Source organism: Polaromonas sp. P3_B1, from assembly GCF_056402935.1.
Genome location: NZ_JBFUGK010000008.1, coordinates 1 through 110,769, shown reverse-complemented (window position 1 = coordinate 110,769; position 110,769 = coordinate 1). Strand labels below are relative to the sequence as shown.

The 110,769-nt window shown below is 63.8% G+C and carries 113 protein-coding genes, 1 tRNA gene and 1 riboswitch (1 of these 115 only partly in view); of the genes, 53 read left to right on the top strand and 61 right to left on the bottom strand.

Going from position 1 to position 110,769, the window contains the following annotated elements:
* Both AC1DXS_RS06965 and AC1DXS_RS06960 read left to right on the top strand, forming a co-directional pair.
* A protein-coding gene (locus AC1DXS_RS06965) for a demethoxyubiquinone hydroxylase family protein (RefSeq protein WP_477736789.1) crosses the window boundary here: on the top strand, window positions 1–390 show its 3' portion. The gene continues 147 nt to the left of window position 1, outside the view; the window shows 390 of its 537 coding nt (coding positions 148–537); its start codon lies off the left edge, out of view; it ends in the stop codon at window positions 388–390.
* Window positions 391–520: 130 nt separating this feature from the next.
* A riboswitch (FMN riboswitch) is annotated at window positions 521–682 on the top strand.
* 125 nt (window positions 683–807) lie between these two features.
* Complete coding sequence (locus AC1DXS_RS06960; protein WP_477736788.1) at window positions 808–1,320, top strand: 6,7-dimethyl-8-ribityllumazine synthase; 513 nt, start codon at window positions 808–810, stop codon at window positions 1,318–1,320.
* Between the two features lie 52 nt (window positions 1,321–1,372).
* Here the strand turns inward: AC1DXS_RS06960 and parC are convergent, their stop codons facing one another.
* The 4 genes from parC to AC1DXS_RS06940 all read right to left on the bottom strand — a co-directional run bounded on the left by parC (window position 1,373) and on the right by AC1DXS_RS06940 (window position 7,822).
* Window positions 1,373–3,730, bottom strand: coding sequence for a DNA topoisomerase IV subunit A (gene parC, locus AC1DXS_RS06955; protein ID WP_477736787.1), 2,358 nt, complete (start codon window positions 3,728–3,730; stop codon window positions 1,373–1,375).
* Window positions 3,731–3,871: 141 nt separating this feature from the next.
* Window positions 3,872–4,723 (bottom strand): lytic transglycosylase domain-containing protein, encoded by an 852-nt coding sequence (locus AC1DXS_RS06950; protein WP_477736786.1) that lies wholly within the window; start codon window positions 4,721–4,723, stop codon window positions 3,872–3,874.
* A 22-nt stretch (window positions 4,724–4,745) separates the two neighbouring features.
* Window positions 4,746–5,855: a hypothetical protein gene (locus AC1DXS_RS06945; protein ID WP_477736785.1), complete on the bottom strand. Its 1,110-nt coding sequence runs from the start codon at window positions 5,853–5,855 to the stop codon at window positions 4,746–4,748.
* Window positions 5,852–7,822, bottom strand: a complete 1,971-nt coding sequence (locus AC1DXS_RS06940) for a DNA topoisomerase IV subunit B (protein WP_477736784.1) — start codon at window positions 7,820–7,822, stop codon at window positions 5,852–5,854. Before AC1DXS_RS06940 ends, AC1DXS_RS06945 begins: the two co-directional genes overlap by 4 nt.
* 188 nt (window positions 7,823–8,010) lie before the next feature.
* Between AC1DXS_RS06940 and AC1DXS_RS06935 the strand changes: the two genes are divergently transcribed.
* The 6 genes from AC1DXS_RS06935 (at window position 8,011) to AC1DXS_RS06910 (ending at window position 13,774) form a co-directional block, all read left to right on the top strand.
* The gene (locus AC1DXS_RS06935) at window positions 8,011–9,231 is read left to right on the top strand and encodes an MFS transporter (protein WP_477736783.1); all 1,221 of its coding nucleotides are present in this window, start codon (window positions 8,011–8,013) and stop codon (window positions 9,229–9,231) included.
* A gap of 178 nt (window positions 9,232–9,409) precedes the next feature.
* Window positions 9,410–10,222: an SDR family oxidoreductase gene (locus tag AC1DXS_RS06930; protein WP_477736782.1), complete on the top strand. Its 813-nt coding sequence runs from the start codon at window positions 9,410–9,412 to the stop codon at window positions 10,220–10,222.
* Window positions 10,223–10,801 carry a class I SAM-dependent methyltransferase gene (locus AC1DXS_RS06925; RefSeq protein ID WP_477736781.1) on the top strand — a complete coding sequence of 193 codons (579 nt, stop codon included), beginning with the start codon at window positions 10,223–10,225 and terminating at the stop codon, window positions 10,799–10,801.
* A gap of 92 nt (window positions 10,802–10,893) precedes the next feature.
* Window positions 10,894–11,778: a 4-hydroxy-tetrahydrodipicolinate synthase gene (gene dapA / locus AC1DXS_RS06920; protein ID WP_477736780.1), complete on the top strand. Its 885-nt coding sequence runs from the start codon at window positions 10,894–10,896 to the stop codon at window positions 11,776–11,778.
* 85 nt (window positions 11,779–11,863) lie between these two features.
* Entirely contained in the window at window positions 11,864–12,955 is a 1,092-nt protein-coding gene (gene bamC / locus AC1DXS_RS06915; RefSeq protein ID WP_477736779.1) for an outer membrane protein assembly factor BamC, read from the top strand.
* 45 nt (window positions 12,956–13,000) lie between these two features.
* Entirely contained in the window at window positions 13,001–13,774 is a 774-nt protein-coding gene (locus tag AC1DXS_RS06910) for an MBL fold metallo-hydrolase (protein ID WP_477736778.1), read from the top strand.
* A 98-nt stretch (window positions 13,775–13,872) separates the two neighbouring features.
* Here AC1DXS_RS06910 and AC1DXS_RS06905 read toward each other — a convergent pair whose 3' ends face one another.
* From AC1DXS_RS06905 to AC1DXS_RS06895, 3 genes are all read right to left on the bottom strand, one after another.
* Window positions 13,873–14,130, bottom strand: coding sequence for a hypothetical protein (locus tag AC1DXS_RS06905; protein ID WP_477736777.1), 258 nt, complete (start codon window positions 14,128–14,130; stop codon window positions 13,873–13,875).
* 213 nt (window positions 14,131–14,343) lie between these two features.
* Window positions 14,344–14,856, bottom strand: a complete 513-nt coding sequence (locus tag AC1DXS_RS06900) for a hypothetical protein (RefSeq protein WP_477736776.1) — start codon at window positions 14,854–14,856, stop codon at window positions 14,344–14,346.
* 61 nt (window positions 14,857–14,917) lie between these two features.
* Window positions 14,918–16,114 (bottom strand): JmjC domain-containing protein, encoded by a 1,197-nt coding sequence (locus tag AC1DXS_RS06895; protein WP_477736775.1) that lies wholly within the window; start codon window positions 16,112–16,114, stop codon window positions 14,918–14,920.
* Between the two features lie 14 nt (window positions 16,115–16,128).
* Here AC1DXS_RS06895 and AC1DXS_RS06890 point away from each other — a divergent pair, with 14 nt between their 5' ends.
* Window positions 16,129–16,653 carry an FKBP-type peptidyl-prolyl cis-trans isomerase gene (locus AC1DXS_RS06890; protein ID WP_477736774.1) on the top strand — a complete coding sequence of 175 codons (525 nt, stop codon included), beginning with the start codon at window positions 16,129–16,131 and terminating at the stop codon, window positions 16,651–16,653.
* A gap of 57 nt (window positions 16,654–16,710) precedes the next feature.
* Here the strand turns inward: AC1DXS_RS06890 and AC1DXS_RS06885 are convergent, their stop codons facing one another.
* The 4 genes from AC1DXS_RS06885 to coaBC all read right to left on the bottom strand — a co-directional run bounded on the left by AC1DXS_RS06885 (window position 16,711) and on the right by coaBC (window position 19,625).
* On the bottom strand, window positions 16,711–17,262 hold the full coding sequence (locus AC1DXS_RS06885; protein ID WP_477736773.1) for an outer membrane lipoprotein: 552 nt from the start codon (window positions 17,260–17,262) through the stop codon (window positions 16,711–16,713).
* A 183-nt stretch (window positions 17,263–17,445) separates the two neighbouring features.
* Window positions 17,446–17,892, bottom strand: a complete 447-nt coding sequence (dut, locus tag AC1DXS_RS06880) for a dUTP diphosphatase (RefSeq protein WP_074576942.1) — start codon at window positions 17,890–17,892, stop codon at window positions 17,446–17,448.
* A gap of 3 nt (window positions 17,893–17,895) precedes the next feature.
* Window positions 17,896–18,339, bottom strand: a complete 444-nt coding sequence (locus AC1DXS_RS06875; RefSeq protein ID WP_477736772.1) for a hypothetical protein — start codon at window positions 18,337–18,339, stop codon at window positions 17,896–17,898.
* On the bottom strand, window positions 18,336–19,625 hold the full coding sequence (gene coaBC / locus AC1DXS_RS06870; protein ID WP_477736771.1) for a bifunctional phosphopantothenoylcysteine decarboxylase/phosphopantothenate--cysteine ligase CoaBC: 1,290 nt from the start codon (window positions 19,623–19,625) through the stop codon (window positions 18,336–18,338). Before coaBC ends, AC1DXS_RS06875 begins: the two co-directional genes overlap by 4 nt.
* A gap of 102 nt (window positions 19,626–19,727) precedes the next feature.
* Here coaBC and AC1DXS_RS06865 point away from each other — a divergent pair, with 102 nt between their 5' ends.
* The 6 genes from AC1DXS_RS06865 (at window position 19,728) to AC1DXS_RS06840 (ending at window position 24,788) form a co-directional block, all read left to right on the top strand.
* Entirely contained in the window at window positions 19,728–21,419 is a 1,692-nt protein-coding gene (locus tag AC1DXS_RS06865; protein ID WP_477736770.1) for a CTP synthase, read from the top strand.
* 1 nt (window position 21,420) lies between these two features.
* Window positions 21,421–22,278, top strand: coding sequence for a 3-deoxy-8-phosphooctulonate synthase (gene kdsA, locus AC1DXS_RS06860; protein WP_477736769.1), 858 nt, complete (start codon window positions 21,421–21,423; stop codon window positions 22,276–22,278).
* Between the two features lie 99 nt (window positions 22,279–22,377).
* The gene (locus tag AC1DXS_RS06855) at window positions 22,378–22,668 is read left to right on the top strand and encodes a DUF1330 domain-containing protein (protein WP_477736768.1); all 291 of its coding nucleotides are present in this window, start codon (window positions 22,378–22,380) and stop codon (window positions 22,666–22,668) included.
* Between the two features lie 50 nt (window positions 22,669–22,718).
* Window positions 22,719–24,002, top strand: coding sequence for a phosphopyruvate hydratase (gene eno / locus AC1DXS_RS06850; RefSeq protein ID WP_007873230.1), 1,284 nt, complete (start codon window positions 22,719–22,721; stop codon window positions 24,000–24,002).
* Window positions 24,003–24,016: 14 nt separating this feature from the next.
* Window positions 24,017–24,292 (top strand): septum formation initiator family protein, encoded by a 276-nt coding sequence (locus AC1DXS_RS06845; RefSeq protein WP_477736767.1) that lies wholly within the window; start codon window positions 24,017–24,019, stop codon window positions 24,290–24,292.
* 43 nt (window positions 24,293–24,335) lie between these two features.
* Complete coding sequence (locus AC1DXS_RS06840) at window positions 24,336–24,788, top strand: hypothetical protein (RefSeq protein ID WP_477736766.1); 453 nt, start codon at window positions 24,336–24,338, stop codon at window positions 24,786–24,788.
* Window positions 24,789–24,791: 3 nt separating this feature from the next.
* On the opposite strand, the gene hslO is transcribed toward AC1DXS_RS06840, so the two are convergent.
* On the bottom strand, window positions 24,792–25,760 hold the full coding sequence (hslO, locus tag AC1DXS_RS06835; protein ID WP_477736765.1) for an Hsp33 family molecular chaperone HslO: 969 nt from the start codon (window positions 25,758–25,760) through the stop codon (window positions 24,792–24,794).
* Between the two features lie 160 nt (window positions 25,761–25,920).
* Window positions 25,921–26,445: a gamma carbonic anhydrase family protein gene (locus AC1DXS_RS06830; RefSeq protein ID WP_477736764.1), complete on the bottom strand. Its 525-nt coding sequence runs from the start codon at window positions 26,443–26,445 to the stop codon at window positions 25,921–25,923.
* A gap of 108 nt (window positions 26,446–26,553) precedes the next feature.
* Between AC1DXS_RS06830 and AC1DXS_RS06825 the strand changes: the two genes are divergently transcribed.
* Window positions 26,554–27,366: a ferritin-like domain-containing protein gene (locus tag AC1DXS_RS06825; protein ID WP_477736763.1), complete on the top strand. Its 813-nt coding sequence runs from the start codon at window positions 26,554–26,556 to the stop codon at window positions 27,364–27,366.
* A 98-nt stretch (window positions 27,367–27,464) separates the two neighbouring features.
* The gene (locus AC1DXS_RS06820; protein WP_477736762.1) at window positions 27,465–28,745 is read left to right on the top strand and encodes a class I SAM-dependent methyltransferase; all 1,281 of its coding nucleotides are present in this window, start codon (window positions 27,465–27,467) and stop codon (window positions 28,743–28,745) included.
* A gap of 230 nt (window positions 28,746–28,975) precedes the next feature.
* On the opposite strand, the gene xerD is transcribed toward AC1DXS_RS06820, so the two are convergent.
* Window positions 28,976–29,878, bottom strand: a complete 903-nt coding sequence (gene xerD / locus AC1DXS_RS06815; protein ID WP_477736761.1) for a site-specific tyrosine recombinase XerD — start codon at window positions 29,876–29,878, stop codon at window positions 28,976–28,978.
* Between the two features lie 72 nt (window positions 29,879–29,950).
* Window positions 29,951–30,931, bottom strand: coding sequence for a tripartite tricarboxylate transporter substrate binding protein BugE (locus AC1DXS_RS06810; RefSeq protein WP_477736760.1), 981 nt, complete (start codon window positions 30,929–30,931; stop codon window positions 29,951–29,953).
* Window positions 30,932–31,042: 111 nt separating this feature from the next.
* Between AC1DXS_RS06810 and AC1DXS_RS06805 the strand changes: the two genes are divergently transcribed.
* Both AC1DXS_RS06805 and AC1DXS_RS06800 read left to right on the top strand, forming a co-directional pair.
* Window positions 31,043–31,948: an AEC family transporter gene (locus AC1DXS_RS06805; RefSeq protein ID WP_477736759.1), complete on the top strand. Its 906-nt coding sequence runs from the start codon at window positions 31,043–31,045 to the stop codon at window positions 31,946–31,948.
* Between the two features lie 242 nt (window positions 31,949–32,190).
* Window positions 32,191–32,916 carry a DnaJ domain-containing protein gene (locus tag AC1DXS_RS06800; protein ID WP_477736758.1) on the top strand — a complete coding sequence of 242 codons (726 nt, stop codon included), beginning with the start codon at window positions 32,191–32,193 and terminating at the stop codon, window positions 32,914–32,916.
* Between the two features lie 58 nt (window positions 32,917–32,974).
* On the opposite strand, the gene AC1DXS_RS06795 is transcribed toward AC1DXS_RS06800, so the two are convergent.
* Both AC1DXS_RS06795 and queG read right to left on the bottom strand, forming a co-directional pair.
* Window positions 32,975–33,328, bottom strand: coding sequence for a hypothetical protein (locus AC1DXS_RS06795; protein ID WP_477736757.1), 354 nt, complete (start codon window positions 33,326–33,328; stop codon window positions 32,975–32,977).
* A gap of 28 nt (window positions 33,329–33,356) precedes the next feature.
* Window positions 33,357–34,514 carry a tRNA epoxyqueuosine(34) reductase QueG gene (gene queG / locus AC1DXS_RS06790; protein WP_477736756.1) on the bottom strand — a complete coding sequence of 386 codons (1,158 nt, stop codon included), beginning with the start codon at window positions 34,512–34,514 and terminating at the stop codon, window positions 33,357–33,359.
* Between queG and tsaE the strand changes: the two genes are divergently transcribed.
* The 4 genes from tsaE to AC1DXS_RS06770 all read left to right on the top strand — a co-directional run bounded on the left by tsaE (window position 34,455) and on the right by AC1DXS_RS06770 (window position 37,217).
* The gene (gene tsaE / locus AC1DXS_RS06785; protein ID WP_477736755.1) at window positions 34,455–34,973 is read left to right on the top strand and encodes a tRNA (adenosine(37)-N6)-threonylcarbamoyltransferase complex ATPase subunit type 1 TsaE; all 519 of its coding nucleotides are present in this window, start codon (window positions 34,455–34,457) and stop codon (window positions 34,971–34,973) included. The two genes, queG and tsaE, sit on opposite strands and share 60 nt — an antisense overlap.
* Window positions 34,970–36,370 (top strand): N-acetylmuramoyl-L-alanine amidase, encoded by a 1,401-nt coding sequence (locus AC1DXS_RS06780; protein WP_477736754.1) that lies wholly within the window; start codon window positions 34,970–34,972, stop codon window positions 36,368–36,370. The genes tsaE and AC1DXS_RS06780 overlap by 4 nt, the downstream gene beginning before the upstream one ends.
* Before the next feature lie 198 nt (window positions 36,371–36,568).
* Window positions 36,569–36,784, top strand: coding sequence for a glycine zipper 2TM domain-containing protein (locus AC1DXS_RS06775; protein WP_477736753.1), 216 nt, complete (start codon window positions 36,569–36,571; stop codon window positions 36,782–36,784).
* Between the two features lie 214 nt (window positions 36,785–36,998).
* Complete coding sequence (locus tag AC1DXS_RS06770; protein ID WP_477736752.1) at window positions 36,999–37,217, top strand: glycine zipper 2TM domain-containing protein; 219 nt, start codon at window positions 36,999–37,001, stop codon at window positions 37,215–37,217.
* A 113-nt stretch (window positions 37,218–37,330) separates the two neighbouring features.
* Here AC1DXS_RS06770 and AC1DXS_RS06765 read toward each other — a convergent pair whose 3' ends face one another.
* The 4 genes from AC1DXS_RS06765 to AC1DXS_RS06750 all read right to left on the bottom strand — a co-directional run bounded on the left by AC1DXS_RS06765 (window position 37,331) and on the right by AC1DXS_RS06750 (window position 40,596).
* Window positions 37,331–37,804: an aromatic-ring-hydroxylating dioxygenase subunit beta gene (locus AC1DXS_RS06765; protein ID WP_477736812.1), complete on the bottom strand. Its 474-nt coding sequence runs from the start codon at window positions 37,802–37,804 to the stop codon at window positions 37,331–37,333.
* A 17-nt stretch (window positions 37,805–37,821) separates the two neighbouring features.
* Window positions 37,822–39,153, bottom strand: coding sequence for an SRPBCC family protein (locus AC1DXS_RS06760; RefSeq protein WP_477736751.1), 1,332 nt, complete (start codon window positions 39,151–39,153; stop codon window positions 37,822–37,824).
* Window positions 39,154–39,258: 105 nt separating this feature from the next.
* Window positions 39,259–39,918, bottom strand: a complete 660-nt coding sequence (locus AC1DXS_RS06755; protein ID WP_477736750.1) for a VTT domain-containing protein — start codon at window positions 39,916–39,918, stop codon at window positions 39,259–39,261.
* 42 nt (window positions 39,919–39,960) lie between these two features.
* Window positions 39,961–40,596 carry a hypothetical protein gene (locus AC1DXS_RS06750; protein WP_477736749.1) on the bottom strand — a complete coding sequence of 212 codons (636 nt, stop codon included), beginning with the start codon at window positions 40,594–40,596 and terminating at the stop codon, window positions 39,961–39,963.
* Between the two features lie 107 nt (window positions 40,597–40,703).
* Here AC1DXS_RS06750 and mutL point away from each other — a divergent pair, with 107 nt between their 5' ends.
* From mutL to AC1DXS_RS06715, 7 genes are all read left to right on the top strand, one after another.
* Window positions 40,704–42,656, top strand: coding sequence for a DNA mismatch repair endonuclease MutL (gene mutL / locus AC1DXS_RS06745; protein ID WP_477736748.1), 1,953 nt, complete (start codon window positions 40,704–40,706; stop codon window positions 42,654–42,656).
* Between the two features lie 89 nt (window positions 42,657–42,745).
* Window positions 42,746–43,696, top strand: coding sequence for an alpha/beta hydrolase (locus AC1DXS_RS06740; protein ID WP_477736811.1), 951 nt, complete (start codon window positions 42,746–42,748; stop codon window positions 43,694–43,696).
* An 88-nt stretch (window positions 43,697–43,784) separates the two neighbouring features.
* The gene (locus tag AC1DXS_RS06735) at window positions 43,785–45,116 is read left to right on the top strand and encodes an ammonium transporter (RefSeq protein WP_477736747.1); all 1,332 of its coding nucleotides are present in this window, start codon (window positions 43,785–43,787) and stop codon (window positions 45,114–45,116) included.
* Between the two features lie 26 nt (window positions 45,117–45,142).
* The gene (locus AC1DXS_RS06730; RefSeq protein WP_477736746.1) at window positions 45,143–45,505 is read left to right on the top strand and encodes a hypothetical protein; all 363 of its coding nucleotides are present in this window, start codon (window positions 45,143–45,145) and stop codon (window positions 45,503–45,505) included.
* A gap of 59 nt (window positions 45,506–45,564) precedes the next feature.
* A complete protein-coding gene (locus tag AC1DXS_RS06725) occupies window positions 45,565–46,809 on the top strand; it encodes a multidrug effflux MFS transporter (protein WP_477736745.1) in 1,245 nt (414 codons plus the stop codon).
* A gap of 56 nt (window positions 46,810–46,865) precedes the next feature.
* Complete coding sequence (miaA, locus tag AC1DXS_RS06720) at window positions 46,866–47,759, top strand: tRNA (adenosine(37)-N6)-dimethylallyltransferase MiaA (protein WP_477736810.1); 894 nt, start codon at window positions 46,866–46,868, stop codon at window positions 47,757–47,759.
* Window positions 47,756–48,409 (top strand): ABC transporter ATP-binding protein, encoded by a 654-nt coding sequence (locus AC1DXS_RS06715; protein WP_477736744.1) that lies wholly within the window; start codon window positions 47,756–47,758, stop codon window positions 48,407–48,409. Before miaA ends, AC1DXS_RS06715 begins: the two co-directional genes overlap by 4 nt.
* A gap of 50 nt (window positions 48,410–48,459) precedes the next feature.
* On the opposite strand, the gene AC1DXS_RS06710 is transcribed toward AC1DXS_RS06715, so the two are convergent.
* On the bottom strand, window positions 48,460–48,996 hold the full coding sequence (locus tag AC1DXS_RS06710; protein WP_477736743.1) for a hypothetical protein: 537 nt from the start codon (window positions 48,994–48,996) through the stop codon (window positions 48,460–48,462).
* Window positions 48,997–49,345: 349 nt separating this feature from the next.
* Window positions 49,346–50,317 carry a threo-3-hydroxy-L-aspartate ammonia-lyase gene (locus tag AC1DXS_RS06705; protein ID WP_477736742.1) on the bottom strand — a complete coding sequence of 324 codons (972 nt, stop codon included), beginning with the start codon at window positions 50,315–50,317 and terminating at the stop codon, window positions 49,346–49,348.
* Between the two features lie 246 nt (window positions 50,318–50,563).
* Between AC1DXS_RS06705 and AC1DXS_RS06700 the strand changes: the two genes are divergently transcribed.
* The 3 genes from AC1DXS_RS06700 to AC1DXS_RS06690 all read left to right on the top strand — a co-directional run bounded on the left by AC1DXS_RS06700 (window position 50,564) and on the right by AC1DXS_RS06690 (window position 54,281).
* Complete coding sequence (locus tag AC1DXS_RS06700) at window positions 50,564–53,101, top strand: FtsX-like permease family protein (RefSeq protein ID WP_477736741.1); 2,538 nt, start codon at window positions 50,564–50,566, stop codon at window positions 53,099–53,101.
* Between the two features lie 200 nt (window positions 53,102–53,301).
* On the top strand, window positions 53,302–53,760 hold the full coding sequence (locus tag AC1DXS_RS06695; RefSeq protein WP_477736740.1) for a hypothetical protein: 459 nt from the start codon (window positions 53,302–53,304) through the stop codon (window positions 53,758–53,760).
* A gap of 272 nt (window positions 53,761–54,032) precedes the next feature.
* Window positions 54,033–54,281 (top strand): hypothetical protein, encoded by a 249-nt coding sequence (locus tag AC1DXS_RS06690; protein ID WP_477736739.1) that lies wholly within the window; start codon window positions 54,033–54,035, stop codon window positions 54,279–54,281.
* A gap of 11 nt (window positions 54,282–54,292) precedes the next feature.
* Here AC1DXS_RS06690 and AC1DXS_RS06685 read toward each other — a convergent pair whose 3' ends face one another.
* Window positions 54,293–55,204: a LysR family transcriptional regulator gene (locus AC1DXS_RS06685; protein ID WP_477736738.1), complete on the bottom strand. Its 912-nt coding sequence runs from the start codon at window positions 55,202–55,204 to the stop codon at window positions 54,293–54,295.
* Between the two features lie 78 nt (window positions 55,205–55,282).
* Here AC1DXS_RS06685 and AC1DXS_RS06680 point away from each other — a divergent pair, with 78 nt between their 5' ends.
* Together AC1DXS_RS06680 and AC1DXS_RS06675 are read left to right on the top strand one after the other, a co-directional pair.
* A complete protein-coding gene (locus AC1DXS_RS06680; protein WP_477736737.1) occupies window positions 55,283–55,708 on the top strand; it encodes a DoxX family protein in 426 nt (141 codons plus the stop codon).
* A 21-nt stretch (window positions 55,709–55,729) separates the two neighbouring features.
* Complete coding sequence (locus AC1DXS_RS06675; protein WP_477736736.1) at window positions 55,730–56,404, top strand: glutathione S-transferase family protein; 675 nt, start codon at window positions 55,730–55,732, stop codon at window positions 56,402–56,404.
* On the opposite strand, the gene AC1DXS_RS06670 is transcribed toward AC1DXS_RS06675, so the two are convergent.
* Window positions 56,401–57,294: a LysR family transcriptional regulator gene (locus tag AC1DXS_RS06670; RefSeq protein ID WP_477736735.1), complete on the bottom strand. Its 894-nt coding sequence runs from the start codon at window positions 57,292–57,294 to the stop codon at window positions 56,401–56,403. The two genes, AC1DXS_RS06675 and AC1DXS_RS06670, sit on opposite strands and share 4 nt — an antisense overlap.
* Window positions 57,295–57,434: 140 nt before the next feature.
* Between AC1DXS_RS06670 and AC1DXS_RS06665 the strand changes: the two genes are divergently transcribed.
* From AC1DXS_RS06665 to AC1DXS_RS06640, 6 genes are all read left to right on the top strand, one after another.
* Window positions 57,435–57,692 carry a DUF1127 domain-containing protein gene (locus AC1DXS_RS06665; protein WP_477736734.1) on the top strand — a complete coding sequence of 86 codons (258 nt, stop codon included), beginning with the start codon at window positions 57,435–57,437 and terminating at the stop codon, window positions 57,690–57,692.
* Window positions 57,693–57,747: 55 nt separating this feature from the next.
* Window positions 57,748–58,830: a PLP-dependent cysteine synthase family protein gene (locus AC1DXS_RS06660; protein WP_477736733.1), complete on the top strand. Its 1,083-nt coding sequence runs from the start codon at window positions 57,748–57,750 to the stop codon at window positions 58,828–58,830.
* A gap of 8 nt (window positions 58,831–58,838) precedes the next feature.
* Window positions 58,839–59,945 (top strand): lipocalin-like domain-containing protein, encoded by a 1,107-nt coding sequence (locus AC1DXS_RS06655; protein ID WP_477736732.1) that lies wholly within the window; start codon window positions 58,839–58,841, stop codon window positions 59,943–59,945.
* Between the two features lie 847 nt (window positions 59,946–60,792).
* Window positions 60,793–61,398, top strand: coding sequence for a hypothetical protein (locus AC1DXS_RS06650; protein WP_477736731.1), 606 nt, complete (start codon window positions 60,793–60,795; stop codon window positions 61,396–61,398).
* A gap of 344 nt (window positions 61,399–61,742) precedes the next feature.
* Window positions 61,743–62,186, top strand: a complete 444-nt coding sequence (locus AC1DXS_RS06645; RefSeq protein WP_477736730.1) for a tetratricopeptide repeat protein — start codon at window positions 61,743–61,745, stop codon at window positions 62,184–62,186.
* 146 nt (window positions 62,187–62,332) lie between these two features.
* Complete coding sequence (locus AC1DXS_RS06640; protein ID WP_477736729.1) at window positions 62,333–62,767, top strand: PaaI family thioesterase; 435 nt, start codon at window positions 62,333–62,335, stop codon at window positions 62,765–62,767.
* Window positions 62,768–62,815: 48 nt separating this feature from the next.
* On the opposite strand, the gene AC1DXS_RS06635 is transcribed toward AC1DXS_RS06640, so the two are convergent.
* The 10 genes from AC1DXS_RS06635 to AC1DXS_RS06590 all read right to left on the bottom strand — a co-directional run bounded on the left by AC1DXS_RS06635 (window position 62,816) and on the right by AC1DXS_RS06590 (window position 72,324).
* Window positions 62,816–63,322, bottom strand: coding sequence for a hypothetical protein (locus AC1DXS_RS06635; RefSeq protein ID WP_477736728.1), 507 nt, complete (start codon window positions 63,320–63,322; stop codon window positions 62,816–62,818).
* Window positions 63,323–63,468: 146 nt separating this feature from the next.
* Window positions 63,469–64,128, bottom strand: coding sequence for a DUF1281 family ferredoxin-like fold protein (locus AC1DXS_RS06630; RefSeq protein ID WP_477736727.1), 660 nt, complete (start codon window positions 64,126–64,128; stop codon window positions 63,469–63,471).
* A 133-nt stretch (window positions 64,129–64,261) separates the two neighbouring features.
* Window positions 64,262–64,693 carry a hypothetical protein gene (locus AC1DXS_RS06625; protein WP_477736726.1) on the bottom strand — a complete coding sequence of 144 codons (432 nt, stop codon included), beginning with the start codon at window positions 64,691–64,693 and terminating at the stop codon, window positions 64,262–64,264.
* A gap of 105 nt (window positions 64,694–64,798) precedes the next feature.
* Window positions 64,799–65,260, bottom strand: a complete 462-nt coding sequence (locus AC1DXS_RS06620) for a hypothetical protein (protein WP_477736725.1) — start codon at window positions 65,258–65,260, stop codon at window positions 64,799–64,801.
* 16 nt (window positions 65,261–65,276) lie between these two features.
* A complete protein-coding gene (locus AC1DXS_RS06615; protein WP_477736724.1) occupies window positions 65,277–65,822 on the bottom strand; it encodes a DUF2867 domain-containing protein in 546 nt (181 codons plus the stop codon).
* Window positions 65,823–65,950: 128 nt separating this feature from the next.
* Window positions 65,951–66,544 (bottom strand): hypothetical protein, encoded by a 594-nt coding sequence (locus tag AC1DXS_RS06610; protein WP_477736723.1) that lies wholly within the window; start codon window positions 66,542–66,544, stop codon window positions 65,951–65,953.
* Window positions 66,545–67,099: 555 nt separating this feature from the next.
* Complete coding sequence (locus tag AC1DXS_RS06605) at window positions 67,100–68,668, bottom strand: DHA2 family efflux MFS transporter permease subunit (protein WP_477736722.1); 1,569 nt, start codon at window positions 68,666–68,668, stop codon at window positions 67,100–67,102.
* An 81-nt stretch (window positions 68,669–68,749) separates the two neighbouring features.
* Window positions 68,750–70,159 carry an EmrA/EmrK family multidrug efflux transporter periplasmic adaptor subunit gene (locus tag AC1DXS_RS06600; protein WP_477736721.1) on the bottom strand — a complete coding sequence of 470 codons (1,410 nt, stop codon included), beginning with the start codon at window positions 70,157–70,159 and terminating at the stop codon, window positions 68,750–68,752.
* 58 nt (window positions 70,160–70,217) lie between these two features.
* The gene (locus AC1DXS_RS06595; protein WP_477736809.1) at window positions 70,218–71,690 is read right to left on the bottom strand and encodes an efflux transporter outer membrane subunit; all 1,473 of its coding nucleotides are present in this window, start codon (window positions 71,688–71,690) and stop codon (window positions 70,218–70,220) included.
* Between the two features lie 100 nt (window positions 71,691–71,790).
* A complete protein-coding gene (locus tag AC1DXS_RS06590; RefSeq protein ID WP_477736720.1) occupies window positions 71,791–72,324 on the bottom strand; it encodes a MarR family winged helix-turn-helix transcriptional regulator in 534 nt (177 codons plus the stop codon).
* Window positions 72,325–72,413: 89 nt separating this feature from the next.
* Here AC1DXS_RS06590 and AC1DXS_RS06585 point away from each other — a divergent pair, with 89 nt between their 5' ends.
* The 3 genes from AC1DXS_RS06585 to AC1DXS_RS06575 all read left to right on the top strand — a co-directional run bounded on the left by AC1DXS_RS06585 (window position 72,414) and on the right by AC1DXS_RS06575 (window position 76,156).
* On the top strand, window positions 72,414–74,198 hold the full coding sequence (locus AC1DXS_RS06585) for an ABC transporter transmembrane domain-containing protein (protein ID WP_477736719.1): 1,785 nt from the start codon (window positions 72,414–72,416) through the stop codon (window positions 74,196–74,198).
* A gap of 159 nt (window positions 74,199–74,357) precedes the next feature.
* Window positions 74,358–75,668 carry a Glu/Leu/Phe/Val family dehydrogenase gene (locus AC1DXS_RS06580; RefSeq protein WP_477736718.1) on the top strand — a complete coding sequence of 437 codons (1,311 nt, stop codon included), beginning with the start codon at window positions 74,358–74,360 and terminating at the stop codon, window positions 75,666–75,668.
* Window positions 75,669–75,709: 41 nt separating this feature from the next.
* A complete protein-coding gene (locus AC1DXS_RS06575) occupies window positions 75,710–76,156 on the top strand; it encodes a hypothetical protein (RefSeq protein ID WP_477736717.1) in 447 nt (148 codons plus the stop codon).
* Between the two features lie 4 nt (window positions 76,157–76,160).
* Here the strand turns inward: AC1DXS_RS06575 and AC1DXS_RS06570 are convergent, their stop codons facing one another.
* The 25 genes from AC1DXS_RS06570 to AC1DXS_RS06450 form a co-directional block, all read right to left on the bottom strand.
* A complete protein-coding gene (locus tag AC1DXS_RS06570) occupies window positions 76,161–76,676 on the bottom strand; it encodes a DUF1178 family protein (protein ID WP_477736716.1) in 516 nt (171 codons plus the stop codon).
* Between the two features lie 21 nt (window positions 76,677–76,697).
* Window positions 76,698–77,315: an NUDIX domain-containing protein gene (locus AC1DXS_RS06565; RefSeq protein ID WP_477736715.1), complete on the bottom strand. Its 618-nt coding sequence runs from the start codon at window positions 77,313–77,315 to the stop codon at window positions 76,698–76,700.
* Window positions 77,312–77,614, bottom strand: a complete 303-nt coding sequence (locus tag AC1DXS_RS06560) for a DUF2818 family protein (protein ID WP_477736714.1) — start codon at window positions 77,612–77,614, stop codon at window positions 77,312–77,314. The genes AC1DXS_RS06565 and AC1DXS_RS06560 overlap by 4 nt, the downstream gene beginning before the upstream one ends.
* On the bottom strand, window positions 77,611–79,113 hold the full coding sequence (nuoN, locus tag AC1DXS_RS06555; protein WP_477736713.1) for an NADH-quinone oxidoreductase subunit NuoN: 1,503 nt from the start codon (window positions 79,111–79,113) through the stop codon (window positions 77,611–77,613). The genes AC1DXS_RS06560 and nuoN overlap by 4 nt, the downstream gene beginning before the upstream one ends.
* Window positions 79,114–79,137: 24 nt before the next feature.
* Window positions 79,138–80,613: an NADH-quinone oxidoreductase subunit M gene (locus tag AC1DXS_RS06550; RefSeq protein WP_477736712.1), complete on the bottom strand. Its 1,476-nt coding sequence runs from the start codon at window positions 80,611–80,613 to the stop codon at window positions 79,138–79,140.
* 30 nt (window positions 80,614–80,643) lie between these two features.
* Window positions 80,644–82,668, bottom strand: coding sequence for an NADH-quinone oxidoreductase subunit L (gene nuoL, locus AC1DXS_RS06545; protein WP_477736711.1), 2,025 nt, complete (start codon window positions 82,666–82,668; stop codon window positions 80,644–80,646).
* 5 nt (window positions 82,669–82,673) lie between these two features.
* Window positions 82,674–82,982, bottom strand: a complete 309-nt coding sequence (gene nuoK / locus AC1DXS_RS06540; RefSeq protein WP_007864437.1) for an NADH-quinone oxidoreductase subunit NuoK — start codon at window positions 82,980–82,982, stop codon at window positions 82,674–82,676.
* Window positions 82,979–83,629 (bottom strand): NADH-quinone oxidoreductase subunit J, encoded by a 651-nt coding sequence (locus tag AC1DXS_RS06535; protein WP_477736710.1) that lies wholly within the window; start codon window positions 83,627–83,629, stop codon window positions 82,979–82,981. The genes nuoK and AC1DXS_RS06535 overlap by 4 nt, the downstream gene beginning before the upstream one ends.
* 38 nt (window positions 83,630–83,667) lie before the next feature.
* Window positions 83,668–84,168: an NADH-quinone oxidoreductase subunit NuoI gene (gene nuoI, locus AC1DXS_RS06530; RefSeq protein WP_007864440.1), complete on the bottom strand. Its 501-nt coding sequence runs from the start codon at window positions 84,166–84,168 to the stop codon at window positions 83,668–83,670.
* A gap of 3 nt (window positions 84,169–84,171) precedes the next feature.
* Window positions 84,172–85,245, bottom strand: coding sequence for an NADH-quinone oxidoreductase subunit NuoH (gene nuoH, locus AC1DXS_RS06525; protein WP_477713562.1), 1,074 nt, complete (start codon window positions 85,243–85,245; stop codon window positions 84,172–84,174).
* Entirely contained in the window at window positions 85,242–87,398 is a 2,157-nt protein-coding gene (nuoG, locus tag AC1DXS_RS06520) for an NADH-quinone oxidoreductase subunit NuoG (RefSeq protein WP_477736709.1), read from the bottom strand. Before nuoG ends, nuoH begins: the two co-directional genes overlap by 4 nt.
* An 18-nt stretch (window positions 87,399–87,416) precedes the next feature.
* Window positions 87,417–88,811 (bottom strand): NADH-quinone oxidoreductase subunit NuoF, encoded by a 1,395-nt coding sequence (nuoF, locus tag AC1DXS_RS06515; RefSeq protein WP_007864447.1) that lies wholly within the window; start codon window positions 88,809–88,811, stop codon window positions 87,417–87,419.
* Complete coding sequence (nuoE, locus tag AC1DXS_RS06510) at window positions 88,808–89,302, bottom strand: NADH-quinone oxidoreductase subunit NuoE (RefSeq protein WP_477736708.1); 495 nt, start codon at window positions 89,300–89,302, stop codon at window positions 88,808–88,810. The genes nuoF and nuoE overlap by 4 nt, the downstream gene beginning before the upstream one ends.
* Before the next feature lie 17 nt (window positions 89,303–89,319).
* A complete protein-coding gene (locus tag AC1DXS_RS06505; RefSeq protein WP_074577082.1) occupies window positions 89,320–90,573 on the bottom strand; it encodes an NADH-quinone oxidoreductase subunit D in 1,254 nt (417 codons plus the stop codon).
* Between the two features lie 23 nt (window positions 90,574–90,596).
* Entirely contained in the window at window positions 90,597–91,205 is a 609-nt protein-coding gene (locus tag AC1DXS_RS06500) for an NADH-quinone oxidoreductase subunit C (RefSeq protein WP_477736707.1), read from the bottom strand.
* A gap of 3 nt (window positions 91,206–91,208) precedes the next feature.
* Window positions 91,209–91,688 carry a NuoB/complex I 20 kDa subunit family protein gene (locus AC1DXS_RS06495; RefSeq protein WP_007864469.1) on the bottom strand — a complete coding sequence of 160 codons (480 nt, stop codon included), beginning with the start codon at window positions 91,686–91,688 and terminating at the stop codon, window positions 91,209–91,211.
* Window positions 91,689–91,749: 61 nt separating this feature from the next.
* The gene (locus AC1DXS_RS06490) at window positions 91,750–92,109 is read right to left on the bottom strand and encodes an NADH-quinone oxidoreductase subunit A (RefSeq protein ID WP_007864471.1); all 360 of its coding nucleotides are present in this window, start codon (window positions 92,107–92,109) and stop codon (window positions 91,750–91,752) included.
* Between the two features lie 99 nt (window positions 92,110–92,208).
* Window positions 92,209–92,293, bottom strand: a tRNA-Leu gene (locus AC1DXS_RS06485).
* A 115-nt stretch (window positions 92,294–92,408) separates the two neighbouring features.
* Window positions 92,409–92,828: a preprotein translocase subunit SecG gene (secG, locus tag AC1DXS_RS06480; protein WP_007864475.1), complete on the bottom strand. Its 420-nt coding sequence runs from the start codon at window positions 92,826–92,828 to the stop codon at window positions 92,409–92,411.
* A gap of 33 nt (window positions 92,829–92,861) precedes the next feature.
* The gene (tpiA, locus tag AC1DXS_RS06475) at window positions 92,862–93,632 is read right to left on the bottom strand and encodes a triose-phosphate isomerase (RefSeq protein ID WP_477736706.1); all 771 of its coding nucleotides are present in this window, start codon (window positions 93,630–93,632) and stop codon (window positions 92,862–92,864) included.
* A 7-nt stretch (window positions 93,633–93,639) separates the two neighbouring features.
* Window positions 93,640–94,626, bottom strand: coding sequence for an NAD(P)H-quinone oxidoreductase (locus AC1DXS_RS06470; protein ID WP_477736705.1), 987 nt, complete (start codon window positions 94,624–94,626; stop codon window positions 93,640–93,642).
* A gap of 76 nt (window positions 94,627–94,702) precedes the next feature.
* Entirely contained in the window at window positions 94,703–96,820 is a 2,118-nt protein-coding gene (gene pnp / locus AC1DXS_RS06465) for a polyribonucleotide nucleotidyltransferase (RefSeq protein WP_477736704.1), read from the bottom strand.
* Between the two features lie 220 nt (window positions 96,821–97,040).
* Window positions 97,041–97,307 carry a 30S ribosomal protein S15 gene (gene rpsO, locus AC1DXS_RS06460; protein WP_007864491.1) on the bottom strand — a complete coding sequence of 89 codons (267 nt, stop codon included), beginning with the start codon at window positions 97,305–97,307 and terminating at the stop codon, window positions 97,041–97,043.
* A gap of 143 nt (window positions 97,308–97,450) precedes the next feature.
* Window positions 97,451–98,653 (bottom strand): pyridoxal phosphate-dependent aminotransferase, encoded by a 1,203-nt coding sequence (locus AC1DXS_RS06455; RefSeq protein WP_477736703.1) that lies wholly within the window; start codon window positions 98,651–98,653, stop codon window positions 97,451–97,453.
* 54 nt (window positions 98,654–98,707) lie between these two features.
* Window positions 98,708–99,985 carry a branched-chain amino acid ABC transporter substrate-binding protein gene (locus tag AC1DXS_RS06450; protein WP_477736702.1) on the bottom strand — a complete coding sequence of 426 codons (1,278 nt, stop codon included), beginning with the start codon at window positions 99,983–99,985 and terminating at the stop codon, window positions 98,708–98,710.
* 141 nt (window positions 99,986–100,126) lie between these two features.
* Between AC1DXS_RS06450 and AC1DXS_RS06445 the strand changes: the two genes are divergently transcribed.
* Window positions 100,127–100,528 carry an Hsp20/alpha crystallin family protein gene (locus tag AC1DXS_RS06445; protein ID WP_477736701.1) on the top strand — a complete coding sequence of 134 codons (402 nt, stop codon included), beginning with the start codon at window positions 100,127–100,129 and terminating at the stop codon, window positions 100,526–100,528.
* A 16-nt stretch (window positions 100,529–100,544) separates the two neighbouring features.
* Here AC1DXS_RS06445 and tsaD read toward each other — a convergent pair whose 3' ends face one another.
* A complete protein-coding gene (gene tsaD, locus AC1DXS_RS06440) occupies window positions 100,545–101,588 on the bottom strand; it encodes a tRNA (adenosine(37)-N6)-threonylcarbamoyltransferase complex transferase subunit TsaD (RefSeq protein ID WP_477736700.1) in 1,044 nt (347 codons plus the stop codon).
* 273 nt (window positions 101,589–101,861) lie between these two features.
* Here tsaD and AC1DXS_RS06435 point away from each other — a divergent pair, with 273 nt between their 5' ends.
* The 8 genes from AC1DXS_RS06435 (at window position 101,862) to AC1DXS_RS06400 (ending at window position 110,485) form a co-directional block, all read left to right on the top strand.
* On the top strand, window positions 101,862–102,494 hold the full coding sequence (locus AC1DXS_RS06435; RefSeq protein WP_477736699.1) for an ANTAR domain-containing response regulator: 633 nt from the start codon (window positions 101,862–101,864) through the stop codon (window positions 102,492–102,494).
* Between the two features lie 384 nt (window positions 102,495–102,878).
* Window positions 102,879–104,123: a CmpA/NrtA family ABC transporter substrate-binding protein gene (locus AC1DXS_RS06430; protein ID WP_477736698.1), complete on the top strand. Its 1,245-nt coding sequence runs from the start codon at window positions 102,879–102,881 to the stop codon at window positions 104,121–104,123.
* Window positions 104,124–104,180: 57 nt separating this feature from the next.
* Entirely contained in the window at window positions 104,181–105,149 is a 969-nt protein-coding gene (gene ntrB, locus AC1DXS_RS06425; protein ID WP_477736697.1) for a nitrate ABC transporter permease, read from the top strand.
* A 16-nt stretch (window positions 105,150–105,165) separates the two neighbouring features.
* Window positions 105,166–105,975: an ABC transporter ATP-binding protein gene (locus AC1DXS_RS06420; protein WP_477736696.1), complete on the top strand. Its 810-nt coding sequence runs from the start codon at window positions 105,166–105,168 to the stop codon at window positions 105,973–105,975.
* A 96-nt stretch (window positions 105,976–106,071) separates the two neighbouring features.
* The gene (locus AC1DXS_RS06415) at window positions 106,072–108,195 is read left to right on the top strand and encodes an ATP-binding protein (RefSeq protein WP_477736695.1); all 2,124 of its coding nucleotides are present in this window, start codon (window positions 106,072–106,074) and stop codon (window positions 108,193–108,195) included.
* Between the two features lie 54 nt (window positions 108,196–108,249).
* A complete protein-coding gene (locus AC1DXS_RS06410) occupies window positions 108,250–108,621 on the top strand; it encodes a response regulator transcription factor (protein ID WP_477736694.1) in 372 nt (123 codons plus the stop codon).
* Window positions 108,622–108,650: 29 nt separating this feature from the next.
* Complete coding sequence (locus tag AC1DXS_RS06405; protein ID WP_477736693.1) at window positions 108,651–109,109, top strand: chemotaxis protein CheX; 459 nt, start codon at window positions 108,651–108,653, stop codon at window positions 109,107–109,109.
* Window positions 109,110–109,270: 161 nt separating this feature from the next.
* Complete coding sequence (locus tag AC1DXS_RS06400) at window positions 109,271–110,485, top strand: MFS transporter (protein WP_477736692.1); 1,215 nt, start codon at window positions 109,271–109,273, stop codon at window positions 110,483–110,485.
* Window positions 110,486–110,769 lie beyond the last annotated feature (284 nt).

Sequence of the window (110,769 nt, the reverse complement as noted above, 5' to 3'; positions counted from 1 at the left end):
GAGTTCCGGCGGCACGAAGAAAAGCACCGAGCGATATTCTGGGCCGAGCTACAGCGGCGTGGGCGGCCACGCTGCAAAAGTTACCTGCTTTGCGGCATCGGCGGCTTTGTGCTCGGACTGTTGACCGGCCTTTTCGGCAGACACGCTATCGCGGCGACCACGGTCGCTGTCGAGCGTGTGGTGCTGGGCCATCTGCGGGAGCAACTTTCCGTGCTGGCCGGCCGGGATGCGGATGCGATCGCAGCGATCTCGGCCATCGTGGCCGAAGAGCAGTTGCACCACGACCAGTCCGCCTCGCATGTTGAACCCGGACAGTTCTGGCCTCGCCTGCTGTCACCGCTTGTCTCGTCGTCCACCGAAGCCGTGATCTGGCTCGGCATGCGGCTCTAGCAGCCGGTCCGATCTTTGCGGATTCTGGCGGCCGGTCTTTCCCCTGCATACCGCAGGGTGGTCGATGCGCCGCCGAATGGTCCCAGGCAAGGGAATCTATGATCTGTGTGCCCCGGCCATTTCGCCGGGGCAGCGTTCTCAGGGCGGGGTGAAATTCCCCACCGGCGGTGTTTGCAGGCAACTGCATCAGCCCGCGAGCGCCTTGTCTCCATGCTTCATATGGCGACAAGGGTCAGCAGATTTGGTTCAAATCCAAAGCCGACGGTCACAGTCCGGATGAAAGAGAGCGCGATGCAAACGGCTGTGCCGTAGGCGGCGTTTGCCGGTGTGGAGTTCTTCCGCGCGGCAACCGTATGCCCGCGCGCTGGCCGCAGCCTCGTGCGCCCTGATTCTGGTAACACCTAACAAAGGCTATCCATGAGTCAGTCAACCAAGTCTCCAGCTTCCGCCGCCCAGTCGGGTGGCTCTTCTCACAAGGCGCGTTTCGCCTTTATCCAGTCATCCTGGCACGAAGACATCGTGGACCAGGGGCGCGGCGCCTTCCTTGCCGAAATGGCCAGGCAGGGCGTGGGTCCCGAATCCATAGACACCTTTGAAGTGCCGGGCGCCTTTGAGATTCCGCTGCACGCCAAAAAACTCGCGCAGTCAGGCCGATATGCGGGCGTGGTCTGCTGCGGGCTGGTGGTGGATGGCGGCATCTACCGCCATGAGTTCGTCGCCGATGCGGTGATCAGCGCGCTGATGGGCATACAGCTGGAAACCGGCGTTCCAGTGTTTTCGGCGGTGCTGACGCCGCAGCATTTCCACGAGCATGAAGAGCACCGCAAGTTCTTCACCGCCCACTTCCTGACCAAGGGCAAGGAAGTGGCGCAGGCCTGCCTGGAGACGGTGGCGGGCCTGAAGAAGTTGGAAACGCTGCTCGCGGCCTGAGGCCGGATGCCCGACCCTTTCACAAGGCGGCGGGCGCCGCGCTTATCCGAGCTTATTCGACGCGGGTGACTCCGCTAGGCTTGAAGCCCAGGTCGGCCGCCTTGCCCTTGCGCGCGCGTGCCGCGCGGGCGTTGTTGAGCGTGCGGATTTCCAGGGTTTCCTCACGCGCCTTGCCGCCGCGGCCTATGCCTTCAATTTTCACGCTGCGGGTGTAGGCCGCCGCGCCGGCCAGGGTGTCCTTGGCTTCGAGGTCTATCAGCATCAGGCCGCGTCCGCCGGCGGCCTGCATCTTGAGTTCGCCGATTTCAAAGGTCAGGATACGGCCGCCGGTGGAGGCGCAGGCCACGTGCGTGGCCGGCACCATGGGCGTCGCGCCGCTGTTGAAGGCGGCGTGCGAGGGCCTGCAAATGGTTTCGCCCTCGGCGCAACTGATGAAAGCCTTGCCGGCCTTGAGGCGGGACGTCATGTTCTCGACCGTGGCGAGGAAACCGTAGCCGCCGCTGGCGCTGAGCAGCAGCGCGGCATTGGACGGGCCCGCGAAGTAGTGCACCAGCTGCGTGCCGGATTCCAGGTCGATCATGGTGGTCAGCGGCTGGCCGTCGCCGCGCGCGCCGGGCAGCGAGGACACCGGCACCGAATAAATCCGGCCGCGCGAGCCGAAGGCCAGCAGCGTGTCCACGGTGCGGCATTCAAAAGTGCCGTACAGCCCGTCGCCGGCCTTGAAGGCAAAACCCGCCGGGTCATGGCCGTGGCCGCTGCGCGCGCGCACCCAGCCCTTGTCGCTGATCACCACGGTCACGGGCTCGTCGAGCACCTTGACTTCGAGCACGGCTTTTTTCTCGGCCTGGATGAGCGTGCGGCGCGCATCGGCGAACTGCTTGGCGTCGGCCTCGATTTCCTTGACCAGCAGGCGCTTGAGCGCCGCCGGGCTGCCGAGGATTTCCTCAAGCTTGCCCTGCTCTTCGCGCAGATTCTTCAGGTCCTGCTCGATCTTGATGGCTTCAAGCCGCGCCAGCTGGCGCAGGCGGATTTCCAGAATGTCCTCGGCCTGAATTTCGCTGAGCTTGAAGCGCTCTATCAGCGCGGCCTTGGGCTCTTCCGACTGGCGGATGATGGCGATCACTTCATCGATATTGAGCAGCACCAGCTGCCGCCCTTCGAGGATGTGGATGCGGGCCAGCACTTTGTCCAGCCGGTGCTGCGAGCGCCTTTGCACCGTGGTCTGGCGAAATTCGATCCACTCCGTCAGCATCTGGCGCAGGGTTTTCTGCGTCGGCTTGCCGTCCAGCCCGACCATGGTCAGGTTGATGGGCGAGGAGCTTTCGAGGCTGGTGTTGGCCAGCAGGGTGTTGATGAGCTCTGACTGGCCGATCTTGCTGGTCTTGGGCTCGAACACCAGGCGCACCGGAGCGTCCTTGCTGGACTCGTCGCGCACCACGTCGAGCACGGCGAGCACGGCCTGCTTGAGCTGCACCTGGTCCTGGCTCAATGCTTTTTTGCCGGCCTTGATTTTCGGGTTGGTGAGTTCTTCGATCTCTTCGAGCACACGCTGGGTGCTGACGCCGGGCGGCAGTTCCTGCACCACCAGTTGCCACTGGCCGCGCGCGAGTTCCTCGATTTTCCAGCGCGCACGCACCTTGAGCGAGCCGCGGCCGGTGCTGTAGGCAGCCGCGATTTCCGCGCTGCTGGAGATGATCTGGCCGCCGCCTGGATAGTCGGGGCCGGTGATCAGCGCGAACAGCTCGTCGTCGAGCAGCTTGGGCGTCTTGATGAGGGCCACGCAGGCGTCGGCAACCTCGCGCAGGTTGTGGCTGGGGATTTCGGTGGCCAGGCCCACGGCAATGCCGCTGGCGCCGTTGAGCAGCGCAAAGGGCAGGCGCGCGGGCAACTGGCGCGGCTCATCAAAGGAGCCGTCGTAGTTGGGCACGAAGTCGACTGTTCCTTCATCGAGCTCGTCGAGCAGCAGGGTCGTGATGCGCGCCAGCCGCGCCTCGGTGTAGCGCATGGCCGCCGCGCCGTCRCCGTCGCGCGAGCCGAAATTGCCCTGGCCGTCGACCAGCGGGTAGCGCTGGCTGAAGTCCTGGGCCATGCGCACCATGGCGTCGTAAGCCGCCTGGTCGCCGTGCGGATGGTATTTACCGAGCACGTCGCCCACCACGCGGGCGCTCTTGACCGGCTTGGCGCCGCTGGCGCCGTTGGCACCGCCAAAGCCCAGGCCCATGCGCGACATACTGAAGAGGATGCGGCGCTGCACCGGCTTCTGGCCGTCGCAGACGTCGGGCAAGGCTCGGCCTTTGACGACGCTGAGCGCGTACTCCAGGTAGGCTCGCTGCGCGTACGCGGCCAGCGAATCCTGGTCGGCGGGTTCGGGGATGGGGGCGACTGCGTCCGGGGTGAAGAGATCATCCATCGTGGTTTGGCTTGGGCTAAGTCGGTTGATGCCGGGCCGGCAGGCTTAAAACGCTGCCGGTACGGGATTATGAAAAGAAAAAAGGGGTGCGCCGCTTTTGAGGCAGCCGGAGGTACCGGCTCAACGCCAGGCGCATGTATCTCAGTTCCGCTCGGGTGAGGCCTCTGGCGTGGCGGTGGACGCGACCGTGGTCGGCACCATATTGCCGCGGCCCGTAGTGCCGCCCATCATCTCCATGCGAACACGGCCGCCGGGCGCCCCCATCATGCTGGGGGGCTTGAGGTGGTTGTAGAGCTGCATCACGGTCTTGACGTAGTTTTTGGTTTCGGGGTAGTTGGGGATCTTGTTGCCCGCGCGCTGAACGGCGCCCTCGCCGGCGTTGTAGGCGGCGATCGCCAGCTCGAGCTGGCCGGGGAACATGGCGATCAGGTCGCTGAGGTAGCTGGAGCCGGCCCGGATATTGGTCTTGGGGTCGGTGAGCTTTTTGTGGACCGTGGAATCCTTGCTGGCCCGCACACCGTAGCGCTCCGCCGTCGGCGGGATCAGCTGCATCAGGCCGACAGCGCCTTTGGGCGAGACGGCCTGGGTGTTGAAGCCCGATTCGGTGGCGATGAGCGCTTGCAGCAGTTCGTAGTCGATGCCGTGTGTGACGGAAGCCTCTCGCAGCAGGTGTTTGACGGCCTTGTAATTGGGCGACACGTCGAAGTAGGCCAGCAGCTTGGGCGGCGCGGCAGCCACGCCGGTGGCGCGGTTGGCGCCGCTGCCCACGGCCTTGCCGCTGCGGCCGGTGTTGCTGCCGTCGGCGCTGAAGCTTTCGCTGCCGCGGAAGAAGAGCTCATAGCGCTCGTCCAGCCGCACGGCCGAAAAATGCGCAATGCCGTCCTTGTCGACATAACCCCAGATGTCGGCATGGGCGGGCCGCTGCGACAGCAGCATCAGCATGCCCAACAAAAGTCCAAGCCAGAGCCTGGGCTTGCCAGAGAAAATATTCATAAACAAGAAATCCATCATGTCGTCAGGGCTTGATCGCAAACACAATTTTTGCAACAGCCCCGCTTATCACCACAAAGAGCACAAACACCATACCGCGGTACATCCATTTGAGCGGCTTCAGACGCTCATCCATCGCTTCCATGTGGCGCTTGGCATTTTTGACCTGTGCATCGGAAGCCGAACTCATGCGTTCGAATTCCACCTGCATCTGCCGGTCAATTTCCGCCAGCCTTTTTTTATCCACGGTCTCCGCGCCGCTCATTTTTTGCAGTTCCGCCAGCAACAGCTCCGTCTTGCGGCTGGACTCCCTGCGCGATTCGGCAGCTTGCTCCCGCTGCAGCGCCGCGTCAATTCCTTCAAAGTGGTGCCAGCCCTTAACCCTGGGCGCGCCGGCTTTATCCGCTATCACCTGAACCGCACGCAGGACAAGCTCTGGCTTTTCCTTCAAAAAATCGCAGCCGATTTCCAGCAATCGCGACTTGGATCGAAATTGAGGGCCGGCCCAGTGAAGGGCTCCAGCCACGTGGGCCGGCCTCAATTGCTCAAACCTTGCCGAATCCAGCGCCAGCATCAAAACTGATCTTTTCTTCCCTTTGTCCTCGATCTGACTGAGATCGACACCCAGAACATGGTTCCAGGCGATAACGGGCAAACCGCTGTACATCAAACCTGCGGAATCCACCCGCAACGCGCCGCCGGACCGTAAGGCAGGATACGCACAAGCCAACAGGCTGCAGGTGTACACAAGTAACAACCCCGCCAGACCGGCCAACAAGGCGGCCGGGGCAAATTTCCCATCCAGCCAGCACACCTTGGCCAGAAACCCGAAGCCCCACAACATCAAGCAAATCACGGCAAGAAGGCAAGCCCAGCGAAACCAGCGAAATGGAACCATCAACGAGCTTGCGTTAAACGCCACAGCCGCCTGGGCGGCCTTCTTCTCCACCCTCCGTTTACGCCTGTCAATGGCGTTTTCTGACAGCACGGCAAAATACAGGCCGCCGGCACCCACCGCAAAACCCACGACAGCCCTTGCGAATTCATGGGTCGCCAACGCGATCGTCGCCCAGAACGCGGCAACGACCAGCACTACCATGCCCGCGACGCGGCCAATCGACAGCAAAAACCTCAAACATCCACCTCAACGCTGTCGCCGTGCAACTCCATCAGTTCGCGGCGCGCCGCGGCTTCGCCCTTGCCCATCAGCTTGGTGATCAGGGTCTCGGTTTGCAGGAAATCCTGATTGCCCAGTTGCACGGGCAACAAACGGCGGGTATCCGGATTGAGCGTGGTTTCCCAGAGTTGTTCCGCGCTCATTTCACCCAGGCCCTTGAAGCGGCTGATGCTCCAGGCGCCTTCTTTCACGCCATCTTTGCGCAATTTATCCAATATGGCGGTCAATTCGCCTTCATCAAGGGCATAAAACTTCGAAGCCGGTTTTTTGCCCCGTGCCGGCGCGTCCACCCGGAACAGCGGCGGCCGCGCGACATACACATTACCCGATTCGATCAATTTGGGGAAATGGCGGAAAAACAGCGTGAGCAGCAACACCTGAATGTGGGAGCCGTCCACGTCGGCGTCGCTCAGGATGCAGACCTTGCCGTAGCGCAGGCCTGAGAGGTCGGGCGTGTCGTTGGGGCCGTGCGGGTCCACGCCGATGGCGACCGCGATGTCGTGGATTTCGGTGTTGGCGAACAGGCGGTCGCGCTCGACCTCCCAGGTGTTCAGCACCTTGCCGCGCAGCGGCAGGATGGCCTGGCTTTCCTTGTCGCGGCCCATTTTGGCGCTGCCGCCGGCCGAGTCGCCCTCCACCAGGAAAACTTCGTTGTGCGCCAGGTCGCGGCTTTCGCAGTCGGTCAGCTTGCCGGGCAGCACGGCCACGCCCGAGCCCTTGCGTTTTTCGACTTTCTGGCCGGCCTTCTGGCGGGTCTGCGCGGCTTTGATGGCGAGTTCGGCGAGCTTGCGGCCGTAATCGACGTGCTGGTTGAGCCACAGCTCCAGTGTGGGACGGACAAAGCTGGACACCAGGCGCACCGCGTCACGCGAATTGAGGCGTTCCTTGATCTGGCCCTGGAACTGCGGGTCCAGCACCTTGGCGCTCAGCACATAGCTGGCGCGGGCAAAAACGTCTTCAGGCAGCAGCTTGACGCCCTTGGGCAGCAGCGAATGCAGGTCGATAAAGCTCTTGACGGCGTTGAAGAGGCCGTCACGCAGCCCGCTTTCGTGGGTGCCGCCGGCGCTGGTCGGGATCAGGTTGACGTAGCTCTCGCGCATGGGCTGGCCGTCTTCGGTAAAGGCCACGCACCACTGCGCGCCCTCGCCTTCGGCAAAGCTGTCGTGCTGGGCATCGGCAAAACCCTCGCCCTCAAACATCGGGATGACCGGATCGCCCGTCAGGGTCTGCATCAGATAGTCGCGCAGGCCGCCTTTGTAAGACCAGGTCTGGGTTTCCTTGGTTTTCTCGTTGGTCAGCGTGACGGTGACGCCGGGCATGAGCACGGCCTTGCTGCGCAGCAGGTGCGTGAGTTCGGCCATGGGCAGCGCGGCCGATTCGAAGTATTTGGCGTCGGGCCAGGCGCGGACGGTGGTGCCGGTCTTGCGGTCGCCTTCGCCCTGCTTGCGCAGGTGCAGCTTCTCGATCACATCGCCGCCGGAGAACACCAGCCTGGCAACCGTGCCTTCCCGGTAAGTGATAAGTTCCAGCCGCTTGGACAACGCGTTCGTCACGCTGACGCCCACGCCGTGCAGGCCGCCCGAGAAGCTGTAGGCGCCGCCCTTGCCCTTGTCGAACTTCCCGCCGGCGTGCAGCCGGGTGTACACCAGCTCGATCACGGGCGCCTTTTCTTCGGGATGAAGGCCGAAGGGAATACCGCGGCCGTCGTCTTCGATGCTGACCGATCCGTCGGTGTGCAGCGTGACCTTGATCTTCTTGCCGTGGCCGGCCAGGGCCTCGTCGGCGGAGTTGTCCAGGACTTCCTGGATGATGTGCAGGGGGTTATCGGTGCGCGTGTACATGCCCGGGCGCTGCTTGACGGGCTCCAGGCCCTTGAGCACGCGGATCGAACCTTCGGAATATTCGGTGGGTAGTTTGTCAGCCATGGCAGATGAAAGAATTGCCGCAATTGTAGTCGGGCCTGCAAAAGTCACTGTACAAACATACAGCCTCTCGATTTTGAACGCTGAAGCAAGGGCGCTCGCGGCAGCATTTCGCCATTTTCGTTACAGTCGGCGGATACCCTCTTTTCGCCGACCCAAGGCCTTTCCTTTTCGCCCTTGCCGCGACCACCATGACCACCGACACCCCCAAACTCTCCATGCAGCAGGTGCTGATTTGCGGCGCCACCATCGTCACGCTGTCCATGGGCATACGCCACGGCTTTGGGTTGTGGCTGCAGCCCATCACCCAGGCCCAGGGCTGGACGCGCGAGACCTTTGCCTTCGCGCTGGCGGTGCAAAACCTGTCCTGGGGCGTGTTCGGCATCTTCGCCGGCATGGCGGCCGACCGCTTCGGCGCTTTCCGCGTCATCGTGGTGGGTGCCCTGCTGTATGCGCTGGGCCTGGTGGGCATGGCGCTGTCACCTACCGGCTTTTTGTTCACCATGACGGCCGGGGTGCTGATAGGCGCGGCGCAGGCCGGAACCACCTATGCGGTGATCTACGGCGTGATAGGCCGCAACATCTCGGCGGAAAAGCGTTCCTGGGCCATGGGCGTGGCCGCGGCGGCGGGCTCTTTCGGCCAGTTCCTGATGGTGCCGGTCGAGGGCCTCCTGATCAGCGGCCTGGGCTGGAAAGAGGCGCTACTGGTGCTCAGCGGCGCGGTGCTGCTGATCGCGCCGCTGGCCCTGGGCCTGCGCGAGGGCGGTTTTGGCGGCGGCCAGCCCGCCAAACGCGAACAGACCATCGCCCAGGCGCTGCGCGAGGCCTTCAAATACCCGAGTTTCCAGCTGCTGATGGCGGGCTATTTCGTCTGCGGCTTCCAGGTGGTGTTCATCGGCGTGCACATGCCCAGCTACCTCAAGGACAAGGGCTTGTCGCCCCAGGTGGCCAGCTACGCGCTGGCGCTGATCGGGCTGTTCAACGTTTTTGGCACTTACATCGCCGGCTCACTGGGCCAGAAAATGGCCAAGCGGAAAATCCTGGCGACGATTTATTTCTCCCGCGCGGTGGTGATCGCCGTGTTCCTGGCGGCCCCGCTGAGCCCGCTGAGCGTGTACATCTTCGCCAGCCTGATGGGCTTGCTATGGCTGTCAACGGTGCCGCCGACCAACGCGGTGGTGGCGCAGATCTTCGGCATCCAGCATCTGTCGATGCTGGGCGGCTTCATATTCTTCAGCCACCAGATCGGCTCCTTCATGGGCGTGTGGCTGGGCGGCTATTTATATGACCGCACCGGCAGCTACGACATCGTCTGGTACATCGCCATCGCCCTCGGCGTGTTTGCCGCCCTGGTGAACCTGCCRGTGCGCGAGGCGCCCATCGCGCGCGCCGGCGTTCCGCAAGGGGCCTGAGGTGGCCAAAAAAGCCGGCCTGTGGGCGCTCGCGGTCATCGCGTCGCTGGGGGTGTTTGCCCTCTACACACGGCCGGAATTCCTGGTCACACTCGCGAACCAGATCTGGGCCTGCTTTTAGGCTTGCCTGGCGGTTTTTGAGCGACGGGGGAGAGCCCCAAAGACGGGAGAGGACAGCATGAAAACCATCATCATCACCGGCGCCTCGGACGGCATAGGCGCGGAAATGGCGCGCCAGCTGGCCAAAACCCACGGCGCCGGCGTGGCGCTGGTGCTGGCGGCGCGCAATGAAACCATGCTTGATGAGGTTGCGCACCAGTGCGCCGCGCACGGCTCGCAAACCCTGGTCGTCAAGACCGACGTGTCCGTCGAGGCCCAATGCCGCCACCTGGTGGATGCCGCCATCGGGCGCTTCGGGCATATCGATTCCTTGATCAACAACGCGGGCATGTCGGCCCAGGCCCTGCTGGAAGACGTCAAGGCCCAGGACCTGGGCTGGTATGAGCAGTTGATGCGCATCAACCTTTGGGGCAGCGTCTGGTGCACCCACGCGGCCCTGCCTTATCTGAAGCTGCGCCATGGCAACATCGTCGCGGTCTCCAGCCTGGCCGGGCTGATAGGCGTGCCGGGCCGCACGGCCTACAGCGCCACCAAATTCGCCATGGTGGGATTTTTTGAGGCGTTGCGCGCGGAAATGAAAGGCGTCGGGGTCAGCGTGACCACGGCTTACCCGGGGGTGGTCGCCACCCACATCCGCCACCGCGGCTTCAACGCGGCGGGCGTGGCCGCCGGCTCCAGCGGGCTCAAGGAAGACAAGGCCATGAGCGTGGAGGAATGCGCCCGGCTGATCCTGCAGGGCATGGAACGCCGCGACCGCGAGGTGGTCATGACGGCCAAGGGCAAGCTGGGCCGCTGGCTCAAGCTGATTGCGCCCGGCCGGGTCGAGTCCATGGCCCTGGCCGCCCTCAAAGACGAAGTGAAGCCTCTCTAGATGAGCGGCACCCCACACGGCACGGAGCAGCCCTCCGTCTGGGTACAGCGCTGGTCGCACCTGGTCCGCGAAGGCGGCGTGGTGCTGGACGTCGCCTGCGGCTACGGCCGCCATGCGCGATGGTTTCACGGGCGAAACCATCCCTTGGTGCTTGTGGACCGGTCGCAGGAAGCCCTGGACGCCGCGACAAACACCCTCCCCGCATCGGCTTGCGAAGCCGTCGCGGCCGATATCGAAGCCGGTCCCTGGCCTTTCGAGGGCCGCCAGTTCGACGCGGTCGTCGTCACCAATTACCTCTGGCGCCCGCTTTTGCCGACCCTGCTGGCCAGCCTGGCGCCGGGCGGCGTGCTGATTTACGAAACTTTTACGCAAGGCAATGAGACCGTGGGCAAGCCTTCGCGGCCCGATTTTTTGCTGCGCACCGGCGAATTGCTGGAAGTCTGCGCGGGCCTGCGGGTGGTCGCCTTCGAGGAAGGTTTCCACGAAAACCCGCCGCGCTTCATTCAGCGCATTGCCGCCGTGCGTGAAGCCGCCGCAACTGCGGGTTTGCCCGGTCCGCCGCGCTATAGACTGGCCTAGAGCCTAGGTAGAATGCAGGATTGGCTTTTGGGAGCCGGCCCGGCGGTATTGCGGCCAAGCCCTCCCTGGCCGCGAACGTTTACAAGTACAGCATGAAACCCATTACTGGCAGCATCGTTGCATTGGCAACACCCTTGCATGATGACGGCAGCGTAGACTACCCCACCCTGCGCAAACTGGTGGACTGGCACATCGCCGAAGGCACCGATTGCATCGGCGTGGTCGGCACCACCGGCGAGTCCCCGACCGTCAATGTCGAGGAGCACTGCGAAATCATCCGCGTCTCGGTAGAGCAAGCCAAAAAGCGCGTGCCCATCATGGCCGGCTGCGGCGCCAACTCCACCGCCGAGGCGATCGAGCTCGCCAAATTCGCCAAACAGGTGGGCGCCGACTGCCAGCTGCAGGTCGTCCCCTATTACAACAAGCCCACGCAGGAAGGCCAGTACCGGCACTTCAAGGCGATTGCCGAAGCCGTCGGCGACCTGCCCACCGTGCTGTACAACGTGCCCGGCCGCACGGTGGCCGATATGGCGCACGCCACCGTGCTGCGCCTGGCCCAGGTGCCCGGCATTGTCGGCATCAAGGAAGCCACCGGCAACATCGAGCGTGCGCAGTGGCTGATCAAGGAAGTGCCCAAGGGCTTCGCCGTCTATTCGGGTGACGACCCAACCGCCGTGGCCCTCATGCTGTGCGGCGGCCAGGGCAATGTCAGCGTGACGGCCAACGTCGCGCCCCGGCTTATGCACGAGCTGTGCGTGGCCGCCGTGGCAGGCGACACCCGACGCGCCATGGAGCTGCAATTCAAGCTGCTGCCGCTGCACAGAAACCTGTTCATCGAAGCCAACCCGATTCCCGTCAAATGGGCCATGGCCCGGATGGGTCTTTGCGGCGGCGCTCTTCGCCTGCCCATGACGCCGCTGGAAGCTTCGAACGAAGGGGCCGTTGAAAACGCCCTGCGCGCCTGCGGCCTGATTTGATTTGCCTGATCTGATTTTTAAGGGAACCCAAGTGAAGATATCGCCAACACGTCCTGCATTTTCAAAAGCCCGGAGCGCCGCAGCCGTGTCCGCGCTGCTTGCCCTCGGCCTGCTCGCCGGCTGTTCCTCCATCCGCGATGTGATGGACGGTGAACGCATCGATTACAAAAGCAGCGGCGCCAAGGGCCCTTCACTGGACATCCCCCCTGACCTGACCCAGCTCAGCCGTGACACCCGCTATGTGGTGCCCGGCACGGCGGTTTCGGCCAACAGCTACCAGACGGCCCAGCCCACGCAGGCTGTACAGACGGCGACCACCAGCGTCGGCGATGTGCGCATTGAGCGCGCCGGCACCCAGCGCTGGCTGGTCGTTAACCGTCCTGCCGACAAACTTTGGGGCCCCGTGCGCGACTTCTGGCTCGAAAGCGGCTTCCTGCTCGCGCAGGACCAGGAAAACCTGGGCATCATGGAAACCGACTTCGCCGAGAACCGCGCCAAGCTGCCGCAGGACTTCATCCGCAGCGCGCTGGGCAAGGTTTTCGACGGCCTGTATTCCACCGGTGAGCGCGACAAGTTCCGCACGCGCCTGGAGCGCCGCACCGACGGCGGCACCGAAATTTACGTGAGCCACCGCGGCATGATCGAAGTGATCACCGGCGCTAAAACCGGCAGTTCCTCCGGCGACAGCACCGTCTGGCAGCCCCGCCCCGCCGACCCGGAACTCGAAGCTGAATTCCTGCGCCGCCTGATGGTCAAGCTGGGCGTGTCACAAGAGCAGTCCAAAGCCCTGGTCGCCGCGGGCGCCACCAAGCAGACCTCCCGCATCGCCACCGTCAACAACCTGCCCGTCGTGCAGATCGACGAGGGCTTTGAACGCGCCTGGCGCCGTGTCGGCCTGGCGCTGGACCGCACCGGCTTCACGGTGGAAGATCGCGACCGCAGCCAGGGCACCTACTTTGTGCGCTACGTCGAACCCGTGACCAACAAAACCGAACCCGGCTTTTTCAGCAAGCTGTTCAGCGGATCGCCTGCTGCCACGCCGCCCTTGAAATACCGCATCTCCGTCAAGAGCCAGGGCGAGAGCACCACGGTCTCGGTACTCAATGCGCAGGGCGCCGCTGAATCGTCGGCCAATGCCCAGCGCATCGTGCAGGTGATCGCCGACGACCTCAAGTAATCCGGGCTTCTCGCCCGACCTCCGCCACCGCGAATTGCCGCGCCCATGTTGAAGTTCAAAAGCCTGGGCAGCGGCAGTTCGGGCAACGCCACCGTGGTCGAAGCAACGGGTATCGCGCCCTCGCGGGTTCTCGTTGATTGCGGCTTGGGCCTCAAGCACCTGCTTTACCGCCTCGGTGAGGCCGGGCTGGAACCCGAGGATATCCATGCGGTATTCATCACGCATGAACATGGCGACCACATCGGCTGTGCGCGGTCACTGGCCCTGCGCTACCGCATCCCGGTCTGGATGAGCCACGGGACGCACGCGGCCATCGGCGCGCCGGATTTTGACGGCCTGCTGCACACGGCGCGCGACGGCAAGGCCATCGTACTTGGCGGCCTGCAGCTCACCCCCTTCACCGTGCCGCACGACGCCAGGGAGCCCCTGCAGCTCACATGCACCGACGGCTCGGCCAAGCTCGGCATCCTGACCGACCTGGGCCATGCCACAACCCACGTCATGTCGCATCTGATGGCGTGCGACGCCCTGATGCTGGAGTGCAACCACGACACCGACATGCTGGCGCAATCTTCCTACCCACCCTTTTTAAAGCGGCGTGTGGGCGGCCAGTACGGCCACCTCTCCAATGCCGCGGCGGGGGAAATTGCCCGCAATGTTGTTCATGGGCGTTTCAGGCACTTGGTGGCCGCCCATTTGAGCGCACAGAACAACCGGCCCGCACTGGTGCAGGCGCTGATGGCCGAAACCCTGGGTTGCGGCGCGGATGACATCGTCGTAGCCAAACCCGATATCGGCACGCCCTGGCTTTCGGTCTGAGGCCGGATTCGGCTGATGCTGGCGTGATCCCAATGAGGGAAAGTGAGCGGCCATAAAAAAAGCCGCCTTGCGGCGGCTTTTTTCCGGCTTGCGAAGAATTACTTCTTGGCAGCGCTGGCAGCAGCGGAGGTGGCAGCGGCAGCAGCAGCGTCGGCGGAAGGAGCTGCGGATGCGGCAGGTGCGGATGCATCGGCAGCAGGTGCGGATGCAGCAGCGGCTGGTGCGGAAGCGTCAGCAGCAGGTGCGGGTGCAGGAGCTGAAGCGGCTGGTGCAGGCGCTGGGGCTTCTTCTTTCTTGCCGCAAGCAGCCAGGGCAACAGCGGCAACGATGGCTGCCAAAACGAGAGACTTGTTCATTTTTACGATCCTTGATGATATTTAAGAAACAATTTCCGGAAATTGTCAAAAGAAACCCAAACCGGGATTCAAGTTGTTTTGACCGGGGAAAGGACTCGAGCTCTTTCTACCCAGCTTTAAATTATATGCTGGATATTGCAAGTCCGGAAACCCTTAGCCGGCAAAGCAAGACCGTATAACGGCCCCGTATGAGGGCTTGCGCAATCCTTGCGCTTAAAGGCCCAGGGTGGTAGCCGGGAAGGCCGGTGAACTTTTCAATAACCTTTCATTGAGCCGCTCCCTGAGCGCGACCCGGCGTGCCGCCTCGGAGCCGGCCACGCCCGTGCAGCGCTGCAGGTCCAGACGCTCAAACACCCAACCAGGCCCCAGCAATGCGCTGGGCATGTCGTCGACAGGAGTGGACGCGTTGGCGCGGCATTCGATGATGTGCGCCCAGGTTCGCCGCCAGGTGACGAAGCGCGCATGCCGGCGCAGCACTTCATCGTAAGTCCTGGCCAGCATGGTGAAGGTCCGGCCGGTTTTGGACCAGTCGTTCAAGGCCTGCACCACCGCGCGCTCCCCCAGGGGCCAATCTTCAAAATTGGGGTCGCACACAATGATTTCTCGCCAGCCCTGCTCCGCCGCCACAGCGAGAGCCTGGCGGATCATCTCCGTGAAGTCTGCACGGCCAGTGAAACGGCCTTCGGGCAAGGCTTGCGGCGGGACGGCGGATATATCGGTTTCCATGGAGGGCTCCTTGGCAGGAATGAGGGAGCGGCGACAGATCGCAAACAGGCACCGGGTGTAATCAGGAACCCGCGGACGGCTCCCGCCGCAACCAGCCGGCATCATGCCAGTCGCCCAACAATGCTATCGCGGAGGCGCTGGCTTTTCGCAGATCATCTGGACCCAGGCTACGGCCATCGGCCAGCCGACGCATTAGCGTCGCATCGGCGCCTTTGGCGCGGTAGCTCTCCCCATTGATGAACACATGGTCGTCGTCATACATCATCCGGGTGCGCGCATCCAGCCTGAGCCCTGTATGGCCGGCCCGCATTTCATCATCATCCCACTCATCCACGGCTTCATCAAACCAGACAGAAGGCTTGGGTTCGGTCATGTACTCGCCCAGCACGCAGGCCAGCGCGAGCGGGTCTTTCAGCGCATCCTGCACGGCCTGTCCAGCGTACGCGGCCAGGTCCGCCGGCAGCGCCGCCGGCGTGGCCGTGGCATCCTGGCCGGGATCGCGGTAAATATCGGGCGCCTTGGTTGAACGGCGTCCCGTCGAGGCATTTGCCTCCTTTTCATCCTCGCTCAATTCCGCCAGGCGCTGCAACAGCTCCGCGGCGAGTTCGCTGCGCCCAGGCGACCTGAAGCCGATCGAGTAAGTCATACAGTCGCCCTCGCCTTCGGCAACGCCGTCGTGCGCATAGCGCGGGGGCAGATAAAGCATGTCTCCGGCTTCCAGCACAAACTCCTGTTCAGGCTCGAAGTTCTGCAGGATTTTGAGCGGCACGCCCTCCTGCAGGGTCAGGTCTTTTTGCCGGCCGATTTTCCAGCGCCGCCGTCCGCTGGCTTGCAGCAGGAACACGTCATAGCTGTCAAAGTGCGGGCCCACGCCGCCGCCCTCGGTGGCAAAAGAGATCATCAGGTCATCAAGCCGCGCATCAGGAACAAAACGGAATTTCTGCAGCAACGCGTGAGCGCCGGCGTGATGCAGGTCAACACCCTGCACCAGCAAGGTCCAGGCCTTCTGGCTCAATGGAGGCAGGCCGCGTGGCGCGAAAGGGCCCTGCTTCATGCGCCAGCCCTTGGCTTGTTGAACAATGAGGCGCGACTCCACCTGTTCGTTCGCGGCCAGCTTGAACAAAGCCGCGCGGCTCAGCAAAGGCTGGAACCCGGGCACCGCCTGGCGCACGAGCAACGGCTTTTTTTGCCAGTGCCGGCGCATGAATTGCATGGGGCTGAGGCCGGCGAGGAGCGCTAGAGATTGGTTTACATCCATGGGACAATTGTCGGATGAAAATCACCCCGCAATGCGTCGTAGCCCTGACATGGACGCTGAAAGACACTCTGGGCGATCTGCTGGACGAGCTGGATGAACCCATTGAGTTCCTGCTCGGAGGAAACGACCTGCTGGCCAAAATTGAAGAGGCCCTGCAAGGCCACTCGATCGGGGACAAGCTTGAGTTGCACCTTGAGCCCGAAGACGCCTTCGGTGACTATGACGAGAACCTGGTATTTCTGGAGCCCCGTAAAGCCTTCCCCGCCGAACTGGAGGAAGGCATGACCTTCGACGGCGCTGCCCTTCCCAAAGGGACCAGTGGAACAGCGCCCTCCGACCACATTTATACGGTCACCGAGATCTATCCCGACCACGTGGTGCTGGACGGCAACCATCCGCTGGCGGGTATCGCCATCCGGCTGGCGGTCAAGGTGGAGGCAGTGCGAGAAGCCACGGAAGAAGAAATAGGCCAGGGCTCCCTGGGCACGGGCTTCTTCAAGCTTGAGCCGCTGAGCCCCGGCAGCGGCACCCTGCACTAGCTCACAGGGCAAGGCAAAGGCAGCTGCCGCACGGCGCCGCCCTTGCCCACATGCAGCTTACATCCGGTACAGCAGACCGTTCTCGATCCTCACGCGGTCACCAATGCGCAGGTCGCCGGTGGACGGAACGTCGTAGGCACGGCCAGTGCCGTTGTCAAGCTGGACGGACACGCGGTAGGTTTCGCGAACCGCGCCGGCATTGCGGTTCTTTTCGATGGCGTTACCCGCCACCGCGCCGCCCACGGCGCCCGCAACCGTCGCTATGTCCTTGCCGGTCCCGCCACCGATCTGGTGGCCTACCACCGCACCGGCCACACCGCCAAGGATGGCGCCTACACCCGAGCCGCGGGCCTGCTCCTGGGTGCGAAACACTTCGACGTTGCTGACGCGTCCGTATTCGACATAGCGGTTCTGCTGGTTGGTGGGATAGGTGCCCGCCGGGTAGGTTCCAGCAGGGTAAGTCTGGTTAGGGTAGCTGGCGGTGTTGGGATAGGCCGGCGGGTAATTCGCGTCAGAGGTCGGCGGCGGGTTCATGGGTGCGCAGGCTGCCAGGGCGGCCAGCGCCAGGACCACGGACGCGGATGAAATAAAGCGGGATGTGTTTCGCATGAGTCTCTCCTTTTGGTAAGTTCATGAGATCCCGGCATCAGGGCGCATGGACTCTCATGGCTTATTAAGGATGCGACCTGCTCTTTCCCAGGTGGGGATTGGGCCTGTGGTGGCGTGGGAGCCTTGTTGCAGGGGTTGTAGGAAAACCCCCACCCCCGGCGCGCGGCGGCCCGGGCGCCGGGCTCAGGCCTTGCCGGTGGAACCGTACCCGCCCTCCCCGCGCTCACTGGCGGGGAATTCGGAGACCACATTGAACTGCGCCTGCACCACAGGCACGATCATCAGTTGCGCGATCCGCTCCATGGGTTCGATGGTGAAAGGCACATCGCTGCGGTTCCATGCGCTGACCATCAACTGCCCCTGGTAGTCGCTGTCGATCAGACCCACGAGGTTGCCCAGCACGATGCCGTGCTTGTGGCCCAGCCCGGAGCGCGGCAGGATCAGCGCGGCATAGCCTGGGTTGTGCAGGTAAATGGCGATGCCGGTGGGCACCAGTTGCCAGGCATTGGCGGCCAGCGTGAGCGGCGCATCCAGGCAGGCGCGCAGGTCCAGCCCGGCGCTGCCGGGTGTGGCGTAGGTGGGAAGGTTGTTTTGAAGGCGGGGGTCGAGGATCTTGACGTCGATGTGCATGAACTATTTCTTCTTGGGTAATTGATTTTTCCGGGCCTTTTCGGCTTCTTCGGCGGCTTGCCGCGCCAGCTCGCGCAGGCGCTGGACCAGCGCCCCGGATGAGCGGCGGTTGGCCTGAAACACCGCCCACGCGCCGTACACCAGCAGCGCCGGCAGGAACAGAAAGCCGGTGCCGGGCACGACCTCGGACAGGACCTGGGTGGCGATCCACAGGATAACCACCCATTTGACGTGGGTGGCAAAGGTGGCGACGGTGGCAGCGACTGGCGCGGGTTTAGCGGGCGGCGTAGCGATGCTCCCCGGAGACGATGGGCGCGGCACGGTCTTTTCTCCGGGCTTGAGCCGGTCTTCACGGGCTTCGGCCGAGGCCTGCGCATTCGCATGGGTCAGGCGCTCCACGTACGCCACAAAGTCGCCGTCCGGCGGCGTGTTCGAAGGAAGGTTCACGGTGCGGCCGCTTTCCCTTTGGGGGCATCCGCGATCCTGGCCGCGATCTCCCCGACCAGCCGCCGCGCCAGCGAGAGTTTGGAGGCGCGCGGCAGCGCGGTGCTGCCCTTCGCATCCACCAGCAGCAGCGCGTTATGGTCTTGGCCGAAGGTATCGGGGCCGATGTTGCCGACCAGCAGCGGTACCTTTTTGCGCAGGCGCTTGGCTTCGGCGTTTTCCGCGAGGTCCTGGCTTTCCGCCGCGAACCCCACACAGAAAAGCCGGCCAGCCTGGGCCGCAGCCGACTGGGCCACGGTCGCAAGGATGTCGGGGTTCTCGGTGAAGGCCAGTTGCGGCGCCTGGCCGGAGCCGTCTTTCTTGATCTTCTGCGTTGAAGGCGCGGCGGGTCGCCAGTCGGCAACCGCCGCGGTGGCAACAAACACACTGGCGGCATCGGCACGCATCGCCACGGCTTCCAGCATCTGCTGCGCGGACCTCACGTCGACACGGGTAACGCCGCGCGGCGTCGGCTGGCTTACCGGGCCGGCGACAAGCGTCACCTCGGCGCCCGCCTCGCGCGCCGCGCGCGCGATGGCAAAGCCCATCTTGCCGCTGGACAAATTCGTGATGCCGCGCACAGGATCAATGGCTTCATAAGTCGGGCCGGCGGTGACCAGCACGCGCTGGCCGGCCAGCACCTTGGGTGCAAAGAAAGCGATCAGGTCCTCAAGAATCTGCTCGGGCTCCAGCATGCGCCCGTCGCCGGTCTCCCCGCAGGCCTGAAAGCCGCTGCCCACGCCCAGCACCGTGGCGCCATCAGCATCCAGCTGCACAAAATTGCGCTGCGTGGCTGGGTGCGCGTACATCTCGCGGTTCATGGCCGGCGCCACCAGCAGCGGCACCTTGTCGATGGGGCGGGCCAGGCACATCAGGCTCAGCAGGTCGTCGGCGCGGCCATGTAGCAGCTTGGCCATGAAATCGGCGCTCATGGGCGCGACCAGAATGGCGTCGGACTCCCGCGACAGGTTGATATGCGCCATGTTGTTGTCTTCACGGCTGTCCCATTGGCTGGTGTAGACCGGCCGCCCGCTCAAAGCCTGCAGCGTGACGGGCGTGATGAACTGCTCGGCCGCCTCGGTCATGACCACCTGCACCGTAGCGCCGGCCTTGATCAGGGCCCGGCACAGCTCGGCAGCCTTGTAGCAGGCGATACCGCCCGACAGGCCCAGCACGATGTGTTTGCCTGCCAGATCCAGGGTTTCGCCGCCGTCCGGGCCGCTTCCCGCGGGGGTCACTTGATTCGTCATGCCCGCAATGTATCAGCTAAGCCCCCTGAATTCATCGGCCCCCGCGAGCAACCCGTATAATCTCCGTTTACCACCTCGACGAACTTGCAGTTCGTACCTGACATGACCAAATTTGTCTTCGTCACCGGCGGTGTGGTGTCTTCCCTGGGCAAGGGAATCGCCTCAGCCTCCTTAGCTGCGATCCTGGAATCGCGAGGCCTCAAAGTCACTTTAATCAAGCTTGATCCCTATCTCAATGTGGATCCGGGCACGATGTCGCCCTTCCAGCATGGCGAGGTTTTCGTGACCGACGACGGCGCGGAAACCGACCTGGACCTTGGCCACTACGAGCGTTTCATCGAAACGCGCATGCGCAAGGCCAACAACTTCACCACCGGCCAGATCTACAAAAGCGTCCTCGAAAAAGAACGCCGCGGCGACTACCTCGGCAAGACCGTGCAGGTCATCCCGCACGTCACCAATGAAATCCAGGAGTTCGTCAAGCGCGGCGCCGGCTATGAAACCGCCGACGCAGTCGACGTCGCCATTGTCGAAATCGGCGGCACCGTGGGCGATATTGAATCCCTGCCCTTCCTGGAAGCCGTGCGCCAGATGAGCCTGCGCCTGGGCGCCAACAACACCGCTTTTGTGCACCTGAGCTACCTGCCCTGGATTGCCGCCGCCGGCGAACTCAAGACCAAGCCGACCCAGCACACCGCCAAGCAATTGCGCGAGATCGGTATCCAGGCCGACGTGCTGCTGTGCCGCGCGGACCGCCCCATCCCCAGCGAAGAGCGCGAAAAGATTTCGCTGTTCTCCAACGTCCCCGAGTGGGGCGTGATCTCCATGTGGGACGTGGACACGATTTACAAGGTGCCGCGCATGCTGCACGAGCAGGGCCTGGACGGCCTGATCTGCGACAAGCTGCGCCTCAATACCCCGCCGGCCAACCTCCGGCGCTGGGACGACCTGGTCTACGAGACCGAGCACCCTCAAACCGAAGTCCACATCGCCATGGTCGGCAAATATGTCGATCTGTCCGACAGCTACAAGTCGCTCAACGAAGCCCTGCGCCACGCCGGCATGAAGAACCATGCCAAGGTGGTCATCGAGTACGTCGACTCCGAAACCATCACACCCGACAACGTCTCGCGCCTGGCGCGCTTTGACGGCGTGCTGGTGCCCGGCGGCTTCGGCGTGCGCGGTGTCGAAGGCAAGATTTGCGCGGCCCGCTTCGCGCGCGAGAACAAGATGCCCTACCTCGGCATCTGCCTGGGCATGCAGGTCGCCACGATTGAGTTCGCGCGCCACGTCGCCGGCCTCAAGGACGCCAACAGCACCGAGTTCGACCCCGCCACGCCGCATCCGGTCATTGCGCTCATCACCGAATGGAAAGACGCCGACGGCACCATCAAGACGCGTGATGCCAAGTCCGACATGGGCGGCACCATGCGCCTGGGCGCGCAAAGCTCGGACGTCGCCCCGGGCACGCTGGCCCACAAGATCTACGGCGACGTGGTCACCGAACGCCACCGCCACCGCTATGAAGCCAACGTGAACTACCTCGACGCCCTGCGTGCCTCGGGCCTGGTTATCTCGGCGCTGACGCAGCGCGAGCAGCTCACCGAAATCGTCGAGTTGCCGCAGGACGTCCACCCCTGGTTTGTCGGTGTGCAATTCCACCCCGAGTTCAAATCCACGCCTTGGGCCGGCCATCCTCTGTTCAACGCCTATATCGCGGCCGTGCTCCAGCTGCGCGCCAGCGCGGGACAAGGCGGCAAGCCTGCCGCCAAGCCTCTGAAGGCGGTGGCCTGACATGAAACTCTGTGGATTCGACATCGGCCTTGACCAACCCTTTTTCCTGATTGCCGGCCCCTGCGTGGTGGAGTCCGAGCAGCTGCAGATGGACACTGCCGGCACGCTCAAGGAAATCACGGCTTCGCTGGGCATTCCCTTCGTCTTCAAAAGCAGTTTCGACAAGGCCAATCGCACCAGCGAGACGGCCTTTCGCGGACTGGGCACAGAAAAAGGCCTGGAGATTCTGGCCAAGGTCAAAAAGGAAATTGGCGTGCCGGTGCTGACCGACATCCATTCCGAAGACCAGATCGCCCAGGTCGCCAAGGTCGTCGATGTGCTGCAAACACCGGCCCTGCTGTGCCGCCAGACCGACTTCATCCACGCCGTCGCGCTGTCAGGCCTGCCGGTCAATATCAAAAAGGGCCAGTTCATGGCCCCGGGCGACATGAAGAACGTCATCATCAAGGCGCGTGCGGCCGTCAAGGCGGCCGGCCTGCCGGAAGACAACTTCATGGCCTGCGAGCGCGGCGCCAGCTTCGGCTACAACAACCTGGTCAGCGACATGCGCAGCCTGGCCATCATGCGCGAGACCAACGCGCCCGTTGTGTTCGACGCCACCCACTCGGTGCAACTGCCCGGCGGCCAAGGCGCCAGCAGCGGCGGCGTGCGCGAGATGGTGCCGGTGCTGGCGCGTGCCGCAGTGGCCGTCGGCGTCGCCGGCCTGTTCATGGAAACCCATCCGGACCCGGCCAAGGCTTTGTGCGACGGCCCCAATGCCGTACCGCTCAAGCACATGAAGGCGCTGCTGGAAACGCTCGTGGCACTGGACCGCGTCACCAAGAAAAACGGCTACCTCGAGAATAATTTTTCCGCCTGACCATGGACCTGGCCCCCGGACATACCTCCGGGCGGGCCGGCAAAACACAGCCCCATACCGGCCGGGCATGCGAATACCTTTAAGAACATCGGAGCCCACATGCCCAGCGCCTACATCATCGCCAACGTCACGGTTACGAACCCCGAACAATACGAACAGTACAAAAAACTGTCTAGCATTGCCATGCAGGCGCACGGCGCTGAAGTGTGTGTGCGTGGCGGCAAGATCGAGGTGCTGGAAGGCGATTGGGCGCCCAGCCGCATCGTGGTGCTCAAGTTCCCGAGTGTGGAGCAGGCCCGTGCCTTCAATGAATCCGCCGAGTATGAAGCGGCCCGCCAATCGCGCCAGGGCATTGCCGTCATGCGCATGGTGCTGGTCGAAGGCGTGTAACAGGTTTGGTTTTTATTTTTTAACTTATCTTCTGATTTGAAAGAGCCTACATGAGCGCAATTGTTGATATCGTCGGCCGCGAAATTCTCGACAGCCGTGGCAACCCTACCGTTGAATGCGACGTGCTGCTGGAGTCCGGCGTCATGGGCCGCGCGGCCGTTCCCTCGGGTGCCTCCACCGGCTCGCGCGAAGCGATTGAGCTGCGCGACGGCGACAAGTCGCGCTACCTCGGCAAGGGCGTGCTCAAGGCGGTCGAGCACATCAACACCGAAATCTCCGAGGCCGTGCTGGGCCTGGACGCCAGCGAGCAGGCCTTCCTCGACCGCACGCTGATCGACCTCGACGGTACGGACAACAAATCCCGCCTGGGCGCCAACGCCACGCTGGCCGTCAGCATGGCCGTGGCCCGTGCCGCCGCCGAAGAAGCCGGCCTGCCCCTGTACCGCTACTTCGGCGGCAGCGGCGCCATGCAGATGCCCGTGCCCATGATGAACGTGGTCAACGGCGGCGCGCACGCCAACAACAACCTGGACCTGCAGGAACTGATGATCATCCCCGTGGGCGCACCAAGCTTTCGCGAAGCCGTGCGTTACGGTGCCGAAGTCTTCCACGCGCTCAAGAAAATCCTGCACGACAAGGGCATGAGCGTGGCCGTCGGCGACGAAGGCGGCTTTGCCCCCAACGTGCCCAGCCACGAAGCGGCCATCCAGATGATCCTGGAAGCCATTTCCGCCGCAGGCTATGTGGCCGGCGAGCAGATCGCCCTGGGCCTGGATTGCGCGGCTTCCGAGTTCTACAAGGACGGCAAGTACGTGCTGTCCGGCGAAGGTCTGAGCCTCTCCGCCGAAGAATGGACCAACATTCTGGCGACCTGGGTCGACAAATACCCCATCATCAGCATCGAGGACGGCATGGCCGAAGGTGACTGGGACGGCTGGAAAATTCTGACCGAAAAGCTGGGCAAAAAAGTTCAGTTGGTCGGCGACGACCTGTTCGTCACCAACACCAAGATCCTCAAGGAAGGCATTGACAAGCACATCGCCAATTCCATCCTGATCAAGATCAACCAGATCGGCACCCTGACCGAGACCTTCGCCGCCATCGAGATGGCCAAGCGTGCCGGCTACACCGCCGTGATTTCGCACCGCTCCGGCGAAACCGAAGACTCCACCATTGCCGACATCGCCGTGGGCACCAATGCCGGCCAGATCAAGACCGGCTCGCTCTCGCGCTCGGACCGCATGGCCAAGTACAACCAGTTGCTGCGTATCGAGGAAGACCTCGGCGACGTCGCCTCTTACCCCGGCCGTGCGGCCTTCTACAACCTCCGTTAAGCGCTGAGCCGTACGTGGGAAACCGCCTCGTCCCTGCCGTCCTGATTGCGCTGCTGGTCATCTTCCACGCGCAACTCTGGGTCGGCCGGGGCAGCATTCCCAGCGTGCGCGAGATGCAGCACCGGTTGACCGAGCAGCAGGCCAGGAACGTCCAGGCCCAGGCCGCCAACGACCAGCTCACGGCCGAGGTCAGGGACCTGAAGGAAGGGCTGGAAATGGTCGAGGAAAAAGCCCGTAGCGAGCTCGGCATGGTCAAGCCCAATGAGATCTTCGTTCAGGTCACCAAATAAGGTTGGCACGCCCGCCGGCCTTCTCGACTGATCGGCTTTCACCGTGCTGAAAATCGCCGTTACCGGCGCACCATCAACCGGCAAACACCCACTCGCCTTCGCACTGGACAGCACCCTCAAAGGCGCGGGCCGCGATGCGCTGGTGGCCGTGACGGACCCGTCCACTTCATCAGGCAGCTCCGGCTACGGCCTGACGCTGCTGTGCGGCCTGGAAGCGGCGGACCCCGTCCGGCAGTCTGCCGACCAGGCCATCCGCACGGCCTTGGCCCGAGCCGGCATTCCCTATTGCGTTTTGTATGGAAACAGCCGCGAGCGCCTGGCCCAGGCGCTGGGTGCCGTTGAGCGCCTGCAACCCGGGGCGCCATTGCAGGAACATCCGCCCGAGCGCAGAAGCAAAGCCTGGGTGTGGGTGTGCGACAAATGCAGCGACCCCGTCTGTGAACACCGCCTGCTCAGCGACCTGCTGGCGCAGCGCGCCGCCCCCGCCGCGCCCTGAGCGTTACTGGACCGTCGACGTGGGCGGCTGCTGGTTGGTCTGGCTGGTAAAGAGTTGCGCCGCGTCCACCGGGTCGAATTCGTACTGCGCACCGCAAAACTCGCAGTCGACCGACACCTTGCCGCGTTCCGAAATAATGCTCTCGATCTCGTCCGTGCCCAGGCTGCGCAGCATGCTGCCCACGCGCTCGCGCGAGCAACTGCAGGCAAAGCTGGGCGTCGCCGGCTCAAAACGCGTGACCTGCTCTTCCCAGAACAGGCGGCGCAAAATGGTGTCGGCATCCAGGCCCAGCAGCTCTTCGCGCTTGAGCGTGCCGGCCAGCATCGCGATGCGCTTGTAGTCCTCATTGACGCCTATCTGGTCTTCATTGGCGTCGCGGTCTATCTGGCCTTCGAGGTTGCCCTGGCCCTTGACCGGCAGGCGCTGGATCAGCAGGCCCGCCGCAACCTGGCCGTCGGCCGCCAGGATCAGCTTGGTGTCCAACTGCTCGCTCTGCAACATGTAATGCTCGAGCACTTCGGCGAGGTTTTCGATCTTCTCGCGCTGGTCGCCGTAGAGAGGCACCACGCCCTGGTAGGCCTGCTGGCCCGGCAGCTTGTCCTTCGGGTCCAGGGTGATCGCGCAGCGCCCCTGGTTGTTCACATTGACCAACTGGCTCAGCGAGCTGCCCGCATCGACCGTGCCGGTCACCGTGGCGGTGGCACGCAGGCTGAGGTCTGGCTGCACCTCGGCCACGGCCAGCTTGACCGGTCCGTCGCCGAAAATTTGCAGGATCAGCGAGCCGTTGAACTTGATGTTGCTCTGCATCAGGGCGCCGGCCGCCGTCATTTCCCCCAGCAGGTTGGTGACCTCGACCGGATAGCCGCCGGCCGCTTCCCTGCGCTTGAGGATTTCCTGCCAGGAGCCGGTCAGGCGCACGAGCATGCCGCGTACGGGCAAACCGTCAAAAATGAATTTATGGAGTTCAGACACTGATTAAGCCCCCACGCTTTTCGCTTCGCGTAATGCGCTGCCCCCCGAGGGGGCGCTGCGCCTGTGGCCCGGCGAAGCCGGTTCCACGGCCCCTGCTGGAATGGGAGCGCTGGTATTAGCGCTCTGCGTGTATTGGGTGGTTCTGGTCATTCTGGGGTATTCAGGTAATCTTCTTGAGCCCGGTCTTGTAACGCCGGGCATTGTCTACATAGTGCTTCGCGCTCATTTTTAAACCCTCGATCTGCTCCGGGGACAGTTGCCTGACAGCTTTGGCCGGGCTTCCGAGGATCATGGAGCCGTCGGGGAATTCCTTGCCTTCCGTGACCAGGGAGCCGGCGCCGACCAGGCAGTTCTTGCCGATCCTGGCGCCGTTGAGCACCACCGCCTGGATGCCGATCAGCGAGCCGTCGCCTATGGTGCAGCCGTGCAGCATGACCTGGTGGCCGACCGTGACGTCCTCGCCTATCGTGAGCGGCAGACCCATATCGGCGTGCAGCACGCTGTTGTCCTGGATGTTGGAGCCCCGGCCCACGGAAATGGTCTCGGTGTCGCCCCGTATCACCACCCCAAACCAGACGCTGCTGTCCTCGGCCAGGTGCACGTTGCCCATGACCTGGGCGTTGTCGGCCACCCAGGCGGATTCATGAACGTCAGGGGCCAGGTTGTCCAGTTGGTAGAGGGCCATGGGATTTCGCTTTGTGAGGGGAAGCAGGGTCAAAAATGAAGGCGGCGCCCAAAGGCGGCCCGGTGCTTCGATTGTAGGAGCCCCAGGCATATCACCGACAATTCCCCCATGGCAAGCGCAGCTCCCCCCGCAGAACTCCGTCAGCAAGCCCTGGGGGCGCTGCTGGAAACCGATCCCGTGCAAAAAGTGCTGATGACGCAGCAGGCCATGGCGCAGGCGGGCACGCTCGCAATCGAGGCCGGGCGGGAACTCCAGGCCCCGGCCGGCCTGCCCGGCTGCCCCGAACGGCCCGAGCTGCGCTCCCACCTGGACGTGCCCAAGCGCTCGCCCTTCACACGCGAAGGCCTGGCCGCCCTGCTCCATGCCGTGACGCATATCGAATTCAACGCGATCAACCTGGCCCTGGACGCCGTCTGGCGCTTTCCCGGCATGCCGCGCGCCTACTACCTGGACTGGCTCAAGGTCGCCGCCGAGGAGGCCCACCATTTCAGCCTGTTGCGCGCCCAACTGCAGGCCATGGGCTACGACTACGGCGATTTTCCGGCCCACACCGGCCTCTGGGACATGACCCGCAAGACCGAGGGCGACCTGCTGGCACGCATGGCCCTGGTGCCGCGCACCCTGGAAGCCCGGGGCCTGGACGCCACCCCGCCCATGCAGGCCAAGCTTCGCAAGGTCGGCACGCCAGATGCGCTGCGGGCCGTGGACATCCTGGACGTGATCCTGCGCGACGAAATCGGCCATGTCGCCATCGGCAACCACTGGTACCGCCAGCTGTGCGCCCAGCGCGGGCTGGAGCCGGTCGCGACCTATGCCCTGCTGGCCCGGCAGTACGAGGCGCCCCGGCTCAAGGGCCCGCTGAACCTGGATGCCCGCCGCCGGGCGGGGTTTGACGAGGCGGAACTGGCGCTCCTGGGCTAGGGACAGCGTCCAAAACGCGGCAAATTCCTACACGCGCGGCTGCGGCAAGGATTTTCGAACGGCGCTAGACTGGAAATCTCTTGAAAAGGAGTTTGCGCATGATCCGGCACCTGGTTCCAGACAGTCCATCGCAAATGCCGCGCCTGCCCGCGGACATCGCTCTGCAGCTGCCTCAGGGCCAGCGCCTGGGCTCGGCCAACGCGCCTGTGAAGCTCGCGTTTTCCCATTGGTCCAGCATTGCCCGCCTCAAGGCCGGCCAGATAGGCGCCCTGGCCGAAGACTATGTCGAAGGCAAGCTCCAGCTCGAGGGCGCCATGCGCGACGTGATGCGCGCAGTCACCAAGCTGTTGCCCGGCAACCCGGTGGAAAGCGACACGGGCTGGTGGTCCAGCCTGTTGCACCGTGCCAAGTCCCTGGCGGCCCACACCCATGCCCGCGACGCGGCGCAGATCCAGTTCCATTACGACGTTTCCGACGCCTTCTACGCGCTCTGGCTGGACCCACGGCGCGTGTACTCCTGCGCCTATTACCGCGATGCCGCCATGAGTCTGGCCCAGGCGCAGGAAGCCAAACTCGACCACATCTGCCGCAAGCTCATGCTCAAGCCCGGCGAGCGCTTCCTGGACATAGGCGCCGGCTGGGGTGGTTTGCTGATGTGGGCTGCCGAGCACTACGGCGTCGACGCCACCGGCATCACCCTGTCGAAAAACCAGCATGCGCATGTGCAGCGGCTGATCGAGGAAAAAGGCCTGGGCAATCGGGTTCGCATGGAACTGCGCGACTACCGCGACCTGCCGGAGGACCAGCCCTTTGACAAGATCTCCTCGGTCGGCATGTTCGAGCACGTGGGCCAAGCGAACATGACCGCCTACTTCCAGAAAATCATGCGCCTGCTGGCCCCCGGCGGCCTGGTCATGAACCACGGCATCACGGCCGGCGGCCTGGAAAACCGCCAGCTCGGCGCCGGCATGGGCGACTTCATCGAGAAATACATCTTCCCCGGCGGGGAGTTGATGCACGTCAGTGCCGTGCTGGAGCACATGTCGCGCGCCGGCCTGGAAATGGTGGACACCGAAAATCTGCGCCCACACTACGCGCGCACGCTCTGGAACTGGTCGGACAAGCTGGAAGCCAGGCTGGACGAGGCGCGCCAGATACTGTCCCAGGACGGCGGCCCCGAGCGCGCGGAAAAGACCTTGCGCGCCTACCGCCTCTACCTGGCCGGCAGCGCCATGAGCTTCGAGCAGGGCTGGATCGCGCTGCACCAGATGCTGGCCGCCAAGCCGTCAGGCGAAGTGCACAACACCCCCCTGACCGGCGCGCAGTCCAGCTATCCGTTCACCAGGGGATATATGTACACCCCTGTCCAGGCGGATTAGCCCACCCCTGTCCAGGCTCACTGCGTGTAGCCTGTTCCCCCTCAAGGGGGCGGCGCCTGGGGCCGGCGAAGCCGGTCCCGTGGCCCCTGCTGTTGAATACCTGCCCGCTGGTTACATCACTGAACTCTTAGCCCAGCCGGAGCCGCGGGACTGGCTTTGCCAGACCGCAGGCGCAGCGGCCCCCTCGGGGGGCAGGAAGCTACACGAAGTGAGCGACCGTGGGGGCCACATCAGCCCCTAGGGTGATGCTGCGCATGCAAGGCTTTCAGACGCTCGCGCGCTACGTGGGTGTAAATCGTGGTGGTGGAAATATCGGCGTGGCCCAGCAGCATCTGCACCGCGCGCAGGTCGGCGCCGTGGTTGAGAAGGTGCGTGGCGAAGGCGTGGCGCAGCGTGTGCGGCGACAGTGGCGAATGGATGCCGGCCAATTGCGCGTACTTCTTGACCAACATCCAGAACATCACGCGGCTCATGCCCTTGCCGTGGCCGGTGACGAACAGGTCGTCCGTTTGCTGCCCTCCCAGAATGGCAGGCCGCGCCTCGGCCATGTAGTTCACGATCCATTCCCGCGCCACCTGGCCGAAGGGCACCAGGCGTTCCTTGCTGCCTTTGCCCATGATGCGCAGCACGCCGTCGTTGAGGCTCAGGTGAAAGGTCTTCAGGCCCACCAGTTCGCTCACGCGCAAGCCGCTGGCATACAGCAGCTCCAGCATGGCGCGGTCGCGCAGCCCCAGTGGCGTGCCTTCATCGGGTGCGGCCAGCAGCGACTCCACCTGGGCTTCGCTCAAAGTTTTGGGAACCCGCAGCGCCTGCTTCGCCGACTGCAGCTTGAGCGTCGGGTCGGCGTCTATCAGGCGCTCGCGCAGCGCCCAGCGGAAGTAGCGCTTGAACACCGTGAGGCGCCGGTTGGCGGATGTCGCTTTGGTCGCGGCATGGCGGGCAGAAAAATAACTGTTGAGGTCAGTCTCGGCCGTGGCGTCCAGCGCGCGTGCCCCCTGCTTGGCCGCGCCCAGCCAGGCCGCGAACAGCGACAGGTCCCGGCGGTAGGCTTCCAAGGTGTTTTTCGAGAGGCCGTCCTCCAGCCACAGCGCGTCGATGAACGCGTCTATGCTGGACTGGCTTTGTGCTTGCATGGGGGCAACCATAACAAAAAAGCCGCCGCGCATTCCTGCGCCGCGGCTTTGCGGGAGGTTTAACCCCGTGGCTTAATCAAGCTTGAGCTTGGCCCCGTCCACCACTTTTTTGTAGACCTCGTACTCGGCCTTGATCTGGGCCGTGAACTGCTCGGGCGTGTTGGCAATGATCAGCGAACCCGTGTCCTCGATGCGCTTGCGCACCGCCGGGTCTTCCAGCGACTTCTTCACGCCGGCACTGACCTTGTCGACCACTTCCTTGGACAGTCCCTTGGGGCCCAGGATGCCGTAATAGGCCATGCGGTTCACCGGCTCCAGGCCGACTTCCTTGAAAGTCGGCACGTCAGGCAATACGGCCAGGCGCTGCGGCGCGGCCACCACGATGGGGATCAAACGCTTTTGCTGGATAAAGGGCAGCGCGGAAGGAATGTTGTCAAAAATCATGGGGACCTGGCCGGCCACCGTGTCGTTGAGGGCCGGGCCCGCGCCGCGGTAGGGAATGTGGGTCACGAAGGTGCCCGACATGCTCTTGAAAAGCTCCATCTGCAGGTGGCCGATACCGCCCGTTCCCGAGGACGAGTAGGAATACTTGCCGGGGTTTTTCTTGAGCTCGGCCAGGAACTCCTTGTAGTTGCGGGCCGGAAAGCTCGGGTGCACCGCGATGATGTTGGGCGTGGCCGCGATGTTGATGATGGGCGTGAAGTCCGTCAGGGTGTTGTACGGGATCTTCGGATTGATGGCCGGGTTGGCCGCGGTGGTGGACACCGTGGCAACACCCAGCGTGTAGCCGTCAGGAGCGGAGCGGGCGATTTCCAGCGCGCCGACCACGCCGCCGCCGCCGGCCTTGTTCTCGACAATGACGCTCTGGCCCAGAGCCTTGCCCAGCGGCTCGGCGATCACACGGGCCACGATGTCGGTGGTGCCGCCGGGTGCGAAAGGCACTTGCAGCTTGACCACCTTGTTGGGATACCCCTGCGCCAGTGCAGGGCCGGCCGCGGCGCCCAGCGCGAGCGCGGACAGTACGGAATAGGCAAAGAGATAACGACGTTGCATGTTCGGGTCCTTACTTAAAAACAGCTGAAATAGTAATCGCAGCCGCATTCTTCGCCAGTGTGGATTACGCATAAGGGCAAACCCGAAGGCATTGCGGTTATTCTTGGGCCGGTGAACTACGCCCAGCTTCTTTTCCCGGACTTTTCCCTCATCATCTGCGGCTACCTGGTGTGCCGCTACACCGCCCTCGACCGCACGGTCTGGGAGAAGGTGGAAAGCCTGGTCTATTACTTCCTGTTTCCCGTCCTGCTGTTTCACTCCATCGTGAAAAGCCCCCTGGACCTGCGCGCCGCTTCCAGCCTGATAGGCGCCGGGCTGCTGATGGGCGTGGCGGGCATCGCCATGGCTTACAGCCTGCCCCACCTGCCCTGGTTGCGCCGCCACATCGATGCGCGCGAGCACGCGGCCAGCGCGCAGGTGGCATTTCGCTTCAACTCCTTCATCGCACTGGCCCTGGCGGAACGCCTGGCCGGCGCCCAGGGCCTGCAGCTGATAGCGGTGCTGATCGGTGTCTGCGTGCCGCTCTTTAACGTCGCCGCGGTGTGGCCGATGGCCAGGCACGCCCAGCGCGGCTTCATGGGCGAGCTGGTGCGCAATCCGCTGATTGTGGGAACCGCCGCTGGCTTGTTCGCCAACCTGCTGGGCTTGAGCATTCCGTTCTGGCTGGAGCCTACCGTCAATCGCATAGGCGCCGCCTCGCTGGCCCTGGGCCTGATGGCGGCCGGCGCCGGCATGCAGTTCGCGCACCTGTCGCAAGCCAAGACGCTCACGGTGGCCGTGCTGTCCATACGGCACCTGCTGCTGCCCATCGTGGCGCTGGGCCTGGCGAGCGCCTTCAGCCTGTCGCCGGTGCAAACCACCATACTGCTGGCCTTCTCCGCCTTGCCGACTGCCTCCAGCGCTTATGTGCTCGCCGCGCGCATGGGCTACAACGGGGCCTATGTGGCCGGGTTGGTGACTTTGTCGACGATGCTGGGGGTGGTGAGCTTGCCCTTTGCCTTGGCTGTGTTGCGCTAGCGCCTTTGCGTTCCACGGCCCGCTTTCTCCCCCTCCCTCTCCCGCCCGGCCGTCACAACCAGACCTCGGCTTGTGGGCCGCGCCAGTTAACACTGGGTATACTTATGTAAGAATTTGTAGCTCATGCGACGTGAGCCATAACGGGGAAACAGGAATAGCGGCAGCCGAGCGCGCATCACGACGCTATTGAAACAAGCACCTCCGCCTCGGACGAAACCACACCCCAAGCCCCACAGGAAACCATGAAGTCAGCCTATCTAGTCCTGGGCTTGCCCGGAAACGCCACCCGCGATGACATCGACGCGGCATTTGAAAAAGCCAAAAGCTTTTACTCGCCCGCCAGGCTCGCGGCAGACCCGCAGGCCGTCGACAAATTCCTCGAGGTCAAAACCGCGTACAAGGTATTGCGTGACGAAGAGTCCAGGGCTGCGCACGACCGCAAGCTGAACAGCGCGCAGGCGCCGGCCCCGCGCGCACCCAGGCCGGTCATCGTGAAGGAGGAAGCCTCCTGGGCCAGGCGCGCACTGCCGATTTTGCTGGCGGTGCTTGTCCTTGTGCTCGGGACAACCTTCTACATCAGTTCCAAGCGCGAAGCGGCCCGAAAAGCACAAGCCGAGCGCGAACTTCAACTGAAAGCGGAAGCGGCCGAGGAAGAGAAGAAAGAGCAGCTTCGCCTCGCAGCCGAGGAGGCAAACCGGCTGCGGCTTGCCAAGCAGGCTGAGCAGCAGGAGCGCCAATTCCGCCAGGAAAGTGACCGCGCGATCAACCGCGCAAATTCCGCGGAAACACAGCGCAGCTACCAGGAACTGCAGCGGGAAAACATCGAAAAGCGGGACGCCCAGCGCAAGGACAATGAGGCCAGGTCGCGCGAGCAGACCCTCGCGAGGGAAGCAGAGCAGCGACTTGCCAGAGACAAGGCCCGCATCCGGGAACTGTGCTACCAAAACTACCGGCGCTACGACTGCTGAGGCATTGCGGCACTGCTTGCTGCTTGCGGCGCGCCGCCGCCGCTACAGATCACGGCATTCAGGCGGCGTTCTTCTTCTCGATAAATTCGCCCATCCGGCTCATCAGCCTCCACCACTCCGAGCCATCCTCGCGATAGATCCGTACCGCCCCCGCGCGCACCAGGATCTTGCGCAGCTCGTCCTCGTCAAAACCGCCCAGATGCATTTGCAGGGTTTCAAACGAGCGATCGGTATAGCCCTTGTGGCTCAGGAAGTGGCGCGCCGTTTCTTCGGCCATGAATTCGGTTTTGTGCTGCTCGCGTGACAGCGCAAGCTGGTGCTTGTGCAGCTGGCGGTTCAGGAAAAAAGTGATGCCTCCGCCGACGACCGCGCCAAACAGCGAAGCCAGCGCGCCCGAGATCGTGGGGTCCATAAGGGTGTCCTTTCATGCACGGGGGATATTACCGAATGTCGTTGGTGAACGGCGTTGGTGATTGGGCCAGCGCCCATTCGACGTGTTCCAAAACCAGACCGCCGCAATCCGCGGCGCGCGCGCGCAGGGCTTCGCGCACTGGCATTGCGGCGGCCGCATCAAGCACGCGCAAGGCATTGCCCATGGCCACCGCGATGTTGCGCAGCCACCGTTCGTGGCCTATGCGCCGTATCGGGCTGCCTTCGGTAAAGCGCAAAAACGCCTCTTCGCTCCAGCCGAACAGCGTCACCAGCTGCTGCCCCGTCAAGCCTGCGCGTTCGTCGAAATCGGGCAAGGCGCTGCGCTGGGCGAACTTGTTCCAGGGGCAAATGAGCTGGCAGTCGTCGCAGCCGTAGATGCGGTTGCCGATCAGGGGGCGCAGTTCCATCGGAATGGGGCCGGCGTGTTCTATGGTCAGGTAGGAGATGCAGCGCCGGGCGTCGAGCTTGTGCGGCGCGATGATGGCCCGCGTCGGGCAGATATCGATGCAGGCCTGGCAACTGCCGCAATGCGCCGCCACCGGCCCGCTGGGCGGCAGCGCGATGTCGACGTAAATTTCGCCCAGGAAGAACATGGAGCCGGCTTCGCGGTTCAGCAGCAGCGTGTGTTTGCCGCGCCAGCCCTGCCCGCTGCGGGCGGCAAGTTCGGCCTCCATCACCGGCGCCGAATCGGTAAAGGCGCGGTGGCCCAGTTTTTGGACGTGCGCCGAAATGCGTTCGCCGAGCTTTTGCAAGCGGCCGCGCATGATCTTGTGGTAGTCGCGGCCGCGCGCATAGACCGACACAATGCCCTCGGCGGGCCGCTCCAGGCGGCTGAATTCCAGGGCCTGCCACTCGCCCGGCGCCGCGGAGGTAGCCGCCGGCAGGTAGTTCATGCGCGCCGTGATGACGCTCACGGTGCCGGGAATCAGCTCAGCCGGCCGGGCGCGCTTGAGTCCGTGCGCGGCCATGTAATGCATGTCACCATGAAAGCCCGCCGCCAGCCAGGCCGATAATCCGGGTTCAGCCGAGGACAGATCGACGCCGGCGATGCCGATTTGCGAAAATCCAAGCTCGCGCGCCCAAGCCTGAATTTGAGAAACGAACTGATGACTGTTCAAAGCGTTGCTGGCGGACACCCGCCGATTGTAAAAAACATTACCTGGCATGACGAAGAGGCCACGGCGGACTTTGCGCGTTCCCTGGCGAGCCATCCCGCCATAGGCCGCGCGCTGATCGAGTTGCAGGGTGACCTGGGCGCCGGCAAAACCACCTTTGTGCGCCACCTGCTCAAAAGCCTGGGCGTCCAGGGCCGGATCAAGAGCCCGACCTACGCGGTGGTCGAACCCTACACGCTGGCCACGGCCGGCCCGGATGCAGGCCAAAATGGCGGCATGAACATCTGGCACTTCGATTTCTACCGCTTCAATGATCCGCGCGAATGGGAAGAAGCCGGCTTCCGCGACATCTTCGCCGCGCCCGGGCTCAAGCTTGTTGAGTGGCCCGAAAAGGCCGGGCCCCACCTGCCGCAACCCGACCTGCTGCTGCGCCTGGAAGTTCTGCCGGACGACACACGCGCGGTTACCCTGGCGGCCCACACGCCTACCGGCGCGGAATTGCTCGCATGAAGCGCCCCGGGCTGAACCGCCGCAACGCCCTGCAACTGGGCAGCGTGGTGTTGTTGCTGGGCATGCAGCACATCGCGCGCGGGGCCACCATCGTAGCCGTGCGCGTCTGGCCGTCCAAGGATTACACGCGGCTGACCATCGAGTCGGACGGCGAGATCAAGGCGCGGCAGTTTTTTGTCGCCGAACCGCCCCGGCTGGCCGTTGACATCGAAGGCATAGACCTCATTCCGGCGCTGCGCGAGCTGGTGGCCAAAGTCAAGTCCGACGACCCGAACATCTCGGGCATACGCGTGGGACAAAACGCTCCCGGCGTGGTGCGGCTGGTGATAGACCTCAAGCAGCCGATACAGCCGCAGGTGTTCACGTTGCCGCCGGTGGCCGCCTACCAGTACCGGCTGGTGTTCGACCTCTATCCGACGCAGGTGGCCGACCCGCTGGAAGCCCTGATTGCAGAGAAGCTCGCCGACCGGCAAGCCGGCTCCGCAGCCGCACCTGCGCCAGCCAATGACCCCATCGCCGACCTGATCGCGCGGCAGTCGGGCAAGCAGCCCGACGGCAAACCGCAGCCACCCGTCGTCGCGGAAAAGGACAAGGACAAAACCCCCGCAACCGCAAACACGCCGGGCGGGGCAAAAACGCCACCGGATGCTCCCCCCGCGGCCGCTTCCACCGCCAAAAACAAAACCGACCGCCTGGTGATCGTGGCGCTCGACCCAGGCCACGGCGGCGAAGATCCCGGCGCCGTCGGTCCCGGCGGCACGCGCGAAAAAGACGTGGTGCTGCAAATCGCGCACCGCCTGCGCGACCGCATCAACCAGCAACCGAATATGCGCGCTTACCTCACGCGCGACGCCGACTTCTTCGTGCCCCTGCATGTGCGCGTGCAAAAGGCGCGGCGCGTGCAGGCCGATCTCTTCATCAGCATCCATGCCGACGCATTTTTCACGGCGCGGCCCCAGGGCGCCAGCGTCTTCGCGCTCAGCGAGAAAGGCGCGTCCAGCAGCGCCGCGCGCTGGATCGCGGACAAGGAAAATTCGGCCGACCTGGTGGGCGGCATCAACGTCAAGGCCAAGGATGCCCAGGTGCAAAAAGCCCTGCTGGACATGAGCACCACGGCGCAGATCAACGACAGCCTCAAGCTGGGCAGCGCCATGCTGGGCGAAATCGGCAACGTCGGCAAGCTGCACAAGCCCAAGGTCGAACAAGCCGGCTTCGCCGTGCTCAAAGCGCCCGACATTCCCAGCGTGCTGGTAGAGACGGCCTTCATCAGCAACCCCGACGAAGAAGCCAAGCTGCGCAGCGATCAGTACCAGGTTCAGCTGGCCGACGCCTTGATGCGCGGCATCACACGCTACTTCGCGCGCAATCCACCGCTGGCGCGCAACCGCGCGGTGTAGGCTACCCACCCCGAAAACGACCGGCAGGACTACCGCAAAAGACTGCGGCGGGCCGACAGGTCGCGAAGTACTTTTCCTACAGCCTGGAAAAAGCCGCTCACCTACAGTGATGTCACAGGCGAAGCCGGGCCTCACCCGACCATCAGGTACGTGGCGGCCCGTTGCAAGAGCCTGAAACTCTTAGCAAAGGTGAACAACATGAACACGAAACTGATGATGTCGGCAGTCGCCGCGGCAGCCCTGATAGGGGTGACCGGTTGCAGCACCAGCCCCACCAACGCGCAGATCGGCACCGGGGTCGGTGCCGTGGCCGGTGGCCTCGTCGGCAATGCCGTCTTCGGCAGCACCCTGGGCACCGTGGGCGGTGCGGCCGCGGGCGCGGTGATCGGCAACGAAGTGGGCAAGAAGCGCTGAACCGGCCGTCAAGCCTGGCTCAAGCGCGGTAAGAAACCGTAAGTAGTTCCGCGGGATGGTTAGCGCCGCCCTGCGGAACGGCTTTTGGATGAATCAACGCCCTTAAGATCATCCCGCTTCATCGAGCCCCTTGATCGAACCTTCATCACCTGCCTTCAAGCTTGGGAGGTCCAATGACTCCGAAGCCGAAGGCTTAACACCCCCAGGTAACCGAATGATCTCAAAATTTCTCACAACAGTCGCTGTGTCTGTTTTTGCCATTTCGACGATGGCCGGTTGTGCCAGCCGCCCCACCAATGCACAGATCGGCACGGCCGTCGGCGCGGTTGCCGGCGGTGTCGCGGGCAATGTGCTTCTGGGAGGGCCTATCGCCACCATTGGCGGCGCCGCAGCCGGCGCGCTGATCGGCAACGAGGTGGGCAAGAAGCGCTGAGCCGGCAGCTCTTCAAAAAAAAGCGGCCTCTCGTTACACGAGGGCCGCTTTTTTGATGTCTGTTCGGATCTGTGCGGAGGCCTCGGCCCGCCGTTATCGCCTACACACCACGCTCACACCGGATAGATCAGCGAGTTCAGAATCATCTCGCTGTCGTAGACGCAAAGGCGGCTCGTGATTTTGAGCGTGCCGTCAACACGGGTAAGCTCGTCGATATAGCGACCCACGTTGTAGACCTCGCTCACGCTGCCCGGCTTGGTGCGAAACACCGCATAGTTGGCCTCGGCCCGGATGGTATTGCCCTCATGCGAAAGGATGCGCGCGGGGCTCACGACATGGCGCGTGTAGTACGGCCCGTGGTAAATCGTCTGCGTGATGCCGTAGACCCGGTCTTTCATCATGCCGCGGCTTTCCAGCGCCATCAGCGCCAGCGGCAGGCCGCGGTCGAAGTTCTCGCGGGCCTGCACCTTGTAGCTGCCGTCTTCCACAAAAAACGCCGGCCAGTCCTCAAAGCGTTTTTCATCCAGCGCTGCCGCGTAGTCCGCGTTGAGCTGGTCCACCTGCACCTGCAGCAGCAGCCGCTGCATGCCCTGTTCACTCGCCGTCATAGTGCCATGACCTTTTTCCAGTAGGCATACATGCTGCGGATCAGGGTTTCGGTGACCATGTGCTCGGTCATCTCCGTGCCGGTGCCCCCCAGTTCGCATAGCGTGGCGCCCTCACCGGCCTGCACGAAGCCGGCATGGCTGAATTCAATCACCTCGCCGTCATCCGCGCTGACAAAGCCCGCCGGGCCGAACAGGTTGGCCTGGCGCAGGCGGCGCTGCGTCATCTCGGGTGTGTCGTCGGCGAAACCGAAATGCGTCCAGATGAAGTCGAACTCGCCCTGGCCGCGCGGCACGATGTGGCGAGTGCTCAGCGAATTGACCTGCTGCTGGATGATCAGGCTGGGGAACAGCGTGATCATGGTGACGGTGGGCGTGATGTCGCTGCCCGGGTTCGACGGATCGGGTACCGTCCACCAAGGTTCGGGCACCACGTCCAGCAGGCGGTCGTCATTCAGCGCCATATTGGCCTTGAAGGAGGTCACGCCCTCCGTCACCGCCGCGTTCTGCCCGCCTTCATTGCGGCGCGAAATCATCACCGCATGGCGGCCCTCGTCATCCATCACCATGCGGCTTTTCTGGTCGGCGCGCCACAGGCCGAAAGTGACGAACCAGGTGTGCAGCAGTCCGGGGTGGTAAGGGTCCTTGATGTTTTCCATCATCAGCTTCCAGTTGCCTGGAATGCGCTGGCGGTTGTAGCCCAGCAGGGTCAGCTTGCGCGCGCCTTCGGGGCCTTTGAAGATGCGGTCCAGCCAGGGCATCAGCTGCGGGCCCAGGTAGTCTTCGAGCGGCTCGGTGTCTTCGCTGAAGGTGGCGAACACCAGGCCGTGCAGCAGCGCCACCCGCAACTTGGTCAGGCCGTGGTCCTTCAGCTCAAAGCCTTCGGGCATGCCGCCGTTGAGGCAGTCGCCCTCCTTGACCCCGTCCTTGAAAGGCAGGCCCGCGAGGTCGCCGTTGAGCTTGTAGGTCCACTGGTGGTAGGGGCAGACAAAGCTGCGCGCATTGCCCTGCGGGTTCTGGCAGAAGCGCACGCCGCGGTGGGCGCAGCGGTTTTCCACCACGCGTATGCCGTGGTCGGTGGCGCGGTCCTTGGGCGCGATGCGGTCGCGCACCATCAGCACCTGGCGCTCGCCCACGTGACTGAGCCTGTAATCACCGACGTTGGGGATCTCGGCCTCAAGCCCCACGTAGCACCAGTGCGCGCCATAAAAAACTTTTTCCAGCTCGCGCTGGTAGAGCTGGGCGTCGGTGTAGGCCCAGAAAGGCACACGGCTGGAGCCGGGCTGTGTCCAGCGGGAGAGTTCGGTGCTTGAAAGGGGCGGCACGTTCATGGCTACTCGCTCGAAAATAAGGAAGCCGGATAAATAATACGCTTACTTATTAATTGTCATTTACCGGGGTTTACCCCACCCTCACCAGCCTGGCCTGTGCCTTGCTCAGGATGAAGCGGCGGCCGACGCGGCCTTGCGCTTGGCTTTCCAGGCGCCGAAAAGCACCAGCAGGCCGGGCACCAGAATCAAGGCCCAGATGATCTTGTCAAGATGGGTCTTGACAAAGGGAATGTTGCCGAAAAAGTAGCCCACCGTGACGATGCCGCCCACCCACAGGGCGCCGCCCACCAGGTTGAACAGCGTGAATTTGCTGCGCGTCATCTCCGACACGCCGGCCACAAAGGGCGCGAAGGTGCGCAGAAAAGGCATGAAGCGCGCGGCGATGATGGTGATGCCGCCATAACGCTCATAAAACGCGTGGGCCTGGTCAAACGCTTTTTTGTTGAACCAGCGCGAGTTTTCCCACTGGAAAACCTTGGGCCCCAGGGCCCGGCCTATGCTGTAGTTGCACTGGTCGCCCAGCACGGCCGCCATGAACAGCAACCCGACCGCGAGCGGAAAACTCATCAGGCCCACGCCGCACATCGCGCCCACCACGAAGAGCAGTGAATCGCCCGGCAGGAAGGGCATGACGACCACGCCGGTTTCCACAAAAATAATGATGAACAACAGGGCATAAACCCAGGCACCGTAGCTGGTGACAAAAGCTTCCAGGTGCTTGTCGACGTGAAGGATGAAATCGATGAGAAAGGCTGCTAGTTCCATGCCCCCGATTCTGACAGGTGCGCCGGCCCTGCCCTGTGGGCCTCAACGGCCGCCGGCGCGCGTCATCACATGCACCAGGCCCTTGCCGGGCGCATAGATATAACCGTAGCTCAGGCCGCCGCTGGTTTTCCAGCCGTACTGCAGTGCGCCGGGCACGCCCTCATAGGTGCAGGAGAGTTTTTCGATTTCGAGGGTCGTGGTTTCCTGCCGCGGGCCGCGCGGCGAAAAATAGGTGGTGTTGTAACGCCTTACCTGCCCTTGCGACCATGCGCCGACGGGGAACTTGCCTTCGTTGCTGGCGTTGCCGAAGCGCTGGTCGTAGACGCGGCCTATGGCCGTGCGGTCCGGCGTCAGGGCGAAGCGCTCATGGGCGCGCGGCACCTTGCGTTCGTAGACTTCCTGGCCTTCCCAGGAGAAAGGCCCCTTGAGCGCGGCCTCGCCTTTTCCCAGCGAACCATCGGGCAGCTCGTCGACAAAAGGATAGACCCGGTCCACCGGCGCGAACACCAGTTCGCGCGATTCGGTCATGGGATTGCCGGTCAGCAGCTCCACCGGCACAAAGCGCTCCTTGACACTTTCATCCTGCACGCACACCGGGGCGCCCGCGGCTTGTGCCATGGCCGGGCCCGCCAGCAGCAGGATTGCGAGGACCGCGAAACGGGGAATTTTGAAAGGCATGGTTTTGGGTAAGGAGAAAACAGAAACAGAATATTACAAGCCGCGCGGCCCGCAGGGCTCGCGTCCGGCTTCCGGCCGAAAAATGGGTGACACCCTAAAATCCCTGCATGAGCCTTGCCACCACCCGCCGCCCCATCCGCGAACTGCCCGATGAACTGATCAGCCAGATTGCCGCCGGCGAAGTTGTGGAGCGCCCGGCCTCGGTGGTGCGCGAACTGGTGGACAACGCGCTGGACGCGGGCGCCACCCAGGTCACGGTGCGCCTGCTGGCCGGCGGCGTGCGGCTGATCCTGGTCGAGGACGACGGCTTTGGCATTCCACGCGAGGAACTGCCGGTGGCCCTGAGGCGCCACGCGACCAGCAAGATCGCCTCGCTTCAGGATCTGGAAGCCGTGGGCACCATGGGCTTTCGCGGCGAGGCGCTGGCGGCCATCAATTCCATCGCCGACATGAGCCTGCTGTCCCGCACGGCCGACAGCGAGCATGCCTGGCAGCTGGACGGCCGCACCGGCGAGCTCAAGCCCGCCGCCCGCAGCCGGGGCACCAGCGTGGAAGTGCGCGAGCTGTTTTACGCCACCCCTGCACGCCGCAAATTCCTCAAAACCGACGCCACCGAACTGGCCCACTGCATAGAAGCCGTGCGCCGCCACGCGCTCGTGCGGCCCGATGTCGGCTTTGCCATCTGGCACGAGGGCAAGCTGGTCGAGCAATGGCGCGCCGCCAGCGGCGACAAGGCCCACGCGCAGCGCCTGGCCGATGTGCTGGGCAGCGAATTCGTCGAGCAGTCGGTCACCGTGAATTACGAAAGTTCGGCGCTGCGCCATGACGGTCGGCCCGCCGTGCGTGTCTGGGGCGTGGCCGGCATTCCCGATGCCGCCCGCTCCCGCGCCGACCAGCAGTTCGCCTACGTCAATGGCCGCTATGTGCGCGACAAGGTGCTGACCCACGCGGCGCGTAGCGCCTATGAGGACGTGCTGCACGGCCACCGCCAGCCGGTCTATGCGCTGTATGTCGAGATAGACCCGAGCCGCGTGGACGTGAACGTGCACCCGACCAAAATAGAGGTGCGCTTTCGCGACAGCCGCGAGGTGCACCAGGCCGTGCGCCATGCCACCGAAAACGCCCTGGCGATTCCGCGCTCCTCCGCGACCACCGATGCGGGCATCACCCCGGCAGCCTCAATGCCCGCGGATGCTCCCCGGGAGAATCTCGCTTTTTCTCGCCAGGGATGGGCGCAGCCCACCATGAATTTCGCCGGCCATAGCAGCAATGGGGGCCATGGCGGCAACCGGGTTTCGGACTTTGAAGCCATGTGGCCGGCGCCATCGCCCTCGGGGGAAGGCCGCACCGAGACAGGCGGTATTTTTCTGCCCGCGTCTTCGCATGCACCCGAACCTGGGCCCGCCTTCGCATCGCCCACCAATGGGGCAGCCAGCCCCGACGGCGCCGTCCCCCTGCCTCCCGGAGACTGGCCGCTGGGCCGAGCCATTGCCCAACTGCAGGGCATTTACGTGCTGGCCGAAAACACCCAGGGCCTGGTCATCGTCGACATGCATGCAGCCCATGAGCGCATTGTTTACGAGCGCCTGAAAACCCAGATGGACGGCGGCGAAGGCGCCAGCCTGGCCAGCCAGCCGCTCTTGATCCCCGCCACTTTTGCCGCCAGCCCGCAGGAAGTCGCCACGGCCGAGGCCTGCGCCCAGACCCTGGCAACGCTGGGCCTGGAGATCACGCCTTTTTCGCCCAAGACCCTGGCGGTGCGCGCCGTGCCCACCAGCCTGGCCCAAGGCGACGCGGTGGAGCTGGCGCGCAGCGTGCTGGCCGAACTGGCCCAACATGACGCCAGCACCGTGATCCAGCGCGCGCAGAACGAGCTGCTGTCGACCATGGCCTGCCACGGCGCGGTGCGCGCCAACCGCAAGCTCACGCTCGACGAGATGAACGCCCTGCTGCGCCAGATGGAGGCCACCGAGCGCTCCGACCAGTGCAACCACGGACGGCCGACCTGGCGGCAGGTGAGCATCAAGGAGCTGGACTCACTCTTCCTGCGCGGGCGCTAGCCGGCACGAGCACGCAAAGCGCCGGCTGTTACATACGGGGAAACGCCAGCCGCCAGAACTTTTCGGACAGGGCGCACTCAGTCATGACGATGAAACGCTGGCAGCTCTTCACTTCTTTTGGCATGGCGCTGGCGTTGCTGGCGGGTTGCGCCACCCTCGATGAAAAGCAACGCGCCTGGATCTTCCAGCCGAGCGACCGCACCTGGAGCGGCGGCGCGGCGGCAGCGGTGGGCATGGAGGACGTCTGGATCGACTTCACCCCCGCCGACGACCAGCCGGTTCGCCTGCACGGCCTTTGGCTGGACAACGACCGGGCCGGGGCCGCAAATACCCCGAATACCGCGAAAGCGCCCGTGCTGCTGTACCTGCACGGCGCGCGCTACAACGTCACCGGCTCGGCGCCGCGCATGCGCCGCATGCAGGAGCTCGGGTTCGCGGTGCTGGCCATCGACTACCGGGGCTTCGGCAAAAGCACGCAGGAGTTGCCCTCCGAAAAATCCGCCTATGAGGACGCCCGTGCCGCCTGGGACTGGCTGGCGAAAAAATACCCGGACAGGCCACGTTACATCTTCGGCCACTCGCTGGGCGGCCCCATCGCCATCAACCTGGCGACCGAAGTCGGCGACGAGCGCGGCACCATCGTCGAAAGCACCTTCACCTCCATTGCCGACGTGGTGAGCAGCTCTCCCCAGTGGGGCTGGATGCCGGTGTCCCTGTTGATCACCCAGCGTTTTGAGGCCGTGCGCAAGGTGGGCAAGATCGGTTCACCGCTGCTGGTGGTGCACGGCGGTGAAGACCGCCTGATACTGCCCGACCTGGGGCGCAAGCTTTACGATGCGGCCGCCGAGCCCAAGCGCTTCGTGCTGGTCGAAGGCGGTTCGCACCATAACGCCAACCTGGTCGGGCAGCCGCAATACCGGCAGGCCGTCGCGGAACTGTTCGGCGTGACCGCAGATATTCCTGCCGCCTCGCCAGAAGCGCTACAGCTGGTCAGCCACCAAGGCACAAAAGAGGTCGAAGTGCCACAAAAAAGAGACTAAATTCTCATAACTAGGTATTTTTTACTTATCAAATATCTGTAGCTAGATGTAACATTCTCTCGCATAACTAAACATCGAGAGGGAATGTATGAGCCAAACTCCGGTTACTCGCAGCTTGCCTGCCTTCAGCTTGCTGGCCCCCGTCCTGGCGCTGGTCGCATCAGCTCCCCTTCACGCCCAAACCACTGCGGCAGCGGCGGCGCCGGCGCTGACAAAGTTCAATGGTGCGGACACCGCCTGGATGCTGATCTCGACGGTGCTGGTGCTGCTCATGACCATTCCCGGCATCATGCTTTTCTACAGCGGCATGATGCGGGCCAAAAACGCGCTCTCCATCGTGGCGCATACCTTTGCCGCCACCGCGGTCATCACGCTGATATGGGCGGGCATTGGTTACTCACTCGCATTCACACCCGGCAATCCCTGGATCGGGGACATGAGCCGGGCGCTGAGTGAGGGACTGCTGGGCGCCAAGGTCGGTGCGCACGTTTCCGCAGCCACCGTGCCGGAATCGGCTTTCTTCCTGTTCCAGTTGGCCTTCGCCATCATTACCTTTGCGCTGATCATCGGCGCCACGGTGGAACGCATGCGCCTGAGCGCCACCATTTTCTTCGCGGCTTTCTGGACTCTGCTGGTCTACGCGCCGGTGGCGCACTGGATCTGGCAACCTACCGGCTGGCTCGCCAGCATGGGACACATGGATTTTGCGGGCGGCACGGTGGTGCACATCGCGGCGGGCGCCAGCGGCCTCGTGGCCGCCAAGGTGGTCGGGCCGCGCAAGGGCTTCGGCACGGAGCCCATGGTGCCGCACAACCTGCTGGTGACCATCATCGGTGCGGGACTGTTGTGGGCCGGCTGGTTCGGCTTCAATGCGGGTTCGGCTTTTGAAGCCAGCTCGCGCGCCGTGGGCGCCCTGCTGGCCACCCAGGTGGCAGCCTGCGTTGGCGCATTCATGTGGGGAATTTGCGAATATCTCCAGCGCGGCAAGTTCAGTGTGCTGGGGATGGCGACGGGCGCCATTGCCGGCCTGGTTGCCATCACGCCGGCATCCGGCTTTGTCGGTGTGATCGGCGCTTCAGCGCTGGGTGCGGCGGGCGGCATCGGCTGCTTCCTCGCTGTGACCCGCTTCAAGCGCGCCACGGGAATCGACGACTCGCTCGACGTGTTCGCACTTCACGGCGTGGGCGGTTTTATCGGAACCATCCTGACCCCGGTCTTCGCACTCAAGGAAATTGCACCGGTCACCGCCACCGTACTGACCAACCTCATAGGGGCCTGCGCGGTGGCGGCTTACGCGGGCGTGGCGACGTGGCTGATTTTGCTGGTGGTCAAACCGCTCGCGGGCCTTCGCGTGACCGCGGAAGAAGAGCGCCTGGGCCTTGACCTTGCCCAGCACGGTGAAATGATTTCAGGCGCTTGAGGCGCGGCTGTGACGATCTGTGACCCATGCAGCTCACCATGAACCCGCCTGACTCCGATCTCATGGCCCATGCGGTACGCATGGTCATCCCCATCAAGCGGGAATTCGGCCGTTCATTGGACGTCCACCAATTCCTGCACGATCTGCCCTACGCCACCGAAGTGATCCAGGAGGCGCTTAACAGCAAGGACGAGCGCTTGCGCGGCTACGCCGCCTACGCGCAAACCAAAATTTTCGGCCCGCGCGGCGGTGAGCCGGCATCGCCGCAGACGCCTCCAGCTGCCGCCGATACCTCGCCCGCGCCGGTTGCGTCCGCTGCCGGTGAAATGGAAATCAGCGAAGACCTCAGGGCCAAAGCCATCGCCAGGTACAGGTCGGGCCTGCGCTGACCCCCGCTGCGCCCGGCGCCGGCGCCGGCGTGCGGGGTTTGTCTGATAACCTCAGTTGGATGGATGTTTCCGTTTCGAAGACCGTAGCGCCCGCCATGTCGCCCGGCATGGTGGTGCTGATCCTGTCGATGCTGCTGGGCATACAGCCCGTCACGACCGATTTATACCTGCCCGCCCTGCCCGCGCTGACCGAAGGCTTCGGCGCGCCGATGTCGCAGGCCCAGCTCACGCTGAGCGCCCTGTTGCTGGCATTCGGCACCTCCCAGCTGATCTGGGGCCCGTTGTCGGACCGCTTCGGCCGCCGCCCCATCCTGCTGTGGGGCCTGTGCGCCTACACGCTGGCCTCCGTCGGCAGCGCGCTGGCCCCGTCCATGGCGCTGCTGATCACCTGGCGCATCGTGCAGGGCGCGGCCATGGGGGCGGCGGTGATGTGCGCGCGTGCCATCGTGCGAGACCTGTACCAGCCGCTTGAGGGCGCGCGCGTGATGTCCAAGGGCTTGAGCGGCCTGGGCGTGCTGGCCTGTATTTGCGCACCGCTGGGGGGCTTGCTGTCCGAACTGTACGGCTGGCGCATCGCGCTGTCGGCACTGGCCGTATTCGGCGCGGCCACGCTGGCCCTGGTCGGCCTGCGCTTTGAAGAATCCCTGGCGCGGAAAAACCCGCTGGCCCTGCGCCCCGCCACGCTGCTGCGCACCTGGCTCAGCATCCTGCGCAACCCCACCTTCCTGGCTTTCTCGGCGCTCACGGCAGCCTCCTACGGTGGGCTGTTCACTTTCCTCGCGACCTCCTCCTTCGTTTTCATCCGGGTGCTGGGCTTGAGCAAAACAGGCTACGGCCTGGTGATGTTTTCGATGTGTTTTTGCTACCTGGCCGGCACCTTCATCTGCCGGCGCCTGCTGYCGCGCTTCGGCGTGCGCCGCTCCGTCGCGATTGCCGCCTGCCTGAGCCTGACGGGCGGCACCACCATGGGCGTGCTGGCCTGGTCCGGCGTGCAAAACGTCTGGGCCATCATGCTGCCCTACTACCTCTTCATGCTGGGCCACGGGGTGCACCAGCCCTGCGGCCAGAGCGGCGCGGTCGGCCCCTTCCCGCAGGCGGCCGGGGCGGCTTCGGCGCTCAACGGTTTTTTGATGATGCTGGTGGCCTTCGGCATGGGCGCCTGGCTGGGCACCCATATGGACGGCACGGTGCGGCCGCTGACACACGGCGTCTGGTTCTGGAGCGCGTTGATTGCAACGACTGCCTGGACGGTGGTGCGCAAATACGGCGAGCCGGCACATGAGGCCGCCGCGAAAAAACCGTGAGCGCTCCCTGCATCTGCATCGCTGGCCCCACCGCGTCCGGCAAGACGGCCGCCGCGATGGCGATTGCCCGGCGCCACGATGCCGAAATCATCAGTGTCGACTCTGCCCTGGTCTACCGCGGCATGGACATCGGCACGGCCAAGCCCACGCCGGATGAACTCGCCGCCGTGCCGCACCACCTGATCGACATCCGCGACCCGCTGCAGGCCTATAGCGCCGCGGAGTTCGTCGCCGATGCCAATCGCCTGGTCGCCGACATCGAGGCGCGCGGCAAACTGCCGCTGCTGGTCGGGGGCACCATGCTTTATTTCAAGGCTTTGTTCGACGGCCTGGACGACATGCCCAAGGCGGATCCCACCGTTCGCGCCGCGCTGGCGGAGGAAGCCGCAGCGCAGGGCTGGCCCGCTTTGCATGCCGAACTCGTGCGCGTGGACCCGGCGACGGCCCAACGGCTGGCGCCCAACGATTCGCAGCGCATCTCGCGCGCGCTGGAGGTGTTCCGCGTCTCGGGCCGGCCGCTGTCTTTCTTTCATGCGCAAGGCGCGGCCAGAAAATCCAACGCCGGCGCCGGGGCAAAATCCTTCGTCCTGATTTCGCTGGAACCGCAAGACCGCGGCTGGCTGCACGAGCGCATCGCCCAGCGCTTTGACGCCATGCTGGCCGCCGGCTTCATCGATGAAGTGAAAGCCCTGCGCGCGCGCGGAGACCTGAACCGCGACCTGCCCGCCATGCGCTGTGTCGGCTACCGCCAGGCCTGGGAAGCGCTGGACGGCGACTACGCCATGGGCGAGCTCCGCGACAAGGGCATCTTCGCCACGCGCCAGCTGGCCAAGCGCCAGATCACCTGGCTGCGTTCCATGCCGCAGCGCCAGGTGGTGGCCTGCGACGGGCCCGGCGCACTGCAGCAGGTCCTGGAACTCGTCGACACGCACATAAGGGGCGAGGCATGAACACCCTGAAGGTGAGGCACCTGGCCAAGCGCTACGGCGACACGGCGGTCTTCAGCCATGTATCGCTGGACATCGCGCCCGGCGAGTTTGTCGCCATCATCGGTGAGTCGGGCGTGGGCAAGTCCACGCTGCTCAACTGCATGGCCGGGCTGGACAGCTGGGACGAAGGCTCGGTGCAGCTCAAAGGCCAGGACCTGGGCGCGCTCAGCGACGACGAGCGCGCGCTGCTGCGGCGCCGCCATGTGGGTTTTGTGTTCCAGGCCTTCCACGTGCTGCCGCACCTGGACGTCGCGCAGAACGTGGCGCTGCCGCTGCTCCTGCTCGACCAGCCCGATGCGAACCGCGTGCAGGCCATGCTCGAAGCGGTGGGGCTGGCCGGCCTGGGCGAGCGGCTGCCGCAGCAGCTCAGCGGCGGGCAGTTGCAGCGCGTGGCCATTGCGCGCGCGTTGGTGCACAGGCCCGGCCTGCTGCTGGCCGACGAGCCCACCGGCAACCTGGATCCGTCCACCGCGRCCCGCGTGATGGACGCACTGATCGCCCAGACGCGGGAGCAAGGCGCCTCACTGGTCCTGGTGACCCACTCGGAAGCCGCCGCCGCGCGCGCCGATCGCACCTTGCACCTGAGTGCGGACGGCATCAGGGCGGATTGACAGCGCCGCGGACCGCAGCCTCAAAAGCCCTCGAGGCTACTCAAGGTCACTCAAGGCCGCAACGACTCAGCGACGAATGCGGCGGCGAAAAGAAGCGACTCATGTTCCTTGGCGAAGCTGCTGTCTCGATGGGCCATCCAGGCAGTGCGCTGGAAGGCCGCATAGACATCGGCCAGGCCCTGGGTGTGCGCCTCCAGCGCGAGCCGCCTGGCCCTTTTCTCGCCGTGGGCGCCCACCCGGTAGACCTTGCTCTGCCGCTTGCCCTCCGCATCCAGCCAGAAGGCCTGCCAATAGGGCGCGGGAATGCCGCCGGGTATCTTGGGAGGAGCGAGGTAACGCGCCACGCCAACGGTTCCCGATGAGTTGCCCTTATTTTTCTGCGCGCGGCGCCACAGGCGATGGTCCGCGTCAAAGGTGGCAAGGTGCGCCTCCAGAGCGTCCCTGTAAATTTTTGCCGCGGCAAGCGACTTGCGCTTGCCCCCGTAGCACAGATCGGTAAACGCCTTGACGACCGTCTGCCCATATCGGCGAATGCTGACTCGCCAGCTTCTCTCGCGGTCGGACTCGACACGGGTGATGCGGCGCAAGGGGTTTTGGTAGTCGGTTCTGAACATGGTTTTGTAGGGCCTGGCCTGTACCCAGGCCGGCGGCCTGGAGGGGGAAGTACTTCCATGAAGCACTTTTTCAAAACCCTGAACCGTATTCGAATTCACTGTGCGCACCGACGAAGATTGTCTTGGTGCGGGTATTGTTTGTCGTATTGTTTGCTGTGTTTTTGGCGCCCCGCTGCGTTCCCACGTCTTGAAGGCTAGACGCGCGCGGCAAAGCCGCCGCAATGCGCGACCACGCCGCGGCAATGCAGGGACAGACGAATGAAAAAACAAGGGACAAGCCGGCCAAGGCATCAGCCTGGCACGCCCGGCTTAACGCACCGGCTCAGCGCGCGGCCAGCAGCTCCGCATAACGCGCAAGGTCGACGTTGCCGCCGCTCACGATGATGCCTATGCGCTCGCCCTTGGCGGGCGGCTTTTCTTCCAGCGCCTTGCAGGCGCCGGCAAATGACAGGCAACCCGTGGGCTCCACCACCATCTTCATGCGCTCGGCGAAAAAACGCATGGCGTCAACTAACTGCGCGTCGCTCACGGTGAGGATGTCGTCGACATCGCGCCGGATGATGCCGAAGGTGTATTCCCCAAGGTACTGGGTCTGCGCGCCGTCGGCGATGGTCTTGGGCGTGGCGATGCGCACGATGCGGCCGGCGCGCAGCGACTGCAGGCCGTCGTCACCGGCTTCGGGCTCAACGCCGTAGACCTTGCACTGCGGCGCCAGTGCGCGCGCCGCCAGGGCCGAGCCGCTGGTAAGCCCGCCGCCGCCCAGGCAGATGTAAAGGCGATCCAGCGCGCCGGTCTCCTCGAACAACTCCTTGGCGGCTGTTCCCTGGCCGGCGATCACGTCGGGATGGTCGTAAGGCGGGATCAGCGTCATGCCGCGCTCGGCGGCAAGCCGCTGGGTCAGGGCTTCGCGGTCTTCGGTGAAGCGGTCGTAGAGCACCACTTCGGCGCCGTAGCCGCGCGTGGCGGCCAGCTTGGCGGCGGGTGCATCCTGCGGCATCACGATGACCGCCGGCATGCCCAGCATGCGAGCGGACAGCGCCACCGCCTGGGCGTGGTTGCCCGACGAGAACGCGATGGCGCCTGCCTTGCGCTCGGCGGCGTCGAACTTCGACAGCGCATTGAACGCGCCGCGAAACTTGAAGGCACCCATGCGCTGGAAGTTCTCGCACTTGAAAAAGAACTGGGCACCCCAGCGCGCCTGGGCGGTGGCCGATTGCAGCACGGGCGTGCGGTGCGCATGGCCTTCAATGCGAGCGGCGGCGGCGCTGACGTCTTCGTAGGTGGGGAGTTGCATGGGAAAGGGCTTTCGTTGCGGGACGGGCGGTTCAGAAAAATTCACAGCTAGCTTAAACGAAGGGCGATGGATCAAGGCGCCGAGGATGCGGGCACGGCGGCATCGGTCCAAGGGGAGTCCTGGCCCAAGGGTAACCAGGCTCGCACCTTCCCGGCAGAAACAGCCGGGCCTTTTCTGTACCGATACAGATGCGGCACAGACACCCCCGCTTGACGGCGTTCGCGGCGCCGAAGGCACAATGAACCCATGCGCGCCCTGCTCTCAAGCTTCTCCTGGCGGGAACTGAAACACCACCCCTGGCGCAACGCCGCCGCCGTGGCGGCCGTGATGCTGGGCGTGGCGCTGGCGTTTTCGGTGCAACTGATCAATGCTTCGGCGCTGAGCGAGTTCTCCCAGGCGGTGCGGGCAGTCAACGGCCAGCCCGACCTGGAGCTGCGCGCCGTGCAGGGCGGCTTTGACGAGTCGCTCTACCAGCGTGTGGCGGCTGACCCGCGGGTGGCCCTGGCCAGCCCGGTGCTCGAAGTCAGCACCTACGCGGTAACGGAAAGCACCGGCAAGGCCACACGGCAGCCGCTGCGCATCATCGGCGTGGACGTGCTGGCGGTGGGCGCCATGGCGCCGGGCCTGATGCCGGTGCCCTCGCCGGGCGCCGATCGCTTCGCGCTGTTTGCGCCCGGCACGGTGTTTTTGAACCCCGCCGCGCGGCAATTGTTTGACGGCCCGGCGCTGCGCCTGCAAAGCGGCCTCGAACTGCGTGACGTGGCCGTGGCCGGCAGCGTGGGCACGGCGGGCGGCCCGCTGGCCGTGATGGACATCGCCGCCGCGCAAGACGTCTTCGGCAAGGGCGGCCAGCTCTCGCGAATCGATGTACGGCTCAAGGCCGGCGCCCATGCGCAAGACTTTATCGCTTCGCTGCGATTGCCGCCCGGCATTGCGGCTGCGGCGCCGGGCGATGCGGCCGAACGCGTGAGCAACCTCTCGCGTGCGTACCGCACCAACCTCACGGTGCTGGCCCTGGTGGCCCTGTTCACTGGCGCATTCCTGGTCTTCTCGGTGCTTTCGCTCAGCGTGGCCAAGCGCGCGCAGCAATTTGCGCTGCTGGGCGTGCTGGGTCTGACCGGTCGCGAGCGCCTGCGGCTCGTGCTGGCCGAATCGCTGCTGCTGGGCCTGGCCGGCAGCCTGCTGGGCATCGCGCTGGGCACGGCATTGGCCGCACTGGCGCTGCGGCTACTGGGCGGCGACCTGGGCGGCGGCTACTTTTCCGGTGTTGCACCCAGCCTGCAGTGGAACGGCACGGCGGCTTTCATCTACGGCGCGCTGGGCGTGCTGGCCGCTGCCGTGGGCGGCTGGTGGCCGGCGCGGGCCGCGCAAAAACTGCCGCCCGCGCAAACCCTCAAGGGACTCGGCGCGAGGGCCGGTGCCGGCAAGGGCCACTGGCTCAGCATCGCCCTGATCGCCTTGGGTGGCTTGCTGGCGCTGGTCCCGCCGCTCTTCGGCATTCCGCTGGCCGCTTATGTGTCCGTCGGGCTTTTGCTGGTAGGCGGCATCACGGCCCTGCCCTGGCTGATCGCGCTGCTTTACGACAGGCTCAGCCCCCTTGTGGCGCGCCGCCTGCTGCCTTTGCTGGCAGTAGAGCGCGCGCGCCGCGTGCGCGAAAGCGCGGCCGTGGCCGTCAGCGGCGTGGTGGCCTCGCTGAGCCTTGCGGTGGCGCTGACGGTGATGGTGGCGAGTTTTCGCGAATCGGTCACGCGCTGGCTGGACGTGGTGCTGCCGGCCGACCTCTATGTGCGCACGGCGCTGGGCAGCTCGGCCAGCGACACCGCGTATTTCTCGCCGGAATTCGTCGAGGCGCTGGGCCGCTTGCCGGGCGTCGCACGCGTGGGCGCGGCGCGCACCGTGCAACTCTCGCTGGACCCGGCCAAACCGTCGGTCACGCTCATCGCGCGCCCGCTGGACGACCCGGCGACCGCCCTGCCGCTGGTCGGCCGGCTGCTGCCGGTGCCGCCTGGGTATGTAGGTATTTACGTGAGCGAGCCCATGGTGGAGCTATATGGGGCGCGACCCGGCACTGTCTTCCAGCCGCTCACGCAATCATTCCCGGCCGCAGCGGCAACGCCCCCGTTTTATGTAGCCGGCGTCTGGCGCGACTATGCGCGCCAATTCGGCACCATCGCGATGGCCAGGCCCGACTTTGAGCGCCTGAGCGGCGACCGCCGCGCCAATGACCTGGCACTCTGGCTTGACGGCGGCGCGGGTGATGCGCAGGTGCAGCAATCGGTGCGCGCGTTGGCCGAAAAGCAATCCGGTGCGGCGGGGCTGCTGGAGCTTGCCTCGGTCAGCGAGCTGCGCGCGACCTCGCTGCGGATCTTCGACCGCAGCTTCGCCGTGACCTACTGGCTGCAGGCAGTGGCGATTGCCATCGGGCTGTTCGGCGTGGCGGCCAGCTTCAGCGCCCAAGTGCTGGCGCGCCGCAAGGAGTTCGGCCTGCTGGCCCACCTGGGCCTCACGCGCCGGCAGATCCTGGCCGTGGTGGCCGGCGAAGGCGCGGCCTGGACGCTCATAGGCGCGCTGGCCGGCCTTGCGCTGGGCCTGGCGGTGTCCACCGTGCTGGTCCATGTCGTGAACCCGCAAAGCTTTCACTGGAGCATGGACCTGATGCTGCCCTGGCTGCGCCTGGGCCTGCTGTGCGCAGCCGTGGTGGCGGCAGGCACGCTGACCGCCTGGCTGGCCGGGCGCGCCGCCGCCGGCAAGGATGCGGTGCTGGCGGTCAAGGAAGACTGGTAGCGGGGTAGGTACCGCCTGTTGCGCGCCGCAGCATGGAGAACGGCTGGGTGCACGCTCCCGTGCCGTCCTACAGCGGGCGGGGCCGGTTTCCCACGCGGCCGGACGGGCCCGCGCCGCACACTGAAGCCATGAAGACCCGGCCCCCGCCAGAGTCGCACATTCGCCCCGTTCTTTTATCCCTTGACGCATGGGAGCACGCGATGACCATCCCCACACCCGCCCCTCTGGCGCCTCACAACACACACACGGGCGTGCCTGCCCAGTTCCAGCGTCTTGCCACGCGGCTCGCTCATGGGGTGGTGGCTGTGCGAAACGAGGACGGCAGCGTCACGCTGACAATGGATCAACCACTCACTCTTCAGGCCGAGGAGCTCGAAGACCTGGTCACCGACCTGGCAGGCCTGCGTGCCGAGCTCGATCCACCCTACCCAATGGACTGCCCCCCGCTGTGCGCACTGGAGCCCTGCTACACACCCCGCCACTGGGTGGCCTGCGACCCGCTGACCGGCAAGATCCTGCTCTTCCTGCGCCACCATCTGTTCGGCTGGCTGGGCATTGTGCAGACGCCTGAGGCTTCGCTGGACATGCTCAAGTCGGTGGCCGTCGAGATGAAGAAGCTGGAGCTGTCGGAGCGCAATCCGGGCCAGGGTTTGCACTGAGCGCGCGGAGTCTTCAGTCAATCGAGATCGTTTTCAATCCGTGTTCATCCGCGCAATCTGCGGATCAACCAATCTGGCCTGCACTGAAAAACTAAAGGCTTAGTTTTTCCCCATGTTGCCCCAATCCCGGCAAGGCGCTTTCTTTTGCTTACGCAAAAATCACCCTTCTGACCCGTAATTGTCATCACGGCGCTCCTTGGCGCTTCTACCATGGAGGGCACATCCAAGAAATCAGCCAAGAAAACCGCAATCCCTTCAAAGAGGTCTTCACCATGGCATACGTCAAAGCACCGCCACATGACTACCGCATTGAAAACGTCGATCCGGTCAAGGGCAGCCTGTTGCCGCCCAGCAGTTCCAACCATGTTTTTGCGGACTATTCCCTGGCGGTCGCCGTCGCCGTCAAAAGCGTCGCCGACCCCACCCGGCAGGAAGTGCGCGTAGTCCATATCCCCAGCGGCGAAGTCGTCTTCAGGACTTCCGGCAATTCCGGTACGTCCGGCGCCAGCCAGTCATTTTGAGCAACGCTTGCTCAGGCCAGCCGCACGCTGGCCGCGAAATGGTCGTAGACCACCGCAATCCTTCGCAGGTGGCGCGACTCCGCATGCGCCAGCAACCACAGGTCTGACTCGCAGCCTTCCAGCGTCTCGCCCAGCGGCACCAGCGCCGGCTCCCCGGCCAGCATGAACAGCGGCACGATGCCAACCCCCAGCCCCGCCTTGATCGCATCCATCACCGCCACGATGCCGTCGGCATAGTGGCGCGGCGTGACCCTGGGCAGTTGCTTGCGTCGCCACAGCACCGAAGGGTGCTCGGGCAGCGCCTCGTCAGGGGCGATCCAGTCAAAGCCGGCGAACACCTCCAGCGCCGATGACTTCTTCGAAGATGACACGGCCTTGGCCTGCGCCTTCAGGCCGCACAGCGCAAAACGCACCGTACCCAGCTTGCGCCCCACCAGATGGTCGGGCGGCTTGCGCGTGGCGCGCAGGGCCAGGTCGGCATCACGCCGGCTCAGGCTGGCCAACTCGTTGCCGGTTCGCAAGTCCAGTTGCAGCAAGGGGTGCTGCGCCAGCAGCGGCTTGAGCGAAGGCAGCACCAGCCCGCGCAGCACGGCGTCGGTGGTGGTGAGCCGCACCCGGCCTGCCACGCCCTCATGCGGGCGCTGGGCGCTGGCGCGCGCGGCCTCCAGCTCGGCCTCTATGCGCTCGGCGTGCTGAACCAGGCCCAGCATGGGCTCGGTCGGCAGGTAGCCGAGGCGGGAGCGCTCAAAAAGGCGCTGGCCCAGGCTTTTCTCGATGCGCTGCACCGAGCGAAACACCGTGGAGGCATCAGCGCCCAGCCGCCGCGCCGCTTCGGCCAGCGTGGCGCCGCGCACCAGCGCCAGCAGGGTTTGCAGGTCGTAAGCCGTCAAGTCGTATTGCGTTTTTGCAATCAATGTTTTCATGATTGCTAATTTACATTGCTTTTTTGCAAACATAAAGTAGCGGCTCCTTCAACTCCCGCCCTTGACGGGCACCGCACCATGAACACTACTTCTTCTGCCGACAACCTCGCCGCCAGCCATGGCGCCACGCTGCTGCGCATCGCGCTGGGCACCATGTGGATCACCCACGCGCTGCTGAAAATTTTTGTCTTCACCCTGCCCGGCACGGCCCAGTTCTTCGTATCGGTCGGCCTGCCCGGCTTTATGGCCTATGCCGTGGTCGCGGCCGAGCTGGCCGGCGGCGCGGCGCTGCTGCTGGGCTTTTACGGCCGCCAGGCCTCGCTGCTGCTGGCGCCTGTGCTGGCGGTTGTCGTCTGGGTGCACTGGCCCAACGGCTGGCTGTTCACCAGTCCCAAGGGCGGCTGGGAATACCCGCTCTTCCTGCTGGTGGCATCGCTGGCGCAGTGGCTGCTCGGCGACGGCGCCTGGGCCGCGCGCCGCAGCAGCCTGCTGGCGCCCCGCTGATTGCCTCAAGAGGAACAAGCCATGAAACTCACCCTCATCAGCCACACGTTATGCCCCTACGTCCAGCGCGCAGCCATCGTGCTTGCCGAAAAAGGCGTGGACTTTGAACGCCGTGACGTGGACCTTGCCAACAAACCGGACTGGTTCAAGGCCGTCTCGCCACTGGGCAAGACACCGGTGCTGCTGGCAGGCGAGGACGCGGTCTTTGAATCGGCCGTGATCTGCGAATACCTGGACGACACCCTGCTGCCGCGCCTGCATCCCGCCGACGCCCTCAAGCGTGCGCAGCACCGGGCGTGGATGGAATTCGGCTCCAGTGTGCTGAACACCATAGGCGCTTTTTACAACGCGCCCGATGCCAGCGCCTTGCAGGCCCGCCGCGAAGAACTGGCGAGCAAGTTCGCGCAGCTGGAGGCCGTGCTGCCGTCGCAGGGGCCGTATTTTTCAGGCGAAGCCTTCAGCATGGTGGACGCGGTGTTCGGCCCAGTGTTTCGCTACTTCGATGTCTTTGAGGCGCTTGGTGAAACCGGCTTTTTCGATGCGGTGCCCAAGGTACGCGCCTGGCGCGCCGCGCTGGCGCAGCGGCCTTCCGTGCGGCAGGCCGTGAGCGCCGGCTATGCGGCCGCCCTTACGCAGTTTCTGCACCGGCGCGGCTCCGAGCTTTCGCGGCGTATGGAGACAACCAGCCCGGCCTAGGTCTGGCGGAAATTCGCCAGTATCTTGAGCAGGTTGCGCGTAGCGCCGTCCAGCACTTCCAGCGGGCGGTGCACCATGGCGGTGTCGCGCACCAGCGCTGGCTTGAGTGGCAGCAGTTGCACGTCGTGCCGCACATGCGACTCCTGTTCAGACTCCTCCCGCGGCAGCACGGCGGCGCCGTAACCGGCGGCGACCAGGCTCTTGATGGCCTCGGAGTAATTGAGCTCGATGCGCGCACGCGGTGTGAAGCCCGCATCGGCAAACCAGGCCATGGTCATGCGGTACATATGGGTGGGCGTCTCGTTGAAGATCAGCGGCTTGCCGGCCAGCCAGGCCGGCGTGGCGTGTTTCGGCGCCTTCCAGCGCTTGGGCACAAAGGCCATCATCGGGTCGCTGCGCCAGTGCGTGATCATCATGCCGCGCTGCGCGGGCGGCGGCGTGGCAACCAGGCCCACGTCCAGCGTGCCCTGCGCCAGCCGCTCCAGGGTGTCGGCCGACCCCAGGATGCTGACCTCCACGTCGATGTCGGGATGGGCCAGCTCCATGGCCTTGAGCACCTGCGGCAAAAAGTAAACCAACACACCGGTGGTGCTGCCCAGGCGCACGCGGCCGGCGCGGCCTTCGACGTGGCGCTTGACCGCATCGACTGCATCGTCGGCGTCACGCAGCAGGCGGCGGGCCCGCTCCACCAGCACGGCGCCCGCGGGCGTGGGCTCGACCTTGCGGCCGCCCCGCACCACCAGCGGTGTGCCCAGGCGGCTTTCGAGTTCGCTCACGTGCAGGCTCACGGTGGGCTGGGCCAGGTGCAGGCCCTGCGCCGCGGCCGAAAAAGTGCCCAGGTCGGTAATGGCCACCAGCGTACGCAGCTGGTCCAGGTTCAATTCGCGCATGGAAGATGCCTCTAACAGAACCTATCAGAAATACTGATAGTTTTGATCAGAAAACTCAACTTCCACAATACCAGAATAAATTGCACCATGGGCGCCAGGCTTCATCCACACCTTCACTCAAGCACCCAAAGGAGCACCCCATGCCTGCCGCCGCCATTCCCACCGTCACACCGGGCTTCAGCCTCGCAGGCGGCCTGCACCACCTTGCGGGCCTGCTGGCAGCGCTGCCCGGGCTGCTCGCCGGCAGCTGGGCTCGGGAGCGGGCGGCGCCTGCCCGCCTGCAGCAGGACGAACTCATGGCCATGAGCAGCCATGAACTGAGCGACCTGGGCATAGGCCGCAGCGAGATCCCGGCCCTGTTCGGCGAGCCCTCGTCCTGGAGAGTCGACCGGTATTGAGGGCCGGCCCCCGGGGGCGTTGGCGGCCATAAGGCTTGCTGCGAGAATCGGGGCCATGAGCGCCCCTCAAACCCCCAGCAGCTCCTGGCTCAGCGCCGCAGTTATCCGCATTGAGGCCGACTACCAGCGCAGCGCCGACACCCACCTGATTCCCCTGCCGCTGCCGGAGTTCGCCGCGCGCGGCATCGACTTCTACCTCAAGGACGAATCGACACACCCGACCGGCAGCCTCAAGCACCGGCTGGCGCGTTCGCTGTTTTTGTACGCGCTGTGCAACGGCCTGATCCATGAACGTTCCACCATCGTGGAGGCGTCCAGCGGCTCCACCGCGGTCAGCGAGGCCTACTTTGCGCGGCTGCTGGGCCTGCCCTTTATCGCGGTGATGCCGCGCAGCACCTCGCCCGAAAAAGTCGCGCAGATCGAGTTTTACGGCGGGCRCTGCCACTGGGTGGACAGCGCCGCGCAGGTTTATGACGAAGCCCGCAAGCTGGCCCAGGAAACCGGCGGCCACTACATGGACCAGTTCACCTATGCCGAGCGCGCCACCGACTGGCGCGGCAACAACAATATCGCCGAAAGCATGTTCAGCCAGATGGCGCGCGAAAGGCACCCCGTGCCGCGCTGGATTGTGGTGGGCGCGGGCACGGGCGGCACCAGCGCCACCATAGGCCGTTATGTGCGCTACCAGCGCCATGACAGCCGGCTCTGCGTGGCCGACCCGGTCGGTTCGGTCTTTGCCGCCTATCACCGCAGCGGCAATGCAGCCCTCACCGGGGCGGGCTCGCGCATCGAAGGCATAGGGCGGCCCCGTGTGGAGCCTAGCTTTATCCGCACGGTGATTGACCGCATGGTGGAAGTCGCCGACGTGGATTCGGTGGCCGCCATGCAGGCGCTCGCGCAGCTGCTGGGCCGCCGCGTCGGACCATCGACCGGCACCAACCTGGTCGGCATGCTGGCGCTGGCCCACGAGATGCTGGCGCGCGGCGAGCAAGGATCCATCCTGTCGCTGCTGTGCGATTCCGGCGAACGCTACCTGCCGACCTACTACAACGCCCAGTGGGTGGCCGAAAAAATGGGCGACTGCACGGCCGCCCTGGCCGCCATCACCAAGCTCATGCGGCCCGCGCCTGCAGCCTGAGCAAGCTCATGCCTTTGCCGCCGCGCACGCAAGCCCCGCCCGCCCTGCTGCCCAGGCGCGGCCTGCTGCTGGCAGGCGCCGTGCTGGCTGGATGGGGCGCCGCCACCCGGCCAGCGCTGGCCCTGCCGGCCAAAACACTGGCGTTTCCGCGCGACCGGGGCGCCCATCCCGAATTTCGCACCGAGTGGTGGTACATCACGGGCCAGGCCAGCGACCAGGCGGGCAAGCGGGTATTCGGTTTCCAGCTCACTTTTTTCCGCTCGCGCGTGGACACCACCCAGGGCATGGCCTCGAAGTTTGCCGCCAAACAGCTGCTCTTTGCCCACGCAGCCCTCACCGACGTGCAAGGCAAAAAACTCTGGCACGACCAGCGCATTGCACGTGACGGCTTCGGCATAGCCACCGCCGGCGAGCGCGACATGGACCTCAAGCTGCGCGACTGGTCACTCAAAGGCGAGGGCAATAAATACATCGCCGAACTGCCGTCCAGCGACTTCGGGCTCAAGCTGGCATTTGAAGAAACGCAGGAGGTTTTGCTGCAAGGCAAGCAAGGCCTGTCGCGCAAAGGCCCTGACGAAAAGCAGGCCAGCTACTACTACAGCCAGCCGCAGCTCGCCACGCGCGGCAGCCTGCAGCTCAAGGGCCAGGATTTTGCCGTGAGCGGCAAGGCCTGGCTGGACCACGAATGGAGCGAGGAAATCCTGCACCCGAACGCCGCTGGCTGGGACTGGATAGGCATGAACCTCAGCGACGGCAGCGCCCTCACCGCCTTCCGCCTGCGCGCCAAGGACGGCAGCGCGCTGTGGGACGGCGGCTCCTTCCGCTCGGCCAAAGGCGGGCTCTACACCTTCAGCCGAGGCGAGGTGATCTTCAAGCCGGTGCGCCACTGGAAAAGCCCGCTCACGCAAACCACCTACCCGGTGGAATGGATAGTGCGCACCCCCGCCGATTTTTATACCGTGCGCGCCGTCATCGACAACCAGGAACTCGACAGCCGCCAATCCACAGGCGCCATTTATTGGGAAGGTTTGAGTGAGTTGATCGACAGCAATGGCAGGCTTGTGGGGATGGGGTATCTGGAAATGACCGGGTATGCGCGGCCGCTGCGGATGTGAGCCGGGTCTTGCTCCGGCGGGCGCGCCTGCTCCCTCTCTCCTACCTCGTCCTTTCACCGCCCTCTGCTGAGACCTGCTGGCCGGGGGTAGCCCGGCAGCTACTCACTTTTATCGAAACCCGCGATGCGGGTTTTCTTTTGTTCGCCAAAAGGCGCGCTACGCGCGCGGGGTTTGCTCACTTCGCGCAGCGAAGTTACGCAAACACCAAAAGTAAGCAAAAGAAAAGGCGACCCTGGTGTCTGCGTCCCTTCGCTTCGCTACGGGCAGCCTGTGGTGCTCGGTCCAGACGGGGTCAAAAACAACTCGCCTGCGGCTCAAACACGTTTTTGCCCTGATCCGTCTGGACCTCCGCTCCTCGGCGCATACACAAGGGGCCCGAGATACCAAACAGCCAAAGACAAGAAGCCGAATACCTGAAACCACAAGGACACGCCGTGGCGTGTCCTTGTTTGTAGTGATTTTTCTTTGGCATTTGTCTTCTGTCCCCGCTCCCGATTGCCCCGTTCTGGCTGGGCCGAGGAGCGCAGAGACAAGCGGATAAGGGCAAAAACGTGTCTGAGCGAAGCGAGTTGTTTTTGACCCCGCTTGGCTCGAGCACCGCAGGTTGCCCGTAGCGCAGCGCAGGGACCCAGACTGCGGGTCGCCTTTTCTTTGCTTACGTTCTTTTGGCGAAGCAAAAGAAAGTAAGTCGCCCGCCGGGGCGAGACCCGGCCAGCCGCACTCAGCAAGAGAACAGAGGAGATAAGAGAACCGAGGCGCGCCCGCCGGAGCAAGACAACGCAACTGCGCCCAGACTGACTACACTGGTCCCCTGCCCCACAGGTCAATCCTTAGCTCATCAACAACAATGGAATTCCTCACCCTGGTGACTTGCGTCGCCATAGTCGTCTACATCCTCAAACTGTCTGAAGAGCGCCGGCGCATCGCTCTGCTGGGTAGCCACCTGGGCCAATACCAGATCGAAAAACTGATGGAGACCCTGACCGACGGCTACCTGCGCGCGCTGGGGGAAAAAGACCCGGAGCGGCGCGAGCAGGTCTGGAACCAGTTGGCAAACAGCGAGCTCAAGCTGTGCGAGCAATTCACCCGTTTTGCCACCGGCTTTTCCAAGGTCGACGAAGCGAACGCGCGCACGAGCAAGCTGCCGATTACCTTCCCCTTCGCGACCAAGTTGCTGCCGGGCCTGAACTTTGACATGCGAAAAATGCTGGCGGCCCACGCCCAGGGTATTCTGCGTGCGGCGGAAAACAGCGCCCAGCGCACGCCCAAAGACAAGGCCTTCACCATGTCGGCCGAGCTGTTCCTGATGCAGCACAGCTGCCACTGGTTCTGCAAATCCAAAGCCGTGGCTTCGGCACGCATGATGGTGCGGCACAAGACATCGCATGAGCAGCTCGTGGCATCAGTGTCGCCCGAAACGCGTGAGGCCTATCTCGCCTTGACGGGCCGATGATCAAAGCAGGGCGGTGCTGAAATGCTCACCACCATCAGACTACTGCTTTCCATCGTTTTCGGGCCCATGCTCGGCTGGTTTTTTCTTGGCTTTCCATGCGGAATGACGGGTTTGAGACAGAGCGTGGCTTGCGGGCATAACGCCTACATCTGGCTTCCTCTATTTATTCCGCTGGGAATCTTTGTTTGTTGGTATCTGTTGGGTCTCCTCCAGAGATACAGAACAGGAGTCAAACACAAGGAACTTGATCGAAACAATGGTGACAGCTGACATGCCGGTCAGCACAAACGCCGCTGGCATCACCCCGCGGCGAGAACACTTTTCAAGGTAGATACTCTCCCTCAATGACAGCAGACCAGATCTCTGACGTTTATTACGATGAAGCACCAGAAACGGCGTGGGAACGGCTATTGCCTCTGGCGAACTCTGGAAATCCTGTAGCGCAGTTCTATATGGGCCATCTTTGTGATGAACTCTCACCTCGCGATCAGGAGCAGGCATACGCCTGGTACCAAAAGTCCTCTGACGGTGGTTTTCTTGAGGGCACGCATTACCTGGCGAGCTTCACCTACCATGGCATGGGCACCCCGTGCGACGTAGAGGCGGCTTTGATTCTGTTTCGCAAATCAGCCGAAGCCGGCTTGGATGCCTCGCAATGGAAATTGGGCCAGCACCTTCTGCGGTCGGACCAGGGCCGCGAGGAGGCCATTCGCTGGCTCAAGTTGGCGGCGGCACAGGATCACCCTGCCGCCATCGATCTTCTAAGCGAAACCGGCGAGGATATTTGACCGCGCAATCGACACGCCCACAACGGCAAGACACATCCATGCGCGCCCACGGGATAGTCCAGTGATCTAACACTCTTCGGATACGCATCTGAAGGCCTGTCACCCGCGCTACAGCCCGCCGCTGCGGGCCGTCCTATATTTTCGGCATGACACAACCCACCTTGCTCCAGACCCTGCAGGCGGTAAACCAGACCGCATCCTTCAACCGCTGGGCCGGCTTTGAAGTCGTGCAGGCGACGGCCGGCGAAGCCGAGATACGCATGGCCTGGCGTGAGAAAGACATGGGCCAGTACGCGGGCTATCTGCACGCGGGCCTGATAGGCGCGATGCTGGACACAGCCTGCGGCTATGCGGCCGCCACCGTTTCGGGTCGCGTTCTGGCTTCGCACTTTTCAGTGAACTGCCTGGCACCCGCCGTGGGTCGCGGCTTTGTGGCGCGCGGGCGTGTGGTCAGGGCCGGGCGCAAGCAGGTGTTTGCCGCCGCCGAATTGTTTGCTGAGCAGGCAACCGGTGCAGCGCTATTGGTGGCGACCGGCGACGCGATTCTCGTGCCGGTGGAACCGTCCGTCGGACAGCCTTAGTGACCTGAAAACTGCTATCAACGCGCCGACATGGCGTTTCCGACGATCCTAAACATCACGATAATCCGGAATATTCAAGCGCACCAGTTCCTGTGCATTGGCCACCGCCATTTCATCGGCGGCCGCCGCATCGGGAAGCCAATTGAGCGCTCCCGTTCCTTGAAACAGCAACAACCCGTCTTTAAAGCGTCGAGCTTTGGTGAAATTCACCCAGTCGATGCGAACTTCGCTGCTTTGGCCAACTGCGTAGGAGCCAGTTTCCAATAGAGACAACACAATCTGATCGTTATGGAAAGGCGATTTCCGAAATCGCCTCCGAATGATCCATGCGTCGATGGGCCAGCCCAGTAACAGCGTGCCAAGTATGGCGCCACAAATGACCGCAAGGATCGGAGCGTGCTGGTATACCGCAAAAAGCAGGGGGAGTCCAAACACAACCGCCAAAATCCACTTCGACCCAAGAAATGGGCGACGCCACCAAAGTTGCTGGCGATAGCGCAGGAAAGCCGTAAGCAGATGGTCTTCCGAGAAACGAAAACGGTATTCGGCGCGCATTTAAATCTCCGGCATTTCAATTGAAAAGCACACTTTATCGTGTCAGTTGGCCGCTGGCAGGTCCGCTTTAAAGCAAGTGTCCGCGCCCGGTGGAGAGAACGATTGAACGGCTAATGCTTCTCGGCCGCCGCATGCCTGAAGACCTGTCAAGCCCTGCTATCACCGTTCCGAATTCCCCGCAATATGTCCCCCGCGGGCCGATTGAGCTTCTCAATTTCCCGGCCGCCCTTGAGAACATAGTCACCGCCCCAACGCAAATGCTCGTCCGCATACTGCACCCGGACTTCGAGCGCCGGCCACTTCTTTGACAGTGCCTTCACCAGCGGCTTCGGAAAGGACGATGCCGTGGTGAAGCGGACAGTGATCTCATCAGGCCCTGCTTCAACCTTTGAATCCTCGGCGTTCCACTTGGAGCCCCAATGCTTCTTGCACCAGCCGTACCAGGAGCCGAAGCCGTGCTTCTCGATGTTCTCCTGGTATTGGCGCGCGGCCCCCAGGTACATCTCCGCGCAATCGAGGCTGCGAATGCAGGCCAGCAACTGTTCGCGCGATTCGAGCGGGAACGGGTAGCCTAGTTTCGCGGCCGCTTCCTTCCAGGTCCAGTACTTGGCGGGCTCGGTCCAGTCGCCGAAGAGCGCGTCGTAGCCCGTCGTGACGGCGCTGCTCTCTTCAATCTCAAGCTCCGGCGGCATCGGGGTGACCGAATTGAAATCAAACGATCCCGAGCTGAAATGGGCCTCGCGGCAAGAGGCCAGTGAAGCAGGATCACCCGTGATTCGCAGCAGGATAAAAACGGCGTCGGACATGGCGGTGCACTAAGACAAAAAAATACTGGAGAAAGGTTGCAAGAATTTCGGCGGCGAAGCCATTGTGGGACGCTTGAGGTTTGCTACGGGACACGTTGGTTTTGAAAACATTCAAGACACCATCTTCCGGACCTCATGCGGGCGTCCAGGCATGGAACGCACCGATGGCATAGAGCGTGCCAAGCAGCAAGCATATGCCAGAGGAAACGAACCAGAAGGTCGTGGAATTCTCGGGAAACATTGGCCGCAGCAACGGAAAACCGAAAGCGCGAGCCAGAAAGACCACACAAACCGCCGGGAGCACGGCGCCCGTAAACGGCAGCTCGCGAATGAGGCCAGCGGCGGAAAAGGCATAGAGCGACCACACAATGAGAACAGAAGCTATGCACAAGGTGATCAAACCAGGCTTGAGCTTTCCGGCCTCCACGGCGCGCGCCATGCGTTCACCCGCGCCCATGAAGCGGTAGGCGGACGGCCCCATGACGATGCAAGCCAGATGAGCCAGGCCGGCGACCGCTGTGAGCGTACCCCCTGCGATGAGAGCGTAGATACCGGCGCTATGCATGTGATGTGCCCTAAGAAGCGAAAGAGAGGAAAAATTCAGCGTTGCATGAGACACCGAATTTGAAACCAGATCCGCAGCAGCTCGAGCGATGCTTGGGTCGCACAGTCATATGCGGACGCGCCGGCCGGCCAGCGACTCGAGGCAATTGACCTGCCATGCAAACTCGGGCCGGAAGGAGTCAGGGTCAGACACCGCTCCGTAGCCACCTTGACCGTAGACCGAGGCGTATGCGGCGTACTCCGCCGCTTGTAGGGCTTTGCCTGAGAGCGCGTTGGCAACGGCATAGGTTGCGGAGACCGCAGCGTGACCGCACCCATCTATGGACTTTGAGCCTTGATGCTGATTAGCAAAGCGGACAGCCGCTGTGGCAGCGCTGTCCAGTTGTGCGCGAGTGAGGGTACCTTGAAGATACTCGGCAAGAATGGCAAGTTGTTCCAGCACGGCCGGCTCTTCCAAAAGATGCTTCACCCTGAGTGTGCAAGCACTGCCAAACTCGAGTCGCAGGCGCTCGTTGGCAGGTGCTCCGAGATCCAGTTGCCTGGCGAGGCGATCAAGGGCTTCGTTCATGATGATCTGGGCTTGCTTACGCTTCCGTTGCCGACGGCCAGCCTGCGCGTGCCGCGCTGCGAAGACTGGACTGAACGACCAGGCGATGAAACGGGGCAATGAGAAAAATATAGAAACGACCCAGGCGATTATGGCAATGGACAACGGTCGACATAATCAAGTGACGTTTAGCCCCCGGCGACGGCTGACCGGAACACAGAACAGAGAGCCTGAAGTCCAGGTGCTTGTCATCCTCTCCAAGAACCACTTCCGTTGGACTTGTACTGTAAATCTTGAAGATGCCGAGCCGGTCCGCTCCGCTCTGCGTATCCAGCGTCGCGAGATGTTTGGCTGTCTTGAGACCAAAGCCGGCCACGATGGCATCCCGAACCGTCATGAGACGGCTGATCCAGAGCGCTTGATGGGCGAAGATGAACCTCGCCAGCAATTCCGGATTGGTCGATGCGCCGACGGGAAGCTCGATCGAGTACGCGTCGGCGAGATTCATCGAGGCGTAGGCTTTGGCAATCACCGACTCCGGTGGAATCTGCACGGAGGTTGCGTGATGGTGTTCGGTTGACATGTATGCGGTCAGTGGTTCGGTACGATTTTCCACATGGTCGAGAGGACGCCTAACGTAGAAATGAGCAGCGACCGAGCGCCTGCAAGCGCAGCGAGCGGTCGCCAAGGTCGTCCGTCTCGATTTCCCTGCTAGGCATCAGGCCCACTCACGCTCCAGTAGCTTTGGAACCCCTGGCTTCGCATGATGGAACCGGACGGTACTAGGAAGGCTATCCACAGAGCGACAAGAACGTTCACACCAAATATGAACGCTGCCCCACAGGAAGCAAAAACGAGCCATCCCGAGGTGATTCCAAGAGGGGCTGCGACAGCAAGCGGCGTAACCGACATCACGAGAAATGGCAAGACCAGCTGCAGCAGGCAACGCCGCTTCGACATGCCATTAATGTAGGCGGTATAGAAAGTGAGTCGTGAGGGCCAAAATCCAACTACAGAATTGGCGGACAATCCTAATGACGGATGAGCCCCGAGCTGAATCACTAGACCAGACAGCAAAACAGCGATTGCGGCACCAATGACTTGATGCGAAGGCGCAAATTCAATCGCGAATTTTGGACTGAGAATGGCCCAAGCAACAAACAGAGCGAACGCAAAGGCTCCGCCAACTATCGGTGTCACCATCTGAAGCGCCCACATCGGCATGTGTGCGACGCCTTTCCAGTTGCCGCTAATCAATTGCAAATCGCTCAAGGAGTTGGGCGGGGGACCGAGCAAGAGCTTCATGGCTGAGGCCTAACGAGGCTGCAAATAAACCCGGTTTTTACGCACTGAATAGCGGCATTCAATCCTGCGCGAAACGGGGTCTGGGAATTGAGCGTTCATGCCCACAGTGTGCCGCAATTTCGGTCCTCTGCGCGTCCGATGGCGCACCTGGGCCTTTCCGTCTCTCTTCAATCCAATCTTCGTCCCAGGTCAGTACTGGCTGAAGGTGCTGATAAAGAGGACTGCGACGTGTGCCGCTGGGCGCTGGATGTGCACGCCAGGGGCAACTACAACAAGGTAGCCCGCACACTGCCCAACAAGCTGGCGCGGATTTGCTCGCCGCTTCTAGAGTCTGCCTGCTTACTCGACCAACTCCTGGAGCTGGGTTCGGTATTCGCATTAAAGCCTTGGCACCGAGAAAACTGACCTGCACTGGGTCCGTTTTGTGCCCGATGGCATGGCCGCAACGGCCACATGACGCATCCACACGACATGGGCGGACGCGACAATTTGATAGCTCCTCAAAAAAAACGGCGCCCAAGGCGCCGTGTTCGTTCCAGCTTCATGCAAAAGGCGTCAGTGCGCCCCAGCCGCAGCGTCCGCACTCCCCGCCCCGGCATGCGTGGGCCGCGTCAGAAACACCAGCGGAATCAGCAGCAAAAAGATCAGCGCCGACACATAAAACACGTCGTTGGCCGCGAGCATATAAGCCTGCTGGTCGGCCAGGCGATTGATGGTGCCCAGGGCTTGTTCTGGCGTGAGGCCGGCGGCAGCCAAGCCATTGAGCGCGCTGTTGGTCGCGCTGCTGCCCTGGTTCACATACTCGCTGATCTGCGCATGGTGCATGGCCGCGCGGTCCTGCCAGATGGTGGTGGCGATGGAGGTGCCAAAGGAGCCGGCCGTGATGCGCACAAAATTCGACAGGCCCGACGCCGCCGGGATCTTCTCAGGCGCAATACCCGACAGCGTGATGGTGACCAGCGGGATGAAAAAGAAGGCCATGGCCACGCCCTGGATGATGGTCGGGATCATGATGGTCTGGAAGTCGGCCTGGGTGTTGAAGTGCGAACGCATCCACAGCACCAGCGCGAACACCATGAAGGCAAAGGCGGCGAAGCGGCGCGGGTCGACCTTGGCGATGTTCTTGCCGACCACGGGCGACAGCAGCAAGGCAAAAGCACCGACGGGCGCCAGAACCATGCCGGCCTGCGTGGCGGTGTAGCCCATGTACTGCTGCAGCCACAGGGGCAGCAGCACCACGTTGCCGAAGAAAAGGCCGTAGCCCACCGACAGCGCGAGTGCGCCGGCCCAGAAGTTGCGCCTCTTGAACAACGTCAAGTCCACCACCGGGTGCTCTTCAGTCAGTTCCCAGATCACGAAGGCCGCCAGGCCGACCAGCGCGATGATGCCCAGCGCGATGACTTCACCGGAATGGAACCAGTCGAGCTCCTGGCCCTTGTCGAGCATGATCTGCAAGGAGCCGACCCAGACCACCAGCAGCGCCAGCCCCACGGAGTCGATGGGCAGCTTTTTGGTGGGGCTTTCGCGTTTGCGGAAGATGCTCCAGGTGATGAAGGCCGCGCCGAAGCCGACGGGAATGTTGATGTAAAAAATCCAGGGCCATGAGATGTTGTCGGTGATCCAGCCGCCCAGCAGCGGGCCCATCACCGGCGCGATCAGGGTCGTCATGGACCACAGCGCCATGGCCAGCCCCGCCAGCGCTTTGGGGTAGCTCGACAGCAGCAAAGCCTGCGACAGCGGGATCATGGGCCCGGCCACCAGGCCCTGCAGCACGCGCAGAAAGATCAGCGTGGTCATATTGGGCGCCAGGCCGCACAGCCAGGAGGTGAGCACGAACAGCATGACGCTGGCGGTGAAGAGACGCACCTGGCCGAAGCGCTGCGACAGCCAGCCGGTGAGCGGCACGGCAATCGCGTTGGCCACGCCGAAGCTGGTGATGACCCAGGTGCCCTGGTTGGGGCTCACGCCCAGGTCGCCGGCGATGGCGGGCAGCGACACGTTGGCAATCGACGTGTCGAGCACGTTCATGAAGGTCGCGGCCGACAGGGCCAGCGTGCCCCACAGGCGGGCCGATCCCGTCAGCGGCGGGGGTGGGATGTAAGCGGTAGCAGGTGCGGAAGCCATGAAAGCCTTGCGAAGATGGGCGGGTGGAAACCGCGATGAGAGTTCGTCGCGGTTACGCTTGCTTGAACTGCGGTCTGGGGCTTAGCGCGGCGCCTGGTTGCCGGCCAGCGACAGCGTGTGGCTGAACGCGAGGGTCTGAGCATCGCCGACGGCCTGGGCCGGCAAAGCGGCCCCGCCCACAGGGATTGCCGGCTTGGCCGGGTCCGCGGATTTGGCGGCCTTGGCCGACTTCACCACAGCCTTGCCGGTGTTGGCGGCAATCACGCGTTGCACGTCCTTATCGGCGGCATCATCTTGCGCGCCGTAGGTCTGGGAATGCGCCACGGCGCCGTCACGCGGCGCATCGGCCAGCGTCTTGCCGTCTTTGTTGCTCACATCGACTTCGGCTTCCATGGACAGGCCCACGCGCAGCGGGTTCTCGGCCAGCTGTTTGGCGTCCAGCGCGATGCGCACCGGCACACGCTGCACCACCTTGATCCAGTTGCCGGTGGCGTTCTGCGCGGGCAGCAACGCGAAAGCCGCGCCGGTGCCGACACCCAGGCCCGCGACGGAGCCCTTGTATTCGACCTTCTTGCCATACAGGTCGGCCACCAGGGTGACGGGCTGGCCTATGCGGATGTTGCGCAACTGCACTTCCTTGAAGTTGGCATCGACCCAGACCTGCTTGAGCGGGATGATGGACATCATGGGCGTGCCGGCGGCCACGCGCTGGCCGAGCTGCACCGTGCGCTTGGCGACGTAACCATCGACCGGCGCGAGCAGGCCGGCGCGCTGCGTGGCCAGGTAGGCTTCGCGCACCTTGGCGGCCGCCACCTGCACGCTGGGGTGCTGCTCAATGCTGGTGCCTTCGGTCAGGGCCTGGTTGCTGGCGAGCTGTTCGCGCGCGGCGACCACACCGGCCTGCGCTGCGGCCAGGGCGCTTTTGGCGGCGTCCAGTTGCGTGCGGGCATGGTTGAGTTCTTCGCCGGACACCGCGCCGTTGCCGGTGAGGGACTGGCGGCGCTTCAGGTCGTCGCTGGCGCGGGCGATGTCGCTTTGCGCCTTGACCACGTCGGCATCGCGCAAGGCGATCTGCGCGGCCAGCGTGCCGTTGTTGGCGTAGAGCGTGCGCACCTGGCGCACGGCCTGGGCCAGCGCGGCTTCGGCCTGCTCGAGCGCGACCTTGGCATCGGCCGGGTCCAATTGCACCAATGCCTGGCCGGCTTTCACGAAGTCGGTGTCGTCGGCCATGATGGCCATGACAGTGCCGCCGATTTGCGGCGTGATCTGGATCACATTGCCCTGGACGTAGGCGTTGTCTGTGGTTTCGTAATGGCTGGCCACCAGGTACTCATAAGCACCCCAGCTCAAACCGGCCACGGCCACGACGGCAGCCAATGCGGTCAGCGCTTTTTTGCGCTTGGGGTTGCCGGCGGGTGCGGGCGTTGGGGAAGGCGTGGTCGCGGTGGAAGCTGCGGTAGCCGGGGAATTGGAGGATTCAGTAGCGCTCATGTTTGTGACCTGCTGTTATGTATTGAGGTATTGCTATTGGTTGATCGTCTGAAGCGGTTCAGTGAGTGGCGAGGGCTGCCTGGCGTTCAGCGGGCACCGACTGGCCGGGGGTGTAACCACCGCCCAACGCGCGTATCAGCGCAACCTGCGTGTCCAGCGCGCGGGCCGAGAGGTCTACCGCGAGCCGGCGCTGGGCCAGCACACTGGTTTCCGCCGTGAGCACGTTGAGGTAGTTGCCCAGGCCTGCCTTGTAGCGCTGCACTGCAATGTCGTAAGCGCTTTCGGCGGCTTCCTGGGCGGCGCGCTGCTCGGCCTGCTGGCGAACGATGGCCTGTGAAGAAGCCACCTGGTCGGCAACGTCGCGCACCGCGTCGATGACGGCGGCGTTGTAGCTTTCCACCGCGGCATCGAGGTCGGCGGTCTTGCCGCGCAGGTTGGCGCGCAGGCGGCCCGCGTCAAAAATCGGCAGGCGCAGCGCTGGGCCCACGCCCCACTGCCGGCTGCCCGAATCGACCAGGTTGCCCAAACCTATGCTGGAGAAACCGGCGAAGGCGACGAGGTTGATATTGGGATAGAACTGGGTCTTGGCATTGGCCACGTCTTTGGACGAAGCCTCGACACGCCAGCGCGCGGCGGCGATGTCGGCGCGGCGGCCCAACAGGTCGGCGGGGATGGTGGCGGACACCGCGACGTTTTTGATCGAAGCCTGCGCCGACGGCGTCAGCCTGGCGGCGCCGTCAGGCTGGCCGACCAGCGCGCCCAGCGCATTGCGCGTGAGGGCCATCTGCTCGAGCAGGGTTTCGAGCTGCAGGCGCGCCTCGGGCAGGCCGCCTTCGCTCTGGCGCAACTCAAGCCGGGTATCCAGGCCGGCGTCCACGCGGTCACGCACCAGCTTCAGCGTTTCCTCGCGTTGCGCGAGCGTGCGGCGCGCCACGTTGGCTTGCTCATTGAGGCGCACCAATTGGAAATAGGTACGCGCGACATTGCTGGCCAGCAGCACGCGCGCGGCCTGGGTGTCGGCTTCGGCGGCCTGGGCGCTGCCCAGTGCGGCATCGAGCGCCGCGCGGTTTTTGCCGAAGAAATCCAGCTCCCAGCTGGCGTTGAGCTGGGCCGTGCCGCTTTCGCGGATGGAGCCTGCCAGCGGCGGCGGCACCGCGCCGTTGGCGGTGTAGCGCTGGCGGGTCAGGTCGAGTTGGCCGGTGAGTTGCGGCAAGGTGGCGGCGTCGGCCACTTCGATCACGGCCTGCGCGCGCGCCAGGCGTGCTTGCGCCAGCTTGAGGCTGGGGCTGGTTTGCAGGGCTTGGGCGACCAGGGTGTTGAGCTGCTCGTCGCCGAAGTCGCGCCACCATTCAGCGGCCAATGGCGCCTGCGCCGTGGCCTGCGCACCGGAGTCTGGGTTGGCCTTCAAGCCCAGCGAAGGCGCATCGCGCAGGCTGGCTTGGGGCGTGATGCCGGACATGTCGGCGCAGCCGGTCAGGCCCGTAGCCATCAGGCCCACGGCCACCACGCTGGCGGCAGCTACCAGAGCCATGCGGAAGGAGGCGCGCCAGACCGGCAGGGTCTCGCCGGCAGTTAGCGGCGACGCGCCTGAGTTGGCGGAGATGTCGGAATCCATGGGAAAGGAACAGGTGTTATTTGTCATGTTGTTCATTCGCTGCTTGGAGGGTGTGCGCGGTTTCAAGAATGCGGCGCAGATAGCCCTTGAGGTTTTGCCACTCCTCGACCGAGAAGCCGGCCAGGTGGGCGTTCTGCACACGGCTGAGCACGGCGGGGATTTCCTTGGCGGCTTCGCGGCCTTCGGGCGTGAGCTCGATGTTCACCACGCGCCGGTCGTCGCTGGAGCGGATGCGGCGGCAAAAACCCTTGGCTTCGAGCCGGTCCAGCAGGCGGGTCATGGAGCCGGCGTCGAGCTGGCATTGGCGCGCCAGTTCGGCCACGGTGGAGGCCTTGCCGAGGTAGAGCTTGAGCATGGGCACCCATTGGGCGTTGGTCAGGCCCTGGGGCTCGAGCTCGCGCGCGACCTGCTGGGAGACGCTGTTGATGATCTGGCGCATCAGGTAGCCGGTGCTTTGGCCGGCGTCGTAGTCGTTCGCGCAGTAAAACTCGGCCGGCAGGCCGCAAAGTGCGGGGCCGGGAGCTTCAGGGCGGGGGGATTTTGCATTCATGGGTCCGAATAATACATGCCTAGACAAATAATGTCAAGGCTGTGTTTGTTTTGGCAAATTATTGACCTAATTTTGACTAAACTCACCCAATGGCGACACTCCCCCCCTCCTCCGGCCCCAAAGGCTCACCCCGCTCCCTCTCGGGCCTGCTGCCTTTTCTGCGTCCCTACCGAGGCCGCATCCTGCTGGCCGCGGTCTTCCTGGTGCTGGCCGCGGTGGCGACCCTGGTGTTCCCGCTGGCCTTGCGCGGCCTCATCGACGGCGGCTTCAGCGCGGCCGGCAAGGGCGAGCAACTGATGGCCTTGCGCACGCATTTCTTCGAGCTGTTTGCCGTGGCCGCCGCGCTGGGGCTTTTTTCGGCCGGCCGTTTTTACATGGTGAGCTGGCTGGGCGAGCGCGTGACAGCCGATTTGCGCAATGCGGTCTATGCCCATGTACTACGGCAAAGCCCGGAATTTTTTGAGACCACGCAGACCGGTGAGGTCCTGTCGCGCCTGACCGGCGACACGACGCTGGTGCAGACCGTGGTGGGTTCATCGCTCAGCATGGGCCTGCGCAATGCCGTGATGGGCGTGGGCGCGCTGGGCATGCTGGTCTATACCAACCCCTACTTGATGGTGCAGGTGCTGGGCGTGCTGGTGCTGATCGTCGCGCCCTCGGTGTGGTTCGGCCGGCGCGTGCGCAAGCTCTCGCGCGCCAGCCAGGACCGCGTGGCGGACTCCAGCGCAATCGCCGCCGAGGTGCTCAATGCGATTCCGGTGGTGCAAAGCTATACCGCCGAGGCGCGCGAGGCCGAACGCTTCGACCAGTCGACCACCCGGGCCTTCAACACCGCCGTGCGCCGCGCCTGGGCGCGCTCGGCACTGGTGGCCTTCATCATCATCGCCACCTCTGCGGCGCTGCTGTGGGGCCTGTACCAGGGCACCCAGGCCGTGATGCGCGGAGACATCACGGCGGGCCACCTGGGCCAGACCGTGGTCTACGTGATCATCCTGGCCAGCGCCGCTGCCGTGCTGGGCGAGGTCTATGGCGACCTGCTGCGCGCGGCGGGCGCGACGGAGCGCTTGATGGAGCTGCTGGCCTCGCGCTCACCGGTCACCTCGCCAGCCCAGCCTGTGCCGCCACACATCACACAGGCGGGCAGTGCAATCCGGTTTGAAGCCCTGACCTTTCACTACCCTTCACGCCCTGCGCAGGCCGCGCTCAGCGATTTCAGCCTGAGCGTGGCGCCCGGCGAAACCGTGGCCATCGTCGGGCCCAGCGGCGCGGGCAAAAGCACGGTGTTCCAGTTGCTGCTGCGGTTTTACGACCCGGCCTCGGGCCGCATTGAACTTGATGGCGTTCGCACGGCCGACATGTCATTGGAAGACCTGCGAGCCCGCATAGGCATCGTTCCGCAGGACGCGGTGATCTTCTCCACCAGCGCGCTTGAAAACATCCGCTACGGCAAGCCCGGGGCCAGCGATGAAGAAACCCGCGCCGCCGCGAAAGCCGCCTTCGCGCATGAGTTCATCATGGCCCTGCCCGAGGGCTACGACACCTTCCTGGGCGAGCGCGGCGTGCGGCTTTCCGGCGGGCAGCGCCAGCGCATCGCGATCGCGCGGGCCATGCTGAAGAACTCGCCGCTGCTGCTGCTCGACGAAGCCACCAGCGCGCTCGATGCCGAAAGCGAGCGCATGGTGCAGGCCGCGCTGGAGTCGGCCATGAAGGGCCGCACCACGCTGGTGATCGCCCACCGCCTGGCCACGGTGCAGCAAGCCGACCGCATCCTGGTGCTGGACCACGGCCGGCTGGTGGAGCAAGGCACGCACATCGAACTGGTGAATCGGGGTGGCGTTTACGCGCGGCTGGCGGCCTTGCAGTTCACGGTATGAGGCCCGCCGACACGGCAGCCCCGAGCCGGCAGCTGAATTCAAGTCCGACGATATGCATTATTTGCATAGATCGTGGTGCACAATGCCTTGGACTATTCGGAGGCGGGCTTTTAAGCTCCGTGCACTGAGTTTCACCAAGACATCCCACAAGGAGTTTTCATGTCGCACGCCTCATCCGGCCCCGTCCCCGCGGGCTCCCACCCCCTGCCCTCCTACCTCCAGGCCGACAACCTCGGCCCCTGGGGCAATTACCTGCAACAGGTCGACCGCGTCATCCCCCATCTGGGCAGCCTGGCGCGCTGGGCCGAGACGCTCAAGCGCCCCAAGCGCGTGCTGATCGTCGACGTGCCCATCCACATGGATGACGGCACCGTGGCCCACTTCGAGGGCTACCGCGTGCAGCACAACGTCTCGCGCGGCCCCGGCAAGGGCGGCGTGCGCTTTCACCAGGACGTCACGCTGTCGGAAGTGATGGCCCTGTCGGCCTGGATGTCCGTCAAGAACGCGGCGGTCAACGTGCCTTACGGCGGCGCCAAGGGCGGCATACGCGTGGACCCCAAGAAGCTCTCCCGCGGCGAGCTCGAGCGCATGACGCGCCGCTACACCAGCGAGATCGGCATCATCATCGGCCCCAACAAGGACATCCCCGCGCCCGACGTCAACACCAACGACCAGATCATGGCGTGGATGATGGACACCTACTCGATGAACACCGGCTCCACCTCCACTGGCGTGGTCACCGGCAAGCCGGTGGACCTGGGCGGCTCACTGGGCCGGCGTGAGGCCACGGGCCGCGGCGTCTACACCGTGGGTGTGGAAGCGGCCAAACACATAGGCCTGGACATCGCGACATCGCGCATCGCGGTGCAGGGTTTCGGCAATGTGGGCGGCGTGGCGGGCAAGCTGTTTGCCGAAACCGGCGCGCGCGTGGTGGCGGTGCAGGACCACGGCGGCACGATTTACCGCGAAGCCGGCCTGGACGTGCCGGCGCTGCTCAGGCATGTGGAAGCCAACGGCAGCGTGGCCGGTTTCCAGGAGGCCGAAGTCATCGCCAACGACAAGTTCTGGGACGTCGAGTGCGACATCCTGATCCCTGCAGCACTCGAGCAGCAGATCACCGAAGCCAACGCCGGCCGCATCAAGGCCCGCATGATCATCGAAGGCGCGAACGGCCCGACCACCCCGGCGGCCGACGACATCCTGCATGACCGCAACATCCTGGTGCTGCCGGACGTGATCGCCAACGCCGGCGGCGTGACGGTCAGCTACTTTGAATGGGTGCAGGATTTCTCCAGCTTCTTCTGGGACGAGGAAGAAATCAACAAGCGCCTGGTCAAGATCATGAAAGACGCTTTCGCCGGCGTCTGGCATGTGGCGCAAGACCAGAAGGTCAGCCTGCGTACCGCGACCTTCATCGTGGCCTGCAAACGCATACTGCACACCCGCGAACTGCGCGGCCTCTACCCCTGATGGACCATGCGCCCGACGGCCCTGGCGACGGGCGGCCTGCGATGGCCGCTTTTCGCCAGCCCGCGGCCGCATTGTTTCTGGGCGCCGTGGTGGCAGCACTCGCTGCGCTGCTGGGGCCTTTGCTCGACGGCCCGGCCATCGCGCGCTGGTCCGTGCAAAGCTATGAGGACGAAAACCTGCGCGCCGCCTTCGCGCTGATCGCCATCCGCCACCTGCCAATTTTCTTGCTCGCGGTGGCGGCCGGCAATGCGGTCTACAGGCTGCTCAAAAACACCTCGCTCGCCCTGGTGGCGATCAGCAGCCTGCCGTGGCTGATCTATGTCGTCGTGACCGGCACCCTGGACTCCATGGCCGTCGGCGAAAGCCCATTCAGCTGGGTAAGTTATGAGCCGGCCTATTTCATCTGGCCGCATTTTGTCGCCATACCGCTGGGGCTTTATGCGGCGAGCCGCATGGTGCGGCGCCGCCGGATGGCAGTGCCCAGTTGAGCCGTTACTGCAGCGTTTCCTTGACCGCCGCCGGCAGCGGCAAAGGCACCACCTCGATGCCTTCCTCCAGCAACTCAACGGTTTCACGCATGCTGGCCTGGCCGCGTATGCTGCGCGCTTCCTGCTCGCCGTAGTGCATGCGGCGCGCCTCGTCGGCAAAGCGCGTTCCCACATCCTCGGTATTGGCGATCACATGGCGCAAGGCCTGCAGGAATGCGGCTTGCTGCGCCTGGTTGGCGCCGGCCGGCATTCCGGTGGCGGTGGTCATGTTGCGCGCCGTGGTGCCTTCCTCTGCATTCACGGCAGTGGAGGACGAGGGGGATTGTTTTGCGCCGGCATCCGGGTCCTGGCGGCCGCCGAGATTCAGTCGCGGTGCGCTCGGGAGTTTTTGCACGCTTTTGTCGGCGCACAGGGGGCATTCGACCAGGCCGCGCGACAGCTGGCTCTGGAAATCGTCTTCGGACGCAAACCAGCCTTCAAACGCATGCTGGTGCGAACACTGGAGATTCAGGACCTTCATGGGCGGATTATCGCCGGGGAGTCAGGCAATGGCGGGCTGCCAGTCCAAAGCCCATGCGCCCGACAACACGTTTTGCAGCCACAAAGCGCCTGTGAGCGTCTTCGCGTCGGTCACGCGGCCGTCCGCACAGCAGGCCAGCAACTCGGCGGGGGTGGCGGTAAACACATCGAGGAACTCTCCGGCGTCGAGCTTGCGGGCGCCCTGGACCAGTCCACGCGCAAACCAGATATCGATGAACTCCGTCGAATAGGAGATCACCGGGTGCAGCACACCGGCACGCGCCCATTCGCGTGCGGTGTAGCCGGTTTCCTCCAGCAACTCACGCTGGGCGCAGGCCAGCGAACCCTCGCCCGGGTCCAGCTTGCCCGCGGGAAACTCGACCATGACGGCCTGCACGGGGTAGCGGTATTGGCGCTCCAGCACCAGGCGGCCGTCGTCGCATTGGGCGACGATCATCACGGCGCCGGGGTGGATGATGTATTCGCGCGTCGCCTGCGTGCCGTCGGGCAGGCCGACGGTGTCGCGCATGGCATGGAGGAAATTGCCCTTGAGGATTTCCGTGGAAGCCAGCCGGGTCTCCACAAGGTGCGCATCGGCCGCCTTGCCGGTTTCAGCGCCGTCCGGTACGGCTTTCTTCATGGCCGGTGCTTGAACAGGTAACGCCAGGTGAAACCGGGAAAAGCGAAGGTGATGAAGAGCGCACCGGTGATGGCGTAAAACTCCCAGCCCTGTGGCGCGATCTGGCCGGTACGCTGCTCAAGATAGAGGCCCAGGCCTCCAATGAGGAAGTACCAGACGACCATCTCACCCAGCCGGATCGCGAGGTTTTTGGGCTGCTTGAGCGCGTAGACCGCGAACAGGCGGTTGCTGATGAATGGCAGGTTGGCCGCCAGCAAGGCCAGCAACACCACCAGCCAGACCGAAGCCGTTTGCGTCATGAGCCCAGGGACTTGACGATGCTGCTGATCGACTGGGCGCACAGTGTCATCAAGCCGCCGGGCAGCATGCCCAGGATCAGGATGAGAGCGCCGTTGATCGCGAGCACCACCTTGGCATCCGTCGGTCCGGAGACCGGCTGGGCATTGTGGGCCAGCGGCGCATCAAAGTACATGACCTTGACCACGCGCAGGTAGTAGAAAGCGCCGACCAGCGACATGACCACGGCGAAAACAGCCAGCACGACATAGCTGGTTTGCTGCGACGAGATCAAAGCCTGCAGCACGGACAGCTTGGCATAAAAGCCGACCAGCGGCGGCAAACCGGCCAGCGAGAACATGCAGATGGCCATCACGCCCGCGTACAGGGGGCTACGCTGGTTCAGGCCGGCCAGATCGGCGATGTCCTCGGATTCATGGCCGGCCCGTGCCAGCAGCATGATGATGCCGAAGGCGCCAAGCGTGGTGAGCACATAGGTCAGGGCGTAGAACATGGCCGCGCTGTAGGCGGACTCGGTGTTGAGTTCGTTGCCGTTGACCACGCCGGCCAGAAGGCCGAGCAGCAGGAAACCCATCTGGGAGATGGTCGAGAAGGCCAGCATGCGCTTCAAGTTGGACTGGGCGATGGCGGCCAGATTACCTATCAGCAGCGAGCCTATCGCCATCAAGGCCAGCATCTGCTGCCAGTCGATCGCCAGCGGCAACAGGCCCTCGACCAGCAGGCGTATGCAGATCGCAAAGGCAGCGAGCTGCGGCGCGCCGCCTATCAGCAGCGTCACCGCCGTGGGCGCGCCCTGGTAAACGTCCGGCAGCCACATGTGGAAAGGCACGGCCCCCAGTTTGAAGGCCAAGCCGGCCACGATGAAGACGAGGCCGAAAATCAGCACCTGGTGCCTGACCTGGCGGCTGGCAATGGCATTGAACACTTCGTTGAGGTCCAGCGAGCCAGTCGCGCCGTACAGCATCGACAGGCCGTAAAGCAGGAAACCCGAGGCCAGCGCGCCGAGCACGAAATACTTCATGGCCGCTTCGGTGGCGATGGCGTTGTCGCGGCGCAGGGCCACCAGCGCGTAGCTGGACAGCGTAAGCAGCTCCAGCCCCATGTAGATCACCAGGAAGTTGTGGCCCGAGATCATCGCGAACATGCCCAGCAGGGCGAACAGGCTCAGCGTGAAGAATTCACCGCCGCGCAGCATCTCGCGGTCAGCCGCGTAGGGCCGGCCGTACACCAGCGTGATCATCACGGCAATGCAGGCAAAGCACTTGAGCCAGGCGCCCATGGGGTCGACGACCACCATGTTGCCGAAGCCGTAGAAGGTCTGCCCGCCCACCGCATAGGCGGCTTCCATGGCGGCCACCGCGGCCAGCGTCAACAGCGTGAGCACATAGGTCAGCGTGCGCTGGGGCGTCTTCACGCCCAGGTCCACCAGCGCGATCACGCAGGCCATGGTGAGGAGTACGAGTTCGGGGTAAACCGAGATCCAGGAGAGTTTGTCTATCATCTGAATTCTTTGTAGTGGTCAGCTTCAGTTCAGCTTGGAGACCGCGACATGCTTGAGCAAGTCGGCGACCGACGTGTTCATCACGTCCGTGAACGGCTTGGGATAGATACCCATGAACAGCACGGCGATGGCCAGCAGCGCCAGCATCAGGAACTCGCGGCTGTTGATGTCGGTGAGCGCCTTGACGTCCTCATTGGCCACGGGGCCGAGATAGACGCGCTTGTACATCCACAAGGTATAGGCTGCACCAAAAATCAGCGCAGTGGCCGCCGCTCCGCCGATCCAGAAGTTGTATTTGACGGCGCCCAGGATCACCATCCACTCGCCGACAAAACCGGCTGTGGCCGGCAGGCCGCAGTTGGCCATGGCAAAGAGCAGCGCGAAGGCCGCGAACTTGGGCATGGTGTTGACCACGCCGCCGTAGCTGGCGATTTCGCGAGAGTGGACGCGGTCATACAGCACGCCGATGCACAGGAACATCGCGCCCGACACAAAACCGTGGGCAATCATCTGCACGATGCCGCCGGAGACGCCGAGGTCGTTGAAGATGAAAAAGCCGAGCGTGACAAAACCCATGTGGGCCACCGATGAATAGGCCACCAGCTTTTTCATGTCCTGCTGCACCAGGGCCACCAGGCCGACGTAGACGACGGCGATCAGCGACAGCGCGATCATGAGCCAGGCCCATTCATGCGCGGCATCCGGCGCGATGGGCATGGAGAAACGCAGGAAACCGTAAGCCCCCAGCTTCAGCATGATGGCCGCCAGCACGGCGGAGCCACCCGTGGGCGCCTCGACGTGCACGTCGGGCAGCCAGGTGTGGACCGGCCACATCGGCACCTTGACGGCAAAGGCCGCGAAGAAGGCGAAGAACAGCAGCGTCTGTATCGTGCCGCCCAGCGGCAGCTTGTGCCAGGTCAGGATGTCGAAGCTGCCGCCCGACTTGTTGTACAGGTAAATCAACGCCACCAGCATCAACAGCGAGCCGAGCAAGGTGTAGAGAAAGAACTTGAAGGCCGCGTAAATCTTGTTGGGACCGCCCCAGATGCCGATGATGAGGTACATCGGGATCAGCGTGGCTTCAAAGAACACGTAGAACAGGATGCCGTCCAGCGCCGAAAACACGCCGATCATGAGCCCGCTCAGGATCAGGAAGGAAGCCATGTACTGGTTCACGCGCGTCGTGATGGCTTCCCAGCTGGCGATGACGACCACCACGTTGATGAAGGCCGTGAGCAGCACGAACCACAGCGAGATGCCGTCCACGCCCACGTGGTAGTTGACGTTGAAGCGCTGGATCCAGCCGGCCTTCTCCACGAATTGCATGGCCGAAGTGCCCAGCTCGAAGCCGCTGTACAAAGGCAGCGTGACCAGGAAACTGACGACCGCGCCTATCAGCGCGACCCAGCGAACGCTGCGCGCCTGCTCGTCACGGCCCAGCGCCAGCAGAACCACACCGAAAACAATCGGTGTCCAGATCGCAAGACTCAACAAACCCATTCTTGTTCTTCCTTGATTTTGTTGAACTGATCAGCGATTGAGCCAGACGAAATACGTCATCAACACAAACACGCCAACAATCATGCCGAAGGCATAGTGGTAGATGTAACCAGACTGCAACCGGCGCACCACGCCGGAGACCCAGCCGACCACTTTCCAGGAGCCGTTGACCAATGCGCCGTCGATCAGCTTCTGGTCGCCGCCCTTCCAGAGCGCGGTGCCGAGCAGGCGGGTGCCGCGGGCCAGCACGTTTTCGTTGAACCAGTCGAAGTAGTACTTGTTGTCGAGCAGCGTGAACACGGGCATGAACATGCGCTTGATCGCGGCCGGCAGGGCCGGGTTGACCATGTACATATACCAGGCCAGCACCGAGCCGCCCAAGGCCAGCCAGAACGGTGGCGCCATCAGGCCATGCAAGGCCATCTGCGCCGGCCCGTGGAACAACTCCTTGAGTTCTTCCATGGCGTGGTGTTTTTCAAGGTTCACGAAGATGGCGTCCTTGAAGAACCCGCCGTACAGCATGGGCTCTATCGTCATGAAGCCGATCACCACCGACGGAATCGCCAGCAGGATCAACGGCACCGTCACCACCCAGGGGGATTCGTGCGGTTCATGGTGTTCGCCATGGTGGCCGTGGTCGTCGTGGCCATGGTGGTGCGCGTCGGGATTCTGGTCGAAGCGCTCCTTGCCGTGGAACACCAGGAAATACAGGCGGAAGGAATAAAAAGCCGTCACGAAGACGCCCGCCAGCACCGCGAAGTAAGCGAAACCGGCGCCCGCGAGGTGGCTTTCATGCACGGCTTCGATGATGCTGTCCTTGGAGTAGAAACCCGCGAACAAAGGCGTGCCTATCAGGGCCAGCGTACCCAGCAGCGAGGTGATCCAGGTGATGGGCATGTACTTGCGCACGCCGCCCATCCAGCGGATGTCCTGGTTGTGGTGCATGCCGATGATGACCGAGCCAGCCGCCAGGAACAGCAGCGCCTTGAAGAAGGCATGGGTCATCAGGTGGAACACCGCGACGGAATAAGCCGAAGCGCCCAGCGCGACCGTCATGTAGCCCAGCTGCGAGAGCGTTGAATACGCGACCACGCGTTTGATGTCGTTCTGGATGATGCCGAGAAAGCCCATGAACAGGGCCGTGATGGCGCCTATCACCATGATGAAGCTCAGCGCGGTGTCGCTGAGTTCGAACAGCGGCGACATGCGCGCCACCATGAAAATGCCTGCCGTCACCATGGTGGCCGCGTGGATCAGCGCGGAGATGGGGGTCGGGCCTTCCATGGAGTCGGGCAACCAGACATGCAGCGGAAACTGCGCCGACTTGCCCATGGCGCCAATGAAAAGGCAGATGCAGGCCACGGTGATCAGCATCCAGCCGGTGCCGGGGAATGTCAGCTTGGAGAGTTCTTCAGCCTTGGCAAAAGCCTCGCCGTAATTGAGCGTTCCGGCATAGGCGGCGATCAGGCCGATGCCGAGTATGAAGCCGAAGTCGCCCACGCGGTTGACCAGGAAGGCCTTCATGTTGGCGAAGATGGCGGTGGGTTTGTTGAACCAGAAACCGATCAGCAGGTAGGACACCAGGCCCACGGCCTCCCAGCCGAAGAACAGCTGCAGCATGTTGTTGCTCATCACCAGCATCAGCATGGAGAAGGTGAACAGCGAGATGTAGGCGAAGAAGCGGTTGTAACCCTCGTCTTCTTCCATATAGCCTATGGTGTAGATGTGCACCATCAGGGACACAAAGGTCACCACGCACATCATCATGGCCGTGAGGCCGTCGACCAGGAAGCCGATTTCCATCCTCAGGCCGCCGACGTTCATCCAGGTGTAAAGCGTTTCATTGAAACGCGCGCCGTCGATGGCCACGCTCTTGAGCGTCATCGCGGAAATAATGAAGGCCACCAGCACGCCAAGAATGGTGAGGCTGTGCGACAGGCGCCGGCCTATCCAGTTGCCGCCAAAAGAGGTGCCGAGGATACCGGCCGCCAGTGCGCCGGCCAGGGGTGCCAACGGAACGGCCAGCAGGGCCGATGCTGAGAGGGTTTGACTCATTTACTTTAGCCCTGGAGCGTGTTGAGTTCGTCGACGTTAATGCTGGACTTGTTGCGGAACAGCAGCACCAGGATGGCCAGGCCTATGGCCGATTCGGCCGCGGCGACGGTCAGGATGAAGAACACAAAAACCTGGCCGGCCATGTCGTTCAGGTAGTACGAGAAGGCCACAAAATTCATGTTGACCGCCAGCAGCATGAGCTCGATGGCCATGAGCAGCACGATCAGGTTTTTGCGGTTCAGGAAGATGCCGATGACCGACAGCGCGAACAGCATCGCGCCCAGCGAAAGAAAATGTCCCAGGGTGAGCGTCATGCCTTCTTCTCCTCGGCGGGTACAGCCGCGACAACCGGCGCTGCGGCCACGACGGATTTCATCTTGACCAGGCTCACGCGATCCGAGCGCTTGACCCGGATTTGCTCGGATGGGTTCTGGTATTTAGAGTCCTTGCGCGCGCGCAGGGTCAGCGCGATGGCGGCAATGATCGCCACCAGCAGGATCACCGCGGCGACTTCCAGCGGATACAGGTATTCGGAGTACAGCAGCTTGCCGAGCTCCTTGGTGTTGGAAAGCTGCGCGCCTATCTGACCCGCGCCGGCCGCAACCTTGGGCGGCTCACGAAAGCCGCCCATCAGCACGTAGGACATTTCCAGCGCGATGATGGCGCCGACGGAGCCGGCCAGCGGGAAATGCTTCCAGAAGCCCTTGCGCACGCTGTCGATGTTGATGTCCAGCATCATCACCACGAACAGGAAGAGCACCATCACGGCGCCCACGTAGACCAGCACCAGCGTGATGGCCAGGAACTCGGCTTTGAGCAGGATCCAGACGGCGGACGCCTGGAAGAATGCCAGCACGAGGTACAGCGCCGCATGTACCGGGTTGCGCGCGGTAATCACCTTGAATGCCGCAAACAGCAGCACCGCGGCGAACACATAAAAAAGACCTGTTTTAGCGTCCATGTTGTTGTGGATTCTTTCTTGAGCCAGCGGCCTGGGGTTCAGCGGTACTTGGCATCCGCCGCGCGGTTGGCGGCAATTTCGGACTCATAACGGTCGCCCACGGCCAGCAGCATCTCTTTGGTGAAATACAGGTCGCCGCGTTTTTCGCCGTGGTATTCAAAGATGTGGGTCTCGACGATGGAGTCGACCGGGCAGCTTTCTTCGCAGAAACCGCAGAAGATGCATTTGGTCAGGTCGATGTCGTAACGCGAGGTACGGCGGCTGCCGTCTTCACGCACGTCGGATTCGATGGTGATGGCCATGGCCGGGCATACCGCTTCGCAGAGCTTGCAGGCGATGCAGCGCTCCTCGCCGTTGTCATAACGGCGCAGTGCATGCAGGCCGCGAAAACGCGGGCTCAGCGGGGTCTTTTCCTCGGGAAACTGGACCGTGATCTTGCGGCTGAACATGTACTTGCCGGTCAGGGCCATGCCCTTGAACAGCTCGGTAAGCATGAAGCTCGAAACAAAATCCTTGACGGAGGCTACAGCGGAAGACATGGTTTATTTCCAGATGTTGTAGGGCGTCTGCATCCAGGCGCCAACGACCACCAGCCAGACCAGGGTCACGGGGATAAAAATTTTCCAACCCAAACGCATGATCTGGTCATAACGAAAACGCGGGAAGGTGGCGCGCACCCACAGGAACATGGTGACCACGACAAAGGTCTTGGCGCCCAGCCAGATCCAGCCGGGGATGAAGCTCAGGGCTTCAACAGGCGGCAACCAGCCGCCCAGGAACATCAGCACGGCCAGGATGGCGACCAGCCACATGTTGGCGTATTCGGCCAGGAAGAACATCGCGAAGGCCATGCCCGAGTACTCGACCATGTGGCCGGCCACGATTTCGGATTCGCCTTCAACGACGTCGAAGGGGTGGCGGTTGGTCTCGGCCAGGCCGGAGATGAAGTACACGACAAAAATCGGCAACAGCGGCAGCCAGTTCCAGGACAGGAAGGTCCAGCCGCTGCTTGCCAGCATGCCCTTGCCCTGGCTCATCACGATGTCGGTCATGTTGAGGCTGCCCGACACCATGAGCACCACCACCAGGCAAAAACCCATGGCGATTTCATAACTCACCATTTGCGCCGAAGCGCGCATGGCGCCCAGGAAGGCGTATTTGGAGTTGGAGGCCCAACCCGCGATGATCACGCCATACACCTCCAGCGAGGTGATGGCCATGAGGAACAGCAGGCCCGCGTTGATGTTGGCCAGCGCGATCTCGGGGCCAAAGGGAATGACGGCCCAGGCGGCCAGAGCCGGCATGATGGTCATGATGGGGCCGAGCACGAACAGGCCCTTGCTGGCCGCCGTGGGAATGATGATTTCTTTGGTCAGCAGCTTGAGCGCATCGGCGATAGGCTGCAGCAGGCCGAAAGGCCCGACACGGTTGGGGCCCAGGCGGATCTGGGTAAAGCCGATGGCCTTGCGTTCCCACAGCGTGAGGTAGGCCACACAACCCATCAGCGGCGCCAGCACGCAGACGATCTTGATGAGCGTCCACAGTACGGGCCACACGGTGCCCGGCCAGATGCCGCCCATCAAACCCTGGCCGAAGGCGAAGATTCCGTCAATCATGCGCCTGCTCCTTCAAGCTGGGCTTGGAGGCCGGCGGCCTGGCGGGCATCAGCCGTGAGCTGCAGGGAGGTCGCGCGCCTGACCAGCCCGTCGAGCTGGTAGATGCCGGCCACGGCGGGCGCCTGGGCAGCAGCCGCCGACAGGTCGATACCTGCCTGGGTGCCGTTGCCCAGCTTGTCCGCGGGCAGCTGCGCCGCATCCGCGCCCGCGACTTGCTTGAGCACGTCTTGCGAGGATTCAAAGTCAAAGCCGGGCAAATCCAGCAGGTTGGCAAGCACACGCAGCACCTTCCAGGCCGGGCGCGTATCGCCCAGCGGCTTGACGACGGCGTGAAAACCCTGCACGCGACCTTCGGCGTTCACAAAGGTGCCGGGAGTTTCGGTGAAAGGAGCGATAGGCAGCAGCACGTCGCTGAAAGCCATGTTGGCCTTGAAGGGGCTCAGTGTCACGACCATTTGCGCGGTGTTGAGCGAGGACTTTGCCCTGGCGCCCGCGGCCGAATCAAACTCGGGTTCGTTGTTGAGCAGGATCACGGCCTTGAGCTGGCCGTCCAGCATCTGGCCGGCATGCAGGCCCTTGCCGGCAGGCAAGGCGCCGGCGAGCTGGGCGCCCACGGTGTTGGCCGCTTCGGTGAGATAGCCCACGCTGGCGCCGGTCTGCGCGCCAATCCAGTTGGCAAGCGCCAGCAGGCTGGAGGCCTTGGCATGGTGCGCCGCGGCATTGCCCAGCAAAATGGCTTTGCGCTCGCCACCCAGCAGAGACTTGGCGATGGCCTTGGCGGCATCGGTGGCCTGGCCGGCTGCCGGTGCCGTAACGCCCTTGTCGGCGGCAATTGCGGCGGCCACATCGGCCAGGGCCTGGGCCCAGGCTTCAGGCGCTGCGAGCAGCGTATTGGCGACGGGCATGGCCCAAGCATCGGCGTTTGCCAGTTCGGTCGCGGAATTGATGCTGCTGAGCGCCCCACCCTTGCGCACGGCCTGGCGTATGCGTTGTGCGAACAGCGGATGGTCTTTGCGCAGGTTGGAACCCACCACCAGCACACGCTGCAGTTGCGACAGCGAAGCGATGGATGTGCCCAGCCAACGTATGGCCGAAGGTGCGGCGAACTCGGCGTTGCGCAGGCGATAGTCGATGTTCTCGCTGCCCAGGCCGCGCATCAGGGAGGCGGCCAGGTAGAGTTCTTCGAGCGTGCTGTGCGGGCTGGCCAGGGTACCGATGCTGCCCGCGCCGTGGTCGGCCTTGATCTGCTTGAGGCCGTTGGCCACGTATTCAAGCGCGGTCTGCCAGTCGACAGTCTTCCACTCGCCGCCCTGCTTGAGCATGGGACTGGTCAAGCGTTCATCGCCGTTGAGGGCTTCATACGAGAAGCGGTCGCGGTCGGCGATCCAGCATTCGTTGATGTCTTCGTTCTCCAGGGGCACGACGCGCATGACCTTGTTGCTCTTGACCTGGACGATCAGGTTGGCGCCGGTCGAGTCGTGCGGGCTGACCGACTTGCGGCGCGACAGTTCCCAGGTGCGGGCGCTGTAGCGGAAAGGCTTGCTGGTCAGCGCGCCGACCGGGCAGATGTCGATCATGTTGCCGGACAGTTCGGAGTCCACCGACATGCCGACGAAAGTTTCGATCTCGGCGTGTTCGCCGCGGTGCGACATGCCGAGCTCCATCACGCCGGCCACTTCCTGGCCGAAACGCACGCAGCGCGTGCAATGGATGCAGCGGCTCATCTCCTGCATGGAGATCAGCGGGCCGACGTCCTTGTGGAAGACCACGCGCTTTTCTTCCTCGTAGCGCGATTCACTGCCGCCGTAGCCGACGGCCAGGTCCTGCAGCTGGCACTCGCCGCCCTGGTCGCAGATCGGGCAGTCCAGCGGGTGGTTGATCAGCAGGAACTCCATCACGCCCTTCTGGGCCTTGATGGCTTTGTCGTTCTTGGTGCGAACGATCATGCCCTGCGTGACGGGCGTGGCGCAGGCCGGCATGGGCTTGGGCGCCTTCTCCACGTCAACCAGGCACATGCGGCAGTTGGCCGCAATGCTGAGCTTCTTGTGATAGCAGAAGTGCGGAATGTAGGTGCCGGCTTTTTCGGCCGCATGCATCACCGTGCTGCCTTCAAGCACTTCCACCTTCTGGCCGTCGAGTTCTATTTCAACCATATTTTTTCTTTCCGCAGTTCAGGCTTGCGCGGCAGCCGAAACCGGAGCGTGGGAGACTTGTGGCTTGATCATGGCTTCAAACTCATGGCGGAAATGCTTGATCATGGCGCGCACCGGCATGGCCGCGGCATCGCCCAGCGCGCAGATGGTGCGGCCCTGGATGTTGTCGGCCACCGAGTTGAGCAGGTCCATGTCGGTCTGCTTGCCATGGCCGTTGTGGATGCGGTCCACGACGCGCCAGAGCCAGCCCGTGCCTTCGCGGCAAGGCGTGCACTGGCCGCAGGATTCGTGCATGTAGAAGTAGGACAGGCGCTTGAGCGACTCGACCATGCAACGGCTGTCGTCCATGACGATCACCGCGCCCGAGCCCAGCATGGAGCCGGCCTTGGCGATGGAGTCGTAGTCCATGGTGCATTCCATCATGATGGAAGCCGGCAGCACGGGGGCCGACGACCCGCCGGGGATCACGGCCTTGAGCGTGCGGCCCTTGCGCACGCCGCCGGCGAGCTCCAGCAGCTTGGAAAACGGCGTGCCCATGGGCACTTCATAGTTGCCCGGCAGTTCGACGTCGCCCGAGACAGAATAGATCTTGGTGCCGCCGTTGTTGGGCTTGCCGCATTCGAGGTAGGCCTGGCCGCCGTTGCGGATGATCCAGGGCACGGCCGCGAAGGTCTCGGTGTTGTTGATGGTGGTGGGCTTGCCGTAGAGGCCGAAGCTGGCGGGGAACGGCGGCTTGAAGCGCGGCTGGCCTTTTTTGCCTTCCAGCGATTCGAGCAGCGCGGTTTCTTCGCCGCAGATGTAGGCGCCGAAACCGTGCGAGGCATGGAGCTGGAAGCTGAAGCCGCTGCCGAAGATGTTGTTGCCCAGCAGGCCGGCGGCGCGCGCTTCTTCCAGCGCTTCTTCAAAGCGCTGGTAGGTCGCGAAAATTTCGCCGTGGATGTAGTTGTAGCCCACGCTGATGCCCATGGCATAGGCGGCGATCGCCATGCCTTCGATCACGCTGTGCGGGTTGTACTGCATGATGTCGCGGTCTTTGCAGGTGCCCGGTTCGCCCTCGTCCGAGTTGCAGACCAGGTATTTCTGGCCCGGGAACTGGCGCGGCATGAAGCTCCACTTGAGCCCCGTCGGGAAACCCGCGCCGCCGCGGCCGCGCAGGCTGCCGGCCTTGACTTCGGCAATCACCTGGTCGGGCGTCATGCCCTCGCCGCCATCCTGCTTGAGGATCTTGCGCAGGGCCTGATAGCCGCCGCGGGCTTCGTAGTCCTTGAGCCGCCAGTTGCTGCCGTTGAGGTCGGCCAGGATTTGCGGGTTGATGTGCCGGCCGTGGAAGCAGGTCTGCACGCCGGTGGCCGCGAACTGGGACAGCACGCTTTGCGCGGCTGCGCTGTTGGGAGACAAGGGTGCGAGCGTCATGGTTGCTTTGCCTCGGCGGATTTAAGGCCATCGATGAGCTGGTCCAGCTTCTCGTTGCTCATGAAACTGCACATGGTGAGGTCATTGACCAGCATCACCGGCGAATCGGCGCAGGCACCCAGGCATTCGGATTGCTGCAGCGTGAACAGGCCGTCGGCACTGGTCTCACCCATGGCGATGCCCAGTTTGTGCTCCAGGTGCTTGAGCGCCTTGGCGCCATCACGCAGTTGGCACGGCAGGTTGGTGCAGACGTTGAGCTTGTACTTGCCAACGGGACGCTGGTTGTACATGTTGTAGAAGGTGGTGACTTCATGCACGGCGATAGGCGCCATGCCGAGGTATTCGGCCACGAGTTTCTCACTCTCGGCGCTCACGTAGCCGTGCTCTTCCTGCAGGATGGTCAGGCAGGCCATGACGGCCGACTGCTTCTGGTCCGCGGGGTATTTAGCGACTTCGCGGTCGAAGCGCGCTCGGGTTTGTTCAGAAATCATGGGGGAAGCCATCCGGTTTAACGGTCAATCTCACCGAACACAATGTCCATGGTGCCGATCACGGCGACGGCGTCGGCAATCATGTGGCCGCGCGACATTTCGTCCATGGCCGCCAGGTGCGGGAAACCCGGCGGACGGATCTTCAGCCGGTACGGCTTGTTGGCGCCGTCGCTGACGATGTAGATGCCGAACTCGCCCTTCGGGTGTTCGACCGCCGCATAGGCTTCGCCTTCGGGCACGTGGAAGCCTTCGGTGAAGAGCTTGAAGTGGTGAATCAGCTCCTCCATGTTGGTCTTCATGGATTCGCGGTCCGGCGCGGCAACCTTGTGGTTGCTGGTGATCACGGGGCCGGGGTTCACGCGCAGCCAGTCCACGCACTGCTTGATGATGCGGTTGGACTGGCGCATTTCTTCGACGCGGACCAGGTAGCGGTCGTAGCAGTCGCCGGTCTTGCCGACCGGGATATCGAAGTCCATCTTGTCGTAGACGTCGTAAGGCTGCTGCTTGCGCAGGTCCCAGGCAAAACCCGAACCCCTGAGCATGGGGCCGGTGAAGCCGAGGTTGAGGGCGCGCTCGGGCGAGACCACGCCCACGCCGACGGTGCGCTGCTTCCAGATGCGGTTGTCGGTCAGCAGGGTTTCGTATTCGTCGACGTAGCCCGGGAACTTGTTGGCGAAGTCCTCGATGAAGTCGAGCAGCGAGCCCTGGCGGTTCTCGTTGAGCGCCGCGATGGCTTTGGCGTTCTTGACCTTGCTGACGCGGTACTGAGGCATGCTCTCGGGCAGGTCGCGGTAGACGCCGCCCGGGCGGAAGTAAGCTGCGTGCATGCGGGCGCCGGAGACAGCCTCGTACATGTCGAACAGCGCCTCGCGCTCGCGGAAGCAGTAAATCAGGATGTTCATCGCGCCGCAGTCGAAACCGTGCGCGCCCAGCCACAGCAGGTGGTTGAGCAGTCGCGTGATTTCGGCGTACATCACGCGGATGTATTGCGCGCGCACCGGCACGTCGACGCCGAGCAGCTTCTCGATGGCCAGGCAGTAGGCGTGCTCGTTGGACATCATGGAGACGTAGTCCAACCGGTCCATGTAAGGCAGCGACTGGATGTAGGTCTTGCTCTCGGCGAGCTTTTCGGTCGCGCGGTGCAAGAGGCCGATGTGCGGGTCGGCGCGCTGTATCACTTCGCCGTCAAGCTCGAGCACCAGGCGCAGCACACCGTGCGCCGCTGGATGCTGCGGCCCAAAGTTAAGCGTGTAGTTTTTGATTTCAGCCATGGGGTATCTTTTTTCGACTCTGCTTACTGCAGGCCGCCGTAGTTGTCTTCACGGATCACGCGGGGAGTGATCTCACGCGGCTCTATGGTGACCGGCTGGTAAATCACACGCTTTTGCTCGGGGTCGTAGCGCATCTCCACATGACCCGAGGTCGGGAAGTCCTTGCGGAAAGGATGGCCGATGAAACCGTAGTCGGTCAGGATGCGGCGCAGGTCGTTGTGGCCTTCAAAGATGATGCCGTAGAGGTCGAAGGCCTCGCGCTCGAACCAGTTGGCCGAATTCCAGATGCCGTTGAGCGAATCCACCACAGGGAAATCGTCGTCGGGGCAGAACACCTTGAGGCGCACGCGCTGGTTGAGGCTGACCGACAGCAGATGCGACACCACGCAGTAGCGCAGGCCGTCGTACTGGCCGTCCCGGTACTCGGAATAGTCGACGCCGCAGAGGTCGATCAGTTGCTCGAAGCGGCAGCCGGGCGCATCGCGCAGCTGGGTGGCGGCCGCCAGGTAGTCGGCGGCGGAGACAGTGAGGGTGATCTCACCGAGCGCGATGTTCAGGCTTTTGACCTTGTCGCCGAGGACGGCGCGAATCGTTTCGGCGAGTTGCTCCATGGACACAGGAGAAGAGGACATGTTTTATGCCCTCGCAATCGTGTTGGTGCGGCGGATTTTCTGCTGCAGCTGGATGATGCCGTACATCAGCGCTTCGGCTGTGGGCGGGCAGCCCGGCACATAGACATCCACCGGCACGATGCGATCGCAACCGCGCACCACGGAATAGCTGTAGTGGTAGTAGCCGCCGCCGTTGGCGCATGAGCCCATGGACAACACCCAGCGCGGCTCCGACATCTGGTCGTAGACCTTGCGCAGCGCCGGACCCATCTTGTTGCACAGTGTGCCGGCCACGATCATCAGGTCGGACTGGCGCGGGCTGGGACGAAACAACATGCCGAAGCGGTCCAGGTCGTAGCGCGCCGCGCCGGCATGCATCATTTCGACGGCGCAACAGGCCAGGCCGAACGTCATGGGCCAGAGCGAACCCGTCTTGGCCCAGTTCACCACCGAGTCGTAGCTCGTGGTCATGAAGCCTTCGTTGAAAACACCTTCAAGTGACATACCCGTACCTTTGTGGCGAGAGCCGCCCTAGCCTTAGAGAACCCTCGGGATTCTTATCTTCTTATTCCCAGTCCAGCGCACCCTTTTTCCACTCGTAGACGAAGCCCACGACCAGAATGCCCAGGAAAATCATGACCGACCAGAAACCGACGGGGCCGATTTCCTTGAGCGCGACTGCCCAGGGAAAGAGGAAAGCGATTTCGAGGTCAAACAGAATGAAGAGGATGGCGACCAGGTAGTAGCGCACATCGAATTTCATGCGGGCATCTTCGAAAGCCTCGAAGCCGCATTCGTAAGGGGAGTTTTTTTCGCTGTCGGGGCGCACGGGGCCCAACAAACGCCCCAGCACCTGGGGCACCACGCCGACACCCACACCAACCAGAATGAACAGGAGAACAGGAAGGTATTGATCGAGGTTCATCGTGGATTCAACTTCTGAAAAGCCACCCGTGAGGTTTGTTTCAGCTTGCCGTTTGAGCCGACAGCATCGCCGGAGCGCTGCCACCGATGCTTGTCAATCTGGTGCGGACGGCGAGACTCGAACTCGCACACCTTTCGGCACTACCCCCTCAAGATAGCGTGTCTACCAATTTCACCACGTCCGCGGTATTTAACTGACTGGATGGCATGAGGAAACCTTGCGGTTTTGGCTTTCCAGGCAGTCTCAGAGTTTACCCTGAAATACCGCCTCTCCCGACGAGAGGCGGCAGCAAAATCACGTTATTTCGTCGGGATTTGCGCGGCGCCCGATGCGGCGGGCGCGGGCGGTGCAGGCACTGCTGCGCTGCCGCTCGCTGGGGCCGTCGTCGCAGGAATCTGGGCCGCACCGGATGCCGCGCCGGCTGGAGCCGGCGCCGTCACTGCTGCGCCTTCCAGAACACTGGAGCCGCTGCGCGGCAGCGAGCTGCCGCCGAAGTAAGCGAGCAGCAAGGTGCATGCAAAAAACAAGGCGGCGAGGACACCGGTGGTGCGCGACAGGAAGTTGGCGCTGCCGCTGGCACCGAACAGGCTGCCCGAGCCGCCGCTGCCGAAGGCTGCGCCCATGTCGGCACCCTTGCCATGCTGCACCAGGATCAGGCCAATCATGCCGAGCGCCGAGAGCATTTGCACGGCGAGGACAATGGTCAATACAACGTTCATACTTACTCCTAAATTAATAGCGTTCTGCACCCGTTACTTGCGGGCTGCAGCAATGATGGTCAAGAAATCGGGGGCTTTGAGCGAAGCGCCGCCTATCAGGCCGCCGTCGATGTCGGGCTGGGCCAGCAGCGCTGCCGCATTGGCGGCGTTCATGCTGCCGCCGTACAGGATTTTCACACGCGCGAACTGGTCCGTAGCCGCCTTCAGCTGGGCACGCAACACGGCGTGCACGACCTGGGCTTCTTTGGGTGAGGCCGTCTTGCCGGTACCTATGGCCCATACAGGTTCATAGGCCACGACAATCTCGCTGATGCAGTGGCCGTTGGTGTGAATCACCGCGGCCAGCTGGCGCTTGACGACTTCTTCGGTGTGGCCGGCTTCGCGCTCGGCCAGCGTCTCACCCACGCAGACGATGGGCGTGATGCCCGACGCCAGTGCGGCCTTGGCCTTGTCGGCGACCAGCGCATCGCTTTCGCTGTGGTACTGGCGGCGCTCTGAATGGCCGACGATGACGTAGCGCACGGTCAGCTCTTTGAGCATCGCTGCCGAGACTTCGCCGGTGTAGGCTCCAACCTCATGCGCGGACACATCCTGCGCCCCCAAAGAAATCATCGGGTTGCCGGATTCGTCACGGCTGCGGTCCTGGTAATCCTGCACCTGAACGAAGTAAGGGAAAGGCACGCAAACGGCAACGTCGCAGGCCGGCGGGCTCTGTTTCAAACCGGCAAGTAATGCTTCAAGCAAGGCTTGGTTTTGACCAAACCTGCCATTCATCTTCCAGTTTCCTGCAATGAGTTTTTTCATCTTTGGCTTACCAGGTCAAAACAATTTTGCCGATATGCAAATTCGACTCCATCAGCGCATGGGCCTTGGCCGCATCCGCTGCGGCAAAGGTGCTGTGGATCACGGGCTTGATGGCGCCGCGGGCAATCAGCGGCCAGACTTTTTCTTTCAACGCTTTTGCAATCGCCGCCTTGAACTCGACGGAGCGCGGGCGCAAGGTCGAACCAGTGATGGTGAGGCGCTTGCGCAGCACGAGGCCGGCGTTGATCTCAGCCTTGACGCCGCCCTGCACCGCGATGATGACGAGGCGGCCGTCCTCGGCCAGGCAGTCGATTTCACGCGTCACATAGCTGCCGGCCACCATGTCAAGAATGACATTGACGCCCTGCCCGTTGGTGAGCCGCTTCACCTCTTCGGCGAAATCGCTGCTTTTGTAATTGATGGCATGGTCCGCCCCCAGGGCGACGCAGGCCGCGCATTTGTCGTCGCTGCCGGCCGTGACCAGCACCGTGGCGCCCATCGCCTTGGCGATCTGGATGGCCGTGACGCCTATGCCGCTGGAGCCGCCCTGGATCAGCAGGGTTTCACCCGGCTGCAGATGGGCGCGCTCGAACACATTGCTCCAGACCGTGAAAAAGGTCTCGGGCAGCGATGCCGCCTCGATGTCGCTGAGGCCTTCGGGCACCGGCAGGCATTGCCCGACGGGCGCGACGCACAGCTCGGCATAACCCCCGCCGGCGACCAATGCGCAGACGCGATCACCAAGCTTCAGGCCGGCCGCAGCCATAGCCTTGGCATCACCGGAAACGATCACACCGGCGACTTCAAGGCCTGGAATATCGGAGGCACCTGGCGGCACCGGGTAGTTACCCATGCGCTGCAGCACGTCGGGGCGGTTCACGCCGCTGGCGTGCACGCGGATCACCACCTCGCCGGCACCCTCGGTGGGCGCCGGGCGGGCGCCCAGACGCAACACCTCGGGCGCGCCGTAGGAGGTAATTTCAACAGCTTTCATGGGCTATGCGGTTCGTTTGCACCGCCTGCGCCCGGCATCCGGTCGCTGGCGGCACAACTTGATGGCGCGTGGCGGATCAGCCGCGGTCCTGGTCCTGGGCCGGGCGGTCCAGCAAGGCCTTCATCGACAGCTTGACGCGGCCTTTTTCGTCGGTCTCAAGAACCTTGACCTTGACGATCTGGCCTTCGCTCAGGTAGTCGGTGACCTTCTCGACGCGCTCGTGGGCGATCTGGCTGATGTGCAGCAGGCCGTCCTTGCCGGGCAGCAGGTTGATCAGCGCGCCGAAGTCCAGGATCTTGGTGACCGGGCCTTCGTACACCTTGCCGATTTCGACTTCGGCGGTGATCTCGGCGATGCGGCGCTTGGCTTCATCAGCCTTGGCGCTGTCGTTCGAGGCGATGGTGATGGTGCCGTCTTCCTCGATGTTGATCTGCGTGCCGGTTTCTTCGGTCAGCGCGCGGATAACGGCGCCGCCCTTGCCGATCACGTCGCGGATCTTCTCGGGGTTGATCTTCATGACGTAGAGGCGCGGTGCGAAGTCGGAGACTTCGGCCTTGGCCTCGCCCATGGCTTCCTGCATCTTGCCCAGGATGTGCATGCGGGCTTCTTTGGCCTGGGCCAGCGCGACCTGCATGATTTCCTTGGTGATGCCCTGGATCTTGATGTCCATCTGCAGCGCGGTGATGCCGAAGGTGGTGCCCGCAACCTTGAAGTCCATGTCGCCCAGGTGATCTTCGTCGCCCAGGATGTCGGTCAGCACGGCAAAGCGGTTGTCTTCCTTGATCAGGCCCATGGCGATACCGGCCACGTGGGCCTTCATCGGAACGCCGGCGTCCATCAGCGAGAGGCAGCCGCCGCAGACCGAAGCCATCGACGAAGAACCATTGGACTCGGTGATTTCAGACACCACGCGCATGGTGTAGGGGAATTCTTCCTTGGTAGGCAGCACGGCGACCAGCGCGCGCTTGGCCAGGCGGCCGTGGCCGATTTCGCGGCGTTTCGGCGAGCCCACACGGCCGGTTTCGCCGGTAGCGAACGGAGGCATGTTGTAGTGCAGCATGAAGCGGTCTTCGTAGTCGCCCGACAGCGCGTCGATGCGCTGCGCGTCGCGTTCGGTGCCCAGCGTGGTCACGACCAGCGCCTGGGTTTCGCCACGCGTGAACAGTGCGGAACCGTGGGTGCGGGGCAGAACGCTGTTGCGGATTTCAATCGCGCGCACAGTGCGGGTGTCGCGGCCGTCGATGCGGGGCTCGCCGGCCAGGATCTGGCTGCGCACGATCTTGGCTTCGATGTCGAACAGCATGCCTTCAACCGCCACGCTGTCGAACGCGACTTCGTCGGCCTTGAGGGCAGCCATGACTTCCGAAGTCACCACGCGGCAAGCCTGGGTGCGGGCCTGCTTGGCGCGGATCTGGTAAGCGGCCTGCAGCTTGGCGGCAGCGAGTTCGTTGACCCTGGCGATCAGCGGTTCGTTCTTGGCCGGAGCTTGCCAGTCCCAAACCGGCTTGCCGGCGTCGCGCACGAGTTCATGGATCGCGTTGATGGCGATGTTGCCCTGCTCATGGCCGAACACCACGGCGCCGAGCATGATTTCTTCGGACAACTGCTGGGCTTCGGACTCGACCATCAGCACGGCGGCTTCGGTGCCGGCCACGACGAGGTCCATCTTCGAATCCTTGAGCTGGGTCTTGCCGGGATTCAGCACGTACTGGCCGTCGATGTAGGCCACGCGCGCGGCGCCGATGGGGCCGTTGAACGGGATGCCGGAAATCGACAGGGCGGCGCTCGAAGCGATCAGCGCGGGGATGTCGCCTTCGACTTCAGGGTTCAGCGACAGCACGTGGATCACGACCTGCACTTCGTTGAAAAAGCCCTCGGGGAACAACGGGCGGATGGGGCGGTCGATCAGGCGGGAGGTCAGCGTTTCGAATTCGCTGGGGCGGCCTTCGCGCTTGAAGAAGCTGCCGGGGATGCGACCGGCGGCATAGGTTTTTTCGAGGTAGTCGACCGTCAGGGGGAAGAAGTCCTGGCCGGGCTTGGCATCGGTCTTGGCGACCACGGTGGCCAGCACCACGGTGCCGTCCATGTCAACGACAACGGCGCCGCTGGACTGGCGCGCGATTTCGCCGGTTTCCATCGTGACCTTGTGCTGGCCCCATTGGAAGGATTTGGTGACTTTGTTGAAAATGCTCATGTTCTTATCTCCATTAAATTCACGCGCTTGAGGCAGCGCGGGAGGCCCGGAGCGGTGGCTGGCTGAACACGATGCCATTCCACAAAATGCCTGGGATCAGCGATCCTTGCCGGGGCTTTTTTGTGGAATGACACAGCGCGTGCTCGTTTTGCCTTGCTCCGAAGTAAAAAGCGCCTGAGCTAGTGAACTAACTCAGGCGCTTTCAAATTGTTGCTACCGATTACTTGCGCAGGCCAAGCTTGGCGATCAGCGCGGTGTAACGGTCGGCGTCTTTGGACTTCAGGTAGTCCAGCAGCTTGCGGCGGCGGCTCACCATGCGCAGCAGGCCGCGGCGGCCGTGGTGGTCTTTGGCGTTGGCCTTGAAGTGGGGGGTCAGTTCGTTGATGCGGCCGGTCAGCAGCGCCACTTGAACTTCAGGGCTGCCGGTGTCGCCGGCTGCACGTGCGTTGGCCTGGACGATTTCGGCCTTGACTGATTTTGCAATCATGGTTTTCTCTTTCTTGCACCGAAGTGCGCTTGCGAGCGAAGCAGCATTCCCGACATGGGACTTGAAAACCGCTTTCGTCGTGATCCGGCATGAAAAGGCCCTAAAACTTGAATCCAAGGCCCCAAACTGCACAGAGCCTCAGATTATAGCCTAAGCCAGCGCTGCAGGCGTTCCACCCCCTGCCCCAGCCTGCCGACGTCCTGGCTGGCGAAACACCAGCGCAGCCAGCCCTGGGCCTCGGGGCCGGGGTTGACCATAAAGGCGTTACCGGGCGCCAGGCCCAGCCCAGCCTCCACGACCAGGCGTTTGGCCGTCTCCAGGGAGTCGCCGAAGCGCGCAGGGTTTGCGGGGTCTTGCAGCCGGAAAAAGGCGTACATGCCCCCTTTGGCCGGAGCCAGTTGCACCCCGGGCACCGCCTGCAGCAGAGGCACCAGGGTGTCGCGGCAGGTTTTGAGGTGGGCCACCACGCGCGGCGTGATGTCGGCCGTGCGTTCAATCGCCACCAGTCCGGCCCGCTGCACAAACACCGGCGCGCAGGAGGTGTTGAATTCCACCAGCTTGCCCATGTGCGGCGTCATCGTGGCCGGCATCACCAGCCAGCCCAGGCGCCAGCCGGTCATCAGAAAGCTCTTGGAAAAGCTGTGGACCACGACCAGGCGGTCTTCGGGCGCTGCGATGTCCAGGAAACTGGGCGCGCAACCATTCGGCGTAGGCTCGTAATACAGCCGCTCATAGACCTCGTCGGCCAGTATCCAGGTCCCGGTTTGGCGGCAGTGCGCCAGGATGGCTTCCTGCTCGGCGCGCGCAAGGGTCCAGCCCGTGGGGTTGTTGGGGGCGTTGACGATCAGCAGCTTGGTCTTGGGCGTGATGGCGGCCAGCAGTTCGGTCATATCGAGTTTCCATTCGCCCGCCACCGGCTTGAGGCTCACGCAGCGCACCCGCGCGCCCATGATGGCCGGCTGGGCCGTCAGGTTGGGCCAGACCGGCGTGACGGCCACCACCTCGTCGCCCGCATCCACCAGCGCCTGTACGGCCAGCATCAAGGCATTGACGCCACCCGAGGTGACCGCGATGCGCTCCGTGGTGATGGGCGCGGCGCCTGGGCAGCGCAGGCCGGTCGCATAAGCAGCGATGGCTTCCCGCAGCTCGGGCAGGCCCAGGTTGTGGGCATAAAAAGTTTCGCCCTGCTGCAACGAGGTCGCTGCGGCGTCGCGGATAAAAGCCGGCGTGACCTCGTCGCTTTCGCCGAACCAGAACTTGAGAACGTCGCCGCGCCCCATGCCGGCATTGGCGACCTGGCGGATCATGGATTCTTCAAGGTTTAAAACAGCTTGTCTCATGGTCATGGGAATGTTCGATCTGCCTGCTGGCGTCCGTCAAAAAAACAAAGAAATTGAAACTCAGGGCCGGACCATCTTGCAGCTGCTCGGCTGCTCGGCCCGCTCGGGCGAGATGGTCTTGATCACGCGAAAGCCGTAACCCGAGCCCTCCACGTCGAACTTCACGCCGGGCGAACCCTGCTTGCCCATCAGCGCCACCAGCAGCGGCTGCTGGAACTGGTGGTCCTGCGCGCGCATGGCGCCCTGGTGGCCCGCGAAAGTGACCGTGCCGCGCTCGAGTTGCGCCGCGACCGCGCCGGCCTCGGCGCTGCCGGCCTTGTCGATGCTTTGCGCCAGGGCCTCGACCATGAGCTGCATGCGCATGTGCACATAGTCGTCCTGCGGTTTCGGGAAACGCTGACGGAAGGATTGGTAAAAAGCCTCAGACTGCGCACCCGGCTCGTTGGGGAACCAATCGGCCACGGCGATCACCTTGCCCACACCGGCGTCGCCCAGCGCGCCCGGCACGCCCAGCGCATTGCCGTAGAAAGTGTAGAACTTGCCCTCGTAACCGACTTCTTTGGCGGCCTTGATCAGCAAGGTCAGGTCGTTGCCCCAGTTGCCCGTGAGCACCGCCTGCGCGCCGCTGGCTTTGATCTTCGCGGCATAGGGGATGAAGTCCTTGACGCGGCCCAGCGCGTGCAGCTCGTCGCCCACGATCTGCACGTCGGGGCGTTGCGCGCCAAGCTGCTTGCGCGCCTCGCGCAGCACGGCCTGGCCGAAGCTGTAGTCCTGGCCTATCAGGTAAATGCTTTTGAGCGCCTTGTCGTCCTTGAGCACATCCATGAGCGCGGCCATGCGCATGTCGGCGTGCGCGTCGAAACGGAAGTGCCAGTAGCTGCACTTTTCATTCGTCAGGATGGGATCGACCGCCGAGTAGTTGAGGAACAGCACGCGCTTTTTCGGTTCGCGCTCGTTGTGCTTGTTAATGGCATCCACAAGCACCGCCGCGATGGCCGACGAATTGCCCTGCGCAATGATGGTCACGCCGTCGTCGATGGCGGAGCGCAAAGCGGCCAGCGCTTCTTCGTTCTGGCCCTTGCTGTCGTAGCGCTCAATCACCAGGTTGCGCGGCCCGCCGGCCAGCTTGACACCGCCGCGCGCATTGACGCGCTCGGTGGCCCAGACCAGATTGCGGAACACTGCTTCGCCGGTGTTGGCAAAGGCGCCCGACAGGCTTTCAATGAGCGCAATTCGAACAGGTGCCTGCACCGGCGGCTGGCTCGCAGTCTGGGCGCCCGCCCCCATGGCGGCGCAAAGACATAGGGCCGTGAAAAGGCGTTTCAAGTGTGTGCGCATAAAAATATAGCTCTCTGTTTTTCGCTGGATCTGGCTTGAATAAACCGGCTGCACACCTAACTGGTGTGCATGCGGCAATCACGGTGAACGCCGCGCAGTGTAAGGGGAAACCGCCCCTTGTTAACCCATCAAGGAACAGCCATGTTTTACTCTCTCGCCCATCGCCCCGCCCGCGCCTTTCATCGCCACTATGCGCCCGTCGTGAGCAACGGCGCCCTGGAAAAATTCCTCAACGACACCTTCTCTTCGCTGTCCGACACCGGCGCCGCCAAAGCTGCCAGCGTGGAAGACCAGGAAAAGGCCTACACCCTGCAACTCGACGTTCCCGGCCTGGCCCGCGAACATCTGGACATCGGTATTGAAGGCGACGTGGTCCGCGTGGCCAGCAAGGAAGACGCCCCTCGCAAGGTCAAGGCCGCGTGGCGCTTCCCGCTGGAAATCGATACGGCCAACAGCTCGGCCAAGCTCGAGAACGGTGTGCTGACCCTGACGCTGGGCAAAAAAGTCCCCGTCAGCAACGTCACGCACCTCGATATTCAATAACCGGGCCGTCCAGGGTTCAGGCTGCTTCAGCCTGCAGCTCTGCCAGGTTCCAGCGCGGCTTCACGTCAAAGGTGTAGCCGCGCTGAAGCGTTTCCAGCCCCGCTTGCAGCCGCATGCCTGCTGCCAGCGCAATCATTGCGCCGTTGTCGGTGCACAAATGCAATTCGGGGTAGTGCACGCGAATACCGCGTTGTTTGCACACGGCATTGAGCTGGCTGCGCAGCAGCGCATTGGCACCCACGCCACCAGCGACTACCAGGCGTTTCAATCCGGTTTGTGTCATGGCAGCCAGTGATTTCTTCACCAACACTTCAACAATCGCCGCTTGCGTAGACGCCGCAAGATCGGCCTTGCGGCTTTCCAGCTCAGGCCCCAGTTTTTTGGCCTGCGTCAACACCGCGGTCTTGAGCCCGGCAAAAGAAAAATCGAGGTCGCCGCTGTGCAGCAAGGGCCGCGGCAGCTTGAAAGCCGCGCTGTCGCCCCCTTCGGCCAGTTTCGACAGGTGCGGGCCGCCCGGATAAGGCAGGCCCATGAGCTTGGCCGACTTGTCAAAGGCCTCACCAGCCGCGTCGTCGATGGTCTCGCCCAGCAGCTCATAGCTGCCTACGCGGTCCACCCGCATCAGCTGGGTGTGCCCGCCCGACACCAGCAGCGCCACAAAGGGAAACTCGGGCGGGTCGGCGCTCAGGAAGGGCGACAGCAAATGGCCTTCCAGGTGGTGCACGCCCATGGCCGGCTTGCCCAGCGCCGCCGCCAGCGAGCAAGCCACCCCGGCCCCCACCAGAAGCGCGCCGGCCAATCCGGGCCCGCGCGTGTAAGCCACCACATCCACTTGCGCCAGGCTGTTGCCCGCCTCCGCCATCACCTGCTGCGTCAGGGGCAATACACGGCGTATGTGGTCGCGGCTGGCCAGTTCAGGCACCACGCCGCCATAGGCCTGGTGCATGGCTATCTGGCTGTACAGCGCATGCGACAGCAGGCGCGGCACGCCGCTGCCGCTGGCATCCACCAGCGCCACGCCGGTTTCATCACAACTCGATTCGATACCTAAGACTCTCATCTTCGAAGTGTAAGGTTTGGAGGAAGTCCCCACCCCCGTCCAGGCTCACTGCGTGTAGCCTGTTCCCCCCTCAAGGGGGCGGCGCCTGCGGTCTGGCAGAGCCAGTCCCGCGGCCCCCACTGCTAATGGCCAAAGAATTCTTTAACCCAGCATGAGCCGTGGAACCGGCTTTGCCGGGCTGCGGGCGGGCCCTTTCCACGTGCAAGGGGCAGGGACCTGCCGTAGGCTCGAAGTGGGGGAGCGTGGGGGCACAGTTCTTGCACGAGTTGTCCCATGACGCCGTCACAATCCCTGCGCCTGGTCATCATCGCACCGGACCTCCTGGAGTCCGTGTCCGCTGACGACCATGCGCGGGAGCTCGCCGAACGCTCGCGCCAGCTGCGCATAGGCCTGCTGGAAAACGGTTACAACATCGTCGCGGTGCTCCCCGCCGACACCTTTCTGGATGAGCGCCTGGCGCAGCTGCAGCCCGACATGATCATCGTGGACGCCGAAAGCGAGGCCCGCGACTCGCTGGAGCATGTGGTGATGGCGACGCGGGACGCCCGGCGGCCCATCGTGCTGTTCACCAACGACAACGACACCAGCCACGTCAAGGATGCCGTCGCGGCCGGCGTATCGGCTTATGTGGTGGCCGGACTTTCGCCGGACCGCATCCGCCCCATCCTCGACGTGGCCATGGCGCGCTTTGAGCACGAGCAGGGCCTGCGAAAGGAACTGGCGCATGCCAAAACCGAGCTGCACGAGCGAAAGGTCATAGACCGGGCCAAAGGCATGCTGATGCAGCGCCAGGGGCTGTCCGAGCAGGCCGCTTACGAAAAACTGCGCAAGGCCGCCATGGACAAAGGCCTGCGCCTGGGCGAGGTGGCGCAGCGCATGCTGGACGCCCTGGACCTGTTGGGCTGATTCGCTGGCCGGGCGGCCTCCAAGCCGGCTCACCCTCAATTGGTGCAACGCACAAATCAGGTGCGCATAGCGGCTTTCATATCCACGTTCGCGGCTCAGCGTGTTGTCGGTCAGCCGTGGAGGCATGCGTGAAAAGCCAGACGTTTTCACGCCCGCTCCCCCTATAGAACAGCTCTGTCGACAAATCCCCCGACTCCCTGGCACGCCTTTTGCTGAGTACCGCCTATTGGTCAAGGATGACCAACCCGGCACAGCACTTCAACGGCGAAGTGTGCTGCCCCAAGGAACAAAGGCGTTCGCACCCTGCATCACGTTCAACGTGTGCCCGGGTCGAGCGCCTTTTTTGTTTTTGCCCATCGTTTTTACTTATCTGGAGCCGACGACATGACTGAACTGCTGAAATCTTCGCTGACACGCCGCACCGTGCTGCAGGCCGCGGCCGTGGGAGCCGTGGGCATCAACCCCGCCCTGCGCGCCGCCGTATATGCCCAGGGCTCGGATGCGCCGGAGAAAAAAGAAGTCAAGATCGGCTTCATTCCGCTGACCGACTGCGCCTCGGTGGTGATGGCCTCGGTGCTGGGCATAGACCAGAAATACGGCGTCAAGATCATCCCGACCAAGGAAGCCAGCTGGGCCGGCGTGCGCGACAAGCTGGTCAACGGTGAACTGGACTTTGCCCACGTGCTCTACGGCCTGGTCTACGGCGTGCACATGGGCACGGCCGGCCCGAAGAAGGACATGGCCGTGCTGATGACACTCAACAACAACGGCCAGGCGATCACGCTGTCCAAGAAGCTCGCCGACAAGGGCGCGGTGGACGGCCCCGGCCTGGCCAAGCTGATGGCCAGCGACAAACGCGAATACACCTTTGCCCAGACCTTTCCCACCGGCACGCACGCCATGTGGCTTTATTACTGGCTGGCCGCCAACGGCATCAACCCGATGAAGGACGCCAAGGTCATCACCGTGCCGCCGCCGCAAATGGTGGCCAACATGCGCGTAGGCAACATGGACGGGTTCTGCGTGGGCGAGCCTTGGGGCCATCGCGCCATCATCGACGGCATCGGCGTGACCGCCGTGACCACCCAGGACGTCTGGAAGGACCACCCTGAAAAGGTGCTGGGCACCACCGCCGATTTCGTCAAGAAATACCCCAACACGGCGCGCGCCGTGACCGCAGCCATTATCGAGGCCGGCAAGTGGATTGACGCCAGCCTCTCCAACAAGAACAAGATGGCCGAGACCGTGGCCGACAAAAGCTACGTCAACACCAGCGTCGACGCCATCAACCAGCGCATCCTGGGCCGCTACCAGAACGGCATGGGCAAGACCTGGGACGACCCCAACTACATGAAGTTCTACAACGACGGTGCGGTGAGCTTCCCTTACCTCTCCGACGGCATGTGGTTCCTCACGCAACACAAGCGCTGGGGCCTGATCAAGGATCACCCCGACTACCTGGGCATCGCCAAGCAGATCAACCACATCGACGTCTACAAGCAGGCCGCTACAGCCGCCAAGGCCAGTGTCCCCAAAGAGCTCATGCGCAGCAGCAAGCTGATGGACGGCACGGTCTGGGACGGCAAGGACCCGAAAAAATACGCCGACAGCTTCAAGGTCCACGCCTAGGCCCGCGCCCCGCCACCCGCCCACCGAACCTTCCACCCCACGCAAAGAGGTCACGCCATGGTCAGTGCCGTATTCCACAGCCCGCTCGAGGCCGCACCCGCGGCCCGCGGCGGCGACAAACCCCGGAGCCGGGATGCCGGTGCCCCTCCATCGGCGCCCGCCCCCCACGACATGACAAATCCCACCACCCCTTCCACCGCAGTGCAGGCGGCCGCCGCAACCCCACCGGCGCGTGCGCCCTGGGACGCCTYGTTTCTCTGGCTGGCCCTGCTGCCGCCCTTGCTGGGCCTGGGCCTGCTGCTGCTGGTGTGGGAGCTGGTCTTCATGGGTACGGGCGGCAGCATTCCTTCGCCCAGGGACACCTTCGCGCAGGCGGTGCAGATCTTCAGCGACCCCTTCTACAGCAAGGGCCCCAACGACCAGGGCGTGGGCTGGAACGTGCTGTCCTCGCTCAAGCGCGTGGCCATGGGCTTCGGCATGGCGGCCGTCGTCGGCATCCCGGTCGGCTTCATGATCGGCCGCTTCAACTTCCTGAGCCGCATGTTCAACCCGCTGATCAGCCTCTTGCGCCCGGTCTCGCCGCTGGCCTGGCTGCCGATAGGCCTGCTGGTCTTCAAAGGGGCCAACCCGGCCGCCATCTGGACCATCTTCATCTGCTCGATCTGGCCCATGATCATCAACACCGCGGTCGGCGTGCAGCGCGTGCCGCAGGACTACATGAACGTGGCACGCGTGCTCAACCTCAGCGAATGGAAGATCGTCACCAAGATCCTCTTTCCCGCCGTGTTGCCCTACATGCTGACCGGCGTGCGCCTGGCCGTCGGCACTGCCTGGCTGGTAATCGTCGCGGCCGAGATGCTGACCGGCGGCGTCGGCATCGGCTTCTGGGTCTGGGACGAGTGGAACAACCTCAACGTCAAGAACATCATCATCGCGATCTTCGTGATCGGCATCGTCGGCCTGGTGCTGGAGTTCGCACTGATCAAGCTGGCCACGGCCTTCACCTTCGAAGAAGTCAAGAACTGAACACGGGGAACCCGCCATGACATCCTTCACCACCAAATACATCGAAATCCAGGGCGTCGAGCAGACCTTCAAGACCCGCAAGGGACCGTTCCGCGCGCTGCAGAACATCAACCTGACGGTCGCCAAGGGCGAGTTCGTCGCGCTGATCGGCCACTCGGGCTGCGGCAAGTCCACCCTGTTGAACCTGATCTCCGGCCTGACGACGCCCACCGAAGGCAGCCTGCTGTGCGCCAACCGCGAAATCGCCGGGCCCGGCCCGGAGCGCGCCGTGGTGTTCCAGAACCACTCGCTGCTGCCCTGGCTGACCTGCTTTGAAAACGTCTACCTCGCGGTCGAGCGCGTGTTCTCGGAGACTGAAAACAAGGCGCAGCTCAAAGCGCGCACCGACGCGGCGCTGGCCATGGTCGGACTCACCGCGGCGGCGCAAAAGCGCCCCGGCGAAATCTCGGGCGGCATGAAGCAGCGCGTTGGCATCGCACGCGCGCTGTCCATGGAGCCCAAGGTGCTGCTGCTCGACGAACCCTTCGGCGCGCTGGACGCGCTGACCCGCGCCAAGCTGCAGGACGAGCTGCTGCAGATCGTGGCCACCACGCAAAGCACGGTGGTGATGGTGACCCATGACGTCGATGAAGCGGTGCTGCTCTCCGACCGCATCGTGATGATGACCAACGGCCCCTCGGCCACGATTGGCGAGGTGCTGCAGGTCGAGTTGCCGCGGCCCCGCTCGCGCGTGGCGCTGGCCGAGGACATCCGCTACCTGGGCTACCGCAAGGCCGTGATCGATTTCCTTTACACGCGCCAGGGCCACGTCGAAAAAGCAGCCTGATACCAGGGTTGCCGGAAAACCGGCAGGCGGCCGCATCGCAAGAAAACGGGATAAACCGTTCCGCCAGTCCGCAAGTTCGCATAAGGGAGGTTTCCTATGTCTGCAGTTTTGCCAGTCCACGGCGCCGACAGGATCGCGGCCGCCCGGCCCGCACGCAAAGCCGGCCCGGGCCTATTCGGCAAGTACCGCGAAATCATCATCGCTGTGGCCTTCTTCCTGCTGTTCGACCTCGGGGTGCTGGTGCTGAACTTCTACACCTCGTTCAAGATCGACCAGGACACCGTGACCATCAATCTCTCCGGGCGCCAGCGTTATGTGTCGCAACGCGTCGCGCGAACCCTGCTGGAGCTTGACGCCACGCGCGCCGCCGGGCTTTTCTACAAGCCCGAAACCCTGGCGGAGCTGCGCTCGGGCGCCAAGATCTTTCAGATCTCGCAGGTGGCTTTTCGCGAGGGCGGCACGATTCCCGGCGGCGATGGCAAGCCGGTCTACCTGCACCCCGTGACATCCAGCCGCGGCCGTGAGCTTGAAGAAAAGGTGGAAGTCCTGTGGAAGCCCTACTTCGCCCTGCTGCAACCCTTGCTGACCGGCGACAACTTCACGCAGCAGGAGCTGGCCGCCGCACTGGCCTACAGCCAGGCCCACAACAGCGAGCTGCTCAGCGCGGCCAACGACTTCGTGACCGAAACACAGCAGATAGGCGCGTCGCGCGCCAGCGTGCTGCGCATGGTGCAAACCGGCGGCATCGTGCTGGCCCTGCTGAACTTCGCCTTCATCCTGTTCAAGTTTTTGCGCCGGCTGAAGACCTCCGACGCCGCGATTGAAGCGGCGACCGAGGAAAACCGCGAAATCCTCGCGAGTGTGCGCGAGGGCCTGTTCCTGCTCACGCCGGGGCACCAGTTGGGCTCGCAGCTGTCCCGCTCCACCCATGCGCTGTTCGGCAAGACGCTGGTGCCGGGGCAAAACTTTTTTGAGGTGCTGTCCACGATGGTGTCCCTCAAAGCCCTCACGGACGCGCGGGACTATGTCGAGCTGCTGTTCTCCCCGCATGTGAAAGAGCAGTTGGTCCAGGGCATCAACCCGCTTTCGGAAGTGGAACTCACCGTCGCCAACCGCCTGGGCCAGCAGACCACCCGCTACCTGTCCTTCCACTTCAACCGGGTGCAGGACGGCGCCACCGTTCGGCACCTGCTGGTCACCGTGCAGGACATCACGCAAAAGGTCGAATTGCAGGCCAGGCTCGCCAGCGAACGCCAGCGTTCGCAAAAAGAGCTGTCCATGATGCTCAAGGCCTTCGAGACCGAACCGGCCATGATGCGAGCCTTCGTCGAGCGCGCCGAGGCTTCGCTGCTCGAGGTCAACGACCTGCTGCGCAGCACCTCCTCGGCCGCCTCCGAGGTCCAGGTGCTCAAGGCCGTGGACGGCGCCTACCGCCGCATCCACGCCTTCAAGGGCGACGCGGCCTCACTGGGGCTGGAAATCCTGGCCACGCTGGCCCACCAGTTCGAGAGTGAATTGCAAAAACTCAAGGACAGCGGCGCGGCTACCGGCGACGCCCTGCTGGCCCTGCCCTTGCCGCTGGAAGACCTGCTCTCCAAGGTGGGCGCCTTCAAGGCCCTGAGCCAGAAACGCTCCGGCGAGGGCACGTCGCCCCGGCAAGCGAACTCGCCGGAGAGCCTGCGTGCCGCGCTGTCGCAACTGGCCGCCGAGGTGGCCGCTGACTGCGGCAAGCGCGTGAAGGCCGAGCTGCGCGTGGACGGCGCACCGGAGGTACCGCCGGCCAAGATGGACCTGGTGCGCGAGATCGCCATCCAGCTGCTGCGCAATGCCGTGGTGCACGGTGTGGAAACACCGGCTGCGCGGCAGGCCGCCGGCAAAACCGCCGAGGGCCAGGTCAGCGTGGTGCTGGGCCCTGATGAAGCCGGCCAATGGCAGCTCACGGTTCGCGACGACGGCGCCGGCCTGAACGCTGCAGACGTGCGCCGCCGCCTGCTGGAGCTGGGCTGGTACAACGCCGAGCAGCTGCAGAGCTTCAGCGACAAGCAGATCGTCGCGAACATCTTCAAGCCCGGTTTTTCCACCGCCGCCACCGCGTCACGGCATGCCGGCCGCGGTGTCGGCCTGGACCTGGTGCAAGCCAACGTGCAAAGCCTGGGCGCACGCCTGCTGCTGTCGAGCACGCCCGGCCAGCACACCGAATTCCGGGTCGTGTTTTCCTGAGGCCGCCCCCCATGACCCCATCCCCAACATTCCCAACCCCCAAGGAGGCTCACCATGCGATTGCTGATTGTTGACGACTCCAACATGATCCGCACCCGCATCTCGCGCGTGGTGCAAAACGGCGGCATCAAGGGCATCGCCCTCGCCGGGCTGGCCCGAAACGGCCAGGAAGCGGTGCGGCTGGCCCGGGCGACACGCCCCGAGGTGGTCACCATGGATCTGACTATGCCCGAGATGGACGGCATTGAATGCATTTCTGCGCTGCTCAAGCTGGACCCCACCGTCAAGATTCTCGTGGTCAGCGCGCTCAGCGACAAATCGACGGCCATCCAGGCGCTCAAGCTGGGCGCGCGCGGCTTCGTCGCCAAACCTTTCACCGACGAAGAGTTGCAGATGGCATTGCTCGAAGTCGCCGACGTGCGCTAAGCAAAATTGAGAAGATAAGGAAGACCGCTGTGGCCACACTCAACGAAAACGACCTCAAGCTGTTCGTCGACTCGATCCGCAACTACCTGAAAGTCACCACCCGGCAGGAGCCGCAGATCACCTCGGCTTACCTGGGCTCGGGCGACATCGAAGGCTTTGAATTCAACGGCATCGTGGCTTTTTCAGGTAGCCACAACGGCCATGTGATGGTCTCCATGCCGGGCAAGCTGGTGCGCGAGATTCTGCTGTTGCAGCACGAGACCGACCTCAGCGACGGCAATTTGCTGGACGCGGTGGGCGAAATCGCCAACACGCTGGCCGGCAACGCGCGCAAATCCCTGGGCTCCGAGCTGCAGATTTCCGTGCCCGTCAAGATGCAGGGCACGCAGGGCATGAAGGCCAGGGTGCGCACCCGTCCCTATGTCATCACGCTGCGTTGGAACCACTATTCGGCCATGGTCTGCGTCGACATGGACCGCAAGAACTGAGCTGAATTCCCGCCAGGGTGCACGCATTTTGTGCATCGCACCAAAAGAAACCGGCATAAAGGCTGAAATCGCGCTGCAAGGGTGCGTTTTGCATGCCCCAAGGTGGCACGCTTTTCGCACTGATTCTGGGAGTTAACCATCTCACAGAAAGAGCTTGCACCATGGCGGGGTTTCGTAATYTTCTCAAGGCAGGTCACGCACCCACGCTGGGCGCGGCGTTTTTTTACTTCGCCTTCTCATGTTGCATCTGGGTCATGAACGGGGCCATGGCCCCTTTCATTTCGGAAACCTACAACCTCTCGCCCACCCAGAAGGGTGTGATGCTCTCGGTACCCATCTTCGCCGGCGCACTGATGCGCTTTCCGCTGGGCGTGCTGGCCCAGTACATAGGCCGCAAGAACGCCACCCTGGTGGAAATGGGGCTGATCATGGTGGCCCTGCTATTCGGCTACTTTGTGGTCGATTCCTACAGCAGCCTGCTGGCCATGGGCGTGCTGCTGGGTATTGCCGGCGCCAGCTTCGGCGTCGCGCTCAGCCTGGGTTCGGGCTCCTTCCCGCCGCGCTACAAGGGCCTCGCCATGGGCCTGGTCGGCGCCGGCAATGTGGGCACCGCCGTCTCGGTGCTGGTGGCGCCCGCGCTGGCCCAGCGCTACGGCTGGCAGTCGGTTTACGGCATTGCCGCCGCAGCCATGCTGCTGCCGCTGATTGCCATGGTCGTGTTTGCCAAAGAACCCGATGACGTGGACAGCCACGCCACGCTGCGCGAGCACGTCGCCTGCCTGTTCGAGAAAGACGGCTGGGCCTTCAGCCTGATCTACGCCGTGAGTTTTGGCGGCTTCATCGGCCTGGCCACGTTTTTGCCTTCCTATTACTACGACCAGTTCGGCGTCAGCAAGGTGCAGGCAGGCCAGCTGTCCATGCTGGCGGCCTTCATGGGCGCGGCGCTGCGCATCTTCGGCGGCTGGATCTCCGACCGCTGGGGCGGCGTCAACACCCTGAGCGTGGTGCTGCTCACCATCGCAGGCACCCTGGTCGCCTGCGGACTGGCCGGCGGCTCCCTGGCCGCCACCACGCTGCTGGTGATGCTGTGCTTTGCCGCCCTGGGCGCAGGCAACGGCGCCCTCTTCCAGCTCGTCCCTCTGCGCTGGCCCCTGGCCACCGCGGTCGCAGGCTCCATGATCGGCGAGATAGGCGCCCTAGGCGGCGGCCTGGTGCCCAACGCCATGGGCATCTCCAAGCAGTATGCCGGGACGTATATGTGGGGGTTCTTCTTTTTTGCGGCTTTGGCGCTGGGGATGTTGGTGATGCTGAGGGTTATGCAGATTCGGTGGACGCGGACCTGGGCTGAGAAGGGTGGGCGTGCTCGCGGCGCGTGAGGGCAAGGGCCGGTTCTTGCCCCGGCGGTGCGCCCTTCTCTAAGTTCTGCTGGCCGGGTCTCGCCCCGGCGGGCGAGGCACTTTTCTTTGCTTCGCCAAAGAAAAGTACCCAAAAGAAAGGCGACCCGCAGTCTGGGTCCCTACGCTTCGCTTCGGGCAACCTGCGGTGCTCGAGCCAAGCGGGGTCAAAAACAACTCGCTTCGCTCAGACACGTTTTTGCCCTGATCCGCTTGTCTCTGCGCTCCTCGGCCCAGCCAGGACGGGGCAATCGGGAGCGGGGACA

Bases quoted from the DNA above. Each gene is read 5' to 3' on its own strand.
- nuoF (WP_007864447.1), bottom strand. From the start codon at position 88,811: ATGACGCTCGCACCCTTGTCTCCCAACAGCGCAGCCGCGCAAAGCGTG.
- AC1DXS_RS06760 (WP_477736751.1), bottom strand. From the start codon at position 39,153: ATGAACGTGCCGCCCCTTTCAAGCACCGAACTCTCCCGCTGGACACAG.
- dut (WP_074576942.1), bottom strand. From the start codon at position 17,892: ATGCACATCGACGTCAAGATCCTCGACCCCCGCCTTCAAAACAACCTT.
- AC1DXS_RS06755 (WP_477736750.1), bottom strand. From the start codon at position 39,918: ATGGAACTAGCAGCCTTTCTCATCGATTTCATCCTTCACGTCGACAAG.
- AC1DXS_RS06590 (WP_477736720.1), bottom strand. From the start codon at position 72,324: ATGAATGCAAAATCCCCCCGCCCTGAAGCTCCCGGCCCCGCACTTTGC.
- AC1DXS_RS06610 (WP_477736723.1), bottom strand. From the start codon at position 66,544: ATGAAGCTCTTGCTCGGTCCCCCGCCCAACTCCTTGAGCGATTTGCAA.
- AC1DXS_RS06595 (WP_477736809.1), bottom strand. From the start codon at position 71,690: ATGGCTCTGGTAGCTGCCGCCAGCGTGGTGGCCGTGGGCCTGATGGCT.
- AC1DXS_RS06825 (WP_477736763.1), top strand. From the start codon at position 26,554: ATGGCAAGCGCAGCTCCCCCCGCAGAACTCCGTCAGCAAGCCCTGGGG.
- nuoE (WP_477736708.1), bottom strand. From the start codon at position 89,302: ATGATTTCTGAACAAACCCGAGCGCGCTTCGACCGCGAAGTCGCTAAA.
- AC1DXS_RS06620 (WP_477736725.1), bottom strand. From the start codon at position 65,260: ATGAACGAAGCCCTTGATCGCCTCGCCAGGCAACTGGATCTCGGAGCA.
- AC1DXS_RS06680 (WP_477736737.1), top strand. From the start codon at position 55,283: ATGAACACTACTTCTTCTGCCGACAACCTCGCCGCCAGCCATGGCGCC.
- AC1DXS_RS06810 (WP_477736760.1), bottom strand. From the start codon at position 30,931: ATGCAACGTCGTTATCTCTTTGCCTATTCCGTACTGTCCGCGCTCGCG.
- AC1DXS_RS06885 (WP_477736773.1), bottom strand. From the start codon at position 17,262: ATGCGAAACACATCCCGCTTTATTTCATCCGCGTCCGTGGTCCTGGCG.
- AC1DXS_RS06625 (WP_477736726.1), bottom strand. From the start codon at position 64,693: ATGCATAGCGCCGGTATCTACGCTCTCATCGCAGGGGGTACGCTCACA.
- AC1DXS_RS06675 (WP_477736736.1), top strand. From the start codon at position 55,730: ATGAAACTCACCCTCATCAGCCACACGTTATGCCCCTACGTCCAGCGC.
- AC1DXS_RS06615 (WP_477736724.1), bottom strand. From the start codon at position 65,822: ATGTCAACCGAACACCATCACGCAACCTCCGTGCAGATTCCACCGGAG.
- AC1DXS_RS06900 (WP_477736776.1), bottom strand. From the start codon at position 14,856: ATGGAAACCGATATATCCGCCGTCCCGCCGCAAGCCTTGCCCGAAGGC.
- AC1DXS_RS06470 (WP_477736705.1), bottom strand. From the start codon at position 94,626: ATGAAAGCTGTTGAAATTACCTCCTACGGCGCGCCCGAGGTGTTGCGT.
- mutL (WP_477736748.1), top strand. From the start codon at position 40,704: ATGAGCCTTGCCACCACCCGCCGCCCCATCCGCGAACTGCCCGATGAA.
- AC1DXS_RS06890 (WP_477736774.1), top strand. From the start codon at position 16,129: ATGAAAATCACCCCGCAATGCGTCGTAGCCCTGACATGGACGCTGAAA.
- AC1DXS_RS06560 (WP_477736714.1), bottom strand. From the start codon at position 77,614: ATGACGCAAACGGCTTCGGTCTGGCTGGTGGTGTTGCTGGCCTTGCTG.
- AC1DXS_RS06430 (WP_477736698.1), top strand. From the start codon at position 102,879: ATGACTGAACTGCTGAAATCTTCGCTGACACGCCGCACCGTGCTGCAG.
- AC1DXS_RS06960 (WP_477736788.1), top strand. From the start codon at position 808: ATGAGTCAGTCAACCAAGTCTCCAGCTTCCGCCGCCCAGTCGGGTGGC.
- AC1DXS_RS06650 (WP_477736731.1), top strand. From the start codon at position 60,793: ATGGAATTCCTCACCCTGGTGACTTGCGTCGCCATAGTCGTCTACATC.
- AC1DXS_RS06695 (WP_477736740.1), top strand. From the start codon at position 53,302: ATGACCATCCCCACACCCGCCCCTCTGGCGCCTCACAACACACACACG.
- eno (WP_007873230.1), top strand. From the start codon at position 22,719: ATGAGCGCAATTGTTGATATCGTCGGCCGCGAAATTCTCGACAGCCGT.
- AC1DXS_RS06665 (WP_477736734.1), top strand. From the start codon at position 57,435: ATGCCTGCCGCCGCCATTCCCACCGTCACACCGGGCTTCAGCCTCGCA.
- AC1DXS_RS06780 (WP_477736754.1), top strand. From the start codon at position 34,970: ATGAAGCGCCCCGGGCTGAACCGCCGCAACGCCCTGCAACTGGGCAGC.
- nuoL (WP_477736711.1), bottom strand. From the start codon at position 82,668: ATGAGTCAAACCCTCTCAGCATCGGCCCTGCTGGCCGTTCCGTTGGCA.
- AC1DXS_RS06690 (WP_477736739.1), top strand. From the start codon at position 54,033: ATGGCATACGTCAAAGCACCGCCACATGACTACCGCATTGAAAACGTC.
- AC1DXS_RS06565 (WP_477736715.1), bottom strand. From the start codon at position 77,315: ATGAAGAAAGCCGTACCGGACGGCGCTGAAACCGGCAAGGCGGCCGAT.
- AC1DXS_RS06830 (WP_477736764.1), bottom strand. From the start codon at position 26,445: ATGGCCCTCTACCAACTGGACAACCTGGCCCCTGACGTTCATGAATCC.
- queG (WP_477736756.1), bottom strand. From the start codon at position 34,514: ATGCCAGGTAATGTTTTTTACAATCGGCGGGTGTCCGCCAGCAACGCT.
- AC1DXS_RS06445 (WP_477736701.1), top strand. From the start codon at position 100,127: ATGTTTTACTCTCTCGCCCATCGCCCCGCCCGCGCCTTTCATCGCCAC.
- AC1DXS_RS06795 (WP_477736757.1), bottom strand. From the start codon at position 33,328: ATGGACCCCACGATCTCGGGCGCGCTGGCTTCGCTGTTTGGCGCGGTC.
- AC1DXS_RS06740 (WP_477736811.1), top strand. From the start codon at position 42,746: ATGAAACGCTGGCAGCTCTTCACTTCTTTTGGCATGGCGCTGGCGTTG.
- AC1DXS_RS06730 (WP_477736746.1), top strand. From the start codon at position 45,143: ATGCAGCTCACCATGAACCCGCCTGACTCCGATCTCATGGCCCATGCG.
- kdsA (WP_477736769.1), top strand. From the start codon at position 21,421: ATGAAACTCTGTGGATTCGACATCGGCCTTGACCAACCCTTTTTCCTG.
- AC1DXS_RS06420 (WP_477736696.1), top strand. From the start codon at position 105,166: ATGACATCCTTCACCACCAAATACATCGAAATCCAGGGCGTCGAGCAG.
- AC1DXS_RS06855 (WP_477736768.1), top strand. From the start codon at position 22,378: ATGCCCAGCGCCTACATCATCGCCAACGTCACGGTTACGAACCCCGAA.
- AC1DXS_RS06765 (WP_477736812.1), bottom strand. From the start codon at position 37,804: ATGCAGCGGCTGCTGCTGCAGGTGCAGGTGGACCAGCTCAACGCGGAC.
- nuoI (WP_007864440.1), bottom strand. From the start codon at position 84,168: ATGTCTTCCGCTGTAGCCTCCGTCAAGGATTTTGTTTCGAGCTTCATG.
- AC1DXS_RS06925 (WP_477736781.1), top strand. From the start codon at position 10,223: ATGAGCGGCACCCCACACGGCACGGAGCAGCCCTCCGTCTGGGTACAG.
- coaBC (WP_477736771.1), bottom strand. From the start codon at position 19,625: ATGACGAATCAAGTGACCCCCGCGGGAAGCGGCCCGGACGGCGGCGAA.
- AC1DXS_RS06700 (WP_477736741.1), top strand. From the start codon at position 50,564: ATGCGCGCCCTGCTCTCAAGCTTCTCCTGGCGGGAACTGAAACACCAC.
- AC1DXS_RS06670 (WP_477736735.1), bottom strand. From the start codon at position 57,294: ATGCGCGAATTGAACCTGGACCAGCTGCGTACGCTGGTGGCCATTACC.
- rpsO (WP_007864491.1), bottom strand. From the start codon at position 97,307: ATGATTGCAAAATCAGTCAAGGCCGAAATCGTCCAGGCCAACGCACGT.
- AC1DXS_RS06415 (WP_477736695.1), top strand. From the start codon at position 106,072: ATGTCTGCAGTTTTGCCAGTCCACGGCGCCGACAGGATCGCGGCCGCC.
- tsaD (WP_477736700.1), bottom strand. From the start codon at position 101,588: ATGAGAGTCTTAGGTATCGAATCGAGTTGTGATGAAACCGGCGTGGCG.
- AC1DXS_RS06535 (WP_477736710.1), bottom strand. From the start codon at position 83,629: ATGGACGCTAAAACAGGTCTTTTTTATGTGTTCGCCGCGGTGCTGCTG.
- AC1DXS_RS06575 (WP_477736717.1), top strand. From the start codon at position 75,710: ATGGCCGCTTTTCGCCAGCCCGCGGCCGCATTGTTTCTGGGCGCCGTG.
- secG (WP_007864475.1), bottom strand. From the start codon at position 92,828: ATGAACGTTGTATTGACCATTGTCCTCGCCGTGCAAATGCTCTCGGCG.
- AC1DXS_RS06655 (WP_477736732.1), top strand. From the start codon at position 58,839: ATGCCTTTGCCGCCGCGCACGCAAGCCCCGCCCGCCCTGCTGCCCAGG.
- AC1DXS_RS06950 (WP_477736786.1), bottom strand. From the start codon at position 4,723: ATGAATATTTTCTCTGGCAAGCCCAGGCTCTGGCTTGGACTTTTGTTG.
- AC1DXS_RS06490 (WP_007864471.1), bottom strand. From the start codon at position 92,109: ATGAACCTCGATCAATACCTTCCTGTTCTCCTGTTCATTCTGGTTGGT.
- AC1DXS_RS06585 (WP_477736719.1), top strand. From the start codon at position 72,414: ATGGCGACACTCCCCCCCTCCTCCGGCCCCAAAGGCTCACCCCGCTCC.
- AC1DXS_RS06450 (WP_477736702.1), bottom strand. From the start codon at position 99,985: ATGCGCACACACTTGAAACGCCTTTTCACGGCCCTATGTCTTTGCGCC.
- AC1DXS_RS06640 (WP_477736729.1), top strand. From the start codon at position 62,333: ATGACACAACCCACCTTGCTCCAGACCCTGCAGGCGGTAAACCAGACC.
- AC1DXS_RS06500 (WP_477736707.1), bottom strand. From the start codon at position 91,205: ATGTCCTCTTCTCCTGTGTCCATGGAGCAACTCGCCGAAACGATTCGC.
- AC1DXS_RS06600 (WP_477736721.1), bottom strand. From the start codon at position 70,159: ATGAGCGCTACTGAATCCTCCAATTCCCCGGCTACCGCAGCTTCCACC.
- AC1DXS_RS06800 (WP_477736758.1), top strand. From the start codon at position 32,191: ATGAAGTCAGCCTATCTAGTCCTGGGCTTGCCCGGAAACGCCACCCGC.
- AC1DXS_RS06570 (WP_477736716.1), bottom strand. From the start codon at position 76,676: ATGAAGGTCCTGAATCTCCAGTGTTCGCACCAGCATGCGTTTGAAGGC.
- nuoG (WP_477736709.1), bottom strand. From the start codon at position 87,398: ATGGTTGAAATAGAACTCGACGGCCAGAAGGTGGAAGTGCTTGAAGGC.
- AC1DXS_RS06495 (WP_007864469.1), bottom strand. From the start codon at position 91,688: ATGTCACTTGAAGGTGTTTTCAACGAAGGCTTCATGACCACGAGCTAC.
- AC1DXS_RS06930 (WP_477736782.1), top strand. From the start codon at position 9,410: ATGAAAACCATCATCATCACCGGCGCCTCGGACGGCATAGGCGCGGAA.
- xerD (WP_477736761.1), bottom strand. From the start codon at position 29,878: ATGCAAGCACAAAGCCAGTCCAGCATAGACGCGTTCATCGACGCGCTG.
- AC1DXS_RS06505 (WP_074577082.1), bottom strand. From the start codon at position 90,573: ATGGCTGAAATCAAAAACTACACGCTTAACTTTGGGCCGCAGCATCCA.
- AC1DXS_RS06580 (WP_477736718.1), top strand. From the start codon at position 74,358: ATGTCGCACGCCTCATCCGGCCCCGTCCCCGCGGGCTCCCACCCCCTG.
- pnp (WP_477736704.1), bottom strand. From the start codon at position 96,820: ATGAGCATTTTCAACAAAGTCACCAAATCCTTCCAATGGGGCCAGCAC.
- miaA (WP_477736810.1), top strand. From the start codon at position 46,866: ATGGCGATTGCCCGGCGCCACGATGCCGAAATCATCAGTGTCGACTCT.
- AC1DXS_RS06905 (WP_477736777.1), bottom strand. From the start codon at position 14,130: ATGAACAAGTCTCTCGTTTTGGCAGCCATCGTTGCCGCTGTTGCCCTG.
- AC1DXS_RS06685 (WP_477736738.1), bottom strand. From the start codon at position 55,204: ATGAAAACATTGATTGCAAAAACGCAATACGACTTGACGGCTTACGAC.
- AC1DXS_RS06770 (WP_477736752.1), top strand. From the start codon at position 36,999: ATGATCTCAAAATTTCTCACAACAGTCGCTGTGTCTGTTTTTGCCATT.
- AC1DXS_RS06910 (WP_477736778.1), top strand. From the start codon at position 13,001: ATGTTGAAGTTCAAAAGCCTGGGCAGCGGCAGTTCGGGCAACGCCACC.
- nuoK (WP_007864437.1), bottom strand. From the start codon at position 82,982: ATGACGCTCACCCTGGGACATTTTCTTTCGCTGGGCGCGATGCTGTTC.
- nuoH (WP_477713562.1), bottom strand. From the start codon at position 85,245: ATGATTGACGGAATCTTCGCCTTCGGCCAGGGTTTGATGGGCGGCATC.
- dapA (WP_477736780.1), top strand. From the start codon at position 10,894: ATGAAACCCATTACTGGCAGCATCGTTGCATTGGCAACACCCTTGCAT.
- AC1DXS_RS06940 (WP_477736784.1), bottom strand. From the start codon at position 7,822: ATGGCTGACAAACTACCCACCGAATATTCCGAAGGTTCGATCCGCGTG.
- AC1DXS_RS06550 (WP_477736712.1), bottom strand. From the start codon at position 80,613: ATGGGTTTGTTGAGTCTTGCGATCTGGACACCGATTGTTTTCGGTGTG.
- AC1DXS_RS06775 (WP_477736753.1), top strand. From the start codon at position 36,569: ATGAACACGAAACTGATGATGTCGGCAGTCGCCGCGGCAGCCCTGATA.
- AC1DXS_RS06455 (WP_477736703.1), bottom strand. From the start codon at position 98,653: ATGACCATGAGACAAGCTGTTTTAAACCTTGAAGAATCCATGATCCGC.
- AC1DXS_RS06605 (WP_477736722.1), bottom strand. From the start codon at position 68,668: ATGGCTTCCGCACCTGCTACCGCTTACATCCCACCCCCGCCGCTGACG.
- AC1DXS_RS06735 (WP_477736747.1), top strand. From the start codon at position 43,785: ATGAGCCAAACTCCGGTTACTCGCAGCTTGCCTGCCTTCAGCTTGCTG.
- AC1DXS_RS06895 (WP_477736775.1), bottom strand. From the start codon at position 16,114: ATGGATGTAAACCAATCTCTAGCGCTCCTCGCCGGCCTCAGCCCCATG.
- AC1DXS_RS06410 (WP_477736694.1), top strand. From the start codon at position 108,250: ATGCGATTGCTGATTGTTGACGACTCCAACATGATCCGCACCCGCATC.
- AC1DXS_RS06865 (WP_477736770.1), top strand. From the start codon at position 19,728: ATGACCAAATTTGTCTTCGTCACCGGCGGTGTGGTGTCTTCCCTGGGC.
- AC1DXS_RS06635 (WP_477736728.1), bottom strand. From the start codon at position 63,322: ATGCGCGCCGAATACCGTTTTCGTTTCTCGGAAGACCATCTGCTTACG.
- AC1DXS_RS06750 (WP_477736749.1), bottom strand. From the start codon at position 40,596: ATGCCTTTCAAAATTCCCCGTTTCGCGGTCCTCGCAATCCTGCTGCTG.
- tsaE (WP_477736755.1), top strand. From the start codon at position 34,455: ATGACTGTTCAAAGCGTTGCTGGCGGACACCCGCCGATTGTAAAAAAC.
- AC1DXS_RS06820 (WP_477736762.1), top strand. From the start codon at position 27,465: ATGATCCGGCACCTGGTTCCAGACAGTCCATCGCAAATGCCGCGCCTG.
- AC1DXS_RS06645 (WP_477736730.1), top strand. From the start codon at position 61,743: ATGACAGCAGACCAGATCTCTGACGTTTATTACGATGAAGCACCAGAA.
- AC1DXS_RS06435 (WP_477736699.1), top strand. From the start codon at position 101,862: ATGACGCCGTCACAATCCCTGCGCCTGGTCATCATCGCACCGGACCTC.
- tpiA (WP_477736706.1), bottom strand. From the start codon at position 93,632: ATGAAAAAACTCATTGCAGGAAACTGGAAGATGAATGGCAGGTTTGGT.
- nuoN (WP_477736713.1), bottom strand. From the start codon at position 79,113: ATGATAGACAAACTCTCCTGGATCTCGGTTTACCCCGAACTCGTACTC.
- AC1DXS_RS06705 (WP_477736742.1), bottom strand. From the start codon at position 50,317: ATGCAACTCCCCACCTACGAAGACGTCAGCGCCGCCGCCGCTCGCATT.
- AC1DXS_RS06630 (WP_477736727.1), bottom strand. From the start codon at position 64,128: ATGTCCGACGCCGTTTTTATCCTGCTGCGAATCACGGGTGATCCTGCT.